This window comes from Kitasatospora sp. SolWspMP-SS2h, assembly GCF_003259315.1.
In the GTDB taxonomy this organism is placed as follows: domain Bacteria; phylum Actinomycetota; class Actinomycetes; order Streptomycetales; family Streptomycetaceae; genus Kitasatospora; species Kitasatospora fiedleri.
Window position 1 is genome coordinate 227,876 of record NZ_QLLT01000001.1, and the last position, 113,273, is coordinate 341,148.

Below are 113,273 nucleotides of genomic sequence, written 5' to 3' on the forward strand. Positions count from 1 at the left end.
GCCGGGTGCGCGGGCTGACGGCGGAGGCCAACCTGGCGTCCGGGAACTGCGGCGGCCTGTTCGTGGTCGGCGACGACGGGGTGCCCCGGGCCGGGGCGCTGACCCTCCGGGCCAACGTGGTGCGGGCGAACAACCGGTACTGCCCGCCCAATCCCCGGCTCGACTCCGTCCAGGGCACCGGCATCCTGCTGACCGGCACCGAGGACGTCACGGTCTCCGGCAACCAGGTCGCCGACCACACCGGGGCGTCCCCGATGTCCGGCGGCATCGTGCTGTACCCGAGCGTGGTCGGCGCCCCCAACGCCCGGGCCACCGTCACCGGCAACGTCCTGCGCGACAACGTCCCCGCCGACCTGGCCGACCGGGACCCGCACGGCACCGGCCACACGTTCGCCGGCAACGTCTGCGGCACCTCCGAGCCCGCCGGCCACTGCTGAGCCACTCTCGCCCCGCTCCCCCACGCGGCCCCCACGCCCACCCTCCGACCCACCGACGAAAGGCCGTCCCCGTGACCTCCGCCCCGACCGCCCCGCCCAACCCGACCACCTCGCCGAACCCGCAGAGCCCGCAGACCTCCCAGAGCCCGCAGAACCCGACGGCGCCGGTCGCGGCCCCGGCCGTCCCGCCCGCGATGCTGCTGCGCGAGCTGGTGTTCGGCGCCGCCTGCGCGGGCGCGGTCCGCGCCGCCGCCAGCCTGCGGCTGCCGGACGCGCTGGACGAGGAGCCCGCCACCGCCGAGCAGCTGGCCGGGCGGCTGGACGTCGAGCCCGGCCCGCTGCGGCGGCTGCTGCGCGCGCTGGCCTGCTACGAGGTGTTCGCCGAGGACGCCGACGGCCGCTACCGGCACACCCCGCTGTCGCGCCTGCTGCGCGCCGACGAGCCGGGCAGCCTGCGCGACATCGCGCTGTGGTGCACCGAGCCGTGGACCTGGCAGTCCTGGTCCCGGCTGGACGACGCGGTGCGCACCGGGCGCAGCGTCTTCGGCGACGCCTTCGGCAAGGAGTTCTTCCAGTACCTGCACGACGACGCGCCGGAGTCCGCCGCCCTGTTCAACCGGGCGATGACCCAGTCCAGCCGGCAGTCCGCGCAGGACCTGGCCGGCTTCCTCGACCTGGCGGGCGTCGCCTCGGTGGCGGACATCGGCGGCGGCCAGGGCCAGGTGCTGGCCGAGCTGATGGAGCGCCACCCCGACCTGCACGGCACCCTGCTGGACCTGCCGAAGGTGGTCGAGCACGCGGACCCGCGGCTGCTGCCCGGCGGGTCGCTGGCCGACCGGGCCCGGCTGGTGCCCGGGGACTGCCGCACCGCGGTGCCGGTGCAGGCGGACCTGTACCTGGTGAAGAACATCCTGGAGTGGGACGACGACTCCACCCGCCGGACGCTGCGCAACCTGCGCCAGGTGGCCCGTCCGGGCGCCCGGGTGGTGATCGTGGAGAACCTGGTGGACGACTCCCCCTCGATGCGGTTCACCACCGCGATGGACCTGCTGCTCCTGCTGAACGTCGGCGGCGCCAAGCACACCCTGGGCAGCCTGACCGCCCTGATCGCGGAGTCCGGCCTGCGGCTGGACGCGGTCGCCCCGGTCAACCCGTACCTGCACGCCTTCTCCTGCGCCGTCCCGTAAACAGCCCCGCGGGCGGCGCGCGCGGACGGACGCCGACCGGCGCCGGCGCCGACGCCGAGGCCGACAGACACCGAGGGGCCGCCCGGAGTTCCGGGCGGCCCCTCCGCTCTGCGCGCTGCGCCGCGGCGGTGCAGCGTCAGTGTCGGCGTCAGCGGTCCCAGCGGTAGAACTCGTGCGCCATGGCGTCCTTGGGGCTGCGCCAGGTCGCCGGGTCGTAGGCGTCGACGTAGACCGCGAGGCGTTCGCTGACGTCGCGGAACTCGGGGTGCTGGGTGTACCTGGCGACCTCCGGCCCGGCGGGGCGCTCGGACTCGATGAGGTGCAGGTAGACGTCGCCGAACTGGAACAGGCTGCGGCCGCGGACGCCGATCAGGCCGGGCAGGTCGCCGCGGTCGGAGTCGGCGAAGACGCCGGCGATGTGGTCGGCGGTGCCGGGCTTCATCCGGGCGACGATCAGGGTGCGGTGCAGGTCGGTGGTCAGGTCGCTCATCGGGCCGCTCCGGCGCGGTGCTCGACCTTGGCGCGGATCAGCTCCATCTGGACCTTGGAGTTCTGGTTGATCCGGTCGGTCATGCCGAGGTCGTCGACGGGCGCGGTGGGCTTCATCGCGAAGTCCTGGATCCAGCGCATGCCGGTGCCCCGCGGCAGCTCCTCGTACTCCCAGCGGATCTCCATGAACTCGAACGGGCCGGGCTCGACCCGGCGGGCCCGGACGGTGAGCTTGTCGCGGTCGGCCTCGCGCTCGGAGACCCAGCTCCACACCTGGCCGTTCTCGTCGGGGTGCATGGTGAGGCGGAAGCGCACCAGCTGGTCCTGCCGGTCGAGGATCTCGACGGAGGCGTACTCGCTGAACAGCTCCGGCCAGTTCTCCAGGTCGTTGGTCATGTCCCAGACCAGGTCGATCGGGGCGTCGATGACGATCGTGTTGTCGGTGTGTCCGGGCATCTCAGGCACCAGCCTTCACGGTGGAGTTGACGGTGTGCAGGAATTCGGCGACGGGGCGGCCGAGCAGGTCGGCGGAGTCGATGGAGACGCCGTAGCGGTTCTCCACGTCGGCGAGGACGCCGAGCACGCCGAGCGAGTCGACACCGAGGTCGAGGAACATGCAGCCGGGGTCGGCGAGTTCGTCGACGGTGACCGACACGCCGGCCCGGGTCTTGATCAGGGTGGCGAGTTCCTCGTAGGTGATCTCGGAGGCCATGTCGTGCTCCTTGCGGTCGGAACGGTCAGTCGGAACGTTCAGGGGTGGCGCAGCACCAGGGCGGTGTTGGAGCCCATCAGGCCGCGGCTGAGCACCAGGGCGGTGCGCAGCTCGGCGGCGCGCGGGTGGCCGATGACCAGGTCGAGGCCGTACGGACAGTCCGCGGTGTGCGGGGTGGGCGGGACCAGGCCGTGTTCGAGGGCGAGCACGGCGGCGGCGACGTCCAGGGCGGAGGCTCCGCTGTGGGCGCGGCCGAGTCCGGCCTTGGGGGCGGTGACGGGGACGCGCCCGGCGTGCTCGCCGAGCGCGTCGGCCAGGGCGAGCGCCTCGGCCCGGTCGGCTTCGGGGACGCCGAGGGCGTCGGCGAAGACCACGTCGACCTCGTCCGGAGCGCAGCGCGCCTGGGCGAGGGCGCCGCGGATCGCGTGGGCGAGTCCTTCGCGGCTCTCGCTCCAGCGGGCGGCGCCGGTGAAGGTCGCGGTTTGGCCGACGATCCGGGCGCGCGGGCGGGTGCCGCGGCGGCGGGCGGTGTGCTCGTCCTCGACGACGAACATCGCGCCGCCCTCGGCGGGGACGAACCCGGCCGCGTCGGAGCCGAACGGGCGGTAGGCGCGTTCGGGGTCCTCGACGGTGGACAGCCCGGGGTAGCCGAGCTGGCAGACCATCGAGTACGGGGCGACGGGTGCTTCGGTGGCGCCGGCCAGCACCGCGTCGGTGCCGCGGGCGACGGCCCGGGCGGCGTGGGCGAGGGCGTCCAGGCCGCCGGCCTCGTCGGAGGCGACCACGCCGCAGGGGCCCTTGAAGCCGCCGCGGATGGAGATCTGGCCGGTGGAGGCGGCGTAGAACCAGGCGATCGACTGGTAGGGGCCGACGTGGTGGGGCCCCTCGGCCCACAGGTGCTGCAGTTCGCGCTGGCCGAACTCGCCGCCCCCAGAGCCGGCCGCGGTGACCACGGCGACGCCGAACGGGTCGTCGGGGTGGTCGGCGAGGTCGGCGTCGGCCGTGGCGAGTTCGGCGGCGGCCATCGCGAAGTGGGTGAAGCGGTCGGTCTGCACCAGGTAGCGGGCCTCGACGTACTCCTCGGCGTCGAAGCCGTGCACCAGGCCGGCCACCTTGAGCGGCAGGTGCGCGCAGCCCTCCCGGTCGATCGGGGCGAGTGCGGAGCGGCCCTCGACCAGGGCCTTCCAGTAGTCGTCGGCGCCGATCCCGTTCGGCGCGACCACGCCGACGCCGGTAATCACCGCGCTTCGTTCGCTCATGCGGCCGCCTCCACCTTGCTCAGCACCACCGCGGACTGGAAGCCGCCGAAGCCGCTGCCCACCGACAGCACGTGGCGCAGCGGCAGTTCGCGGGCGGTGCGGGGGACGTAGTCGAGGTCGCACTCGGGGTCGGGCTCGGTGTAGTTGGCGGTGGGCGGGACGACGCCGTGGTACAGGGCGAGGGTGCAGGCGACGAGTTCGATGGCGCCGATCGCGCCGAGCGAGTGCCCGACCATCGACTTGATGGAGCTCATCGGGGTGCGCCGGGCGTGCTCGCCGAGCGAGCGCTTGACGGCGGCGGTCTCGTGCCGGTCGTTCTGCTTGGTGCCGGAGCCGTGCGCGTTGACGTAGTCGACGGCCTCGCCGGGGACCCCGGCGTGCGCCAGGGCCCGGTCGATGGCCCGGGACATCTCCAGGCCGTCCTGGGTGAGCCCGGTCATGTGGTAGGCGTTGCCGAAGGTGGCGAAGCCGCCGAGTTCGGCGTAGATCCGGGCGCCGCGCCGCCTGGCGTGCTCCCACTCCTCCAGCACCAGGACGGCGCCGCCCTCGCCGAGCACGAAGCCGTCGCGGCCGGCGTCGAACGGGCGGGAGGCGTGCTCGGGGTCCTCGTTGCGGGCCGAGGTGGCCTTGATCGCGTCGAAGCAGGCGACGGTGATCGGGGAGATCGGCGAGTCGCAGGCCCCGGTGACGATCACGTCGGCGCGGCCCTCCTCGATGGCGAGGGCGGCGTAGCCGACGGCGTCCAGGCCGGAGGTGCAGCCGGTGGAGACGGTCTGCACCGGGCCGTGCGCGCCGATCCGCTCGGCGACGGCGGAGGCCAGGGTGGACGGGGAGAAGGCCCGCTCCAGGTGCGGGGCGGCGGGGGCGTGGTCGACGCCCCAGTGCTCGCCGCGCTCGCTGACCAGCACGTAGTCGCGTTCCAGCCGGGTGGTGCCGCCGACGGCGGTGCCGAGCGAGACGCCGATCCGCCAGGGGTCCTCGCGTTCCGGGTCGAGCCCGGCGTCGGCGACCGCCTCGGCGGCGGCGACCAGCGCGAACTGGACGTACCTGTCGTTGCGGGCGACCTGGTCCGGCGTCAGGCCGTGGGCGGCGGGGTCGAAGTCGCACTCGGCGGCGATCCGGGAGCGGAAGCCCTCCGGGTCGAACAGGGTGATGCCGCGGGTGGCGGTGCGGCCCTCGGTGAGCAGCGACCAGAACCGGGGGACGCCGATGCCGCCGGGGGCGACCACGCCGATCCCGGTCACCGCGACCCGGCGGCTCACGAGGCGGCCTCCGCCGGTTCGGGCGGGCCCGCCTCGGCTGCGTCCTCCTCGGTGTCGACGTGCCCGAGCTCGGGGCGCGGGGCGAGCGGTCCGAGGTGGAAGACCATCCGGGCCTGGGTGCTGCCGACGTTGCGGAAGCGGTGCCGCATACCGATCGGGATCATCAGCCCCTGGTCGGGCCGCAGCCGCTGGGTGACGTCGTCCAGGTCGACCTCCAGCTCGCCGGAGATCACGAACACGAACTCCTCGGAGTACGGGTGGTAGTGCTCGCCGATCCGGTCCCCCGGTTCGACGATCGCCACCCCCATGAATCCGCTGGTCGCGCCGACCGCCGGCGGGGTGAGCATGGCCCGCAGGTCGCCGCCGCGCTTGCGGTTGGGGGGCGCGTCGTCGACGTGGACGACTCGTGGCGTCTCGGTGGTCACGGTGCTGGTTCCTCTCGTGCGGGATGTGCGGGATGTGCGGGGTGTACGGGGTGTTACGGGGCGGGCGAGGCCCTGCCGGGTCAGTCCTCGGCCGAGGTGCGGTCGGTGACCGGGGTCATCGCGCACTCGGCGAGCAGGTGGCGCAGGCCCTCGCGGGTGTGCTCGACCGGCTCGGTGAGCTTGCCGAGGACGGCGGCGGCCAGCGGGCCGGCCAGGCCGAGGGCGGCGGCCGGGTCGTCGGCGGGGTCGACGAGCAGGTCGACCAGCCGGACCACCAGGTCCTCGTGCCGGTGGACGGTGGCGCGCACCAGCGGGCTGCCGGGGTCGGCGGCGGCGTGCTCGTCCTGCTCGGACAGCAGCTCGACGAGGGCCGCGCCGGCGCCGGGGCGGACGGGGTAGCGGTAGGCGTGCCGCTGCACCGGGCCGCTCTTCAGGCCGGCGTGGTGGTGGATGACGGGCAGCGCGGCGCGCTGGAAGAAGTCGCGGGCGGACAGCGGGTCGTCCAGGTCGCGCTTCTCCTCCAGGTACGGGTTGAGCGCCTCCTCGACGGCCCGCACCTCGGGCTGCCGGGCGACGTGCCGCAGCGCGGTGGGAAGGTCGCCGGCCACCTCGACGCAGCGGACGACCCGGTTGCCGTGCATGAACAGCGAGGTGCGCAGCAGGCGGGTGGTGTCGTCGACCCGGGCCTGCGGGGAGCGGTAGCCGGCCAGCAGTTCGGCGGCCTCCGCCTCGGTGCCGGGCTTGACGGTGAAGCTGAGCGCGTGCCGGACCACGCCGTCCGGGCCGGGCCGCGGCACGCCGGGGACGCCGGGGTGGTGCTCGCCGGGGCGCAGCGGCGGGGCGGGAGTGTCGATGGCGGTGACGCCGTGGGTCTCGCGCAGCACGGTGTAGCGCAGCGAGCGGGTGTCGCTGACGCAGCCGTGCATGGGCTTGACCATCTCGCGGTGGGCGGGGCTGTCGACCCAGGCGAGGAACGGCTCGGCGCTCTCCCACTCGCTGGTGATCAGCCACCGGGACGGGTCGTCGATGGACTGGCAGAGCTGGTCGCTGACGTGTCCGGGGACGGACGAGACCTGGTAGCGCAGCAGTTCGTAGGCGTCCAGGAAGCGGTCCTGGGCGCCGTCGTGGACGTCCAGCATCAGGACGACGCGGAGCCGGCCCGGGGTGGGCCGGCCGGTGGTGGTCTCCTCGGCTGCGGAGAGCAGGGTCATGGCGGCGGATCCTGTCGTCGGTTCGTGGTTCGTCCGCGCTTCCTCCGCGGTCTGCCCGCGAAGGGCCCTTCGCCGGTTTCCCGGACGGGCCTCGGGCGGCCGGGCCGGTCGGCGGAGCGGGCGGCGGTTCGTCCTCGATCGTCAGGGCGGGACGGACGGCCGCGCGAGACTTCACGGCCATCCGGGCGACGCACCCTGCGTGGCCGCCCGCGGCGGGGGATGGATGTCGGGTCTGGCGCTTCCAGCGCCCCGCACGGATGGAGCAGAGCTGATGAACACACAGATGGCCGACCGGGTCCCGGTCCTGATCACGGGCGGTTCGCTGGTCGGACTGTCCGCCTCGCTCTTCCTCGGTCGGCTCGGTGTGCCGCACCTGCTGGTGGAGCGGCACGCCGAGACCTCCCGGCACCCCCGGGGGCGCGGCAACAACCTGCGCACCATGGAGCTGTTCCGGGGCGCCGGGGTGGAGGACGACGTCCGGGCCGCCGCGTCGGTGCTGGCCGGCAACCACGGCATCCTGCAGGCCGAGACGCTCTCCGGCGGGGAGCAGGAGTGGCTGTTCCGGGAGATCGACCCGGGCGGGGGCCTGGCCAGGTTCAGCCCGTCCTCGTGGTGCCTGTGCAGCCAGAACGACCTCGAACCGGTGCTGCTGCGGCACGCCGCCGAGCGCGGCGACGTCCGCTTCAACACCGAGCTGCTCTCGTTCGCGCAGGACGCCGACGGGGTGACGGCCCGGCTGCGGGACCGGGCCACCGGCGAGGAGCGCGAGGTGCGGGCCGACTACCTGGTCGCGGCGGACGGGCCGCGCAGCCCCGTGCGGGAGCAGCTGGGGATCGGGCAGTCCGGGCGCGGCGACCTGTTCCACAACGTCTCGGTGACCTTCCGGGCCAAGCGGCTGGCCGAGGTGGTGGGCGACCGCCTGTTCATCGCCTGCTACCTGACCGACCCGGCCGGCGCGGGCGCGCTGCTGCCCGTCGACAACCGCGAGGAGTGGGTCTTCCACCTGCCCTGGCACCCGGAGCGCGGCGAGGCCGTCGAGGACTTCACCGACGCCAGGTGCGCGGCGCACATCCGGGCCGCGGCCGGGGTGCCCGACCTGGACGTGGAGATCACCGGCCGGGCGCCCTGGCACGCCGCCGAGCGGGTCGCCGACCGGTACCGCGCCGGGCGGGTCTTCCTGTGCGGCGACTCCGCCCACGAGATGCCGCCGACCGGGGCGTTCGGCTCCAACACCGGCATCCAGGACGCCCACAACCTGGCCTGGAAGCTGGCCGCGGTGCTCGACGGCTGGGGCGGGCCGCGCCTGCTGGAGTCGTACGGGGCGGAGCGGCGGCCGGTCGCCGTGCAGACCGCGGCCCGGGCGGCGGCCCGGTCGGTGGAGCACCAGCACCCCGGTTTCGACGCGGCGCCGGCGGGCGGGCCGCGCACCAACGTGCTGGCGGTGGCGCTCGGCTACCGCTACACCGAGGGCGCGCTGGTCGGCGTGGACGCCACCGCCGGGGTGATCCCGGAGCGCTTCGCCGCGACCGGCGAGGTCGGCACCCGGGCCCCGCACCTGTGGCTGCGTGACGCGGACGGCGTCCGGCTGTCCACGCTCGACCTGTTCGGGCGCGAGCCGGTGCTGCTGGCGCCCGTGGCGGGCGGCGCGGGGTGGCCGGAGGCGGCGCGGGCGGTCTCCGAGCAGACCGGGGTGCCGATCCGCTGCCTGCTGGTCGGCGAGGGCGGGGACCTGGTGCCCGAGCCCGTCCCCGACCTCCCGGCCGGTCCCCGTCCGGCCGGGCCGAGCGGCTGGCCCGCGGTCTACGGGCTGCGCGAGGGCGGCGCCGTCCTGGTCCGCCCCGACGGCTTCGTCGGCTGGCGGGCCGGCAGCTCGGTCGGCGACCCGGTGGCCGCCCTGCGGGTCGCCGCGCGCGGCGTGGCGGGGCTGTAGCACCGGGAGCGCCGGGAGCACGGGGAACGGCGGGCGCGAACGGCCGGGGTCCACCGGCCGGGAGCGTTCCGCCGTTCCCCGTTCCCACCGTCCCGTTGACCCGCCGTCCCACCTGTCCTACCGGTTCGACCGCGGGTCCGTCGCTCACCCGGCCTTCTGGCGGGGCTTGCGGCCGAAGGGCTCGATCGCGGCGAGCAGGGCGAGCAGGACGAAGGCGAGGACCACCGCGATGCTGAGCTGGAAGGCGGTGGGGTAATCGGCGGGGGTGTGCAGGTGGGCGAAGAAGGTGGCGCCGACGGTGGCGATGCCCGCGGCGGAGCCGATCCGCTGGGCGGTCTGCAGGACGCCGCCCGCGGAGCCGGCCCGGGCGACCGGTACCTCGTTGAGGGTGAGTGCCTGGTTCGGGGAGACCACCAGGCCGCTGCCGAGGCCGGCCAGCAGGAGCGGGAGGGCGGTGGCCCAGCCGACCTCGGGGCCGTCGAAGAGGTGCACGGCGAGGGCGGCGAGGGCGAGGCCGACGGTGACGGTGGCCAGGCCGACGGCGATCAGGCGGCGGCCGTGGCGGGTGACCAGGCGTCCGCCGATGGTGGAGGCGACCGCGGAGGCCAGGGCGAAGGGGGTGATGGCGAGGCCCGCCTGCAGGGCGCTGTAGTGGCGGCCGGACTGCAGGTAGAGGGTGAAGACGAAGAAGACCGCGGTGAACCCGGCGAAGTAGAGCAGCGAGACCAGCGCGCCGTAGGTGAAGGAGCGGGTGCGGAACAGCTCGGGGTGGACGAGCGGTTCGCGGTGCCGGGCGTAGCGGCGCTCCCAGCCCGCGAAGGCGGCCAGGACCAGGGCGGCGGCGGCCAGCAGCAGCCACTTGCCGGTGCCGTGCCACTGGGACTGGACTAGCGGGAGCAGCAGCAGGACGGTGCCGGCGCCCAGCAGCAGCACGCCGACCGGGTCGAAGTCGCGGCGGGCGCAGGTGTCGGGGGTGGGCGCGGGCAGCAGCCGGCGGGCCAGCGGGAGGGCCACCAGGCCGATCGGGAGGTTGACGTAGAAGACCCAGCGCCAGCCCTCGGCGGTACCGAACACCGCGATCAGCAGGCCGCCGAGCAGCGGGCCGACGGCGGTGGAGAAGCCGATGGTGGTGCCGAGCATGCCGAACGCGCGGGCCCGTTCGCCGCCGCGGAAGAGCTGCTGGATGAAGCCGGAGACCTGGGGGACGAGCAGTCCGCCCGCCATGCCCTGGAGCAGCCGGGCCACCACCAGCCAGGTCTCGTTCTGGGCGGCACCGGCCAGGGCGCTGGTGGCGGTGAACAGGCCCAGTCCGGTCAGGAAGACCGGGCGGCGGCCGATCGCGTCGCCGAGCCGTCCGGCCGGGACCAGCACGAGTCCGAAGGCCAGCGAGTAGCCGGAGAGCACCCACTGGAGCCCGGCCTCGGACAGGTGCAGTCCGCTGCGCACGGACGGCAGGGCGACGTTGACGATCGACACGTCGAGCAGGGTCATGAACCCGGCGACCAGGCACACCGCGAGGGCCCGCCAGCGGCGCACCTCGGGGGCCGGTGCGGTGGCTGTCGTGGGCTGGGTCATCCGGGTTCCCTTCCGTCCGGCGTCCAGTCTCGGAGGCGAGGACGGCGGCGGGCGGGCGGCGCGCCGGGGAGGGGGGCCGGTCGGCTGACGGCGGGTCAGGGGGCGGGCGGCTGGTCCAGCGCGATCAGGCGGGCGTCGGCGGCGGCGGTCGGGGTGGCACCGAGGTCGGTGAGGGTGGTGATCACCACGGAGTCGGTGCCGGGCAGCCAGTTGCTGGTCTTGGACTGGACGGTGACGGTCTGGGTCTGCGGGGTACCGTCGCAGACCACCTGGGTCGGTGCGGTGCGGGTGGAGCCGAAGGCGATGGTGGCGGGGTCCTCGGGGTCGGTCTGCTCGACGGAGGTGTTCAGCGAGCGGGGCTGGTCGGTCGGCGCGCAGGTGTAGGCGAGGGCGACCCGGACCCGGCTGGGGATCTTCGGGTCGATGGCGGCGCCGGTGATCGTGACGGTGGTCGCGGCGGCGGTCGCCGCGGGCGGGTCGGCGGGCGTGCCGGTGGGGGTGTCGTCGGCGGCGGCCGGGGTGGCGGCGGCGAGGGCGAGCAGGCCGGCGGCGGCGAGGAGGCGGACGGGCACGGGGGGCCTTTCGGTCGGCGGCGGGGACTGCCTCCGACTGTCCGTCAGTCCCGCCGCCCGGGCGAGCGGTCCTCGTCCGGGTGGGTGGCCGTCACCCGGGCGGGCGGCCACTCGTCCGGACGAGTGACCGTCGTACGGGCGGCGGGCGGGTCAGCCGGCCCGGTACGGGAGTTCGATCTCCGCCCAGACCACCTTGCCGTGCCGGGTGGGGCGGCTGCCCCAGCGGTGCGCGAGTTCGCTGACCAGGTGGATGCCGCGGCCGCCCTCGTCCTCCTCGGCGGAGGTGCGCAGCCGGGGCGGCTGGCCGCCGGCGTCGGAGACCTCCAGGGTGAGGGTGCGGTCGCGGAAGATCCGCAGGCGGCGCGGGGCGTCGGCGTGCAGCAGGGCGTTGGTGACGAGTTCGCTGACCACGAGTTCGGCGTAGTCGGTGAGCCCGGACAGGCCCCAGGCGTCCAGGGTGGCGCGGGTGAAGCGGCGGGCGCGGGCGGGCAGCGGGCCCTCGCTGGGCAGCAGCAGGGTGGCGATCCGGTCGGCGGGGACGGGCAGCACGCGGGCCATGATCATCGCGATGTCGTCCTCGGTGCCGTCGGTGACCAGGGCGGACAGCGCGGCGTCGCAGCTCTCCTCCAGGGTGCGGCCGGGGGCGGCGAGGGTGCGGGCGAGCAGGTCGATGCCCTCGTCGAGGTCGCGGCCGCGGCGTTCGACCAGGCCGTCGGTGTAGAGCGCGAAGGTGGCGCCGGGCGGCAGGGTGAACTCGATCGACTCGAAGGCGCCGCCGCCGACGCCGAGCGGGACGCCCGGCGGCAGGTCGATGACCCGGGCGGTGCCGTCGGGGTCGACCCGGACGGGCGGCAGGTGGCCGGCCGAGCAGATCACCACGCTGCGGTCGACCGGGTCGTAGACGGCGCACACGCAGGTGGCGAACTGGCCCTCGCCGATCGCGGAGGCGGTCTCGTCGAGTCGGCCGAGGACCTGCTCGGGCGGCAGGTCGAGGGTGGCCAGGGTGCGGGCGACGGTGCGCAGCTGGCCCATCGTGGCGGCGGCCCGGATGCCGTGGCCCATCACGTCGCCGACCACCAGGGCGACCCGCCCGCAGGACAGCGGGACGACGTCGAACCAGTCGCCGCCGACCTCGCTGACCACGCTGGAGGGCAGGTAGCGGTGGGCAATCTCCAGGCCGAGGGTGCGGTGGATCTCCTGCGGCAGCAGGCTGCGCTGCAGGGTGAGGGCGGTCTCGCGCTCGCGCCGGTAGAGCCGGGCGTTGTCGATGGCCAGGGCGGTGCGGGCGACCAGTTCCTCGGCGAGCGAGACGTCGGCGGCGCCGAACGGCTCGGGGTTGCGGGTGCGGACGAACTCGGCGCCGCCGAGCACCATGCCGCGGGCGATCAGCGGCACCAGCAGGTACGAGTGGACGCCGGCCGCGATGCCGGGGGCGACCCGCTCGGGGTCGGGGACCAGGCCGCGCAGCACCTCCTCGTCGACGTGCGGCTTGAGCAGCGGGCGTCCGCTGCGCAGGCACTGGGTGTAGACCCGGGTCGGACCGTACTCGGTGGTGCCCCCGACGGCGTCCGCGGCGCCGGTCAGCCCGGAGCCGTACGCCTCGCCGACCGCGACGGCGCGGACCTGGATGGCCCGCCCGGGCTGGATCGGGGCGGGCTCCTCGCCGCGCAGCACGGGCTCCAGCAGGTCGACGGTGGCGAAGTCGGCGAACTTCGGGATGATCGCCTCGACCATCTCCTCCGCGGTGCGTTTGAGGTCGAGGGTGGTGCCGATCCGGGCGCCGGCCGAGGCGAGCAGGGTCAGCCGCTCCTGGGCGCGGGAGGCGCGGGCCTCGGCCCGGAAGCGCTCGGTGACGTCGATGATCGAGGAGGAGACGCCGAGCACCTTGCCGGTGGAGTCCTCCAGCCGGAAGTAGGACGCCGACCAGGCCCGGTCGCGGCGCGGGTCGCCGGGGACCCGGCCGTACGAGCGGGCGTCGACCACCGGTTTGCCGGTGGCGATCACCTGCCGCATCACGTTCTCGATCTCGGCGGCGTTGATGCCGGGCAGCACGGCGGAGATCCGGCGGCCGAGGTGCTGCTCGGCGCTGAGGCCGTTGATCCGGGCCAGCGCCGCGTTCAGCCGGACGAAGCGCAGGTCGGTGTCGTAGACGGCCAGGCCGATCGGGGACTGGTCGAAGAAGCCGTCCAGGATCGCCAGGTCGGACTCGACCTCGTGCAGGGCGTGCGTGTCGGAGGCGGTGGCCAGCAGCAGGGTGCTGCCGTCGGGGCCGGCCACCGGATAGGTGTGGAACTCCAGCTCGACGGTGGAGCCGTCGCGGCGGCGCACCGGGTGGGTTCCGGACCAGCCGCGCCCGGCGACCAGCCGCTCGAACAGCCGCTCGGCGGCGGCCCGCTCCTGCTCGGGCAGCAGCAGCTGGACCGGGTGCGCGCCGATCGCCTGGTCGGCGGGCCAGCCGGTGAGCGCCTCGGCCTCCTGGCTCCAGTGCAGGATCCGGCCGTCCTCCTGGACCAGCGCGGTGGCCAGCGGGACCAGACGGTGCCCGGCCAGGCGCGCGGAAGCGGCACCCGCCGCGTCGCGGCCGGGCTTCTGTTCGAACCCGTGCGTGCTCAGTTGGCCACCTGCCCGGTACCTTCCCCGGTTCTGCCGATCGTTCCGGCTTCCACCAGACTGCACGGCCCGCAGCACGCTGGCGACTGGTGGTCGTGCGGGCGGTCGGACCGAAGATGCGAGTGTGCTGGATACGGACCGGTTCGGGCAAGAGTGCTACTCCCAACTGCCGGTCCGCGGTGCGGCGTCGGGCGGGCGGACCGGGACGGCGGCCCGAAACAGCGGCCCGGTCCGGGTCAGCCGGGCCGGGTCAGCCGGCGAGTGCGGCGTCCAGCAGGCGGGACCACTGGCGGACCACGCCGGCCCGGCGCGGGCCGTCGTCGGTGAGCAGGTTGGCCAGGCCCAGGCCGCGGGCCAGGTCGAGGGTGGCCTGGACGGTCTCCCGGACGCCGGCGGCGGACTCGTCCGCGCCCAGGCACTCGACGGCGGCCCGGTGCGCCTCCCGGCCGATGTGGTTCTCCAAGCCGGTGATCCGGCCGCGCAGCGGCTCCTCGGTGGCGGCGGCCACCCACAGGTGCAGCGCGGCGCGGAACAGCGGGCCGGTGTAGAGGCTCACGATCATCTCCACCACCGCCTCGGTGCGGGCCGGGCCGGACGGCGGCAGCTGCTCGACCCGGGCCAGGGCGGCGGCCAGCCGCTCGGCGGCGACGTGCTCGACGGCGGCGGTGAACAGGTCCTCGCGGGTGCGGAAGTGGTGCTGGGCGGCGCCGCGGGTCACCCCGGCCCGCGCGGCGACCACCAGCACCGTGGAGCCGTGCCAGCCGACCTCGGCCAGGCACTCCACCGCCGCCTCCAGCAGCCGTCTGCGGGTGGCGCGGCTGCGGTCCTGCCGGGGCGTGCGGGCGGCGGGTGCGCTGGTCGTCATCGGCGGCTCCTGGTCTGCGCGGGCGGGCTCCGGATGCCGATCCTATGCACCGCCGGTTTCGCGCACCGCCGCTCCCGTGCGCGGTCGTTCCTCCACGTCGCCGCTCCCGTGCGGCGCCGTTCCTACCCGTTTCCGTTCCTACGCGTTGCCGTTCCTACGCGTTGCCGTTCCTACGCGTTGCCGTTCCCGGGCGTCACCGCTCCCCCGCTCGGTGCGCCGTCGGCCGGGTGCCGGTCCGGCCGCGCGCCGCGGGCCCGCAGTTCGCGGCGCAGCACCTTGCCGCTGGCGGACTTCGGCACCGCGTCCAGGAACTCCACCTCGCGGACCTTCTTGTACGGGGCGACCCGGCGGGCCACGTACTCGATCACCTCCTGTTCGGCCAGGTCGCAGCCGAACGCGGGCACCACGTACGCCTTGGGGTGCTCGGCGCCGTGGGCGTCGCCGACGCCGATCACCGCGGCGTCGGCGATGCTCGGGTGGGTGAGCAGCACGGCCTCCAGTTCGGCCGGGGCGACCTGGTAGCCCTTGTACTTGATCAGCTCCTTCACCCGGTCGACCACGAACAGGTAGCCGGCGTCGTCGACGTGGCCGACGTCACCGGTGTGCAGCCAGCCGTCCGGGTCGACGGTCGCGGAGGTCTCGGACTCCTTGCCGAAGTAGCCCCGCATCACCTGCGGGCCGCGGAACAGCAGTTCGCCGTCCTCGCCGGGGCCGAGGTCCTGGTGCGGGGCCGAGAGGGAGCGGATCCGCAGCTCGGTGCCGGGGACCAGGCGGCCGACGGTGCCGACCGGCGGGTTCGGGTCGCCGGGCGGGAGGACGTGGGTGACCGGGGACAGCTCGGTCATGCCGTAGCCCTGCAGCAGGTGCGACAGGCCCAGGCGGCGGGCGCAGGCGGCGGCCAGTTCGGCGTCCAGCGGGGCGGCGGCGCTCAGCACGTAGCGGATCGAGGACAGGTCGAAGCGGTCGACCAGCGGGTGCTTGGCCAGTGCGAGGGCGATCGGCGGGGCCACGTACACCGCCTCGATCCGGTGCTGCTGGATGGCCGTCAGGAACTGCTCCAGGTCGAAGCGGGGCAGCACGACCACGGTGGCGCGGGCCCGCAGCGGGCGGTTGAGCAGGGCGGTCAGGCCGTAGATGTGGAAAAAGGGAAGCACCGCCAGGGTGCGCTCGCCGGGGCGGGGGCCGAGTAGCGCGTCGACCTGGGCCAGGTTGGTGGACACCGAGCGGTGGGTCAGCATCACGCCCTTGGGCAGGCCGGTCGTCCCGCTGGAGTACGGCAGCACCGCCAGGTCGGTGGCCGGATCGATCGACGGGGCGGGCTCCGGGGCCGAGCCGGCCGCCAGCTCGGCGAGCGAGCGGTGGCCCTCGGCCTCGTCGCAGACGAAGATCTCGGCCACCGGGTGCTCGGCGGCCGCCTGCCGGGCCACCGGCAGGAACGCGGCGACGGTGATGATCCAGCGGGCACCGGAGTCGCGCAACTGCCCCGCCAGTTCCGCGGCGGTGGCCAGCGCGCTGACCGGGGTCACCGTCGCGCCGGTGCGGGTGGTGCCGTAGAACGCCAGCGGATAGGCGATCGAGTTCGGACTGAACAGCGCCACCACCTCACCCTTGCCGACCCCGGCCTCGGCGAGCCCCGCCGCGACCCGGCGGCTGCCCGTCTCCAGCTCCCGGTAGCTGACGCTGCGCCCGGTCAGGCCGTCCACCAGGGCCGGACGGTCGGCGTGCTCGCCCGTGGCGCAGCCGTCGAGGACGGCGTCGTGGATCGGCAGGTCGAGCGGGGCGACGGACGGGTAGTCGCTGTGGAACACCATGCGGGCCTCCGGGCGGCTCGGCGGGCGCGGGCGCGATCGCGGGGGTGCGGTCGCGGGGTGCGGGGGCGGGTTGGTATTGCCAGTGCGATGGGTACTCGCGGATGCGATATGCCATTACTTACGTGAGGGGCTATTACATTGGTGAGTGTCTATTGTGAACACGAGAATCTATCGCACGAATAATTGGGTGTAACGGTTGGGAGATGACGTTGCGGTCGTGATCGCGGTCGCAGTTGCGGTGCAAGCGTGCCGGGGGATGGCTGGCCGCCGCCAGGGCGCGTGCCCGGCTTACCGGCGTACGCCGGGGTTCTCCTGGCGGGTGATCAGGTCGAGCAGGCGGGCGTGGGTCTCCTCGTCGGCTGCGGCGATCAGGCCGCCGTCGCCGTGGTGGACCGGTTTGCCGCGCAGGTCGGTGACGGTGCAGCCGGCGGCCTCGCAGAGTGCGATGCCGGCTGCGAAGTGGACGCTGTCCGCCAGTTGCCCGTCCGTCAGGTACGCGGCGCGGCGGCCGGCGGCGACCCAGGCCACCGCGAGGGTGCTGGAGACCACCCGGGGGCGGAAGGCGCGTTCGAAGTCGGGGGCGGTGAGCAGGCGCGCGACGCGCAGCGCGGGGGCGTTCGGGTAGGGCGGGTCGAGGTTGAGGTCGACCAGTCGGGAGCCTGCGGACGGTGCCAGCGGGGTGTCCTCCCCGTGGTGGCGGAGGGCGGCGCGGGTGCCGTCGGTCCAGTACGTCTCACCGGTGTACGGGTCGGCGGTGGCGGCGGCGACCGTCCGGCCGCCTTCCTGGAGTGCGACGTTGACGGCCACCAGATGGGTGCCCACCGCGAAGTTGAGCGTCCCGCACAGCGGGTCGACCAGCCAGCGGCGGGCGGCGTCGGGCGGGCCGGTGCGGCCGCTCTCCTCCGCCGTGAACGCGTCGTCCGGGCGGGCGGCACGGAGGAGGTCGAGGATGGCCCGCTCCGCTTCCACGTCCACCGCGGTCGCGAAGTCGCCGCCGCCCTTGTCCTGCCGTTCGACGCCCTGCCACGCACGGCTCCGCACCACCTCCGCCCCGAGCTCGGCGGCCTGGCGGGCGAGGTCGGCGTCACTCACGGGGGTCCTTCCGGTCGGTGGGCGGCTCGGGCTCGGTCGGGGGTCCGTCCAGGCTTCCGGTTCCCGGGCGCGGGGCTGGTGGAAGAGTACGGCGGCGCTCTCCGCGTGGCCGGCGGCGGGTGGAGGCGGCAGACGGTGGCGACGGGTGATCGGGGTGGCGCCGCCCGGGCGGATGGGACGGATCAGTAGGAGCGCGGCAGGCCGAGGGTGTGCTGGGCGACGTAGTTGAGGATCATCTCCCGGCTGACCGGGGCGACCCGGCCGACGCGGGTGGCGGTGATGAGGGCGGCCAGGCCGTACTCCCGGGTGAGGCCGTTGCCGCCGAGGGTCTGGACGGCCTGGTCGACGGCGCGGCAGGAGGCTTCGCCGGCCGCGTACTTGGCCATGTTGGCGGCTTCGCCGGCGGCCAGGTCGTCGCCCGCGTCGTACAGCTGGGCGGCCTTGCGGGTCATCAGTCGGGCGAGTTCGACCTCGATGGCGCACTGGGCCAGGGGGTGGGCGATGCCCTGGTGGGCGCCGATGGGGCGGTCCCAGACGGTGCGGGTGCGGGCGTAGGAGACGGCGGTGTCGAGGGCGTGGCGGGCGATGCCGAGGGTGAAGGCGGCGGTCATGATGCGTTCGGGGTTGAGGCCCGCGAAGAGTTGCAGCAGGCCGGAGTCCTGGTCGCCGACCAGGGCGTCGGCGGGTAGCCGGACGTCGTCCAGGAAGACCTGGAACTGCTTCTCCGGGGCGGTGAGTTCCATCGGGATGGGCTGGTACTCGAAGCCGGGGGTGTCGCGCGGGACGACGAACAGGGCGGGCTTGAGCTTGCCGGTGCGGGCGTCCTCGGTGCGGGCGACGAAGAGGACGGCGTCGGCCTGGTCGATGCCGGAGACGAACACTTTGCGGCCGGTGAGCAGCCAGTCGGCGCCGTCGCGGCGGGCGACGGTGGAGATGCGGTGCGAGTTGGAGCCCGCGTCGGGCTCGGTGATGCCGAAGGCCATGACGGCGGTGCCGTCGGCGAGTCCGGGCAGCCAGCGCTGTTTCTGCGGGTCGGTGCCGAACCGGGCGATGACGGTGCCGCAGATCGCCGGGGAGACGATCAGCATCAGCAGCGGACAACCGGCCGCGCCCAACTCCTCGAGGACGGTGGCGAGTTCACCGATACCCGCGCCTCCGCCGCCGTACACGGCGGGGAGGTTGACCCCGAGGTAACCCAACTTGGCTGCTTCCGACCAGAGTTCGCGGACGGGTTCTCCGGCACGGGCCTTCTGCTGGAAGTAGTCGCGGCCGTAGCGGGCGGCGAGGGCGGCGACCGCCGCGCGCAGGTCGCGCTGGTCCTCGGTGTCGGTGAGCGAGGCCGACGGGGTGGACGGGCTCGATGGGGTGGGCCGACTCGACGGGGTCAGGGGGGTGGGCATGGCGGGGTCCTGTCTGTCGTGGGTGGCGAGACGGTGGCGGCGGGGCACGGCCGTGGCAGCGGGACGGGGCAGGTCAGTGATCGGGGCGGACGACGGCGAGAACGGTGCCGGTTTCGACCTGGCGGCCGAGGGTGGCGGGGAGGTCGGTGAGGGTGCCGTCCGCGGGGGCGGTGACCCGGTGTTCCATCTTCATCGCCTCGATGCTGAGCAGGACTTGGCCTGCGGTGACGCGTTCGCCGGGCCGGGCGTCGATCCGGACGACGGTGCCGGGCATCGGGGCGAGCAGGGTGCCGGGGGCGAGCGGGGCGGTGGGGGCGGGGTGGCGGTCGACGGCGGTCAGGGCGTGGTGCTCGGTGGGTGCGTCGACGAAGACCTGGTCGCCGTACCGGGCGATCCGGTAGTGGCGGCGCAGTGGTCCGATCGCCAGGTCGACGGAGTCGGGTGTGCTGTGCAGGAGTTGGACGTCGGGGTGGTCGTCGGCGCGCAGCCCGTCGCGGGTGAGGCGGTAGCGGACGTCGTACTCGGTGCCGTCGGCGGCGCGGTAGCGCTTGGCCTGCGGCTGGGAGGGCAGGTTGCGCCAGCCGGAGGGGAGTTCGCGCAGGGGGCCGCGGCGGTCGGCGGCGTCGGCGAGGGCGGCGGCGAGCGCGGCGAGGGGGGTGGATTTGCCGTCGGGGGCGGTGAGTTCGGCGTGGTGGTCGGTGAGCAGGGCGGTGTGGACGCGGCCGGCCAGGAAATCGGGGTGGCGCAGGGCGCGGACCAGCAGGTCGCGGTTGGTGGTGGGGCCGTGCAGGCGGGCGCGGGCGAGGGCGTCGGCGAGGCGGCGGGCGGCGGCGGTGCGGGTGGGGGCCCAGGCGACGGCTTTGGCGAGCATCGGGTCGTAGTGGACGGTGACCCGGTCGCCGGTCCCGGCCCCCGCGTCCAGGCGCAGCCCGGCCGGGCTCGGGAGGGTGGCGAACTCGACGTCTGTACCCGGGAGTTCGAGGAGGTGCAGCGGTCCGGTGGCGGGCTGCCAGTCGCGGGCCGGGTCCTCGGCGTACAGGCGGGCCTCGATCGCGCAGCCGCGGACGGGGGGCGGGTCGGCGGGGAGCTGTTCGCCTTCGGCGACGGCGAGTTGGAGGGCGACCAGGTCGAGTCCGGTGACGCACTCGGTGACGGGGTGTTCGACCTGGAGGCGGGTGTTCATCTCCAGGAAGGCGAGGCGCCCGTCGGGGGCGAGGAGGAACTCGGCGGTGCCGGCACCCCGGTAGCCGACGGCGCGGGCGGCGGCGACGGCGGCGGCGTGCAGGCGGGCCCGCAACTCGGGGGCGAGGCCGGGGGCCGGGGCCTCCTCGATCACCTTCTGGTGCCGCCGCTGGAGTGAGCAGTCGCGGTCGCCGACCGCCCACACGGTGCCGTGGGCGTCGGCGAGCAGCTGCACCTCCAGGTGCCGTCCGGTGGGCAGGTAGGGCTCGCAGAACACCTCGTCGTCGCCGAACGCGGCGGCGGCCTCGGCCCGGGCGGCAGCCAGCGCGTCGGGGAGCTCGGCGAGGGTGCGCACCACCCGCATGCCGCGTCCGCCGCCGCCCGCCGCGGCCTTGACCAGCAGCGGCAGGTCGGCCTCGGCGGGGTGGGGGCCGACCTCCAGGACGGGGACGCCCGCGGCGGCCATCAACCGCTTGGCGGCGGTCTTGGAGCCCATCGCGGCGATAACGGCGGGCGGCGGGCCGATCCAGCGCAGCCCGGCGTCCAGCACGGCCTGCGCGAAGTCGGCGCTCTCGGAGAGGAACCCGTACCCGGGGTGCACGGCGTCGGCTCCCGCGTCGAGGGCGGCCCGGACCAGCAGGTCGGCGCGCAGGTAGGTGTCGGCGGGCGCGGCGCCGGGCAGCCGGACGGCGGTGTCGGCCTCCCGGACGTGCCGGGCCTCGGCGTCCGGGTCGGCGTACACGGCGACGGTGGCGATGCCGAGGGTGCGGCAGGTGCGGAAGACCCGGCGGGCGATCTCGCCTCGGTTGGCCACCAGCAGGGAGGTGATCATCCGTCAGTTCGCTTTCTCGCGGGAGTAGCGGGGCGGGGGCGGAGAGGTCGTGGGGTGGGGCGGTGAGAGGTACTCGCGGTTGCAAGCTGGTGCAGTAGTGAGGGGGTGTCACGGTTGCGAGAGGCTGCAATCGCGAGAGGGTGTCACGGTTGCGAGCAGGTGCAGTGGCGAGATGCCCTTGCGACAGTAAGGGGGTGTCACGGTTGCAGGATGCTGCAACCGTGAGGGGGTGTCACATGCGGAAAACGCCATACCCCTTGGCGCCCGCGATCGGGCCGCTGTGGAGGGCGGACAGGCAGAGGCCGAGGATGGTGCGGGTGTCGCGCGGGTCGATCACTCCGTCGTCGTAGAGGCGGCCGGAGAGGAAGACCGGGAGGGACTCGGCCTCGATCTGCTGCTCGACGGCGGCGCGGATCGCGGCGTCGGCCTCCTCGTCGTAGGGCTGGCCCTTGGCGGCGGCGGACTGGCGGGCGACCAGGGAGAGGACGCCGGCGAGTTGCTGGGGGCCCATCACCGCGGATTTGGCGCTCGGCCAGGTGAACAGGAAGCGGGGGTCGTAGGCCCGACCGCACATGCCGTAGTGGCCGGCGCCGTAGGAGGCGCCCATCAGGACGGAGAGGTGCGGGACGGTGCTGTTCGCCACCGCGTTGATCATCATCGCGCCGTGCTTGATGATGCCGCCCTGCTCGTACTCCCGGCCGACCATGTAGCCGGTGGTGTTGTGCAGGAAGACCAGCGGGCGGTCCAGCTGGTTGGCGAGTTGGATGAACTGGGCGGCCTTCTGGGACTCCTGGCTGAACAGCACGCCCTGGGCGTTGGCCAGGATGCCGACGGGGTACCCGAGCAGGGTGGCCCAGCCGGTGGCGAGGCTGGTGCCGTAGCGGGGCTTGAACTCGTCGAAGTCGGAGGCGTCGACGATCCGGGCGATCACCTCGCGGGGGTCGAAGGGCGCCTTGAGGTCGCCGGGGACGATGCCGAGCAGTTCGTCCTCCGGGTACGCGGGCGGCTCGGGGCGCCGCGCCGGTTCGGGGCCGGACTTGCGCCAGTGCAGCCGGTGGACGACCCGGCGGGCCAGGCGCAGGGCGTCGGGTTCGTCGAGGGCGAGATGGTCGGCGAGGCCGGAGGTGCGGGCGTGCATCTCGGCACCGCCGAGCGACTCGTCGTCGGACTCCTCGCCGGTGGCCATCTTCACCAGCGGCGGGCCGCCGAGGAACACCTTGGCCCGCTCCTTCACCATGATGACGTGGTCGGACATCCCCGGCACGTACGCACCGCCCGCCGTGGAGTTGCCGAACACCACGGCCACGGTGGGGACGCCCGCCGCCGACAGCCTGGTCAGGTCGCGGAACAGCGCGCCGCCCGGGATGAATATCTCCTTCTGGCTGGGGAGGTCGGCGCCGCCGGACTCGACCAGGTTGATCAGCGGGAGCCGGTTGCGCAGCGCGATCTCGTTGGCCCGCAGGGCCTTGCGCAGCGTCCACGGGTTGGACGAACCGCCGCGCACGGTCGGGTCGTTGGCGGTGATCACGCACTCGGTCCCGGCCACCGTGCCGATGCCGGTGACCAGTGCCGCACCGACCTGGTACGGGCTGCCCCAGGCGGCGAGCGGGGAGAGTTCGAGGAACGGCGAGTCCGGGTCGAGCAGCAGCTCGATCCGTTCGCGGGCCGCGAGCTTGCCCCGACTGCGGTGCCGTTCCAGGTACTTGGGTCCGCCGCCGGCCAGCGCCTTGGCGTGTTCGGCGTCCAGGTCGGCGAGTCTGGCGAGCATCGCGTCGCGGTTGGCCGCGTACTCGGGTGCGTCCGGGTCGAGCCGGGTGGGCAGGACGGTCACAGCGGGGCCTCCGGGGGCTCGGGCCGGACGGGCGGGAGGGGCGGGACGGGCGAGAGGGGCGGGAGAAGGGGTTCCGGGATGTCGAGGTGGCGGGAGCGCAGCCACTCCCCCAGCGCCTTCGCCTGCGGGTCGAACCTGGCCTGGGCGGCGACGCCTTCGCCGAGCAGGCCGCGGAGGGTGAAGTTGACCGCCCGGAGGTTCGGGAACAGGTGGCGCTCGATCTCCAGTTCGGCGGTCTCCGGGAGGAGTTCGCGCAGTCTGGCGGTGGTGAGGGTGTGGGCGAGCCAGGGCCATCCGGCTTCGTCGCGGGCCCAGAGGCCGAGGTTGGCGTCGCCGCCCTTGTCGCCGCTGCGGGCTCCGGCGACCAGGCCGAGCGGGGCGCGGCGGGTCGGCCCGGGGCGCGGGGGCGGCGGCAACCGCACGGGCGGGGTTGGGGGTTGGCGGGTGGTGGTGGCCGTCGGGGGCGGGACGGAGACGCGCCAGCCGGTGGCCGGGCGATCGGCGGGCAGGCTGGTGGCGGGCAGGTGGTCAGCGGGCAAATGGGCGGTGTGGTCGACTGCCTTCTGGTCCAACTCCCTTGCTTCGAACACCCCGTAGGGGCTGGGGCGGCCGGGCGGGGCGGTGAGGTGGAAGCCCGGGTAGCCGGCCAGGCCGAGTTCGACGGCGGCGGCGGTGAGGGCGCGTCCGACCCTGTGCTCCTGCGGGTCGCGGGCGGTGAGCCGGAGCAGGGTGCTGGCGCGTTCCTCGGTGTCGGCGTCCGGGTGCTGAGTGCGGGTCTCGGTCCAGCGCAGTTCGGCCGGCGGGTCGGCGGCCAGCGCCCGGTTCAACTGCCTTTGCACCAGGGCGGATTTGGCGTCGGCGTCCAGGCCGGTGAGGACGAACGCCAGCTCGTTGCGGTACCCGCCGAGCCGGTTCAGCCCGACCTTGAGGGTGGCGGGCGGGGCCTCGCCGCGCACGCCGTCGATCCGGACCCGGTCGGCGCCCTGCGCGGTGAGCGTCACGGTGTCCAGCCGGGCCGTGACGTCCGGCCCGAGGTAGCGCGGTCCGCCCGTCTCGTAGAGGAGTTGGGCGGTGACGGTCTCCACGGTCACCGCGCCGCCGGTGCCCGGGTGCTTGGTGATGACGCTGCTGCCGTCGGCGTGCAGTTCGGCGATCGGGAAGCCCGGGTGGTCGACGTCGTGCTCGGTGAAGAACGCGTAGTTCCCGCCGGTCGCCTGCGCCCCGCACTCCAGGACGTGGCCCGCCACCACGGCTCCCGCCAGCGCGTCCAGGTCGTCCGGCGTCCACCCGTGGTGGGCGATGCCCGGCCCGACCACCAGCGCGGCGTCCGTCACCCGGCCGGTCACCACCACGTCCGCGCCCGCGCGCAGGCACTCGGCGATCCCGAACGCCCCCAGGTAGGCGTTCGCGGCCAGCAGCGGACGGTGCGGGCCCGGCTCCTCCGTCCAGCCGAACTCGTGCGCCCTGGGGAGGAGTTCGTCGCCGGTGACGTGGCCGATCCGGGCCCGGAGGCCCTGCCGGGCGGCGAGTTCGCCGAGCGCTTCGGCCAGCCGGGCCGGGTGGAGGCCGCCCGCGTTCACCACGATCCGCACCCCGCGGTCGAGCGCCTCGGCGAGGCACTCCTCGGCCTGCCGCAGGAACGTCCGCGCGTACCCCAGCGACGGGTCGCGCAGCCGGTCCCGGGCCAGGATCAGCATGGTCAGCTCGGCCAGGTAGTCCCCCGTCAGCACGTCCAGCGGCCCGCCGGTCAGCATCTCGCGGAACGCGCCGAACCTGTCCCCGTAGAACCCCGAAGCATTGCCGATCCGCAGCACGAAACCTCCCCAACTCCGCCGCGCCCGGCCGCCGTTGACGGCGGTCTCCGGGAACCGGGCGCGTCCGGTCGGGACCGAGCGTGGCAGCAACCCGGGGACAAATCAAGCACGCGTGCTTGTTTTTGGTCGGCGGAGGACGGGCGGATCGGGGGTGGGGCTCGGGGCAGGACGGGCCGGGGTGGCGCGCGTTCCCGCCGCCCCCGGCGGGGCCGTTGTCGGCGAGGTGCGGCATGCTCCACGCATGCTTCACGCGATGACCGAGCGCGGACTGTCGATGCGCGACCCGGGGCCGGCCGCCCTGGGCCGGCTGGTGGCGAACATGCAGCGGGGCGAATCCCACCTGATCGTCGAACGGTTCGGCGCGGACGAGCCGGCGGGCGACTGGTACGTGCAGGTCCGCCTCCGGGAGGACGGCGTCTACCAGCTGGAGTACCGCGACGGCGTCCCCGCCGGGCACTACCGGACCCTGACGCTCTCCCCCGCCAAGGTGGTGGACGCGCTGGTCGGCTGGTCGCGCGGGCAGACGGAGTGGCGGTCGGGGTTCGACTGGACCGGCATCGGCGACCGGGCTTCGGGCGGCGGCCGGGTCACGGGCGGCAGCTGAGTACCGTCGCTGCGGTCGGGCCACGTTCACGCGTGTGCGGGGGGCGGGACGGGGTTTCAGAGCATCCAGAGGCCGAAGCCCGCGACCAGGATGCCGGTGGCGATCAGCAGGGGGCCGAGCAGGTGGTCGCGGGGGCGGTCGGTGCCCGGGCGGATGCGGATGGTGGAGGCCAGGCCGACACCGGAGAGCAGGACGCCGAGCGGCGTCAGGACCGCCCACAGGACGGGTGCGGCGAGGTGGCCGGAGATCATCGGCCGGTCGGCCCGCCGGCGGGTCGGGGGCGCGCGCCGGGCGCTGACGGGGCGTGGGGTGGGGCCATGGCGGGTCCTCCTGCGGTGTTCCGCACGACGCTACCCGGGGGCGCAACAAGACTCCGCCACGGATTGGCAAAGCCTTCCCCGCTCCCGCCGGATCGCCTCGGAGCCGCCGCCCCTGACGGGACGTCAGGTTCACCCGGGCGGCCCATCAGCGCGAACGCGGGACAGTTCGATTCACAGAGAACGCCCAGCGACTTCCCGGCATCCGCTCAGCCCCCCCCCGGAGGGTCTCGCCGGCGGCGCCCCGGGCGCGACGACGGCGACGGACGGCGGCGGCAGCGGCGGACGGCGGCGGCAGCGGCGGACGGCGGCGGGCCGTGGATGCGGAAGGGCCCCGGTCCGGCACCACCTTGCCGGGCCGGGGCCGGGGCCCGCGGGAGCGGGGAGGTCCGCCCTCAGCCGACCGGGACGGTCGGGGCCGGTTCGACGGCGGGGGCGGCCACCGCCTCCCGCACCGCCCGGGCCGCCGCGCGGCGGGCGAGGAAGCGGTTGACCAGGGTGACCATCGCCCAGGCGTAGGCCCAGCCGACCAGGATGTCGATGATGAAGTGCTCGGCGCCGTAGACCAGCGTGAAGGCCATCGCCAGCGGGTACGCGGTGAGCAGGACGCGCAGGGTGCGGCCGGCCTTCGGCCAGAACACCAGGGCGATCATCATCGGGTAGGCGGCGTGCAGCGAGGGCATCGCGGCGACGTCGTTGGCGAACTTGCTGCCGTTCTCGAAGACGGTGCCGGCCCGGTGCAGGCCGCTGCTGTCGAGGACCGTGGAGACGACCCGGCTGACGGCCGGCATGTGGCCCTCCAGCGCGGTCAGCCACGGCGGGTCGGCCGGGTAGAGCACGTAGGTGACGAAGCCGATCGCGGTGATCGCCAGGTAGCAGCCGAGGAAGTGCCGGAACCGGGCGTGGTTCCGCTTCCACAGCACGGCGAGGATCACGAACACCGCGAAGAAGTGCGACATGTAGACGGTGACGGCCGCGTAGTCGTACCACTGCGGCTGCCCGGGGTGGTAGAGCCAGTCCTGGAGCCGGACGGTCCAGGTCTCGCCGAAGCCGAGCACCTTGTCGAAGGCGAGTTGCGGGGCGTAGTGCGGTTTCCAGGGGGTGTGCGAGCCGTAGCCCCGGAGCAGCGAGTACGTCCAGACCACGGCCATCACCGGGACCCAGTCGCGCAGGACGTACAGCCACCCCTTTCGACCGCCGCTGTGCACGGACGCCGCGATCAGGGCGGCGATCAGCCAGAGGAAGACCACGTCGTTGGCGTACGGCAGGCCGTAGACGACCAGGTAGCGCCAGAACGCCACGGCGAACAGCGGCCAGGCGAGGTGGCGGAGTCTGAGCCGGGACAGGAGGTGGAGCGCCAGGGAGCGTGACCGGGCTGCCAGGTGGGACGAGTCGATCATGCGTCACGAAGCTAGCAACTGCGGCTTGGAGATTCCTCCTGCCGCGCGCCGGGGTTCCCAGCGAGTTCCCAGGCGGCACACGGACGGGTCGCGACCTCCGCCAACTGCCCTAATGTTCGACATTAATAATGTCGAGTATTAATGTGGTGGCATGACGAGGAAGTCGACGGGTGCCGGGAGCGGCCCCGAACCGGTCGAGGACGACCACGGCGGCGACGGCGGTTCCACCCGGGCGCGGCTGATCCGGTCCGCCGAGCGCGCGTTCGCGGCGCGGGGCGTGCACGGGGCGCAGCTGCGCGAGGTGGTGCGGGGTGCCGGGCAGGCGAACCCGTCCGCGGTGCAGTACCACTTCGGTTCGCGCGAGGGGCTGCTGGACGCGGTGATGGCCGAGCGGCAGCGGCGCACCGAGCGGGCGCTCGCCGAGCGGCTGCCGCGGCCCGAGGGGTGCGGGCTGGGCGAGCTGCTCGGGGCGCTGGTGGACGCGGAGTCCACCGAGCTGCGCACCGAGCGCGGCCGGGACTGCCTGCGGATCTCCACCCAGGTCAGCCACCGCAGCGGCATCCGGGAGCGGCGTCCGCACGCCGGGCTCACGGGCACCCTGTACTGGCGGCTGATCCTCGCGCTGGAGGAGCCGCTGGTCGCGCTGGCGCCCGAGCCCGTCCGGCTGGAGCGGATCGACCTGGCGCTGACCCTGATCGGGGCCGCGCTCGCCGAGCGCGCCCGGCAGCTGGCCGAGGGCGAGCCGACCCTGAGCGGGGACCGCGCGTACCTGGCCGACCTCGTCTCCGTCTGCACCGGCCTGCTGACCGCGCCGGTGCCCTGACCACCGCCGCCGCGTACCGGGCGCCGGGCCGCGGGCGCCGGGTGTAGGGCACCGGGTGTCGGGTGTCGGCGGAGGACGTACCACTGGAACGAGCGCCCGCGAGGCATGTGCCCCGGAGGGCGAGTGAGCAAGGAGCACGTCATGAACGAACTGTCCGGCAAGACCGTCGTCATCACCGGCGGGGCCCGGGGCCTGGGCGCGGAGACCGCCGAGCAGGCGGTCGAGGCGGGGGCGAACGTGTTGATCACCGACGTCCTGGACGCGGACGGCGAGGCCGTCGCCGCGGCGCTGGGCGAGCGGGCCCGCTACCGCCACCACGACGTCACCTCGGAGCAGGACTGGGCGGACGTGGTCGCGTACGCGCGGGCCGAGTTCGGGGCGGTGCACGGGCTGGTGAACAACGCGGGCATCTCCGCCGGGAGCTTCCTGGCCGAGGAGTCGGTGGAGCACTTCCGCAAGGTCCTGGACGTCAACCTGACCGGCGTGTTCATCGGCATGAAGGCGGTCGTTCCGGCGCTACGGGAGGCCGGGGGCGGCTCGGTGGTGAACATCTCCTCGGCGGCCGGCCTGATGGGCCTGGCGCTGACGGCCGGCTACGGCGCGTCCAAGTGGGGCGTCCGCGGGCTGACCAAGATCGGCGCGGTGGAGCTGGGCGTGGACCGGATCCGGGTGAACTCCGTCCACCCGGGCATGACCTACACCCCGATGACGGCGTCCACCGGCATCCGGCGCGGTGAGGGCAACTACCCCAACACCCCGATGGGCCGGGTCGGCGAGGCCCCCGAGATCGCCGCGGCCACCGTCTTCCTGCTCTCCGACGCGGCCTCCTACATCACGGGCGCCGAGCTCGCGGTGGACGGCGGCTGGACCACCGGCCCGACCGTCCGCTACGTGATGGGCCAGTGATCGAGCGGTCGAGTGATCGAGCGGTCGGTGACCGGGGGCCGGGGGCCGGTGTCAGTCCAGGACGGCGGACTCCCCCAGCGCGATCCGGGCGTAGCGGGTGGCCGCCTCCTCGCCGAGCCAGCCGTCGAAGTTCTCGGCGCCGATCGCGCTCAGGTTGGCGTCGTGGATCGGGAAGGTGCGCTCCGGGCGGATGGCGCGCACCGTTTCGATCGCCTCCCGCAGGCTCAGCCACGGGCCGGACGCGGGGAGCAGCAGGGCGCGGACGTCCTCCCCCGGGCCGTGCGGGACGTGCAGGGCGTCGCCGGGGTGGTAGACGCCCTCGACCAGGTAGCCGAGGTTCGCGCAGTCCGGGTACCCGTCGATGACCTGCGCGTGCCGCCCGCCGACCGCGCGCACCGCGAAGCCGCCCGCCTCGAAGCCCTCCCCCGCCCGGACGGCGGTGGGCGGGCGGTCGGCGAGGGCGGGGTGCCCGGCGAGTTCGGCCGCGAGCTCCGGGTGGGTGTGGACCTCCAGGCCCGGGTCGGCGGCCCGGGCGGCGGCGAGCAGGCCCTCGTCGAGGTGGTCGGCGTGCGCGTGCGTGTAGAGCACCGCCCGGACGCCGTGGAACGCCTCCGGCTCCGTCCAGCAGCCCGGATCGATCAGGACGGAGCGCTCCCCGTCGGGTGAGTCGATCCGGACGCAGGCGTGGGCGTACTTCGTCAGGCGCATCGGATCAACCTAGCCCGGGGCTGCGGTGGTCCGCATCCCGTTTTCCGCAGGGCGGTTGACGGTGCGTCAGCCGCTGCGCCGGTGGCGGCCGAGTGGGCGGGCCGGACCCGGTGCGGGGTCAGCTGGGGTCGGTTTCGATGCGGTGGACGATGAGTTCGCAGAGTTCGTGGGTGCGCAGGGCGTCGGTGGCGTCGAGGGTCTTGCCGGCGCGGAGGGCGTCGAGGAAGTGCTGGACGATCTGCTCGATGCCGCGTTGGCGGGCGACGGGGACCCAGTCGCCGCGGCGGCGGACGGTGGGCTGGCCGCGGTGGTCGACGACCTCGGCGAGGTTGTGGACCTCGCGCTTGGAGTCGGCGCCGGAGACTTCGAGGATCTCCTCGGTCGAGCCGGAGACCCGGTTCATGAGGCCGAGGGCGGTGAAGCCGTGGCCGGCGAGGGTGAGGACGACGTGTTCGACCAGGCCGTCTCGGGTGCGGGAGCGGACGTCCACGTGCTCGATCTCGCCGGGGACGAGGAAGCGCAGGGTGTCGACGACGTGGATGAAGTCGTCGTAGACCAGGGTGCGGGCGCGTTCGGGGAGGCCCTCGCGGTGCTTCTGGAGCACGATCAGGTCGCGCGGGCGCTCGGCGGCGAGCAGGTAGCCGGGGGCGTGGCGGCGGTTGAAGCCGACCATCAGGGAGCGGCCGGTGCGCTCGGCGAGGGAGGTCAGGCGGCGGGCGCCGTCGAGGTCGTAGGCGAGCGGCTTGTCGACGTACACGTCGACGCCGCGGGTGAGCAGTTCCTCGACGATCGGGACGTGCTGGTCGGTGGCGGCGTGGACGAAGGCGGCGCGGATGCCGGAGTCGATGAGCTCGCCCAGGTCGGTGGTGCGGAACGGAAGGCGGTGGGCGTCGCCGATCCGGTCGAGCTTGGCCCGGTCGCGGGTCATCAGGCGCAGGTCGATGCCGGGTTGGGCGGTGAGGACGGGCAGGTACGCCTTCTGCGCGATGTCGCCGAGTCCGACGACGCCGATCGGGATCGGGGTCGTGCCGGGTCCGGTCTGGTGATCGCTCATCGGGCACTCCTGCGAGGGTGGGTGGTGGTGGTCCCCGGCCATCCGGCAGCATATGCCAGGACGGTTGTTGAGCAGTCAGGACGTGGTGGATCGGCCGATTCGCGCCGGTGCGGCAGGAGGACGGCGAGGGGGCGGGGGGTCGGGAGCGGCGCCGAGGATCCGGCGGAAGTCGGCCACCGCGGTGGCGAACCGGTCGCGGTAGCCGCCCTGGGCCAGTCGGAGCATGAAGAGCACCGCGTCGTCCGGCCGCGGGTCGGTGTAGGGCTGTCCGTTGTAGTCGAGGAAGAGCAGCATCGACTCGAAGGCGGTGCGCTTGTTCCGGTCCGTCATGGGGTGGTTGCGGGCCAGTGACTCGCCGAGCGCGACCGCCTTGGTCCATACGTCCGGGTACGCGTCCGCCCCGAACGCGGAGGACTGCGGGCGGCCGAGCGCGGAGCGCAGCAGCGAGCGCTCGCGGACCACCGCGACGTCGCCCAGAAGGTAGGCCATGTCGTCCTCGTCCAGGTGGTCGGTGGTGTGCCGGTGGGGCGCGTTCACAGCTCGGCCAGCCTCTCCAGCGTCTCGGCGTTCGCCGCCCGGATCCGGGCCACCAGCGCGGCCCGTCGTACGGCGCGCTGCTCGGCGTCGGGTCGCCGGTCCCGGTCGTGGTCGTGGAACTGCTCGTACTCGTGCTCGTGCGGCATCTCGGGCCTCCCCCCGTTCGGTTCGGGAACGGAAACTAGCAGGTGGGAGGGGTGGCGTTCGACCGGTTATCGGGGCGGGGCGGGGGCGCGGGGCGGTCAGGCCGGGTGGTCGAGGGGGGCGGCGGCCTCGGCGAGGGCGGTGAGGACCGGGCGGATCAGGGGGTGGAGTTCGGCACCGGCCCGGGTCGCGGCGAAGACCCTGCGGGTGGCGAGGGCGCTGTCGACGGGGCGGACGGCGACGGCGGCGAGTTCGGCGCCGCGCAGGGCGGAGCGCGGGACGAGGGCGACCCCGGCGCCGGCCGAGGCGAGCGCGGTGACGGCCCGGAAGTCGTCGGAGGAGTGCACCAGCCGCGGCTGGAAACCCGCGTGCTCGCAGGCCAGCAGGACCACGTCGTGGCAGGGGTTGCCGGGGTAGGGGCCGATCCAGGGTTCGGCGGCGAGGTCGGCGACCGCGACGGGCCCGCTCCCGGCGGCCAGCGGGTGGCGCAGCGGGAGGACGGCGTCGAAGGGTTCGGCGTACAGCGGCAGGCGGGTCAGGCGGCGGTCGTCGGGGCGCGGCGCGCCCCGGTACTCGACGGCGACGGCGATGTCGGCGCGCCCGTCGAGCAGCATCGGCAGGCTGGCGTCGCCCTCCGCGTCCAGGGCGCGCACCCGCAGGTCGGGGGCGGTGTCCGCGAGGGCGGTGACGGCGGGGGCGAGGACGAGGGCGATGCCGGTGGCGAAGGCGGCCACGGTGACCTCGCCGGCCGCGCCGGAGCTGTAGGCGGCCAGGTCGGCCTCGGCGCGTTCGAGCTGGGCGAGGACGGCGTCGGCGTGGGTGAGCAGGATCTCCCCGGCGGCGGTGAGCCGGACGCCCCGGCCGGCCCGGACCAGCAGGGTGTGGCCGGTCTCCTGTTCGAGGGCGGCAAGCTGCTGGGAGACCGCGGAGGGGGTGAGGTAGAGCGCGGCCGCGGCGGCGGTCACGGTCCGGTGGTCGGCCACGGCCCGGAGGGTCCGCAGCCGTCGTGCGTCGATCACGGGTCAATTCTGCCAGCGCGGCGGAGCCGACCGGAACGGGAGCGGCCGGGACGGGGGCGGCCGGGCGGCCCGGGAACCCAGCGCGGAGGCCGGAGGGCGGAGGGCGCGGAGGCCGGAGGGCGCGGAGCGGAAGGTGGCGCGGGGAGCCGGGAGTGGCTCCCCGCGCCGGGCGGGCCGTCCCCGGAGGGGGGTGGGGGGCGGCCCGGAGGGGGGCGCGGTCGAGGGTGGGTCCGCGCCCTGGCGGGAGGGGACGGGGTCAGGCGTCCAGGGCGGTGCGGGCGTCGATGAAGGCGGCGACGGCGCGTTCGACGTCCTCGGTGCTGTGGGCGGCGGAGAGCTGGACCCGGATCCGGGCGGCGCCGTGCGGGACCACGGGGTAGGAGAAGCCGATCACGTAGACGCCGCGTTCGAGCAGGAGTTCGGCGAGGCGGCCGGCCTTGGCGGCGTCGCCGACCATGACGGGGGCGATGGCGTGCTCGCCGGGCAGGATCTCGAAGCCGGCCTCGGTCATCTTCGTCCGGAACAGCTCGGTGTTGGCGCGCAGCCGGTCGCGCAGGTCGTCGCCGGTCTCCAGCAGGTCGAGCACGGTGAGCGAGGCGGCGGCGATCACCGGGGCGAGCGAGTTGGAGAACAGGTAGGGGCGGGAGCGCTGGCGCAGCAGGGCGACGATCTCGCGGCGGGCGGCGACGTAGCCGCCGGACGCGCCGCCGAGGGCCTTGCCGAGGGTGCCGGTGATGATGTCGACCCGGTCGGTGACGCCGTGCAGTTCGGGGGTGCCGCGGCCGGTGGGGCCGACGAAGCCGACGGCGTGCGAGTCGTCGACCATGACCATGGCGTCGTAGCGGTCGGCGAGGTCGCAGATCTCGGCGAGCGGGGCGATGTAGCCGTCCATCGAGAAGACGCCGTCGGTGACGATGAGGCGGCGGCGGGCGTCCTGGGTGTCCTGGAGCTGCTTCTCCAGGTCGGCGAGGTCGCGGTTGGCGTAGCGGTGGCGGCGGGCCTTGCAGAGCCGGATGCCGTCGATGATGGAGGCGTGGTTGAGCGCGTCGGAGATGACGGCGTCGCGCTCGTCGAGCAGGGTTTCGAAGACGCCGCCGTTGGCGTCGAAGCAGGAGGAGTAGAGGATGGTGTCCTCCTGCCCGAGGAACTGGGAGAGCCGCTGTTCGAGTTCCTTGTGGACGTCCTGGGTGCCGCAGATGAAGCGCACCGAGGCCATGCCGTAGCCCCAGCGGTCCAGGGCGTCCTTGGCGGCGGCGACCACGGCGGGGTGGTCGGCGAGGCCGAGGTAGTTGTTGGCGCAGAAGTTGAGCACCTGGCCGCCGTTGCCGGAGGTGACGGTGATCTCGGCGGACTGCGGGGTGCCGATGACGCGTTCCGGCTTGAACAGGCCGGCTTCGCGGATCTCGGCGAGGGTGGCGGCGAGGTCGTCGCGGACGTTCTCGAACACGGGGTGTCGCTCCTAACGAGGGGTCGGCTGGCTTGCCGGGGAAGGGAGTTCGGGGGCAGTCCCTAGAGCTCCGTCCAGTCCAGGATGACCTTGCCGCAGTTGCCGCCGGCGGCCTCGTCGAAGGCGGCGTCGAAGTCCCGGGCGGCGTGCCGGCCGGTGATCACCGGGGTGAGGTCGAGTCCGCCCTCCAGCAGCACGGACATCGCGTACCAGGTCTCGAACATCTCGCGGCCGTAGATGCCCTTGATGGTGAGCATCGAGGTGACCACCCGGGCCCAGTCGATCGGGAAGTCGTCGGCGGGCAGGCCGAGCATGGCGATCTTCCCGCCGTGGGTCATGTTGGCGATCATCGACTGCATGGCCTCGGGGCGGCCGGACATCTCAAGGCCGACGTCGAAGCCCTCGCGCAGGCCGAGCCGGTGCTGGCCGTCCTCGATGGTGTGCTGCGAGACGTCCAGGGCGAGGGTGACGCCGAGTTCGCGGGCCAGGTCGAGGCGGTACGGCGAGACGTCGGTGATCATGACGTTGCGGGCGCCGGCGTGCTTGGCGACGGCGGCGGCCATGATGCCGATCGGTCCGGCGCCGGTGACCAGGACGTCCTCGCCGACCAGCGGGAAGGAGAGCGCGGTGTGCACGGCGTTGCCGAACGGGTCGAAGATCGCGGCGACGTCGAGGTCGACCGGGACGCGGTGCACCCAGACGTTGGAGGCGGGCAGCGCGACGTACTCGGCGAACGCGCCGTCGCGGTTGACGCCCAGGCCGACGGTGTTGCGGCACAGGTGGCGGCGGCCGGCCAGGCAGTTGCGGCACTTGCCGCAGACCAGGTGGCCCTCGCCGCTGACCAGGTCGCCGACGGTGACGTCGGTGACGGCGGCGCCGACGGCGGCGACCTCGCCGACGAACTCGTGGCCGACGGTCAGCGGGGTCTTGATGGTCTGCTGGGCCCAGCCGTCCCACTTGCGGATGTGCAGGTCGGTGCCGCAGATGCCGGTGCGCAGGACCTTGATCAGGACGTCGCCGGGGCCGATCTCCGGTTCCGGGACGTCGGTCATCCACAGTCCGGGTTCGGCGTTCAGCTTGACGAGTGCCTTCACGGCGAGCGCTCCTGACGCGGGGTTCGGCGGGCCTGCGGGTCGGCAGGCCCGGGTGCGGGCGTGCGGCGGTTCGCAGCCCGGTGGGGCGGCCCGGCGTGCGGCGGCGACCGGCCCGGCAGGGTGAAATCTGCCTGGTCACGGTAGGTTCGGTCCATCGAGGAATTCTTAACGGGTGCCACAGCTGGGCTGAACGATCGTGCCCGAGCGGGGCCGCCGGTCCGGCTCCGGCGTGCCGCAAGACACCCGGACGGAGCAGCGGCGCGGGGGCGTCCGGGCGGTGCCGAGGGGTGTCGCGAGGGGTGCCGGGCGCGGGTCGGCGAGTGGCTGACGGCGGGTCAGCCGGGCGTCCGGGTTTTGACCTGGTCTTGACACACGGGATTGGTCCAGTCCATTTTGTTGTGCGCGCTCCCTACGCACCTCCGCCCCCATCCCCCACTGGAGGTCCCCGTGCACGCCCCCAACCGCCGCGCCACCGCGGTCGGCGCCGCCGCGCTGCTGCTGGCGACGGCAGCCGTCGCCGCCATCCCGAGCAGCGCCAGCGCCGCGAACATCCTGACCAACCCCGGCTTCGAGATCGGCACGCTGAGCGGCTGGTCCTGCTCCGGCGGCCTCGGCTCGGTGGTCTCCACCCCCGTCCACGGCGGCTCGAAGGCGCTGGCCGGCGCGGCCGGCGCCTCGGACAACGCCAAGTGCGCGCAGACCGTCGCGGTGCAGCCCAACACCACCTACTCGCTGTCGAGTTGGGTGCGCGGCAACTACGTGTACCTCGGCGTCACCGGCGGCGCCTCGACCTGGACGCCGGCCGCGGCCGACTGGAAGCAGCTGACGGTCAGCTTCACCACCGGCGCCTCGCAGACCAGCGCCGAGGTGTACCTGAACGGCTGGTTCGGGCAGGGCACGTACTACGCGGACGACATCAGCCTGGACGGCCCGGGCGGCGGCACGCCGGACACCCAGGCGCCGACCGCGCCGACCGGCCTGGCCGCGACCGCCACGGCCGCCACCCAGGTCTCGCTCTCCTGGGGCGCGTCCGGCGACAACGTCGGCGTCACCGGCTACGACGTGTACCGCAACGGCACGCTGGCCACCACCGTCACCGGCACCACCGCGACCGTCACCGGCCTGACCGCGTCGACCGCGTACACCTTCACCGTCAAGGCGCACGACGCCGCGGGCAACGCCTCCGCCGCGTCCAACTCCCTCTCGGTGACCACGCCTTCGGGCGGGGACCAGCAGGCGCCGACCGCGCCGACCAACCTGGGCGCGACCGCCACGGCCGCCACCCAGGTCTCGCTCTCCTGGGGCGCGTCCGGCGACAACGTCGGCGTCACCGGCTACGACGTGTACCGCAACGGCACGCTGGCCACCACCGTCACCGGCACCACCGCGACCGTCACCGGCCTGACCGCGTCGACCGCGTACACCTTCACCGTGAAGGCCCGCGACGCGGCGGGCAACGCCTCCGCCGCGTCCAACGCGCTGGCGGTGACCACGCCCCCGACCACCACCCCGAGCGGCTTCAAGCAGGCCGCGCCGTACCTGTACAACGGCTGGGGCAACCCGCCGGCCGCGACCACCGTGATGAACGCCACCGGCGTCAAGTGGTTCACCCTGGCCTTCGTGCTGGCGCAGAACGGCTGCAACCCGGCCTGGGACAGCCAGCGCCCGTTGCTGGGCGGCGTGGACCAGCAGACCGTCAACGCGGTGCGCGCCGCGGGCGGCGACATCGTCCCGTCCTTCGGCGGCTGGTCGGGCAACAAGCTCGGCCCGAACTGCGCCGACGCGACCGCGCTGGCCGGCGCCTACCAGAAGGTGATCGACGCCTACGGCCTGAAGGCGATCGACATCGACATCGAGAACACCGACGAGTTCGAGAACTACACCGTCCAGGACCGCATCCTGAACGCGCTGAAGATCGTCAAGCAGAAGAACCCCGGCATCCGGACGATCGTCACCTTCGGCACCTCGACCAGCGGCCCGACCGCCCCCGGCAACCGGCTGATCGAGCAGTCCAAGGCGCTCGGCGCGGACATCGACGTCTTCACCATCATGCCGTTCGACTTCGGCAACGCGTCCACCGACATGTACGCCGCCACCGTCAGCGCCGCCACCGGCCTGAAGAACAAGCTCAAGTCGGTCTACGGCTGGGACGACGCCACCGCCTACGCGCACCTGGGCATCTCCGGCATGAACGGCCTCAGCGACAACAACGAGACCACCACCGTCGCCAACTGGACCGCGATCCGCGACTGGGCCAACACCAACCACATCGCCCGCCTGGCGTTCTGGTCGGTCAACCGCGACCGCGGCTGCGCGGGCGGCGGGCTGCAGGAGACCTGCTCCGGCATCGCCCAGTCCGACTGGCAGTTCAGCTCCATCACGGCCGGCTTCACCGGCTGACGCACCGCCGCTCCCCCGACGGCCCCGGTCCCACCCCACGGAGACCGGGGCCGTCCCCGTCCCCGGGCCGGTGCGCGGACGGAACGGGCCCGGCGAACCGGGGTGTCAGTCGGTGGGGGCCAGCCGGGCCGGGAAGCCGCCGGTGGCGATCGGGCCCCAGCGGCGCGGGGTGATCCGGATCAGCGACTTGCCCTGACGGCGCATCGCGGCGCGGTACTCGTCCCAGTCCGGGTGCTCGCCGGAGATGGTGCGGTAGTACTCGACCAGCGGCTCCAGCGCCTCCGGCAGGTCCAGCACCTCGGCCTCGCCGTCGACCTGCACCCAGGGGCCGTCCCACTCGTCGGAGAGCACCACCACGCTGACCGCGGTGTCGCGCCGGGCGTTGCGGGTCTTGGCCCGCTCCGGGTAGGTAGAGACCACGATCCGGCCGTCGTCGTCGACGCCGCAGGTCAGCGGGGACGCCTGCGGGCTGCCGTCGGCGCGCCGGGTGAGCAGCAGGGCACGGTGGCGGGGGCGGACGAAGTCCAGCAACTCGGCGAGTTCCACCCGGGTGTTGGTGGCGATCGAAGGGCTCATGGCGGCCAGCCTAGTGCGGCGCTCCGGAATCGTGCCGGATCAGCGCGGGCGGTCCTGACGGGGCGTCGGGACGCACTAGGGTCGTGCTCCGTCGGCAGGCTGCGAGACGGAGGGAGCTGGGACGGTGCGGACCGCGACCGTGACGCCCGAGGGCGATCAGATGCGCTGGGTGGAGTTCGAGGGGCAGGAGGCGGCCCGGGTCTACGTGCACGGGCTGGGGGCCAGCGCGCCCGCGTACTTCGCGGCCTCGGCGGTCCATCCGCTGCTGGCCGGGCGGCGGTCGCTGCTGGTGGACCTGCTGGGGCACGGCCTCAGCGACCGGCCGACCGGCTTTGACTACACCCTGGAGTCGCACGCCGACGCGCTGGCCGCGCTGCTGACCGCCGCGGGGGTGTCGGGCGCGGAGCTGGTCGCGCACAGCATGGGCGGTTCGGTGGCGGTGGTGCTCGCCGACCGCCACCCGCACCTGGTGTCCCGGCTGCTGCTGGTGGACGCCAACCTCGACCCGGTGCCGCCCCGGCCCGGGCACGGCGGCGGGAGCGGCATCGCCGCGTACACCGAGGAGGAGTTCCTCGCCGGGGGCTGGGCCGAGGTCGCGGACCGGGTGGGGCCGCACTGGTGGTCCACCATGCGGCTGGCCGGGCGGGAGGGGCTGTACCGCAGCGCCGTCCACCTGGCCCGCAACACCTCGCCGACGGTGCGGGAGGTGCTGAGCGGCCTGTCCGTGCCGCGCACCTTCCTGCTGCCGGCGTCCGGCACCCCGCTGCCGGGCGCGGAGGCGCTGGCCGCCGCCGGGGTGTCGGTGGTGGCCGTCCCGGACTGCGGGCACAACATCATGCTGGACAACCCGGAGGGCTTCGCCCGGGCCGCCGCCGCCGCGCTCGCGCCGGAGGCGTAGCGGCGACGGGGTAGCGGGCGGGAGCGGCAGGGCGGACGGGCGGACGGGCGGGGCAAGGCGGACGGGCGGGGCGGACGGGCGGGGCGTCAGTCCAGCGGGGTGTGGAAGGCGGTGGTGAAGCTGGCGCCGTTGGCGAGGCTGATCACGCCGGGTTCCGGGTTGGCGATGCCGCGGTTGAAGGCGCCGCCGTAGCCGTGGCCGATCATGAAGACGCCCCAGTTGACCACCACCGGCTCGGTACGGCCCGTCCCGTCGCCGACCGGGAAGCGCTCCACCACCGGCCGCACCCGCCGCTGCACCACGTACGGGCCGCCCGCGGCGGCGGCCACCTTGGCCCGCCACTCCGCCTCCCCGGTCTGCCAGCCGGGGAGGACGTCGAGTCCGCCGTGCCCGGCGGTGGCCTTGAGGGTGAACTCCTCGCGGTGGGCCAGCACGTACGGCAGCAGGTCGACCTGTTCGCCGTCGGCCTCGACCTTGCGGTCGGCGAGCATCCGCGTCCACGGCAACAGGCCGTCGACCAGGGCGAGTTCGGCGGCGTCGAAGGCCGGGCGGTGGCGTTCGTCGCTGACCAGCGCGAGGCAGCCCTTGGCGCCGTACAGCTCGGTCTCCAGGGTGGCGAACAGCGCGACCAGGCCCGCGTCGGCGGCGGCCAGGATCGGGGCGGCCAGCGCGGCGTCGGCCGGGTCGACCAGGTCCTCGCTGACGAACCAGCGGTGCACCAGGTCGATCCGCCGGCCGTGCACGTACACCCCGTCGGCGCGGGTCTCGACCTGGCCCGCGTGGCAGGGGACCGCCTCGATGCCCAGCGGGGCGAGCATCTCGGCCATCACCCGCAGCCGCGGCTCCAGGCTGGGGAAGCTGGTCGGCCAGTCCACCAGGGCGACCAGCGGGGCGGCGTCGAAGTCCAGCTCCGGGAACGCCTCGCGCCACATGGCGACCAGCAGGTGCAGGGTGTCGGCGTACTCCAGGCGGTGCTCGGCCGCGAAGCGGCGCAGCTGCTCGTCGCCGAGCATGGCCCGGTTGATCAGCGGGGTGTCGAAGCCGCCGAGCGGGCTGCCGACGTTCAGCTCCAGCAGCTTGAAGCCGCCGGCCTCCTGGTAGAGGTCGGAGCGGGCGATCCGCGGCACGGTGCGCGGCCTGCCGTCCGGGCGCAGCGAGGTGGCGATCTGGAGCGGCGACCAGCCGGCCGCCGCGGCGAACGCCCGGACGTCGCCGTCGAAGAGCCGGTGCGGCAGCGAGAGCAGCAGGTCGTAGAGGCCGCTGAGGCGGACGCCGATGTCGCGGGCGGTGGCGCCCTCCAGGAAGACCGGGCGGGTCAGGTAGTTGCCGCCCAGGGCCGCCCGCAGCGCGGTGTCCTCGGCGCAGCGCCGGGCCAGCGACTCGGCGCTCGGACGGCCGGCCAGGTAGGCGGCGGTCAGCGCGTTCTCGGCGACCGTGGGGGTGCTGGTGGCGGGGCGGGTCGGCGCGGGGCTGGTCATCGGGCTGCTCCTCGGCTGGCGGCGACGGGGGCGGGGACGGGTTCGGCGGGGACGGGCTGGGGGTCCGCAGCGGTGGGCGCGGGGACGGACGCGGGCGCGAGCGCGGGGACGGACGCGGGCGCGAGCGCGGGGACGGACGCGGGCGCGGGGACGGACGCGGGCGCGGGGTGCGGGCCGATGGCGGTGCGGCGGCGGGCGGCGAGGTGGCGCAGGGCGTGGTGGCCGACCAGGACGATCAGGGTGCCCAGCGTGATGCCGCTCAGCGAGAAGCCGCCCGTGACGCCGATCGAGACGCCGCCGATCCCGGCGACCACGCCCGCCGCGGTGGGGACCAAGTGGACGGGGTCGCCGAAGTCGACCCGGTTGCGGACCCAGATGTTCGCGCCGAGCAGGCCGATCATGCCGTAGAGGACCACGGTGATGCCGCCGAGCACCCCGCCGGGGGTGGCGGCGACGACCGCCCCGAACTTGGGGCACAGGCCGAGCAGGACGGCGGTGCCGGCGGCCACCCAGTACGCGGCGGTGGAGTAGACCCGGGTCGCGGCCATCACGCCGATGTTCTCGGCGAAGGTGGTGGTCGGGGCGGAGCCGGTGCCGGCCGCGACCGCCGTGGCCAGGCCGTCGGCGAACAGGGCGCGGCCGAGGCTGCCGTCCAGGTCGCTGCCGGTCATCTCGGCGACGGCCCGCACGTGGCCGGTGTTCTCGGCGACCAGGGCGATCACCGCGGGCAGCGCCAGCAGGATCGCGGAGAGCCGGAACTCCGGCGCGTGCGTGGAGGGCAGGCCGATCCAGTCGGCGTGCGCCACCGCGCCGAGGTCGACCCGGAAGTGGGTGGTGACCGTGCCGGTGGCGTCGGGGGCGGTGATCGGGCCGGTGGTGAGGTCCAGCAGCCAGGAGAGGGCGAAGCCGAAGACCAGGCCGACGAAGACCGAGATCCGCCCCCAGAAGCCGCGCAGCAGGACGCCGGAGGCGAGCACCACGGCCATCGTGGCCAGCGCCGTCCACTGGTCCTGCGGCCAGTAGATCCGGGCGACCACGGGGGCCAGGTTGAAGCCGATCAGCAGCACCACCGCCCCGGCCACCACCGGCGGGAAGAGCCGGTTGACGACGGCGCTGCCGGCCCGGTGCACGGCCAGGCCGACCAGGGCCAGCGCGATGCCGGACACCGCGACCGCGCCGGTGACGACGGCGCTGGAGCCGCCCGCCGCCCGGATCGCGGCGACCGCGCCCACGAACGAGGCGCTGGTGCCGAGGTAGCTGGGGATGCGGCCGCGCACCACCAGCAGGAAGAGCGCGGTGGCGATGCCGGACATCATGATGCCGAGGTTCGGGTCGAGGCCCATCACCAGCGGGAAGACGAAGGTGGCGCCGAACATCGCCACCACGTGCTGGGCGCCGAGGCCGACCGTCCGGGGCCAGCTGAGCCGCTGGTCGGGTCGGACGGCGGCGCCGGGGCGCGGTTCGCGGCCGTCGCCGTGCAACTCCCAGGTCAGGCCGAGCCGTTCACGCAGCACCGGACACCTCCGCGGACGCGGACGCGGCGGACTCCACGGACGCGACGGGCTCGACGGACGCGACGGGCTCGGCGGACGCGGCAGGCTCGACGGACGCGACGGGCTCGGCGGACTTCGCGGGCCGTCCGCCGAGCCCCTGCACCAGCAGCAGCGACAGCAGGCTGAACGCGGCCAGGAACACCCACGGCCACAGCGGGCCGCGCCCCAGCAGGGCGGTCAGGACCACCGGCGACACGGCGCCGCCGATCGTCCAGGAGAGTTGGAAGGCCGCCTGGTAGCGGCCCTGGATGTGCTCCTTGGCCATCGCCACGCTGAGCTCGTTGGACGGCGGGCCGCCGACCATCTCCGCCAGCGTGTAGACCAGCACGGCCAGCACCAGGCCCGCCTCGACCGCCCAGCCGGGCACCGCCGACAGCGCGCCGAACAGCCCGAACGCCACCGCGTTCAGGACCGCGGCCAGCGCCAGCACCCGTACGGGGTTGCGGTGTTCGCCCCAGCGGGCGACGGTGGTCTGGGCCAGCGCGACCAGGCCGGTGTTCAGCACGACCAGGGCGCCGACGATCCAGGCGGCGGCGTGCAGGGTCCCGGTGGCGTAGACGGCGAGCAGCACCGGCAGCACCATGGCGGCCAGCACGAAGCCCAGGTTGGCGGCGACCAGGCGCAGGTAGGGCAGGTCGCGCAGGACGTCCCGGTAGCTGCCGGCCGGGCGGTCGGCGGGGGCGGCGGCGCCGGCGGGGCGGGGCTGTTCGCCGGTCGGGCGCCAGGAGGAGATCAGCCAGGCGGCGAGCAGGAAGGTCGCGGTGTTGGCGACCACCACGGCCCGCAGGCCGGTGGTGCCGGCGAACTGGAGCAGCAGGGCGGCGACGGCCGCGCCGAAGCCCGCGCCGATGTTGCGCAGCGAGCTGGTGAGCGCGAACCAGCGCTGCCGCTCGCCCTCGCGGGCGGCCAGCACGACCAGCGGGCGGCTGGAGGTCCAGTAGATGTTCGAGCCGGTCTGCACGACCAGTTGGAACAGCACGATCATCCAGGCCTGGCGGCAGAACAGGAAGCCGAGGAAGCCGCCGGCCGACACCAGGTTGCCCACCGCGACCACGGCGCGCGGGCCGATCCGGTCCAGCAGCGGCCCGACCAGGGCGGGCACCGGCAGCGAGAGCAGGTGGCCCAGGGTCAGGGCCGCGCCGATCTCGACCAGCGGCAGGTCGGTGGTCCGGGTGAAGTAGACGACGGTGAAGGCGAGGACCAGTCCGTTGCCGAGGCTGTCGATGACGTTGGCCGCCAGGAACCGGCCGTTGCCGGTGAGGTCGGGCAGGCCGAGGAGGTGTCGCAGTCCGCGCGGCGGCTGCGGCGGCCGTGCAGACTGCGACGGCCGGGGTGCGCTGTTGTCCATGACTCTCCTGCGGGCGCGCGGCGGCCGCCCCGGTGGCGGCCGCCGCTTGGGGGTGGGGGCGTCAGTTTCCGTACGCCCGGGCGAACTTGCCGGTGATGTAGGGGCCGGAGCGGACCGGGGCGTGCCGCGGCGGGTTGTCCCGGTCGGTGCAGGTGGCGATGCACTCGATCAGGGCGTCGTAGTTCGGCTGGTGGAAGAACGGCACCGAGTAGCGCTCGTTGTGGGCCTCCTCGCGGGGCGGGTTGACCACCCGGTGCACGGTGCTGACCCAGGCGTCGTTGGTCCAGATCGCCATCAGGTCGCCGATGTTGACGATGAAGGAGCCCTCGACCACGGGGACGCCCAGCCAGCGGTCGCCGGTGCGGTCGAGCACCTGGAGGCCGCCGGTGCCGTTGTCCTGGTAGAGGATGGTGAGGCTGCCCCAGTCGCTGTGCTCGCCCTTGCGCAGCTGTCCGGGTGCGGGCGGGACGGGCTGCGCCGGGTAGTAGTTGGCGGTCAGGTTGGTCATGTGCTGGTCGATCTTGTCCTCGAACCAGTCCTCGGGCAGGCCGAGTCCGAGGGCGAACAGCCGCATCAGCTCGCCGGCCAGCCGCTCCATCTCGGCGTAGTAGCCGCGGTACGCGTCGGCGAAGCCCGGCAGGTCGGGCCACGGGTTGGGGGTGCGCAGCGCCGGGGCGGCGTCGGCGGGCAGGGCGCGGGCGCCCTCGGGTTCGCCGAGCCGGTTGACGGTGAAGGTCTCCGAGACGTCGGGGCGGGCCCGTTCGGTGGCCACCGAGGCGTCCGGGTTGGACGCGGCGAGGCTGCCGCTGCGGCCGAAGCCGCGCATCAGCGGGTCGGCGGGGTCGGCCAGGTGGGCGGCCTTGACCTCCGGCGGGAGCGCGAAGAACTCGCGGGTGGCGCGGTACATCTCGGTGATGGCCTGCTCGGGGACGCCGTGGCCGACGATGACCAGGAAGCCGCTGCTGCGGCAGGTCCGGTCGATGGCCGCGGCGACCTCGGCGCGGCGGCGGGGGTCGGTGCGGGCGCCGCTCAGGTCCATGACCGGCACGTAGCCGTCCACCAGGGTCACCGGGGTGCCCGTCGGGGCGGCGGTCGCTGCCAGGGTCGGCACGGTTCTCACCTCTCTGCTGGGGGCTGTCTGTTGTCTGCTGCTGTCGGTGGGGCGGCCGGGGCCGCGGTCGGCCGGGCCGGGGTCCGGGGTCGGTCAGGTGCCGGTCAGGTGCCGGTCAGGTGTCGTGCCGGGCGGGCACCGCCGTTTCGCGGACGGTGCTGCCGCAGCGGGTGCGCAGGACGACGGCCGGGACCTCGCCGGGGCGGGGCAGCCGCAGGGTGCGCTCCTCCGTCCAGCCGGCGAAGCGGAACTCGCCGCCGCCGAGGTGGACCAGGCCGAGCTCGGGTTCGCCGGGCGCGGTCAGGAACAGCCGGTCCGCGCGGAGCAGCACGGTGCTGGTCAGTCGGCGCTGGTGGCGCAGGAAGGCGCCGTCCGCCTCGTCCCGGTCGGTGAAGGACTCGGGGACGTCGAAGCGCAGGCCGTGGGCGGCCCGGGCGGCGGCGTCGAGCGGGGCCGGGGGTCGGGCCAGGATGCTCTCGGCCAGCACCTCGGGGGTGCGGAAGACGGGCGGGAAGAGGTCCAGCAGGGCGCGGTTGGGCAGCAGGTCGGCGACCAGGTGGACCGGGGTGCCGTCGGTGCCGGGGTGCAGCAGCCGGTGGCTGCGGCTGACGTCGCCGTACCAGAGGGTGCCCGGTGTCCACTGCTGCGGTTCGCCCTCGATGACCAGTCCGGCGCCGGGGCGGGCGGTGAGCGGCAGGTAGAGCCGGACGGTGCCCCAGGCCAGGCCGTTCTTGGTGTCGCGGTGCGGGGCGCCGCTGGCCCCGGGGGCGAGCGCCATCAGCCGGACGGCCCGTTTGGCGGCGGGCAGGGCGTCCAGCACCTCGGCGAGGTACGGGGCGCCGGCCAGCCACGGGGTGTCGGCGAAGTCGTCGCGGTCGGGGCCGCCGGCGTCGGTGCGCTCGGGGTCGCCGCCGATGCTGCGCAGCGGCAGGGTGCGCCACTGCTCGGGGACGGCGGTGAGGGCCTGGGCCGGGTAGCGCCGGCGGCGGTGCCAGTGGACCTGGCGCAGCGCCGCCAGCTCCGCGCCCAGCCGGACGACGTCGAAGTCGCCGTCCAGCCGGGCGGAGCGGGGCAGTCGGGAGAAGGCGGGGGTGGCCATGCGCTGCTGCACGGACTGCCTTTCTCGGTCGGTGGGTGGTGACGGCGGGTGGTGCTGCTGCGGTGCCGGTAGGGGGTGCCCGTGGTGGTGCCGCTGCGGTGCCGGTGGGGGTCCGTGGCGGTGTCCGGGGCCGGTCAGGCCCAGCGCGGCGGCGGGGGCCGCCAGCTGTCGCAGAGCGCGAGCAGGTCGCCGGCCTTGCGGACCGGGACCAGCGAGGCGCTCTCCTCGGGCCGCATGAACCCGGCCCGGGCGATGCCCCCGACCGTGTCGAGCAGGCCGTCCCAGTAGCCGTCGGTGTTCAGGACGGTGACCGGTTTGCCGTGGTGCCCGAGGATCAGCCAGGCCCAGACCTCGAAGAGCTCCTCGACGGTGCCCAGGCCGCCCGGCAGGGCGACGAAGCAGTCGCCGAGCCGGGCCATCAGGTCCTTGCGCTCGTGCATGGTGTCGACCACGTGCAGTTCGGTGAGGCCGAGGTGGGCGACCTCGGCGTCGTGCAGCGAGCGCGGGATGACGCCGGTGACCCGGCCGCCCGCCGCCATCGCGCTGTCGGCGACCACGCCCATCAGTCCGACGCTGCCGCCGCCGTAGACGATCTCGTGCCCGGCCTCGGCGAGTTCGCGGGCGAAGGCGGCGGCCTCCCGGGCGTACACCTCGTCCCGGCCCGCCGAGGAGCCGGCGTAGACGGTGACCCGCATCAGGGGCTGACCCGGCCGTAGGTCTCGAAGGCCGCGTGGGTGACCGGCATCAGGGCCTTCCAGGCGTCCTCCATCTGCTCGGCGACCAGCTCGATCTCGCGCTGCGGGTGCGAGGGGTAGGTGGCGTCGGCGCGGTTGGTGCGCAGGCTCAGGAAGTGCATCAGGCCGCGGGAGTTGCAGGTCGCGTACACCGAGGAGTAGGTGGCCACCGGCAGCACCATGCGGGCGATCTCGCGGGCGATGCCGGACTCCAGCATCGCGGTGTACTCCTCGTACGCCTTGGCGTAGACGGCGTGCGCGGAGGTGAGGATCTGCTCGTGGTCCTGGTCGGTGCCCGGGACGTACTGGTAGTGGCCGGGCTTGCCCTTCTGGCGCAGCAGGCGCTCGCCGTCCGGGACGTAGAAGACCGGACGCAGCTCCCGGTAGCGGGCGCTCTCCTCGTTGAACGACCAGGTGCGGTGGCGCATCAGGTGGCGGACGGTGAAGATCGGCGCGGTGATCAGGAAGGTCATGTAGTTGTGCTCGAAGGGGCTGCCGTGGCGGCTCTTCATCAGGTAGTTGAGGAGTCCGGCGCTGTAGCCCTCGCCCTTGTCCTCGATCTGGGCGTCCTCGCCGATGGTGGAGACCCGGGCGGCCCGGACGACGCCGGCGTCGCTGGCCCGGTGGTCGACCAGTTCGACGGAGATGTCGCTGCGCAGTTCGACGCCGGGGGCGGTGTCCAGGACGGAGCCCTGCTCGCTGACCAGCATGGTGGCGGTTCCTCTCGGTTCGGTCAGGTGGTGTGCCTGGTGCGCGTGGTGCGCGTGGTTCGGGTGGTTCGGGTGGTGCGCAGTGGGACGGGCAGTACGGGGCGGTACGGGTGGTGCGCCGGTCAGGCCGTGGCGGCGGCCAGCGGGACGGGGGCGGCCAGGAGCTGCTCGGCCAGGTCGAGCACGCCGGGGGTGAGCAGCCCGTGCTCGGCCGTCAACTCGCGCAGTGTCGCGGCGAGTTCGTCCCGGCGGTCGAACTCGCAGGTGAGCACGGTGTTGGCGTACGCCTGGCCGTCGATGTGGAACTCGCTGGCCCGGACCAGGTCGAGGCGTTCGCGCAGCAGCGCGGTGAGCGCGGGGGTGGCCCGGCGGATCGGCAGTTGCAGGGCGAGCCGGCGGCGGCGGCCGAAGCCGGGGGCCTGCTGCTCCCAGGTACCGAGCAGCAGCGAGAGCAGCGCGGCGTAGGTGTTGTCGCCGGAGGCCGCGATGGAGAGCGTGGTGGAGCCGGAGACCCGGGGGTTGATCTCGATGACCTGGTAGCCGCCGTCGGCGTGGATCATCTCGACCTCGATGGCGCCCTCGATCCCGAGGTCCTCGCACAGCCGCAGCAGCCGCTCGGCGACCGGCCGGAAGTCCCGGTCGGGGCCGGGGCGCGGCGCGGTGTAGCGGACGGTGTCGAAGACGAAGGACGGGGCGCCGCCGGTCGGCCCCTTCCAGATCAGCGGCTGGAGGGCGTAGTGCCCGGGCCGGCCGACCACCTCGACCGAGCAGAGTTCGCCGGTGACGCAGTGCTCCAGGACGGTGCTGCCGTCGTACGGGTCGGCGAGGTAGGCGCGCAGGGCCGCCCGGTCGGGCAGGAAGCGGATGCCGGTGGCGAGGCAGTCCCACAGCGGCTTGGAGAGCAGCGGGTAGCCGATCCGCTCGGCCTGCGCCAGCAGCAGGTCCTGGTAGGCCGGGGCCTGGACGCTGCGGCCGCGCAGCAGGTCGCCGTCGACCAGCAGCCCGTCGGGGGTGTCGAGGCCGTGGGCGGCGAGCAGCCGCTTGGTCTCCCACTTGTTGGCCAGCACGCAGGTGGCGTCCGGGCTGTGCATGACCATCGGGATGCCGCGGGCGGCGAGCTTCTCGCGCACCACGGCGTCACGCAGCGCGTTCTCGTCGGGTATGGAGAGCGAGACGACGCCGTCGGCGCCCCAGGCGGCGATCCGGTCGGCGATCTGCTCGCAGCTCAGGCCGGGCGGGAGCTTCTCGGACTCGCCGGGGAAGTCGTCCGGTCCGCACTCGCCGTCGGTGTGGAACAGCTTGAGGGTGAGGCCGGCCTCGGCGGCCGGTCCGGCCAGCTCCCGGACGTAGGGGTCGGTCTGCTGGATCTCGATGGAGCGCAGCAGCGCGATGCGGGCCATCTCAGGCCAGCTCGATGCGGACGGCGGCCAGGGCGTCGGCGGCGAGCCGGTTGACCTCCTCGGCCGTTTCGGCGGTCAGGATGAAGTGGCCGACCCGGGAGATGTTGTCCTGCGGGCGGGCGAGTTCCTTGCCGGGTTCGGCGTACAGCGCGGTGGCCACCGTGTGCGGGCCCTCGGGGAGGTGCTCGACGGAGCGCAGCACGCCGGCCGACGGCGGGGTGAGGAAGCGGATCGCGGCGGCCCGCCGGTGGGTGGGCAGCACGTCGGGGTGGTCGCCGAGCGCGGCCTGGAGGTAGGCGCGGGCCTCGCTGACGCCGGTCGCCTCCCGGACCAGCTTGACGATGTGGTCGCCCGGCGGGCGGGCGCCGACCTCGATGATCCGGGCGGTGTTGTCCTCCAGCAGCTTGAGCTCGGTGTGCGCGACGCCGTACCGGAAGCCCAGCGCGGCCAGGCCCTGTTCGACGGTGGCGAGCACCGCCTCGGTGGCCGCCTCGTCCAGCGCGGCGGGGACGGTGTGGCCGACCTCGGCGCGGGTGGCGTCGTCGGTGGTGAACTTCTCGGTGATCGCCAGGTGGTGGTACTTCTCCTCGAAGACCACCGTCTCGATGCTGAACTCCTTCCCGCCGATGTACTCCTGGATCAGCACGGTGGTCTCCAGCGGCGTGCCGTGCGGGAACTCCCGCGGCCAGCCCTGGGCGAACTCGACCGCCGCGGCCAGCTCCTGCTCGCCGCGCACCACCGAGACGCCGACCGAGCCGGCGTTCTCGCACGGCTTGACCACCACGGGGTAGTCGAGGCCGGTCCGGGCCAGCGCCTCGGCGGCCTCGGCGGGGCCGGCCACCACGGCCGTGCGCGGTGCGGGGACGCCGGCGGCGTCGAAGACCTGCGCCATCACCCGCTTGTTGCGGGCGGCGGCGGCCTTCTCCGGGTCGTGTCCGGGCAGGCCGAGTTCGGCGGCCACCCGGGTGACCAGCGGGGAGAAGAACTCCCAGCCGGTGACGACGCCGTCGACGCCCCGCTCGCGGGCGAAGGAGAGCAGGTCGCGGACGGCCGTCTCGGTGTCGCCGAGGTCGGTGAAGACCGTGCCGTCGATCCTCTCCTTCAGTTCGGGGCGGTAGTCGCGGTACAGCTCCTCGTGGGTGGCGACGTGCACCTCGACGCCCAACTCCCGCGCCGCGTCGAGCAGGTCACCACCGACCATGCCGTTCGCCTCGATCAGCAGCAGTTTCTTCATGGATGTCCTCCTGGACGGGCAGGCCGGAGCGGCGATGGGGGCAAGTGCTTTGAACATGTGGACAATTGACGGTGCATCAGGTGTTTCCGCATGTGAACGCGCGTAGATCGGCGTGCGGAAGTGTCGAACAACGGCACATCGGGCCGTTCCATTGGCTACGATCGGCCCTGGTCATGAGCGCGACGGTTCATGCCGCGCCGGGGGCGGCAGCTACACGGGGAGCTGGGATGTGCGGTGTGCCAGGAAGGTCGGGGACGTACTCGACGCTCCGGCAACCGGTCGTGCGCGTCCCGGCCGCGAGAGTTCCGGTTGCGGGAGTTCCGGCCGCGAGAGTCGCGGCCCCGAGAGTTCCGGCTGCGAGAGTTCCGGTCGTGAGCGTGCCGACCGTGAGCGTGCCGACCGTGCGCGTTCCGGTCCGATGTCGGCGTTCCTGTCCCGGGAGATCGGTCGACGGCGGCTGAGCCGTCGGCGGTGGGTCGCGTCCGCCGGTCCGGAGGTCAGTGACCGCCGGTGGGGGTGACGTCCCATTCCAGGTCCGCGACCACCCGGGTGCCGTGCCCGGTGCCGGGGTGCCCGGCGCCGGCTCCGACCGCCGCCACGCCGATCACGGCGGCGGCCGGCAGGAGGAGCAGGGCGATCCAGCGCCGCAGGTGGCTGGAGGCATGGCTGATCATCGGTCACATCCTTCTGACAGGTGGGTGGTTGCGGAGAACCCGTATCCGTCCGCACACACAATTCTTGGCCGACCGGCCGAGTCGAGCAAGCGATCAGCTGGCTCATGTTGATGAACAGCATGAACATGAGGGTGGTCATGAACACCGAACACCGGACCGGTGATCCCGGTCAGGAGGACGTCCCCCGGCTCAGCCCCGCCGCCGAGCGGCTCTACGTGCGCTCGCTGAGCAGTGGCGGCCTGCCCAACCCGGCGGTCGGCGGGGGCCCCGTCGGCCTCTCCGCCGCCTGCCTCTCCCCCGACGAACTGGCCGCCAGTGAGCAGCTGTTGCGGCTCGGGCTGCTCGCCGCAGACGCCGCCGAGCCCGCCCGCCTGGTCCCGGTGGACCCGCAGCTGGCCGCGGCCTCGGTGCGCCGCCGGGTGCGGCTGCAGTCCGCCCGGATCGAGGAGCACGGCTCGCGCCTGGTCGGGGAGTTGACCCGGCTCTCGCACCTCTACGACCAGGCGTCCGAGGAGGGCCCGCAGGCGGCGCCCGTGCAGGACCTGGTCGGCCTGGACATGATCACCTCGGCGATCGACGAGGCGATGCGCGACTGCACCGAGGAGGCGCTCACCGCCCAGCCCGGCAACGGCCGCCGGGCGGACGCGCTGGCCCGCGCGCTCGGCAAGGCCGAGGATCTGCTGGCCCGCGGCGCCCACCTGCGCACGCTCTACCAGCACCCGGCCCGGTTCAGCGAGCCGATCCGGGACTACGTGACCAAGGTGTCCTCGCTGGGCGCGGAGGTCCGCACCCTCGACGAGCTGCCCAAGCGGCTGATGATCTTCGACCGCAGGACGGCCTTCGTCTCGGCCGCCCAGGACAGCCGCCGCGCGGTGCTGGTCCGCCACCCCGCCCTGGTCGCCTACCTGACCGACACCTTCGAGCGCGACTGGCGGCGGGCCAGCCCGTACGACGTCCGCTACCGCGGCGGCTCGGCCGGACGAGGGCTGAACGAAGTCCAGCAGACCATCCTGCGGATGCTGGTGGACGGCGAACCGGACGACGCGATAGCCCGCCGGATGAGCCTCAACGTCCGCACCTGCCGGGCCCACATCGCCAAGATCCTCAAGGCGTACGACGCCCAGAGCCGGGTCCAGATGGCCTACCAGCTGGGCCGTTCCGAGGCACTGTCCGGCGACGGCCTGCGGGGCGGGGTGCCGAGCGGCGCGCCGAGCGGGGCGGCCTGAACGCCCCCCGGCGACACGGGATTCCGGCCGCTCGGCGTCAGCTGCGGACGCGCAGGCGTTCGCCCTGCGGGCCGAACATCACCAGGTACTCGACCGGGCGGTCCGGGGCGGCGTTGGCGACCCCGTGCGGGGTGCGGGTGTCGAACTCGGCGACCTCCCCGGCGGCCAGCACCAGCTCGCGGTCGCCGAGGGTCAGCCGGAGCCGCCCGGAGAGCACGCAGAGCCACTCGTGGCCGGGGTGGGAGACCTGGCGCGGCCGGGGCGGGGGCCCGTCGGCGGCGGTGGTGTCGGCGGCGGCAGTGGTGTCGGTGGGGGCGGCGGTGTCGGTGGCGGCGGCGGCCGTGGCGGGCAGGACGTGCTTGTGCGCGTGCAGGCCGCCGACGTAGCGGGTCAGCGGGAGCACCGCCTTGTCGTCCGCGCCCCGCAGCGGTGCCGGTCGCGCGGGCGCGGTGCCGGCCAGTTCGTCGAGCGGGACGCGGTACTCCCGGGCCAGCAGGAGCAGCACCTCCAGGGTGGGGTGGCGGTGGCCGTTCTCCATCCGGGACAGCGTGCTGGGGGTGAGGCCGGTGGCCCGGCACACCTCGCCGAGGCCGCGGCCGTCGCGGGCCCGGGCGGCGCGCAGGCGCGGGCCCATGGTGGCCAGCAGGTGCGCCACCTCCTCGCTGCCGGTCATCCCGGGCCCTCCCCTCAGCTGCGGCGTTGCCGATCCGGCAAGGGTAGTCGCCCGGGCGGGGCGGGGCGGCGCATGATCGACCCGTTCCCGGCGCCGGGGCGTTCCCGCCGCCGTCCGGCCCCTTGGCCGGTCCCCCGTCCAGCCCCTTGGAGGAGCCGTCATGTCCGTACCGCAGGAGACCGCCGGGTCCGGCCCGGCCGCCGGGGCCCGGCACCGCACCGTCGCCGGGCCCGCGGGGCCGCTGCACCTGGTGGAGCAGGGGGACGGGCCGCTGGTGCTGCTGGTGCACGGGTTCCCGGAGTCCTGGTACTCGTGGCGGCACCAGCTGCCGGCGCTCGCCGCGGCGGGGTACCGGGCGGTGGCGCCGGACGTGCGCGGGTACGGGCGGTCGTGCCGGCCGGACGATCCGGCGGCGTACCGGATGCGGGAGCTGGTGGCGGACAACCTGGCGCTGGTGCGGGAGTCGGGCGCGGGGACGGCGGTGGTGGTCGGGCACGACTGGGGGTCGAACATCGCGGCCGCGTCCGCCCTGCTGCACCCGGAGGTGTTCCGCGCGGTGGGCCTGCTGAGCGTGCCGTACGCCCCGCCGGGCGGGCCGCGGCCGGGCGAGGTGTTCGCCGGGATGGGCGGGCCGGAGGAGTTCTACGTCTCGTACTTCCAGCGTCCGGGCCGGGCGGAGGCGGAGATCGAGCCGGACGTCCGGGGCTGGCTGGCCGGGTTCTTCGCCGCGCTGTCCGCCGACACCATGCCCGGCCCGGACGCGCAGGACCCGCACTTCGTCTCCCGGGCCCCGGGCGGGACGCTGCGCGAGCGCTTCCCGCGCGGGGTGCGGCCGTCCTGGCTGTCGGAGGCCGATCTCGACTTCTACGCGGGCGAGTTCGAGCGCACCGGCCTGACCGGCGCGCTGAACCGCTACCGGAACATGGACCGGGACTGGGCGGAGCTGGCGCCCTTGGCCGGGCGTCCGCTAGAGCAGCCCGCGCTGTTCGTCGGCGGGACGCGGGACGCCTCGACCACCTGGATGGCGGAGGCGATCGACGCCTTCCCGGCCACGCTGCCCGGGCTGGTCTCCGCCCACCTGCTGGAGGGCTGCGGCCACTGGGTGCAGCAGGAGCGCGCCGAGGAGGTCAACGGGCTGCTGACCTCCTGGCTCGACTCCCTGCCGTCGAACTGACGGACAGTCAGGACCGCTGCCCGGAGGACTCCTTGGCGACGTGCGGCGGCGGAACGGGCGCAGGTCCAGCAGGGGCCGGGCGGTGCGCGGTTCGACGGTGGTGAAGGCGGCGAGGGCGAGGGCGGCGGCGCCGGGCAGGTCGAAGCGTCCGGGGGCGGTGAGGTGGCGGACGGTGAGCCGGGCGGCGACGGCGGCGATCGGCAGGTCGACCAGGAAGATCGAGCGCCGGCCGAACTGCCGGGTGAGCAGCCCGCCGAGCACCGGCCCGGGCAACCTGCGCGCCGTGGTGATCACCCGCAGCGCGCGGGAGCCGTACGCCCACCTGACCACCGGGGTGGCGGCGCTGCCGGGGGTGCAGCACCTGGAGACCGCGCCGACCATCCGGATCGTCGAGGGCCCGGGCCCGCTGCCGCCGGCCTCCCCGCGCGACATCTGACGTACCGTCAGTACGTGCGCGGGGAGGGCGGGTCGGGCTTCCTCAGCTGCGCAGGAACTCGCGGTTCAGGCGGGCGATGCCGGACAGCGGGATGCCCTTGGGGCAGGCGGTGGCGCACTCGCCGGTGTTGGTGCAGCCGCCGAAGCCCTCGTCGTCCATGGTCTCCACCATGTTCCGCACCCGGGAGGCGCGTTCGGGGGCGCCCTGCGGGAGGACGTTGAGGTGGACCACCTTGGCGGCGGTGAACAGCATCGCGGAGCCGTTGGGGCAGGCGGCGACGCAGGCCCCGCAGCCGATGCACTCGGCGTGCTCGAAGGCCAGGTCGGCGGCCTCCTTGGGGACGGCCGTGGCGTGCGCCTCGGGGGCGGATCCGGTGGAGGCGGTGATGTAGCCGCCGGAGCCGATGATCCGGTCGAACGCGGAGCGGTCGACCACCAGGTCGCGGACCACGGGGAACGCGCCGGCCCGCCAGGGTTCGACGTCGATGGTGTCGCCGTCGTCGAAGTGCCGCATGTGCAGCTGGCAGGTGGTGGTGCGTTCGGGGCCGTGGGCCTGGCCGTTGATGACCATGCCGCAGGCGCCGCAGATGCCTTCGCGGCAGTCGTGGTCGAAGGCGACCGGGCGTTCGCCGCGCAGGATCAGTTCCTCGTTGAGGGTGTCGAGCATCTCCAGGAAGGACATGTCCGCGCTGATGCCGGAGACCCGGTACTCGGTCATCTCGCCCGGGGTGTCCGGGCCTTGCTGGCGCCAGATGCGCAGGGTGAGGTTCACGCGTAGCTCCGTTGGGTGGGGTGGACGTGCTCGAAGACGAGCTGTTCCTTGTGCAGGACGGGGGCGGTGCCGGTGCCGGTGAACTCCCAGGCGGCGGCGTAGCCGAACTCCTCGTCGCGGCGGGCGGCCTCGCCCTCGGGGGTGGCGGACTCGGTGCGGAAGTGGCCGCCGCAGGACTCGGCGCGGTGCAGCGCGTCCAGGCACATGAGTTCGGCGAGTTCGAAGTAGTCGACCAGCCGGTTGGCCTTCTCCAGGGCCTGGTTGAGCTCCTCGCCGGTGCCGGGCACCTTGATCCGGCGCCAGAACTCGTCCCGGATCTCCGGGATGCGCTCCAGCGCGCGGCGCAGTCCGGCCTCGTCGCGGGCCATGCCGCACTCCTCCCAGAGGAGTTCGCCGAGTTCGCGGTGGAACGAGTCGGGGGTGCGGTCGCCGTCGACGGCCAGGATCAGGTTCAGCCGGTCGGCGGACTCGGCCTCCACGGCGGCGAGTTCGGGGTGGTCGGCGGGGACGGCGAGGAGCTTGGTGCGGCCGAGGTAGTCGTTGAGGGTGGGCGGCAGCACGAAGTAGCCGTCGGCCAGGCCCTGCATCAGGGCGCTGGCGCCGAGCCGGTTGGCGCCGTGGTCGGAGAAGTTGGCCTCGCCGATCGCGAACAGGCCGGGGACGGTGGTCTGGAGGTCGTAGTCGACCCAGAGGCCGCCCATCGTGTAGTGGATGGCGGGGTAGATCCGCATCGGGACGGTGTACGGGTCCTCGGCGGTGATCCGCTCGTACATCTCGAACAGGTTGCCGTACTTGGCCTCGACGGCGTCCCGGCCGAGCCGGGCGACGGCGTCGGCGAAGTCCAGGTAGACGCCCTGCCCGCCGGGGCCGACGCCGCGGCCCTCGTCGCAGACCACCTTGGCGGCCCGGGAGGCGATGTCGCGCGGCACCAGGTTGCCGAACGCCGGGTAGATCCGCTCCAGGTAGTAGTCGCGCTCGTCCTCGGGGATCTGCCCGGGCGGGCGGGTGTCACCCTTCGCCTTCGGCACCCAGATTCGGCCGTCGTTGCGCAGCGACTCGCTCATCAGGGTGAGCTTGGACTGGTGGTCGCCGGAGCGCGGGATGCAGGTCGGGTGGATCTGGGTGAAGCACGGGTTGGCGAACAGGGCGCCGCGCCGGTGGGCGCGCCAGATCGCCGTCGCGTTGGAGTTCTTGGCGTTGGTGGAGAGGTAGAAGACGTTGCCGTAGCCGCCGGTGGCGAGCACCACGGCGTCCGCGGTGTACGAGCGGATCTCGCCGGTGACCAGGTCGCGGGCGACGATGCCGCGGGCCCGGCCGTCGACCACCAGCAGGTCGAGCATCTCGGTGCGCGGGTGCATCTCGACGTTCCCGGCGGCGATCTGCCGGGACAGCGCCTGGTAGGCGCCGAGCAGCAGCTGCTGGCCGGTCTGGCCGCGGGCGTAGAAGGTGCGGGAGACCTGGACGCCGCCGAAGGAGCGGGTGTCGAGCAGGCCGCCGTACTCGCGGGCGAACGGGACGCCCTGGGCCACGCACTGGTCGATGATCTCCACCGAGACCTCGGCGAGGCGGTGCACGTTGGACTCGCGGGCCCGGAAGTCGCCGCCCTTGACGGTGTCGTAGAACAGCCGGCGCACCGAGTCGCCGTCGTTGCGGTAGTTCTTGGCCGCGTTGATGCCGCCCTGCGCGGCGATCGAGTGGGCCCGCCGCGGGGAGTCCTGGAAGCAGAACTGGACGACGTGGTAGCCCTGTTCGGCCAGGGTGGCGCCGGCCGCGCCGCCGGCCAGGCCGGTGCCGACCACGATCACGGTGTGCTTGCGGCGGTTGGCCGGGTTGACCAGCTTGGCCTCGAACCGCCGCCGCTCCCAGCGCTGTTCGATCGGCCCGCCCGGGGCGGTGGTGTCGGCGACCGGGTCGCCGAGGGTGTAGTCGAGGTAGCTCATGGCCGGACTCCCGGTGGGGTGTGGAGGGTTCATCGGACCAGTCCGGCCATCACGGCCACCGGCACCGACAGGAACCCGGCGGTCAGCAGCAGCGCCAGCGCGTTCGCGCCGAGCTTGAGCGCCCGGTCGCGGCGCGGGTTGTTGACGCCCAGGGTCTGCGCGGCGCTCCAGAAGCCGTGCCGCACGTGCAGGCCGAGCGCCAGCATCGCCAGGCAGTAGATGACGCCCGAGTACCAGGTCGAGAACGAGGCCACGACGTTCTGGTACGGGTGGCCCTCCTCGGCGGCCGGGTTCACCGTGAGGGTGGTCAGGTCGAGGATGTGCCAGACGATGAACAGCCCGAGGATCACCCCGCCCCAGCGCATCGTCCGGGTCGCGTAGGTGGATCGCTGCCGCCGGTGCGCGTACTTGACCGGGCGGGCCTTCAGGTCGCGGCGGGAGAGCTGGTAGGCGGCGGTGCCGTGCGCGACCACGGCCGCCACCAGGACGAGGCGGGCCAGCCAGAGGAACCAGCCGTAGTGCAGCAGCGGCTCGCCGAGGGTGCGCAGCCAGTGCGCGTACCCGTTGATGTCGTCCGGGCCGAAGAAGATCTTGAGGTTGCCGAGCATGTGGGCGACCAGGTACGCCAGCATCACCAGGCCGCTGACCGCCATCACGGCCTTCTTGCCGACGGAGCTGCGCCAGAGCGCCGCCAGGGAGGACGGGTGCCGGCCGGGGGCGGCGGCCGGGGCCGTCCGGTTCGCCCGGTTCGTCCGGGTAGCAGAAGCCATGACCATGACCGTAAGCCGGGCGTTGCCGAATGTCCAAGACATGCAAACGCGTCTCACGATAGGCATTGCCTATGATGGCCGGTGTGCAGTTGCAGCAGCTCGCCTACTTCGTCGCGGTCGCCGACGCCCGGCACTTCACCCGGGCCGCCGAGCTGAGCCACGTCTCGCAGCCCTCGCTCTCCCAGCAGGTCCGCGCCCTGGAGCGGGAGCTGGGCGCCGAGCTGTTCCACCGCTCGCGCTCCGGGACGACCCTGACCGACGCCGGGCAGGCCCTGCTGCCGCTGGCCCGGCGCATCCTCGCGGACGCCGACAGCGCCCGGCGGGCCGTCGCCGAGACGGTGCAGCTGCGCCGGGGCCGGGTCCGCTTCGGCGCCCCGCCCTCGCTCTGCGCCAGCCTGGTCCCGGAGGTGCTGCGCGCGTACCGGGCCCGGCACCCCGGCGTCGACCTGCACCTCACCGAGGGCGGCTCCCGGGACCTGGTCCGCGACCTGGAGGCCGGCGAGCTGGACCTCGCGCTGGTCATCACCCCGGCCTCCGCGCCGCCCGCCCCGCTCGCCGTCACCCCGCTGCTGCACGAGGACCTGGTGCTGGTCTCGGCCGACCCGCTCTCCCGCGGCCGGGCCCGGATCACCGACCTGCGCGGCCGGGGCCTGGTGATGTTCCGCGAGGGCTACGACCTGCGCGAGACCACCCTCGCGGCCTGCCGCGCCGCCGGGTTCGAACCGGTCTACGCCGTCGAGGGCGGCGAGATGGACGCCGTCCTGGCCGCCGTCCGGGCCGGCCTGGGCCCCGCGGTCGTCCCCGGCATGGTCGCCGCCAGCGCCAACCTCCCCACCACCCCCTTCGCCCCGCCCGGCCTCGGCCGCACCATCGCCGTCGCGTACGGCCGCGACCTCCCGCTGACCCGCGCCGCGGGCGCCTTCCGCGATACCCTGCTCGCCCACCTCCACGAGGCCGACCGCACCGACTCCCTCCCGCCCGGCACCCGGCTGCTGCCCTGACCGCCGCGGCCGGGCCCCCGCCGCGGACCGCCGCCGGGGCTGCCCGTAGGGTGGGTGCACGGAACATCGGTGCGACGAGGGGTGGTCCGGGTGTCCGGAAGCGTGGTGGCGGTCAGCAGCAACGGGGAGTACGCGTTCACGAAGCCGAACCGGGACGGCATCCGCCTGCTGGCGGGTCTCGGGGTCGAGGGGGACGTGCACGCGGGGGTGACGGTCAGACACCGCTCCCGGGTGGCGCAGGACCCGACCCAGCCGAACCTGCGGCAGGTGCACCTGATGCACGCCGAACTGTTCGAGGAGCTGGCGCGGGCCGGATTCACCGTCGGGCCCGGGCAGTTGGGCGAGAACGTCACCACCCGGGGCGTGGACCTGCTGGGCCTCCCCGTCGGGGCGCTGCTGCGGCTCGGCGCCGAGGCGGTGGTCGAGGTGACCGGGCTGCGCAACCCGTGCGGGCAGATCGACGCCTTCCGGCACGGCCTGCTCAAGCAGGTGGTGGGGCGGGACGAGACCGGGGCGGTGGTCCGCAAGGCGGGCGTCATGGGCGTGGTCCGCTCCGGCGGCGAGATCCGCCCCGGCGACGGCGTCACCGTCACGCTGCCGCCCGGGCCGCACCGCCCGCTCGAACGCGTCTGAGTCCGGGTCCGGGTCCCAGTCCGGGTCCGGGTCTGAGCCCGGGTCCGGGTCCGAGGAGGGCCTGGCCCCGGCCGGTCACTCGAAGAACTTCAGGCTCCAGCCGGTGTCGGCGGTGGGGCCGGGGACGTTGGCGCGGCGGTAGGTGGTGCCGCCCCACCAGGCGAACGTGCCGGTGTACCAGGACCGGTTGGCCCAGGAGTAGGGCGTGCCCTTGGGGACGGCGTGGAACATCAGGGGGAAGGTCGGCCCGGCGGGCGGGCTGGTGTTGATGTCGCCGTTCAGCAGGACGAAGGTGTGGTGGCCGGGGCCGTCGACGTACAGGGTCGGGTCCCAGCCGGACATCATCGTCTCGCGGTGGGAGCCGAACAGGCAGCCGTTGGACTTGTACCAGTCCCACACGTACGTCGGGTCGCCGCCGGCCCGCAGCCGCAGGTCGGCCAGGCAGTACTGGTCGCTCCAGCTGCCGTTGGCGGAGTACGTGACGTGCAGTTGCCCGTCGGGGTCCTTGATCGCCTCGGGCGCCTCGTTGATGAACGGGTTGCCGACCACCCGCTCCCAGCTCTCCCGGGGCTGGGAGATGACGTGGCGGGCGCCGGTCGGCGCGGTCGGGGTGTTCATCCGGGCGATGTAGAGGTTCTGCTCGACGTTGGTGTCGCCGGCCCAGCCGGACCAGACGAACCAGCGCTGCCCGTTGAAGGTGAACAGGGTGCCGTCGATGGCCCACTTGTCGTCCGGCAGGGCCAGTTTCGTCTCGGCGCCGTAGCCGCTGTCGGGGCTGGCGGAGCTGATGGCGTACATCCGGTGGGCCGCGCCGCGGCCGGCCGAGAAGTAGATGTAGTAGCGGCCGCCGTCCACCACGATCTCCGGCGCCCACACCTCGCCGCGCCCGGCGGTGTCCGACCAGACCTGCCGGGCGGGCGCCGAGGCCAGCGCGGCCGTCGAGGCGGCCTGCCGGACGGCGATGCCCGCGCCGGTGGACTGCACCGCGACGTACGTGCCGCCGACCCGCAGCACGCTGGGGTCCGCGGCCCGCAGGCCGGTCTGGGCCGCTTCGGCCGGGGCGGTGACCGCGGTGGACAGCGCGGCGGCGAGGACGGCGGACAGGGTGAGGGCGAGGGCGCCGGACAGGCGGCGGGAAGGCTTCATGGTGTCCCGATCCGTGGTGGGCCCGGGGCCGGGCACCGGCCCGGCCGGTGCTGGCGCGTCGGGCTCTGCAACGTTGGAAGAGCGCTCCTCCGCAGGATCCCGACCGACGCTGAACATGTCAACACCCGTGGCGCGGCCGCCGGTCCGGGCGGGGGCTCGGGACGCGAGGCCCGGGCGGCGGACTCAGGGCCCGGGCGGCGGACTCAGGGCGCGGGGCGCGACCAGCCGCGGGCCTCCCCCTCGTCGATCAGCCGGCGGGCGGCCTCCCACAGCGGGGTGGAGGCGTCGCCGATGACGGCCTTGCGGGCCCGGACGTCGGCCGCGGTGACACCGGGGGTGCGCCAGGTGCCGCCACGGGCCAGCCAGTTGAGCAGCAGGGGCTGGAGGCGGTCCATCGCCTTGGCGAACCGGGCCTCGGGGGTGCGGCGGGCCTCGAACTCGTCCCAGTGCGCGCGCAGCAGGCGGGTCTGGTCGGCGGGCAGCAGCCCGAACAGCTCGTCCGCGGCGGCCGCCTCGCGCTCCGCCTGGTCGACGGCCCCCGCGTCGTCGTACAGCGGGGTGTCCCCGGCGTGGATCTCCACCAGGTCGTGCAGCAGCACCAGTCGGACGGTGTGGCCGACGTCGATCGGCTCGTCGGCGTACTCGGCCAGGACGGTGACCATCATCGCCAGGTGCCAGGAGTGCTCGGCGTCGTTCTCGCGCCGGTCGGCGGCGGCCAGCGGCGACTGGCGCAGGACGGTCTTGAGCCGGTCCACCTCCACCAGGAAGGTCAGCTGGGCGCGCAGCCGCTCGTCCAGCCCCTCGGGGAAGGGCGTGCGGTCGACGAGCAGGGGCCGGGTCTCTTCGCTCATGCCGCCCATCCTGCCACTGGGCCGCGGGGCGGTCCCGGCCCCGAGGCGGCGGTCCCGGCCCTGAGGCGGTCCCAGCCCCGGGGCGGTCCCGGCCCAGGTTCGGTCCGGGTGGCGGATCAGTCCCGGTGGCGGATCAGTCCCGGTGGCGGGCCAGCTCGGCCCGGCCGCGGACGCCGTACTGGCGGTAGAGGCGGGTGAGGTTGGCCTCGACGGCCTTGACGGAGAGGTGGAGGCGGGCGGCGATCTCGCGGTTGGTGGCGCCGGAGCGGATCAGGGCGAGGATCTGCTGCTGCACGGGGGTGGGGTCGGCCTCCAGGGCGTCGAGGGCGGCGAGGGCGGCGGCGGTGTGCTGCTGCCAGGGGCGGCAGCCGGCGGCGGTGTAGCGGGTGTGGGCCTCCTGGAGGGCGGTGCGGGCGGCGGCGCGGCGGCGGGCGCGGCGTTCCAGGGTGCCGAGGGCGAGGTGGGCGCGGGCGAGTTCGAGGGGGTAGGGGTGGGTGTCGGGGAGCAGGGCGCGCAGGGTGTCGGCGGCGCGGCGGGGGTCGGTGGCGGCGGTGAGGTGGGCTTCGGCGCGGTGCAGGCCCAGGGTGAGGACGTCGCGGCCGAGCCGGGCGGCGCGGTCGCGGGCGTCGGCGAGGGTGGCGGCGGCCTGCTCGGGGCGGCCGGAGAGGGCGAGTGCCTCGGCCAGGTCGGCGTCCACCAGGAAGAGCGCGGGGTCGGTGAACTCCATCAGGCGCAGCAGGAGCAGGCAGCGGGCGAGGTGTTCGGCGGCGGCCGGGTGGTTGCCGCGCAGGAGTTCGGCGCGGCCGCGCAGGCCGTGGGCGTAGGCGAGCCATTCGCGGTCGTGGTCGCTCTCGGCGGCGCGGATCGCGGAGTCGAGGAGGTGGGCGGCGCGGTCGGCGGTGCCGCCGTTGAGTTCGGCGGCGCCGCCCAGGACGCGGGCCGGGCCGGGGCTGGGTTCGATGCGTTCGCGCAGGTCGTGGGCGGCGCGGCCGGCGGCGTACGCCTCGGTGCAGCGGCCGGCCCGCTCGTAGACGGAGGCGGCGATGTAGAGGACGTTGGCGAGGTCCTCGGTGCGGCCGGCGGCTTCGACCTCGGCGCGCAGCGCCTCGACCTCGGCGACGGCGCGGGGCAGGTCGCCGCTGCGGAGGGCGGCGACGGCGAGTCCTTCGCGGCAGAACACGGCGGCGGCGGTGGGGGGCCGGCCGGCGGCGAGGCGGCAGCCGCGTTCGAGTTGGGCCAGGCCCAGGGCGGGGTCGGTGAGCAGGGTCAGCGGGGCGCGCTGGGCGAGGAGTTCGACCAGCAGGTCGGGGTCGTCGGCGTGGTCGGCGTGCTTCTCGGCGGTGGCGAGTTCGGCGAGTCCCTCGGCGCGGTCGCCGCGGTGCAGGGCGCGGACGGCGCGTTCCTGGTGGACGGCGGCGGTGAGGGCGGGGTGGCCGCCGGTGTCCTCGGCGGCGGCGGTGAGCAGGGGTTCGGCGCCGGGGTGGTCGGGGCCGAGCAGGCGGGCGAGCAGCAGGCGGGCGTGCACCCGGACGTCGGCGGCGGGGGCGGTGGCGAGGCGTTCGCCGCAGGCGCGGGCGAGGTCGGGCAGGCCGGCGGCGGCGGCGTTGCGGGCGGCGGCGAGCAGGCGGCGGCTGGCGGGGTCGGGGTCGGGGGTGTGGTCGGCGGCGAGGCGGAGCAGTTCGGCGGCGGTGCCGGGGGCGCCGCGGGTGAGCGCGGTGTCGGCGGCGCGGTGCAGCCGGGAGGCGAGGCGGGGGTCGGGGGCGTCGGCGGCGAGGGCCTGGTGGCGGACCTGCTCGACCGGGTCGGCGGTGAGTTCGGCGAGCAGCCGGTGGGCGGCGCGCAGGGTGTCGGGGGCGGCGTCGGCGAGGACCACTTCGGCGACCAGGGGGTGGCTGAACTGGGGGGTGCCGGCGGGGTTCTGCTGGACGATGCCGTGGCGGCGGGCGGCGGCGAGCGGTTCGGTGACGGTGGCGGGCAGGCCGGTGCCGGTCCGGGCGGCGGCCAGGACGGTGAGCGACTGCCGTGCGGTGTCGGGGAGTTCGCCGAGCCGGGCGGAGACCAGGGCGCGCAGCCGGTGCGGGACGTCGAGCGGGCGGGCCGGGTCGGCGGCCAGCGCGCTCTCGCCGCCGCCGGCGGCCAGCGAGCGGCCCAGCTCCAGCGCGTAGTAGGGGTTGCCGCCGCTGACGGCGTGCACCCGGGTGAGGGTGAGTCCGCTCAGCCGCAGGCCGAGCCGTTCGCGCAGCAGGGCGCCGGTGCCGCGTTCGCCGAGCGGGCCGACCGGGATCTCGCGGGCGCCGGGCGGGCAGAGCGCGGCCCGCTCGGGTGCGGCGTCGGCGTGTGCGGTGCGTTCGGTGACGGCGATCCGGACCCGGCGGTCGGTGAGGCGGCGGGCGGCGAAGGCGATGACCTGGCGGCTGGCCTCGTCGAGCCACTGGGTGTCGTCGAGCAGGACGAGGACGGGGCCGCGCCGGGCGAGTCGGCGCAGTGCTTCGAGGACGGCCACCCGGACGGCCAACGGGTCGGTGGGGGTGCCGGGTTGGGACGCGCGGTGGAGCAGGGCGCACTCCAGGGCCTGGCGCAGGTGGTCGGGCAGGTCCTCGGCGAGGCCGGGGAGGGCCTCGCCGAGGAGGTCGATCAGGGCGAGGTGCGGCAGGTCCGCCTCGGCGGCGGTGGGGCTGCTGCGCAGGACGGTCCCGCCCGCCGGGCCGGCGTCCTGGGCGAGAGTGTCGAGCAGCGCGGTCTTGCCGATGCCGGCCGGTCCGTGCAGCAGGACGCCGCCGGTGGCGGCGAGGGCGGCGCGGATGTCGGCGAGCAGGTGCGCGCGGTCGACGAGCGGGGGCTCGGTCGGGCCCGCCGGGGTGGTGGCGGCTGCGGCCGGGCCGGGGAGGATGCCGGTCATGGCGGTCAGTGTGCCGCCTCGGAACCGGCTGCGCGAGGGTGTCACCTGAACGTGACACCCTCCCGACCCGACGTTAAGTCCCCTTTAAGGGCCGCCGGTTGGGGCGGCCCGGCCGGAGCCGGTGGGACGCTCCCCGGCTCCGGCGGTCGTCCCCGGCGGCCCGCTCGGGTCGGCCGGCTCCGGCGGCCCGCCCGGGTCGGTCGTCCCCGGCGGCCCGCCCGGGTCGGCCGGCTCCGGTCAGCCGACGCTGACGTCGTCGACCAGGAAGACGGTCGACAGGTAGGCGTCCTCCTGGCCGACGAAGGCCAGGTTGACGCTCTGGCCGCGGAAGGCGCTCAGGTCGACGGTGCGCTGCACGTAGCCGGCGGAGGCGTTGGCGTTGGAGTACGTCGCCAGGGCCTGGCCGTTGGCGGTGACCTTGAGCGTGTCGTAGGCGGTGGAGCCGGACTCCTGGGTGGTGACCTTGAGCCAGAAGGTGAGCTTGGGGCTGCCGGTGGACGGCACCGCGACGTTGTTCTGCGCCAGCGTCTCGCCGGCGGTGGAGCCGTAGCCCATCATCCAGGCGTACCAGGAGCCGCCGTGGGCCTGCTGCTGGGTGGAGTTGGTGATGTCGTCGGCGCTCTGGGTCCAGCCGGTGGCGCCCTGCTCGAAGCCGCCGTTGGTCAGCGCGTTGCCCGGGTTGGGGTTGCCGGTGGGCGAGGAGCTGGGCGAGGGGCTGGGCGAGCCGGACGGCGACGGGGTCGGGGTGCCGTTGCCCGGGTCGGGCAGGGCGGTGCCGACGCTGACGGCGGCCCACGCCTTGGAGACCAGGTACCGCTCCTGCGAGTTGGCGCCGTACAGGTCGGCGGCGGCCTGCAGGGTGGCGGTGCGGGCCGAGGAGTAGGTGGTGGTGGAGGTCATGTAGGTGGACAGGGCCCGGTACCAGACCGCGGCGGCCTTGTCCCGGCCGATGCCGTTGAAGCTGTCGCCGTTGCACGGGGTGCCGTTGTGCGGCAGGCCGCCGATGGTCTTGGCGCCGGTGCCCTCGGCGGCGAGGTAGAAGAAGTGGTTGGCGATGCCGGAGGAGTAGTGCACGTCGACCTGGCCGGCCCGGCTGCTGTAGCAGGAGAGCGAGGAGCCGTCGGCGGCCGGGTTGTCCATCCGGCGCAGGTAGCCGTTGCCCATGTGGAGCTTCTCGCCGATGTAGTAGTCGCCGGGGTCGGTGCTGTTGCCGGCGTAGAACTCGACCATGGTGCCGAAGATGTCGCTGGTGGCCTCGTTGAGGCCGCCGGACTCGCCGGAGTAGTTCAGGTTGGCGGTGGCGGCGGTGACGCCGTGGCTCATCTCGTGGCCGGAGACGTCCAGGGCGGTCAGCGGGGTGTTGCCGTTCTGCGAGGAGCCGTCGCCGAAGGACATGCAGAAGCAGGAGTCGTCGTAGAACGCGTTCAGCAGCTGGTTGTCCACGTGCACGTAGGCCGGGGCGCCGCGGCCGTCGTTGCGGATGCCGCTGCGGTTGAAGGTGCTCTTGTAGTAGTCCCAGGTCTTGGCCAGGCCGTAGGAGGCGTCGACGGCGGCGCTCTCGCGGCTCGAAGTGGAGCCGTTGCCCCAGGAGTTGGACGACTTGGAGAAGGTCCGGGCGTTCTGCGCGGGGTTCGACTGCGGGCTGTTGTACGAGTCGTAGACGATGGTGCCGCCGTGCGCCGCGTCGGTCAGCGTGTAGCCGCTGCCGCCCTGGCTGGTCTCGATGCTCACCTGGCCGACGTTGACGCCGTTGCCGGTGCCGGTGACGGTCTGCTCGACCTCGTACTGGTCGAGGACGGTGCCGCTGGCCGCGTCGAGCACGACCGCCTCGTGGGCGCCGGGGCCCGCGTCGCCGGTGCCGGTGACGGTGGTGCGGTAGGCCAGCACCGGCACCTTGCCGACCGCCCAGACCACCAGCTGGCTGGTGTCGAGGGCGGTGGTGCGGGCCGAGGTGACGTGCCTGGCGCTGCGCTCGGCGGTGGCCGAGGCGTCCTTGCCGGTCAGCTTCGGGGTCACGCCGGCCACCTTGACGGCGCCCTCGTGGGCCCAGGTGGTCGAGGTGGGCTTGCCGTTCGCGGCGTAGTGCACGACCAGGTCGCCGCCGACCACGGGCAGCCCGCGGTAGGTGCGGTCGTAGCGCACGTGCCGGGCGCCGTCGTTCTCGACCAGCACGTCCTTGGGCAGCAGGCGCTCGTCCGGGCCCAGGCCCAGCGTCTTCGCCAGTGCCCCGGCCTCCTTCTCCGCCCGCTCCATGACCGCGAGGCGGCCCACGGCGGTCATCGACCGGAAGCCCGCACCGTTCGCGGTGGTACCGCTCGCCAGTGCGGGGGACTGCGAACTCGCCGCCACCACGGTGCCCAGGGTGAGGGCGGCCGCCACGGCTGCCGCCAGCGCGGTCTTGCGGTTCATCGGGTTTCCTCCCGCCGGGCCGGGGTTGACGGGGGACGGCCGCGGCACCGGTGGGGTGTGGTGTCGCGGCCGGGTTCGGCTCGGCGGCAGGACGCTAGGACCGCGGACCGCCCCCGCGACATGCCCCCGCCGCCCGGCAAGGGCCGGTCAAGGGTGCGCCGGTCCGCGCCCCAGGGGCGCCCCGGCGGGCGGTCAGCGGGCCACCCGGAAGCCGATGTTGCCGCTGGAGCTGTCCGGGGTGTTCGAGGAGCGGGCGGACAGCCGGTAGCGGTTGCAGTAGGAGGCGTGGCACATGTGGGAGCCGCCGCGCATCACCCGGGCGGGGCCGGTGGGCGGGCCGAGCGGGTCCCGGCGGGTGGCGGGGGTGTCGGGGCGGTGGTGGTCGGGGCTGAACCGGTCGGCGCACCACTCCCAGACGTTGCCGAGCACGTTGTACAGGCCGTGCCCGTTGGGGCGGTAGGAGCGGACGGGGGCGGTGGAGCGGTGCCGGCCGGTGTGGCGGATCGGGAACTCGCCCTGCCAGATGTTGAGCATCTCCCGTCCGCCGGGGGCGAGTTCGTCGCCCCACGGGTAGCGGGTGCCGGTGCGTCCGCCGCGGGCCGCGTACTCCCACTGCGCCTCGGTGGGCAGCCGGGTGCCGGACCAGGCGCAGTACGCCTGCGCGTCGTTCCAGGAGACGTGCACCACGGGGTGCTGCTGGCGGGCGGCGAAACCGCTGCCGGGGCCCTCGGGGGTGCGCCAGCCGGCCCCCTCGACGGCCCGCCACCACGGGGTGGCGGCGACCGGCGGGGAGGCGGCGCGCAGCCGGTCGGTGAGGAAGCCCTCGAAGACGAAGCTGGAGCCGAAGCGCTCGGCGTCGGTCACGTACCCGGTCTCCCGGACGAAGGACGCGAACTCGGCGTTGGTGACGGTGGTCGCGGCGATCGCGAACGGCCCGAGCCGCACCTCGCGCACCGGCCCCTCGCCGTCCGCCGGGATGCCGTCCGGGTCCTGCCCGCCCATCAGGAACGTCCCGCCGGGCAGTTCCAGCAGCCCGCGGGCGGCGCGCACCGCGGCGGGGGACGGTGCGGGCGGCTCGGCGGCTGCGGGCGGCTCGGCGGCGGCGGAGGGCTCGGCGGCGGTGGAGGGCTCGGCGGCGGTGGGCGACAGGGTCAGGACGGGCAGGCCGAGGTCGGTGGGCTCGTGTCCGGGGGTGCAGCAGGAGAGCATGGCGGCCTCTTCGGTGCGGGAGTTCGGGTGGTTCGGATGGTTCAGGTGGTTCGGGTGGCTCGGGTGGTTCGGAGTGCGGGGACGTGGGGCCCGGCCGGTCGCCGTGGGGGGCGACCGGCCGGGGTTGCGGGGAAGCGGTGCGGCCGTGCGGTCAGGCGCTGCGGTCGGCGGCGAGGGCCGCCGCGAGGGCCGGGACGCCGAGCGCCTTCTCCTGGGCCGGGGTGGCCTGGTACAGCTTGTTGACCAGCTGGTAGGGGTCGGCGTTCAGGTCGTAGTACTCGCGGAAGGCGATCTCGCCGGTGCCGACGGGCAGGCCGTTCGCATCGGTGTGCAGCTTGTAGTACTCGGTGTACTGCTTGTCCTTGCCGAGGTACGAGGCCCAGGTGTGCGGCCGCCCGTCCTGGTGGGCGCCCTGCTCCCAGAACTCGACCAGCAGGTGGTCGCGGCTGTACGCGCCGAGCAGCGAGTGGCCGTCGACCGCCCAGTCGGGGGTGATCCCGGCGGCCTGGAGGACGGTCGGGGCGATGTCGATGTTGGCCACGATCCGGTTGTCGGCGGGGCTGCCCGCGCCGAGGCCGCCGGCCGGCCAGGACAGGTAGAACGGCACCTCGACCGAGGGCAGGTAGGGCACCGACTTCTTCGACCAGCCGTGGTCGGCCCAGGTGTAGCCGTTGTCGCCGAGGTAGATCACCAGGGTGTTCTGGAGCTGTCCGAGCGCGGCCAGCTTGTCGTGGATGGCCTGTACGGCGTCGTCCACCGAGAGCAGGGTGCGCAGTTGGCGGGCGCGCAGCTGCCGGGCGGTGGCGAGGGTGGCCGTCCCGTTCTGGATCCACTCGGGCTTGTCGCTGCGGTCGGCCTCGTCGACGGACGGGCGGCCGTCCCAGGCCGGGACGGGCGTGTCGGCGTACTTGGGCTCGGGCGTGTTGGGCTCGTGCGAGGCCTTCGGCGCGACGAACGCGAACCACGGGCGCGCGTCGGTGGCGGCCTTGTCGAGGAAGGCGAGCGCGTGGTCGCGGATCACCGAGGTCGAGTAGCCGGGGATGGTGCGCACGGTGCCGTTGTCGTTGTACTGGCCGTTGTTGTAGACCACCGGCGCGGACAGCAGCCACTCGTCGAAGTGCGGCGGGTTGTCGGCCGGGTGCCAGGCGTTCAGGTACTTGCCGAACAGGCCGGTGCGGTAGCCGGCCTGGTGCAGCGCCCGCTGGATGGTGTGCTGCTGGTCGAGGTTGTACGGGTGTCCGTTGTCGCGGACGCCGTGGTGGTGCGCGTACTGGCCGCTGAAGATCGAGGAGCGGGACGGCGCGCACAGCGGCGTGGTGACGTGCCCGGCGGTGAACCGGACGCCGTGGCCGACCAGCCAGTCCACCGTCCTGGGGGTGGCCCACTCGGTCTGCTTGGGCTGGTCGTCGGTGAGGATCACCAGGATGTTCGGCCGGGTGCCCGGTGCGGCGCCGGGCTCGGTGGCGGCGGCGGCCGCGGTGGCGGGTGGGGTACCCAGGGCCAGGGGCAGGGCGGTCGCGGCGGCGACCGATACCGCGCCGGCCAGGAAGCCGCGGCGGTCCACCTTCGGTGCGGCCTTCGGTTCGTCGCGCGGAGGTTCGGTGTTCCGGCTCATGGTGTGCGCACCCTTTCGCGGCAGGAGGAAACGTGCGGGCGGAGCGGATCGGCGGGCGTCCCCGGCCGGACGGAGCGTGCGCGGCGCTGACGGTGAACCTACGGGCGCGCGACGAGCGCCCGCAATTGGCTGCGCGCAGACAACGCACGCTGTTCACGGGCCCGTTGCAATGTTTCGCACACCTGCCGACCGGTGCCCTCGCCCGCCGCCCCGGAACAAGCTCCGGAAGGAGCCCCGGAAGAGGCTCCGGAAGAAGCCCCGAAAGAAGGTGGCATGGAGTCGCGCATCCGGGGCAATCGCTGGGTGCGGCGGAAGAAGGGCCCGGCCGATCCCCCCCTGTAGGCCGGGCCCCCCGCCGTGCGGCGCCGGTTCCGCGGCGCGGGGCGGTGCACGGCGGCGAGTCCGCCCGGTGCCCCGGACGCGTCCGCAACGGCATAGGCTGGGCCGCGTGAACGAGGTGGAGACGGTACCGGACGAGGCGGAACTGCTGCCGGAGCTGGACGGGACCGAGCGCGGGCTGGTGGTGCTGATGTGCGGGCTGCCCGGATCGGGGAAGAGCACGTACGCGCGGGCGCTGGAGCGGCGCGGGTTCGTCCGGCTGTCGATCGACGAGGTGATCTGGGCGCGGACCGGGCGCGACGGGGGCGAGCTGGAACCGGCCGTGTACGAGCGGCTCAGGACGGCCGTGGAGCGGGAGCTGTGGGAGGAGCTGGTCGGGCTGCTGGAGGCGCGCCGCCCGGTGGTCGTCGACTACAGCTTCTGGAACCGGGAGACCCGCGACCGGTACAAGGCGCTGATCGAGGACCACGGCTGCCGCTGGGAGTTGGTCCGGCTGCGGGCCGACCTGGAGACACTGCGCCGCCGCCTGGCCATCCGCAGCCGGCGCAGCGACGCGAACAGCGTGACCGTCCCGGACGAGACGCTGCGGCGGTACTTCGACGCCTTCCAGGAGCCGGTGGGCGAGGGCGAGCGGGTGATCGTCCAGCGCTGAGGGCCGACGGGCCGGCCGGTCAGCGGGCAGGCCGATCCGCCGGTCGGCGGGCCGGCCGGTCAGCGGGCCAGGTCGCGGACCAGGGTGCTGCTCACCTGCGGGAGTTCGCCGTACTCGAGGTCGTCGCAGTCGACCGGGAGCTGGTGGATGACGGCGGCCAGCCGGGGCGGGAGCTTCACGTCGAGGCCGTCGTGGCACAGGGCGAGGATCTCGGCGAGCACGCCCGCCGGGAGCAGGGTGTCGCGGACGCCCAGGACGTGCTGCGGCGGGCGGGGGCGGGCGGCCAGCGCCTCGGCCTGGCGCCGCCAGACCTCGGCGTCCAGGAACTCGCCGAGGCTGCGGTGCAGCAGGCTCAGGCAGGACGCGGCGGTGTAGGAACCGCCGCCGGCCGCGAACTGCCACCAGAACTGGGCGCCCTCGCGGTGGCGGGCGGCGTGCAGCAGCGCGCCCAGGACCAGGGCGCCCTCGGGGTGGATGCGTTCGTCGTTGACGAGCAGGTCCAGCGAGGGGGCGGCGGTGGGCATCGCCAGGACCAGCGAGGTGGCCAGGTCGAGTTCGTGGGCGGCCTGGAGGTGCTCGGAGGGGAACGGGCGGGGGGCGGTGAGCAGCCGGTCCCAGGAGACGCCGGGGCCGTCCGGGCGGCTCTGGTCGTCCGGGCCGCTCCGGCTGTCCTGGCCGTCTGCGCGGTGCGGGTCGCCGGGGCGCGGGCGGGGTTCGCGGGTGGCGGGCGGGTGGAGGCTGTCCGGTCCGGCGGTCATCGGCGCTCCCTGTTCCGGACGCCGAGGGCGGCGGCCAGCCGGTCGAGGGCCTGGGCGGCGGTGGAACGGACGTTGGCCTCCGTGGTGGCCAGGCAGTCGGCGATCTGCCGGTCCGTCAGGCCGAGCAGGTGGCGCAGCAGGACCACGTCGTGGCGCCGCTCCGAGAGCCCGCGCAGGGCGGCGTACAGCTGCCAGTGGTCGGCGGCGGTCTCCGGCAGGTCGCCGGCCCGCTCGGCGGCGGCCCGCACCGCGCAGACCCAGAGCGGGACGTGCGCCGGGGAGGGCGGCGGTTCGCCGTTCATCGTCCGCCGCAGCAGGGCCGCGCCGACCTCCTCCTTGAGGATCGTCCAGGCCTGGAACGCCGGGAACTGCTCGCGCAGGATGCGCGGCCACTCCTGCCAGACCCGGCCCTTGGCGAGCTCCACCGCGCCGTGCGCCGCGCCGGGGTCGCCCAGGCGGGCGGCGGCGAAGCCGGTCCACGTCCGGTGGTGCGTGTCGCAGAATGCGTCGAACGTCAGGCGGTGCCGGTCGCCCACCGCCCGTTCGCTCTCGTTCACGCCCCACTCCTCCCCGGCGGCACCCTGGTCGCCGCACCCTGCTCCCCGTAGCCGGACGTCGGTGCCGGTCGCCGGTACCGATCGTCAGAACTCGCTTACCCCACAGGAACAGTAAGGCGCATCAGGTGCCGACATGGTAATCCGGCACAAGAGGTCTCCCGATCAGCCGCACGTCACCCTGCCGGACCACCAGCCTATCCGGGGCGCCGACCGGATCGGACCGACCGGTGATCGATTCCGACCGTTTCGCCCGGCTGCGCCCCGGATGCGGCCACCCCCCTTGATTCTCCGTTCGCCCGTATGGGCATAGTGGGCGCAGCGGAGGAGTGACGGACGATCAGGGGGCGCGCGTGACGGACGTGAGCGGACGGACCGACGGCGTCGAGGTCAACCTCGACATCCATCTGGCGCACTCGGCCCGGATGTACGACTTCTACCTCGGCGGGACGACCAACTTCCCCGCGGACCGGGAGGCCGCCGGCCGCGCCCTCGCCGTCTTCCCCTACGCCCGCTCCGCCGCCCGCGCCAACCGCGCCTTCATGCGCCGCTCGACCCGCCTGCTCGCCCGCTCCGGCATCCGGCAGTTCCTCGACATCGGCACCGGCATCCCCACCTCGCCCAACCTGCACGAGGTGGCCCAGCGGATCGCGCCGGACGCCGCGGTCGTCTACGCCGACAACGACCCGATCGTGCTGCTGCACGCCCAGGCCCTGCTGCGCGGCACCGAACAGGGCGTCACCGCCTACGTCCAGGGCGACGTCCGCGAGCCGGACGCGCTGCTGGAGGCCGCCGCCCGGACCCTCGACTTCGACCGGCCGGTCGCGCTCAGCATGAACGCGCTGCTGCACTTCGTCCCGGACGACGCGCACCGGATCACCGAAGGGCTCAAGGCCCGGCTGCCCCGCGGGTCCGCGCTGGTGATCAGCCACCTGACGCCCGACTTCGCCCCCGACGAGACCGCCCGGCTCATCCAGGTCTACACCGCCGCCGGCACACCGGTCGCGGCCTGCACCCGCGACCGGTTCGGCGAGTTCTTCACCGGCTGGGACCTCCTCGACCCGGGCCTGGTCGCCACCACCCGCTGGAACCCCTCCCCCGAGGACGACACCGAGCACATCACCGACGCCGGCGCCTCCTGCTACGGCGCGGTCGCCGTCCGCCCCTGACCGGGGCGGGCCGCGGCCGGGGCGAACAGCGGCAACGGGCAGCCTCAGCCGAGCAGTTCGGCCGACCGGGCGGTGTCGACGATGTGCGCCCGGCTCGGGAACACCTTCTCCGGCAGGACGCGGTGCACCTCCGGGTCGCGGGCGGCCACCAGGACGGGTACGTCGTGGGGGGTCGTGCGGGTCTCTCCTCGCGCGGTACGGGATGCGGGGCTGTCGGGTGCGGGTCGCTGCGGTTCGACGCGAGGGTTCGGCGCGGTGCTTCCCGGCGCACGTCGGGTCGCGGCCCGGTCGGTGCGGTCGGTGCGGTCGGTGCGGTGGCGACGGTCGAGCTGTCCGTCGGGCCGGGGCCGGTCCCCGGGTACCGAGGCCTCGTCCGAGGCTCCACCGCCCGCGCGGCGGCGGCGGTCGTCCCGCGCCGCCGCGCAGGTCCACGCGGGCGAGCCGTTCCAGCAGTTCGACCGCCCAGACCGGGCCCGTCCGCTCGTGCTCGGCGACGGCCGCGTCAATCGCCCGGGCCAGGACGGCGGCGCACCCGGAGAGCAGCCGATCGACCGGCTCGGCCGCCGCGGCGTCCGCGCTGATCGGCTTCTTCCGCCCGTCCGAGGGGTCGGGCGCGCTGTGGACCGGCCCGGCGGCCCTGAGCACCGCCGGGCTCTGCGCGACGGCCTGCGCGCTGACGTGCTCCGCCGTCGCGAGCCGGGCCGGCGTCGTCGGACCCTCCCGGGCCGCGCCCGCCGGCACCCCGGGCTGCGTCGGACCCGGCCCGGTCGCGTGCTGCCCGGACTCCGTCCGCAGCCGGGCCCGCGGGCGCTCGACCGTGTCGTTGAGGTGCTGCGCGGACGCCGCCCTTCTCGGGGCTCCGGCCTGTCCCTCCGTCGCAAATCCCCTTGGACGTCCCGGGGAACGGCTTGCTGCAATGGGAACGCCCCCGGCCACGGCCGCCGCCGCACCGGCCCGGGCCGAACCTGGGGGACACCGCGATGACCGGGATCAGGCTGCACCTGTCGGTGCGCGACCTCGCCGAGGCCGACCTGCCGTCCTGCGGCTGGGCCGGTTCGCCCAGGCACGTGCGCGAGCTGGTCCGGCAGCTCCGCCGGGCCGGGGCGGGCGAGGTCGACTACCTGGCGGTGTGCACGCCGGTGGGGCTGCCGGTGGCGGTCGGCGGCGTCGACTACGCGGTCGCGCCCGGGGCGGGCACGCTCTGGCAGTTGGGCGTCCACCCGGCCCTGCGGTCCTGCGGGATCGGCACGCTGCTGATCCGCTCCGCCGAGCAGCGGATCGTCGCGCGCGGCCTGGCCCGGGCCGAGCTCGGCGTCGAGCAGTCCGACCCGCGCGCCCGCGCCCTGTACGAGCGCCTCGGCTACCGCGCCTTCGGCCGCGCCCCCGACTCCTGGGAGGTGGAGGACGCGGACGACACCCTGCGCCGCCACGAGACGGTCTGCACCCTGATGCGCAAGTCCCTCGCCTGACGCCGCGCCCGGCGGCGTTCACCACCGGCGCGAGGCCGCCTCCCGCCGGCGGGCAGACGGCGGCCGGTCGGCGGTCAGTCGGTGGTGGGGGCGGTCAGGTCGAGGGTGAAGCTGAAGCGGTCGCCGCGGTAGAGGGTGCGGACGAGTTCCAGCGGGCGGTCGGCGGCGTCGCGGCTGCGGCGGTTCAGCAGGAGCATCGGGAGGGCGGGCGGGGTGCCGATCAGGAGGGCCTCGCGCGGGGTGGCGAGGACGGTCTCGATGCGTTCCTCGGCTCCGGCGAGGTGGACGCCGCGTTCGCGCAGGTAGCCGTAGAGCGAGCCGGCGGGGTCGAACTCGGCGGCCAGCCGCGGGACGCGGGCCACCGGCAGGTAGGTGGACTCCAGGCCGACGCGCTCCTCGTCGGCGCGCAGCACGCGTTCGAGGTGCCAGAGCGGTTCGCCCGCGGGGACGGCGAGGCGGTCGGCCGTCGCGGGGTCGGCGGGCCGGCGGTCCAGGGCGATCAGGGTGCGGCCGGGGCGCAGGCCCTGGCGGGTGACCCCCTCGGTGTAGCTGGCCAGCGACAGCGGCTGTTCGATCTTGGCGCCGGCCACCACGGTGCCGCGGCCCTGGCGGCGCAGGCGACCCTCGATCAGCAGGTCGCGCAGGGCCTGGCGGACGGTGGCCCGGGCGACGCCGTACCGCTCGGCCAGGCCGGCTTCGGTGGGGAGCCGTCCGCCGGGGCCCAACTCCTCGATCAGCTCTTCGAGTTCGGTCTTGACCAGGTAGTACTTGGGCACCCGGCCGTGCTCGGGGACGCCGGACCGGGCGGGGGCGAGGGGGGCGCGGGAGGGGCCGTGGTTCACCGGCCCAGGGTAGCGAGCGCCCCTCCCCCACTCCCGGTCCGCCCTCGGTCCGCCATCGGTCCGCCCTCGACCCGGACGTCTACGGAGCATAACGAACCGATAACCGGTCTGTACTGAATTTCGGCGCTTGTTCATACAACCGTGGATTCGGCGCGGGTTCGCGCTCGCCCGCCCGGCCCATCCTCGGTGCCGGTGCAACCGCACCGTGTCGCTTTCCCGTTGGGAGCCCCCGTGCGCAACTCCCGTTCCACCATGGCCCTCTCCCTCTCCGCGGCGGCCGTCGTCGCGGCCGCGCTGGTCCCGCTGGGCGGCTCGTCCGCCGTGGCCGCCACCGGCGCGTACAACGGTCTGCCGAACGGCAGCAAGCAGGCCAAGACGCTGGTCATCGGCATCGACGGCACCCGGTACGACAAGCTGCTCACGGCGGACGCGCCGAACCTGAAGGCGCTGATCGCCTCCGGCACCACGGCGACGTCCGACCTGTACGCGAACCCGCTGGCGCCGACCCTCTCCGGGCCGGGCTGGTCGACCATCGCGACCGGTGTGTGGCCGGACAAGCACAAGGTGATGGACAACGACTTCACCGGTTCGCGCTTCGACCTGTACCCGGACTACACGAGCCGACTGGAGAACGCCGCCCCGGCCGCCTCGACGCTGGTGGTCGGCTCCTGGAACCCGATCGCGACCACCGTCTTCAGCGGCAGGGCCGACCTGCGGATCTCCGAGAGCGAGAACGACGCGAAGGCCGCCGCGGACACCGCCGACTACCTGGCGCACGGCAACCCGGACTCGGTGTTCCTGCACCTGGACGAGGTGGACGAGGCCGGGCACTCGTACGGCGGCGCGTCCAGCCAGTACCTGGCGGCGATCCACGACGCGGACACCCGGGTCGGGCAGGTGCTGGCGGGCCTCAGGTCCCGTGCCACCTACGGCGCGGAGGACTGGCTGGTGGTGGTCACCACCGACCACGGCCACACCGACGCGGGCGGCCACGGCGGCAACTCGGCGAACGAGCGGCAGACCTGGATGGTCCTCAACGGCCGGGGCCACGCGGCCGGCGCGCACCGCTACGACGTCAAGCCGGTGGACATCGCGCCGACCGTGCTCAAGCACGAGGGCGTGCCGGTCGACCCGGCCTGGGGCCTGGACGGCAAGCCGGTGGACGAGATCGTGCCGGACGAGTTCGACGCGCTGCGGCCGAGCCTGCAGACCCGGGTCGACGAGAGCGGCATCGGCGCGACGGTCAAGGGCTTCACCCACACCCCGCCGGCCGGCTGGTCGATCGACAACGCGCGGATGCCGTCCGGCGGCGTCACCGAGTGGCGCGGCTGGGCGTTCGCCACCGACGAGTTCTGGACGGCGGCGCAGCTCGGCCAGAGCCGGGAGACCAACGTCCGGGCCCGCAACGTGTTCGCGGTCGCGGACTCCGACGAGTGGGACGACAAGTCGCACGGCACCGGCCAGTTCGACTCGACGCTGGTCAGCCCGGCCTACTCGGTGGCCGGCCGCACGCGCGGCACGCTGTCCTTCGCCACCGACTACAAGGTCGACGGCCCGCAGACCGGCGACGTGTACGTCTCGTTCGACGGCGGCGCCGCGCAGCTGGTGAAGTCCTACCGGGCGGACCTGAACACCGTCGAGCACCTGGACGTGACCGTCCCGGCGGGTGCGTCGACGGCCCGGTTCCAGTTCCGCTACACGGGCACCAACTCGGCGTTCTGGACGGTCGACCAGGTCGTCTTCGGCTGATGCCGCGCCCGGTCCGGGGCGGGCCGCGCCCGGCGCGCCCCGGACCGGTTCAGCGGGTCTTGAGCACCACGCCGACGGCGAAGGCGATCTGCTCGCCCGTCAGGTCGGCGCGGGCGGTCAGCCGCAGCCGCGGGACGCCGTCGGGGACGGACGGCGGGCGGAAGCAGCCGACGGCCAGGCCCTCCGCGCGGCAGGCGGCGGCCCAGCGCACGGCGTGCTCGGGGTCCTCGGCGCGGACGGAGACCACGGCGCCGTCGGGGGCGGAGGCGTGCAGGCCGGACTCGGTGAGCCGGTCGGCGAGTTCGCGGGCCACCCGGAGGGCGTCGGCGGCCCGGCCGGGTTCGGCGCGCAGCAGGCGCAGGGCGCCGAGGGCGGCGCCGACGGCGGCGGGGGCCAGGCCGGTGTCGAAGATGAAGGTGCGGGCGGCGGAGACCAGGTGGCGGACGACCCGTTCGGGGCCGAGGACGACGCCGCCCTGGGCGCCGAGGGACTTGGAGAGCGTCGCGGTGGCGACCACGTCGGGCTGTCCGGCGATGCCGGCGGCGGCTCCGGCGCCCGCGCCGCCGGGGCCCAGCACGCCCAGGCCGTGCGCGTCGTCGACGACCAGGGCCGCGCCGGACTCCCGGGCCGCGGCGAGGTGTCCGGCGAGCGGGGCGGCGTTGCCGTCGACCGAGAACACCGAGTCGGTGACCACCAGGGCGCGGGGTTCGGCCCGCCCGGCGAGGGCGGCCCGGACCGCGCCGGGGTCGCAGTGCGCGGCGCGGACGGTGCGGCCCCTGGCGAGGCGGCAGCCGTCGATCAGCGAGGCGTGGTTGCGGGCGTCGGAGACGATCAGGGTGTCCGGCCCGGCGAGCGCGGTGAGCACGGCGAGGTTGGCGGTGTAGCCGGAGGAGAACACCAGCGCGGCCTCGTACCCGCAGAACTCGGCGAGTTCGCGCTCCAGCTCGGTGTGCGCCTCGGTGGTCCCGGTGACCAGCCGGGAGCCGGTCGCCCCGCCGCCCCAGCGCACGGCGGCCTCGGCGGCGGCCGCGGTGACGGCCGGGTGCCTGGTCAGCCCGAGGTAGTCGTTGGACGCCAGGTCGAGCACCGGGTCCTCGGCCGGCCGACTGCGCAGCCGCCTGGTCAGCCCGGCCTCCGCACGGGCGGCCGCGGCCTCGTCCAGCCAGTCGAACACCCGCTCCGGCGCCGCACCCACGTCCCCGACCTGCCCGTCTCCCGCCATGCCCGGCACTCTGTCACCCGGCGGCGGGCCGGAGCAACGCGCGCCGCCCCGATGTGCGGTGTCCCACACTCCGGGGCGGCGGACCTGGCGGGCCCGGTGGACCTGGCGGGCCTAACGGGTCTGGCGGGGGGTCAGTTGCGGTAGCGGAACAGGATGCGGCCCCTGGTCAGGTCGTACGGGCTGAGTTCGACCAGGACGCGGTCGAACGGGAGGATCTTGATGTAGTTCTTGCGGATCTTTCCGCTGATGTGGGCGAGCACGTGGTGGCCGTTCTGCAGTTCCACCTTGAAGGTGGCGTTGCGCAGACACTCGAGGACGGTGCCTTCGAGCTCCAGGCCCTTGGCGACGCGTGGCAAGGGATCTCGATTCTCTGGTGGGGTTCCGACGGGGTGGTGCGGGTCGATCGGGGGTGGATCGGACGTGATCAGGGGTGGATCAGGTGCAGGACCTGGCCGGTCCGTTCGGCGCCGAAGCTCTCGGCGAGGGTGGTGGCGCCGGTGCGGGACTGGTCGACCTCGGCCCAGGCGGCGGGGACTCCCGCCCGGTGCAGGGTGTGCAGGGCGTGGGCGAGCAGGGAGCGGCCGAGGCCGTGCCGCCGGTCGGCGGCGCGGACCGCGAGCAGGCCGATCCGGGCGGGGCCGCGACCGCGGACCACCCGGACCAGCCCGGCGTACCGGCCCCGGTGGACGGCGACGGCGTAGAGGGAGGGATCGATGAGAGTGTCCCCCGGAGGGCCGGGTCGAACCTCGGCGGGCATGGTGTGCCAGCCGGGCCCGGCCTCGACCTCGGCCCGGATCTCCCGGTCCAGCGCCCGCAGCTCGGCCTCGTCGGCCGCCCCGGCGGGCAGGATCGTGACGCCCGGGGCGGGGCGGGGGGTCTCGGCGGCGACGGCGGTGGAGAGCAGGTACTCCCACTCCCGTCGTTCGGGGACGAAACCGGCCCGCTCCCAGCGGGCGGCCAGGCCGGTGTCGTCGTCCCCCGGCACCAGGGTGCGGAGCGGGGCGGGCAGGGCGGTGAGCATCGCCCCGGCGAGCGGCTGGAAGGCCGCGTCGTCCCAGACGTCGATGCTGATGTAGCGGAGGTCGTGGCGGCGCGAGGAGACGTCGCCGTGGCCGACGACCACGTCGTCGGCCAGGGCCTGCCACTGGGTCTCGTCGACCCGGGTGATCTGCACGGTGTTCATGGCTTTCGCCTTTCGGGAGTGCCTGCGTTGTCACGCGAGCGCTCCCGACGACACCTGTGTCAGTCGTTGCACCGTGGGGAAAGGGGGAGCACCCGCCTCGATCCAGCTCTCATCGGGAACTCACCTCCTCGCTTCCGGTCACGGTGATCCGAACAGTAGCAACCTCCCGCCGCCCGTCCAACCGATTTGTTTTCCGGTTCGCTCGGCCCCGGCCCGAACTACCCGACGGAGAGCACGAGGGCCGCGGCCGCAGCGGCCAGCAGCACGAGGTTGAGGCCGATCCGGCGGTCGCCGCCGGTGAGGTGGACCGGGATCGCGCCGATCTGGAGCAGCAGCAGACCGGCCGCCGCGGCCGGGGCGAGCCAGGTGGCGGCGCCGGTCAGCGGCGGGAGCAGCAGGCCCGCGGCACCGAGGAGTTCGAGCACGCCGAGGGTGCGCAGGACGGGGAGCGGGACGCGGTCGACCCAGGCCATCATCGGGCGGAGCCGGTCGGGGCTGCGGACCGCCTTCAGCGCGCCCCCGTAGAGGTAGAGGAGGGCGAGCGGGCCCGCGACGATCCAGTAGGCGAGTTCCATGGTTCCCGTTCGGACGTGGCCGCCGCTGGGCGGGGCCGGTCGGTGACGGCGGCCGGGTCGGCCGCGTCCCCGTCCACCCCACCGCCGGGGGCGGGCGCCGTCCAGGACCCGTTCCGGGCTGCCGATACCGGCTGGGTATCGTCGCAGCGTGGAGCTACGAACCCTGCGGTACTTCGTCGCGGTCGCCGAGGAACTGCACTTCGGCCGGGCCGCCCGCCGCCTGCACCTCAGCCAGCCGCCGCTGAGCCGGGCCGTCAAGCAGCTGGAGGCCGACCTCGGCGCGCTGCTGTTCGTCCGCTCGCCGGCCGGGGTCGCGCTCACCCCGGCGGGCGCGGTGCTGCTGGCGGAGGCGCGGACGCTGCTCGCCCGCGCCGACCGGGTCCGGGTGCGGGTGGCTGCGGCGGCCGGGAGCGCGGGCATCGCCGTCGGCATCCTGGGCGACGGCACCGACCCCGGCGTGTTCCGGTCGGCGGCCGCCTACCGCCGCCGCCACCCCAGCGCGGACGTCCGGGTCCGGGAGACCGACCTGACCGACCCGACCTGCGGGCTGCGCGCCGGGCTGGTCGACGTCGCGCTCACCCGGGCGCCGTTCGACGAGACCGGCCTGGCGGTGCGCACGCTGCGGTCCGACCCGGTCGGCGCGGTGCTGCGGGCGGACGACCCGCTGGCCCGCCGCGGGCGGCTGCGGCTGGCCGAGTTGGCCGACCGCCGCTGGTTCCGCTTCCCGCCGGGCACCGATCCGCACTGGCAGGCGTACTGGCACGGCGGCGTCCCGCGCGAGGGGCCGGTGGTGCGCGGCGTCCAGGAGTGCCTCCAGGCGGTGCTCTGGAACGGCACGGTCGGGCTGGCGCCGCTCGGGCACGAGCTCCCCGCCGAGCTGGCGGTGGTGCCGGTGGTGGACCTGGCGCCGAGCCGGGTGGTGGTGGCGTGGAACGAGCACGGGGCCTACCCGCTGGTCCGCTCCTTCGTCGAGACGGCGACGGCCGCCTACCGCGACTGACGCCGACCGACCGCCGGACCGGCGGGGGCGGGGGTGCGTGGACGGGGCGCGGGGGCTCAGCAGGCGCAGGAGAGGCCGGAGCGCGGGGCGGTCAGGTCGTCGACGGGGCGCTGCTCGGTGCCGGCGGCGGTGTCGTACGCGAAGCCCTCGCGGACCCAGTACTCGAAGCCGCCGAGCATCTCCTTGACGGGGTGGCCGAGCCGGGCGAAGGCCAGCGCCGCGCGGGTGGCGCCGTTGCAGCCGGGGCCCCAGCAGTAGGTGACCACGGTCAGCGCCGGGTCGATCGTCCCCAGCGCCAGATCGGCGATCCGCGCGGTGGGCAGGTGGACGGCGCCGGGGAGGTGCCCCTGGTCCCAGGCGGCCTTGCTGCGGGTGTCGACCACCACGATGCCGGGCACCCCGGCGGCGAGGTCGGCGTGCACGTCGGAGACGTCCGCCTCGAAGGCGAGCCGGGCGGCGTAGTGGGCGGCGGCCTCGGCCGGGGCGGCGGCGGGGACGCTCAGGACGGCGCTGCCCGGGACGGCGTCGTTCGGGGCGGCGCTGGTGCTCTCACGGGTGCTCTCGGCGACGGACACGGGGGCCTCTTCCTGGCGGGACGCGATGGTGGGACGGGGCCGTACCGGGTGCGGGTGCGGGTGGTACCGGTCGGCGACGGCTCCATCTTCGGGTCCCTCGCGATCGCTCCACGAGTGGCGTGAGCGCCTGTGACCGTCAAGATCCCGCCAGCGCCCGCCCCGCCCTTTCGCGCCCGCGCCCGCGCCTCTCGCACCCCGCCCCCTCAGGCCCCGCCCGCGCGCAGGCGGGCGAGGCCGGTGTCCAGGGCGGCCTCCAGGTGGGTGGCGGAGCCGGTGGTCATCAGGATCAGCACGCCGCCCTGGATACCGGCCAGCAGCGCGGCGGCCTCCCGGTCGGCGTCCAGCTCCGGGGGGACCGCGCCGTCGGCCTGGAGGTGGCGGATGCCCGTGACGAGGTGGCGCTGCCACTGGGCGAGCAGTTCGCAGGCCACCGCCCGGGTGGCGTCGGTGGCGCCGCCGAGTTGGGCGAGGGCCGTGTGCAGGGGGCAGTTGCCGCCCTGGGCGCGGTAGCGGGCGAGGACCTTGTCGCGCCACTGCCGCCAGGCGTCCCAGGAGGTGAGTGCGCCGAGTTCCGGCTGCTGGTCCGCCAGCACCCGGTCGGCCTCGTGCCGGGCGACGGCGAGCAGCAGGTCGTCCTTCCCGCCGGGGAAGTAGTGGAAGAGCTGGCTCTTGCTGGTCGCGGTGCGGGCCATCACGTCCTCCAGCCGGACCGCGAACACGCCGTCCTCCCGGATCTGTTCGGCGGTTCCCTCGACGATGCGCCGCCGGGTGGCGGCGCCCTTGCGGGTCAGTGGCACGGTTCTCCTCCCGGGACGGTCGGCGGTCAGGGCAGCAGGAGCAGTTTGCCGGTGGTGCGGCGCGATTCGAGGTCGGCGTGCGCCCGGGCGGCGTCGGCGAGGGGGTAGCGGCCGGTGATCCGCTGGGTGAGCCGCCCCTCCAGGACCAGGTCGAACAGTTCGCCGGTGCGCCGCACCAGGTCCGCGCGGGTGGCGACGTGGTGGTGCACGACCGGGTAGCTGAGCAGGATGCTGTTGGGCAGGTCGGTGGGCCGCATGGTCGGGACGCCCATGAAGGGCCCGTAGTAGGCGTGCACGCCGTGCGGGCGCAGGGCCAGTTGGGAGGAGCGGAAGGTGTCGGCGCCGCCGCCGTCGTAGACCACGTCGGCCCCGCGTCCGCCGGTGAGTTCGCGGACGTGCTCCTCGAACCCGGCGCCGGAGTGCACCAGGACGTGGTCGGCCCCGGCCTCCTTCGCCACCGCGGTCTTCTCCTCCCGGGAGACCAGGCCGATCACGCTGCCGCCGCGGGCCTTGACCAGCTGGGTGAGCAGCCGGCCGACCCCGCCGGCCGCGGCGTGCACCACGGCGGTGCTGCCCGGGGTGACGGGAAACGTCTCGGTGGTCAGGTGGTTGGCGGTCAGGCCCTGCATCAGCAGGCCGCCCGCGATCTCGTCCGGCACCCCGTCCGGGACCTTGACCAGCGCGGCGGCCGGGACGGCCAGCAGTTCGGCGTAGCTGCCGGGGTGGTAGAACCAGGCCACCCGGTCGCCGACGGCCAGGTCCTCGACGTCCGCGCCGAGCGCGGTGACGTACCCCATGCCCTCGGCGCCCAGCACCGCCGGTGCCACCCAGCCCGGGCCGCCCTGGGAACGGGCCCCGGTGTCCATGTAGTTGACCCCGGCCGCGCCCAGCCGCACCAGCGCCTCCCCGGGGCCGGGCACGGGGTCGGGCAGCTCGGTCCAGCGCATCACCTCGGGGCCGCCGTGCTCCTCGATCCGGATCGCGTGCATGGCACACCGCCTTCCTGCTCGGGCCCGTCCGCCGTCGTCCGGGCACGCACTGCACGTTAGGCGGGCAGAAATGGACCAGCAAGTCCAGAAACGCCGGTGTCCGGCGCACCGCCCACGGGGGCCCCACCGACCGGGGCGCCCACCGGAGGGGCGTCAACGGCCGTGGGCAGGGCGCCATTTCGCCCGGACGGCACCGCGCTCCTCGACAGGAGCCCGGCCCGCCCGTCCTGCCCTACCGCGCCCGGGCCTGCGGGCCGCGGGCGGCGCCGCTCGACGGTATCCGGCACGCCCTTGCGCGGCGGGGGCGGGCCCGGCGAGGGTGGGGGCGTCGGTGGCAGGACGGCGGAGGGGCGGCGGATGGAGATCGTCGAGCGGGCCTGGGCGGAGCCCTGGGAGGGGTTGCGGTGCACGCCGGCCGGGGGCAGTCCGGTCGGGGTGGTGGTGCTGTCGGGGTCGAGCGGGCGGGTGGAGGCGGCGCGGGCGCGGGTGCTGGCCCGGGCGGGGTTCGACGCGTTGGCGATCCGCTGGTTCGGCGGGCCGGGGCAGCCGCCGGGGGTGTGCGAGGTCCCGTTGGAGACCTTCACGGCGGCGGTGGACCTGCTGCGGGCGGACGGGGCGCGCCGGGTCGGCCTGCTCGGGACGTCGAAGGGCGCGGAGGCGGCGCTGCTGACGGCCGTGCGCGATCCCCGGGTGGACGCGGTCGTCGCGCTGGCGCCCACCTCCCTGGTGTGGTGCAACGTCGGCCCGGGCCCGGACGGCGCGGACCGCCCGTTCCGCTCCTCCTGGACCTGGCGGGGGCGTCCGCTGCCGTTCGTCCCGATGGACGAGGACTGGACGCCCGCGGAGCCGGAGGGCGCCCCGGTGGCCGTCCGCAGCTGGTACGAGCGGAGCGCGCGGACGTTCGCCCCGGCCCTGCCCACGGCCCGCATCCCGGTCGAGCGGGCCCGGGCGGACCTGCTGCTGGTCGCGGGCGGCGCCGACGCGATGTGGCCGTCCCTCCCGTTCGCCGAGCGGATCCGCGAGCGCCGCCCCGCGTCCGGCGGCCCCCGCACCCTGCTGGTCAGCGACCCGGAGGCGGGCCACCGCGTGGTGCTTCCCGGCGAACTCCCGCTGCCCGCCTCTCCGGTCCACGCCCACGGCGGCACCCCGGCCGCCGACACCCGGCTGGGCGCCCTGGCCTGGCCCCGCCTCCTCGACCTGCTCGCCGGCGGTCTGCCCCTCCCGGGCGGGAGCCGAGCGCCCCGGACGGTCCGGCAGCCCGCCACCCCCGGGTAGCGCAGCACCGTCGGCGCCCGGCGGTGGTCCGCCTCCGCGTGCGGGAGGCCGGGTCCGGCGCGGACGGTGCTCCCGCCGCCCGGCAGCCGCCCGACAGCCGGGCGGCTGCCGGGCGGCTGCCGGAGCCGGGCCGGGTGGTGCGGCCCGGCGGGCGGGCCGTGGTCGGCGGGTGCTTCGACCGGCACCGGGTCCGCCGCACCGTCCCGGTGTCCTCCGGCACCCGGTCCTGACCGGTCGACCGGTGGGTTCGACCGACGGCCGGTGGCTACGGGTGGAAGCCGACCTCCGGGTTCCGGGGGGTCGGCCCATCGAGGAGCGGCTGGGCGACACCCTTCAGGTGCAGGTCGAAGAAGGCCGTGAGGTACGTGCGGGTGAGCTGGAGCGCGCGCCCGGATGAGAGGGTCCGGCCGTCGTCGGGCAGGCCGAGCGCGTCGAGCAGGATCGGGAAGTCGGTGAACGAGGCGTGGTTGGTGCCGGCGACGGTCAGCCAGCGCTTCCAGCCGTCGAGCCGGGGCCAGCTCTCGGCCCAGCTAGGATCCTCGGCGCCGTCCGGCAGTGGGTGACCGACCATCAGAAACGGTCTGCCGCCGAGGCCGGTGGCGGGCACCGGGACGTCCATGGTGCCGTCCAGGTCCGCGCCGGCCCGGATGCGGTCGTCGGCGAGCAGGGCCGGGACGGCCGCCGCGCCGCCCGCGGAGTGCCCGGCCGTGCCGATCCGGGCCGGGTCGATCATCCGGGCGTAGCGCCAGGCGGGGTGGGGACGCGCGGTCAACCGGTCGATGACGAAGGAGACGTCCCGGGCCCGGCTGCGGTCCAGGCCCGCCCAGTCCTCCGGGGAGCGCAGTCGGCCGCACATCACGCAGGGCAGCGTGCTCCCGTCGGGGAAGGTCGTCCCGGTGTTCTCGTAGGTGTGGTCGATCAGCGCGACCACGTAGCCGTGGCTGGACAGGTCCTCGGCCAGGCCGGTCAGCGAGGTGCGGGGCATGGTGAAGCCCGGCGAGAGGAGGACCAGCGGGTAGCGGCCGGGCGCGGGGCGGGCCCCGGAGGCGGCCCAGGTCCGGATCTCGGTGAGCGCCTCGGTGGGGACGGTGTTGCCCGGCAGCTTCGCGTCCAGCAGCATCCGCGCCGCGCCGGGGGTCATGTACGCGGCCGGGCCGCCGCTGCCCGCCCTGGCCGGGTAGTACACCGACACCATCAGCCGGCGCGGGCCCGACGCCGGCACCCACGGGTCGGTCCGGTCCCGGTCGACGAGTTCCAGGACGTCCTGCCCGACCGCGTACGACCCGGTGGGGCGCGGGAGTTCGACCCGGACCGCGGCCGGAGGGGCGGCGGAGGCGGCGACCCGGGCCGGAGCGGCCCCGGCGGGCGGGCCGGCGGCGACGGACAGCGGCAGGGCGAGCAGCAGGGCGGCCAGGACGGCGGCGGGGCGGATTCTGGTCATGGGCGTGACCGTACGTTCCGTTGAAGGAAGTTGACGTCGGCTCAACGGCGTAGGGGTTGCGCCGGAGAACGGACCCACCGTCGGCGCACAACCCCTACGGGAGACCGCAGGGGGCGCCGACGCAGCCGGGTTGGGGCCTGCCGTCGACGGACAGGCGGTCGGCGCGCCCGCGCCTGCGCGCGCACAGGCGCGCCGGGCCGGTCGAGCACGGGTGACGAGGTCGGCGGGACGGACCAGCGGTCGACCGCCGCGAGCAGGTGGCGGTGCCGGCCCCGGCGCGGGTCGTGCACCCTCTGCGGCCGTCGCAGCCACCGGCGGCGCAGCGCGGCATCGTCGGGGCGACCGCGGAGGTGCGCGTGGCGGGCGGCGATTTCCTCGACGACGGGGCCGGCGTCGGACGGGGCCGGGCCGGTCCACGCTGCCACGGCCCACGGTCGAGGCGGTCAGGCTCGGACGGACGCGGCGGAGTCGTGGCACGGACCGCCCGGAACGCCGCACCGCCGACCCCCCGGCGAGACGGGTCACGTCCCGCCCGCCGAACACGAAGCCGACCACCGCCCGACAGCTACGCCTCCCGCCGCGATCACTACCCGGAGCCCCCGGCCAAGCCGGCGCGGTCCAGTCACAGGGCACCCGGCCCGCGCCGCCCACGCCGCCGGACCGCGCGCCGCCGGGCTGATCGGCCCGCCGCTCCCCTCCTTCGCCCGCCCGAAGCCGTGCCACGCTGCCACGGCCTGGCGGCATCCGGGCGTCGGAGGCCCACCTGCCGGCGGCTCCCCCGGCGGAGGTTCATCCGGCGGCGGCTCCCCCGGCGGGGCCTCACCCGCCGGTCGGGTAGCCGATCTCCGCGATGTCGTCGGCGAGGTCGGCGAGGTCCAGCTCCGGGTTCAGTGCGTGCACCAGCTCGGCGGTGAGCGGACGCAGGGCGTGGACGTGGCGGACGGCGTCGAGGTCGACGTCCACCTCGTAGTACTCCTCGGCGAAATCGCGGTACGCCTCGGGGCTGCCGTCCAGCAGCAGGTCGAACAGCCGGGCGGCGCCGCCGTCCTGGTCACCGCCGTCCGGCGCGGGGACGAGGTCGCCGGTGCGCCAGGCGGTGTCGGCCCGCTCGCGCCAGAAGCACACCGTGGCCTCCAGCACCCCGTCCTCGTCGCGGAAGGCGGGCTCCTCCAGCTGCGCGCGGAACGCCTCCGGCACCTCGTCGATCAGCCCGGGCCACGGCTCCCGCGCGTCGTACCGGTACGGGCTCAGCGCGGATTCGTGGTCGAAGCCCAGGGCGAGGGCGCCCTGCTCGGTGAAGACGATCGCGTAGGAGTCACCACTGCCGTTCCGCATCGAGGCCATCACCTCGCCGGGCGCCCAGCCGGAGCCGCACGAGTAGTACCTGTCCACCCAGCCCGGGCTGAGGACGGCGTCCAGCATCGCCAGGGCGCGGCAGCGCGCCAGGACGGCGGGGGTGTCGGGGAGGCGGCGGATCAGTTCGGCGACGGACATCCACGCATTCAAGCAGGCCCCGCCCACAGCGCCGCCCCGCTCCCGCCCCACCGGAGCCGCTGACCGCCGCACCGCCACACCGCCCCGCCGCACCGCCGCACCGCCGCACCCCGCCGCCGACGGGCCACCGCTGGCGGGCCACCGGTGCGGCACCCCGGGCGGGTTCCATCTGTTAACAAACACAACTGGGCACGTCCCGCTATGGCGCTCCACGCCGGGCCGCTCCGTGCACGGTCTTCGAGTCCTGTACGCACGGGGGTTGACGTGGCCGCGCGGACCCCCCTAACTTCACGTCTTGAAAAAGGTCCAGACCAAAGCCGGCGGGGCTGCTGGCCACCACCACCGATTCCCCCTCCGGGGGATGATCCGCCCTGCCCGGACCGCTCCGGACGCTCCCTCAGGCATCGCTTCGCGTTCACTAACTGAACGAGTGAACGTTCTCCCCCACGAGGAGCCGCCTTGATCCGCACCCGTCTGCGCCCCCGCACCGAAGGCCACGCCGACAGTCACACCGGCACCCGCTCCGACGGTCGCACCGGCACCCGCCTCCGGGCCGTTGCCGCCGCCGTCGCGCTGCCCGCCACCGTCGCCGGCCTGCTGGTGGCCGGTGCCGGCCCGGCCTCGGCCGCGGCCAACGCCGGGCCGGGCTTCCCGGCGCACTACGCCGCGCCGTACCTGGAGACCTGGAACTCGCCGAACACGCTGGCGACCGCCCGCACCAGCGGCGGGCTGAAGTACGTGACCCTCGCCTTCGTGATCAGCGACGGCAGCTGCAACGCCACGTTCAACGGCAACACCTCGATCACGGACGCCGGTTGGACCAGCGCGATCAACGCGCACCGGGCGGCCGGCGGCGACGTGATCGCCAGCTTCGGCGGCGCCTCCGGCACCGAGCTGGGCCAGGCGTGCACCAGCGTCTCCAGCCTCCAGGCCCAGTACAAGCGGGTGGTGGACGCCCTCAACCTGACCAGGATCGACCTGGACATCGAGGGCGGCGCGCTGAACGACACCACCGCCAACGACCGTCGCAACCAGGCGCTGGCCCAGCTCCAGCAGGCCCAGGCGGCCGCGGGCAAGCGGCTGGACGTCAACTACACGCTGCCGGTCAGCCCTTCGGGTCTCGAATCCAACTCGATCAGCCTGCTGAACAACGCGAAGAGCCGCGGCCTGACCGTCAACGCGGTCAACATCATGACGATGGACTACGGCCCGGCCATGGACATGGGCCAGGCCGCGATCAGCGCCGCCAACGGCCTGCACACCCAGCTCGGCCAGATCTGGACGTCCAAGACCTCCGACCAGCTGTGGGCGATGGAGGGCAACACCCCGATGATCGGGGTCAACGACACCACCGCAGAGGTGTTCACCACCGCCAACGCGCAGACCCTGGAGTCCTTCGCCGCGTCCAAGGGCATCCAGCTGCTGGCCTTCTGGGCGATCGGCCGCGACAAGGCGTGCGCCAGCAGCGGCACGCTCTCCGACAGCTGCAGCGGCACCCCGCAGTCGGCGTACCAGTTCTCCAAGACCTTCAACGCGATCACCGGCGGCGGCACCACCACCCCGCCGACCGGCGGCCGCACCGGCCAGATCACCGGCTACGGCGGCAAGTGCGTGGACGTCGCGGCCGCCAGCTCGGCCAACGGCGCCGCCGTGCAGCTCTACGACTGCAACGGCACCGCCGCCCAGCAGTGGACGGTGGGCACCGACGGCACCGTCCGGGCGCTCGGCAAGTGCCTCGACCTCACCTCGGGCGGCACCGCCAACGGCACCCAGGCCCAGCTGTACGACTGCAACGGCACCGGGGCCCAGCAGTGGCAGGCGCAGTCCAACAAGACGCTGCTGAACCCGGCCTCCGGCCGCTGCCTGGACGCCACCGGCCCGTCCTCCGCGAACGGCACCCGGCTCCAGATCTGGGACTGCTTCGCCGGTTCCAACCAGCAGTGGAACCTGCCCGCCTGACCGCCCGTCAGCCCGAGAAAGGAGCAACCCCCTTGCGCAGCAACAGGATCCTCCCGCTCGCCGCGACCGCCGGCCTGCTCGCCTCCTCCGCGGTGCTGCTGGCCCCCGCCCCCGCCGCGCTGGCCGCCGTCCCGACCGGGGCGACCACCCTGGTGGCGCAGAACTCCGGCAAGTGCGTGGACGCCGCCGCGGCGGCCACCGCCAACGGCACCGCCGTCCAGCAGTACGCCTGCAACGGGACCACCGCCCAGCAGTGGCAGGTCCAGGACCTCGGCAACGGCTACGTCCGGATCAACAACCAGAACGACACCTCGAAGGCGCTGGACGTCACCGACGTCTCCACCGCGGACGCCGCCAAGATCCAGCTGTGGACGTACAGCGGCGGCCTGAACCAGCAGTGGCAGGCGGTCGCCGAGGCGAGCGGCGCCTACCACTTCGTCAACCGCAACAGCGGCAAGTGCCTGGACGTGCCGAGCGCCTCCACCGCCGACGCGGTGCAGCTGCAGCAGTACGCCTGCAACGGCACCACCGCGCAGTCCTTCACCTTCGGGAGCACCGTCACGAACCCGCCCGGCACGCCCGACTTCGGGCCGAACGTGGCCGTCTTCGACCCGTCGACGCCCGCCGCGACCGTCCAGGCCAAGCTGAACGCGGTCTTCTCCCAGCAGGAGAGCAACCAGTTCGGCACCCAGCGCCAGGCCCTGCTGTTCAAGCCGGGCAGCTACAACGTGGACGCCAACGTCGGCTTCTACACCCAGGTCGCGGGCCTGGGCCTGTCCCCCGACGACGTCACCATCAACGGCGCGGTGCACGCCGAGGCGGACTGGTTCCAGGGCAACGCGACGCAGAACTTCTGGCGCTCCGCCGAGAACCTCTCGGTCAACCCGACCGGCGGCACCGACCGCTGGGCGGTCTCCCAGGCCGCGCCCTACCGCCGGATGCACGTGCGCGGCAACCTGCAACTGGACGACGGCGGCTGGTCCTCGGGCGGCTTCATCGCCGACTCGAAGATCGACGGCCAGGTCCGCTCCGGCTCCCAGCAGCAGTGGCTGTCGCGCAACGCGCAGTGGGGCAGCTGGACCGGCTCCAACTGGAACATGGTGTTCGTCGGCGACGTCAACGCGCCCGCCAACTCCTTCCCCAACCCGCCCTACACCACGGTCAACCAGACCCCGGTGGTGCGTGAGAAGCCCTTCCTGTACGTGGACTCCGCGGGCGCGTACAAGGTGTTCGTCCCGGCGCTGCGCTCCAACACCTCCGGCACCAGCTGGGCGGGCGGCGCGCAGCAGGGCAGCTCGCTGCCGATCGACCAGTTCTTCATCGTCAAGCCGGGCGCGAGCGCGGCCGACATCAACGGGGCGCTGGCGCAGGGCAAGAACCTGCTGTTCACGCCGGGTGTCTACCACCTGAACCAGACCCTGAACATCAACCGCGCCGACACCGTGGTGCTCGGCCTGGGCCTGGCCACCCTCGTCCCGGACAACGGCATCACCGCCGTCAACGTCGCCGACGTGAACGGCGTCAAGCTGGCCGGCCTGCTGATCGACGCCGGGACGGTCAACTCGCCGGTGCTGATGCAGCTCGGCGCGGCCGGTTCCGCCGCCGACCACTCGGCCGACCCGACCTCGCTGCACGACGTCTTCTTCCGGATCGGCGGTGCGGGCGTCGGCAAGGCCACCCAGTCGCTGGTGGTCAACTCCAACAACGTGATCGGCGACCACATGTGGCTGTGGCGCGCGGACCACGGCAGCGGCGTCGGCTGGACCAGCAACACCGCCGCCAACGGGCTGGTCGTCAACGGCAACAACGTCACCATGTACGGGCTGTTCGTCGAGCACTACCAGCAGACCCAGGTGATCTGGAACGGCAACAACGGCCGGACGTACTTCTTCCAGAACGAGCTGCCGTACGACCCGCCGAACCAGGCCGCCTGGATGAACGGCTCCACCCGCGGCTACCCCGCCTACAAGGTCGCCGACTCGGTGACCAACCACGAGGCCTGGGGCCTGGGGTCCTACGCCTACTTCAACGTCAACCCGTCCGTGGTCGAGGAGCACTCCTTCGAGGTCCCGAACCGCTCCACCGTCCGCTTCCACGACATGGTGACCGTCTCGCTCGGCGGCACCGGCACCATCGCCCACGTCATCAACTCCACCGGCGGACCGTCCAACTCGTCCACCAACGTGGCGAACCTGGTGGCCTACCCGTAAGGCCCCGCGTCCCACCCGGGCCCGGTTTCCACCGGAAAGGCGGCCGCCCCCTCCGTGCGGGAGGGGGCGGCCGTCCGCCGTCCGCCGTCCGCCGTACGCCTGGCGTCTTGTGCCTTGTGCCTTGTGCCTTGCGACGGGTCAGTGGGCGGGGGCCCGTTCGGCGGTGCCGCGCAGGACGCAGAACTCGTTGCCCTCCGGGTCGGCCAGCACCACCCAGCCGGTGCCGTCGGCGTCGCGGCGGTCGGCGACCAGGGCGGCGCCGAGGGCCAGCAGGCGTTCCGCCTCCGCGTCGCGGGTGGTCTCGGGGCGCAGGCAGAGGTGGACCCGGTTCTTGGCCGTCTTGGCCTCGGGCACCTGGTGGAAGTAGAGCACCAGCCCGTCGGCCAGGGTCACCTGCGTCTCGCGGTCGCCCGGCCGGCAGTCCGGGTCGACCGGGCGGCCCGTCACCGCGCCCCAGAAGCGGGCCAGCCGGTAGGCGTCCGCACAGTCGATCGCCACGTTCTGCACCAGGGAGACCATGCGGACGAGTCTGCCGCACCGCCCGGCCGGAGGCCACCGGCCCGGGCGGTTCGGCACCGGTCCGGGCCGGTCGGCGCGGCATGGGAGCGCTGCCACGGGGTATTCGGCGGGAGCACGGGGAACAGGGAGTGGAACGTGGGAATGGGGAGGACCTCGACAGTGGGCAGAGTGCGGGCCACTTCGGCGGGAGCCGGGCAGCAGGAGGCACCGGCCGTGGACGTGGAACCGGTGGACGGCCGGTCATCGTCGTGGGACTGGAAGCGCTGGCGGACCCGGAAGCCCGGGAGCGCCCCGGCAGCGTCCAAGGACGTCCCCGCCGCCCCCGAGGACGTCCCGGCCGTCCCCGGGGATGCGGACGCCCGGCGGGCCCGGCGGACCCGGCCGGCGTTCATGGAGCGGCGCGGACCGTTCTCCGTCCTGGCCCGGTGGCTGATCCTGCTGGCGGGGCTGGTGCTGACCGTGGTGTTTGCGGTCGCGCTGGCCCGGGTGACGCTGGTGCCGGAGCCCGGTGCCCGGGACCTGGTGCACCCCAACTTCCACCTCGGCGCCTCGCTGCGCGGCTACCTGGACCAGCCCGCCGTCCGGGCCGCCGCCCAGCAGGTCGGCGGGAACATCCTGCTGGGCGCGCCGTTCGGGGTGCTGCTGCCGGTGCTGTTCCCCCGGCTGCGCAGCGTGCTGGCGGCGACCGCGCTGACCGCGCTGGTGATGGTCACGGTCGAGTCGGCGCAGGGCCTGCTGGTGGAGGGCCGGGCGTTCGACGTGGACGACGTCCTGCTGAACACGCTCGGCGCCCTGCTGGCCCACCTGCTGCTGGGCCGCCGGATCGGCCGCGCCCTGTACGAGCGGCGCCGGGCCTGAGCCACCGGGCCTGAGCCACCGGGCCTGAGGCACCGGACTCGCGGGGCGCCCGGCTCCCGGCGGCCGACGGTCGGCCTCGGCGGCGGAGGCGTCAGGGGCGGGCGGCCCAGACCTGGCGTTCGGTGCGCACCGCGAGGTCCTCGCGCAGCGCGACGCTGTCCGGGCCGTCCGCGTCGGTCAGCCGGTCGAGGGCGGCCAGGTCGGCGGGGTCGAGCGCCTCGGCTGCGGCGGAGCGGATCCGGCGCAGGGTGGCCAGGGCGTAGCGGCCGACGGACGGGTGCTCGGTGGCGTCGATGTGGACGGTGACGGTGCGCTCGCCGGTGACGGTGAACCCGGCGGCGGTCAGCAGCGGCCCCCAGTCGGCGCCCCGGTGCGGGACGTGCTCGGCGTGGACGTGGTCGGTCGCGCGTCGGCAGCGCTCCTCCAGGCCGGGGCGCTCGGCGGGCGCGTCCGGCGGCAGGAAGCTCGGGAAGCCGGCCAGTTCGACCAGGGCGAACACGCCGTCCGGGGCGAGGAGTTCGCGGACGCGGCGCAGGGCCCGGTCGGGGTCGGCCAGGTGGTGCATCGAGGCGGACGCCCAGACCAGGTCGGGTCGGCCGAGTTCGGGCCAGTCGGCCTCGTCCAGGTCGGCCTGCACGGTGGCGATCCGGTCTGCCAGGCCCAGCGCGTGCGCCTTCTCGCGCAGGCGCAGCAGGTGGCCGGGCGAGGCGTCGACGGCGGTGACCCGGGCCTCGGGGAAGCGGCTCAGCAGCGCGAAGGTGCCGGCGCCGGTGCCGGCCCCGAGGTCGACGACGTGCCGCGGGTCGGCGTCCAGCGGCAGCCAGTCGGTGATCGCGGCGAGGTGCTCGGCCAGCACCTCGGCGTCCAGGTCGAGGACCTCGGCCTGCCCGGCGTCGTCCTCGACCGGGTGCTGGTGGTGGGCGTGGGCGTGCCCGTGGGAGGGGGTGTGCCCGTGGGCGGGGACGTGGGGCTGCGGGTGGCTCATGGTGCCACCGTACGGCCGTCATGCGCGTGGGGCACGCATCCTCCCGGAATGCGCAAGACGGTGCCGTTCCCGCTTGCCGTAGGCGCAAGCCGTCAGCAGCGGTGCGGGCCGGGGTCGGGCTGGTGGCCGCGGCGGGCGTCGCGGTCGAAGATGCCCAGGATCTCGCACGGGCCGCCCTCGGCGCCGATGGCGTGCGGCATCATCGTGGGGAACTCGGCGGCCTGGTGGGTGGCGAGCCGGATCCGGCGGTGGCCGAGCATCAGGATCGCGGTGCCCGAGAGCACGACCAGCCACTCCCGGCCGGGGTGGGCGCGCATCCGGGTTGGGTTGTCGGGCGGCGGCTCGGTCATCCGCTGGCGCACCACGCTGATCCCCGGGTCGCCCTTGACCGGCCAGCGCATGGTGCCGTGCGTCCCGTCGACCGTCGGGCTGATCACCACGTCCTCGGCGGCGGTCTCCACCAACTGGTCCAGCGTGGTGTCCAACGCCCGCGCCAGGGTCACGAGTTGGTCGAGCGCGAGCCGGCGCTGCCCGTTCTCGATCCGGCTCAGCGAGGACTGGCTGAGGTTAGCCCGGCCCGCCAGCTCCTCCAGCGACCAGCCCTGCGCGACCCGCAGCGCGCGGATCCGCTTGCGGACCAGCCCGTCCAGGTCACCGGCGTCTTCCGTCATGCGCAGCATCGTAGGCCGCCGCACCCGCGCCCCCGGCCGCCGGGGCGCTACCGCGGGTCGGGAACGACGTGGGCGAGCGGACGGTCGACGTCGACCAGGCAGGAGAAGACCCGCTGGTGCAGGTTGCCGATCCGGTCCCGGACGGTGACCCGGACGTACAGGTCCCGGACCACCGCGAGGGCGGGTCCGGCGAACCAGCCGAGCAGGAAGCTGCTCTCGCCGCCGATGAAGCTGTTCGGACGGATGGACGCGAAACGGTAGTCGGCTCCGGAGCACAGCCCCTACCCGGCGACGGCCGCGACGACCCCGTCCCGCCCGGTCCACCCCGTACTCGGGCCCGGCCCGCCGGGCCCGTCCGGGGCCCGCGCCCCGGCCTCGGCCCCCGGGTCGGGGAAGAAGTCCAGGCGGTACTCGAGGGAGATCACCACCACCGCGCCGCTCCCGCCGTTGCGCAGGTGGCCGGCCCGGGCGAGCGCCCCGTCGGGGGCGTGGCCGCCCGTCGGCCAGCCGGTGTTGCCCAGCAGCGGACGGACGGTGCGGGCGAACTGGGCACGGGCGACGACCGCCCCGATCGCGGTCGGCAGCGCGGCGGTCGCGCTCTGCGCGTCGAGCAACTGCCAGGACCACGGCCAGGAGCGCAGCCCCTGCCCGGACAGGTTCTCCCGCACCATGGTGTGCACGAACAGCGGGACGGCCACCGCGGCCAGCCCGTTGAGCGTCCAGGTGACGAACGGGTTGCGCCGCACCACCCGTTGCCGCAGGTCCATGCGCGCCCCCTCCCCCCTCGCTTCCCCGGTGCGCTCCCGGCGTCCCGCCGATCGGGCCGGTGCGGAAGAGGGCCTGCCCGCGGCGGCGGGCCGACCGGTCAGAGGTCGTAGACCGTCACCGGCACGCCCCGGGCGGTAAGCCGGTCGGTGACCAGGGGTTCGATCCGCTCCCACCTGCCGCCGGCCAGGCCGCAGCCGATCCGCGGCATGTGCACGGAGGCCCCGAGCCGGTGACAGCACGCCAGGGCCCCGCCCGGTGAGCGCAGAAGGTGCATGGACACCGGCCGGATTCCGGCGGACGACGCCGCACCGTGGCTCTCGACCTGCGCGCCGCCATGCACGGCGCGGTGTCCATGCGGGTCGACCGACCCTACGCCCCTTGGCCCCCGCTGGGGGACCAGGTCGGTCGTTTCCTGTGCGAGCTCGCGGGCGCCCCACCGGTCCCGGCCGAGGGAACGCACGGAACGCAGGAGCCGACCGGTACGTGATCGACACCCGGCCGCCGGGTCAGGCCAGTGCCGGGATGACCTCCGTGCCGTAGGCGTCGATGACGGCCTCGCGGGCGTCGTGCATCGCGTAGAGGGCGAACTGGTCGACGCCCAGGTCGCGCAGGGTGCGGAGTTTCTCGATGTGGGCGGTGGCGGGTCCGAGGAGGCAGAAGCGGTCGACGATGGCGTCGGGGACGAAGTCGGTGGAGGGGTTTCCGGTGCGGCCGTGGTGGCTGTAGTCGTAGCCGTGGCGGTCCTTGACGTAGGCGGTGAGCTCCTCGGGGACGAGGCCGGAGTGCTCGCCGTACGTGGCGACCAGGTCGGCGACGTGGTTGCCGACCATGCCGCCGAACCAGCGGCACTGCTCGCGGGCGTGGGCGAGGTCGTCGCCGACGTAGGCGGGGGCGGCGACGCAGACGGTGACGGCGGCGGGGTCGCGGCCGGCCTCCTCGGCGGCCCGGCGGACGGCCTTGACCATCCACTCGGTGAGGTAGGGGTCGGCCAGTTGGAGGATGAACCCGTCCGCCTTCTGGCCGGCCAGGGCGAGCGCCCTGGGGCCGTACGCGGCCATCCAGACCGGCAGTCGGCCGTCCTTGATCCAGGGAATCCGGATCGGGGTGCCGTCGACCTCGGCCTCCCGCCCCTCGGCGAGGTCGCGGATCGCGTCGATGGCGGCGCCGAGCCGGGCCAGGGTGTTGGGGCGGCGGCCGGCCACCCGCATCGCGGAGTCGCCGCGGCCGATGCCGCACACCGTCCGGTTGCCGTACATGTCGTTGAGGGTGGCGAAGGTGGAGGCGGTGACCTCCCAGCTGCGGGTGGCCGGGTTGGTGACCATCGGGCCGACGTGCAGCCGTTCGGTGTGCTCCAGGATCCGGCTGTGGATGACGAAGGGCTCCTGCCAGAGCACGGCGGAGTCGAAGGTCCAGCCGTGGCTGAACCCGGCCCGTTCGGCGCGGCGCATCAGGTCGACGACCTCGGCGGCCGGCGGGTCGGTCTGCAGGACGAGTCCGAAGTCCACGGCGGGGGCTCCTCGCGGATGAGGGGGGTGGTCAGAGGTACTGGCAGGTGGAGCGGGGCAGGAAGGTGCCGTGCCCCGGGCGGCCGAGGTACTGGCCGCGGTCGAGCACCACCTCGCCGCGGGAGAGCACGGTCTCGACGCGTCCGGTGACGGTGCGGCCCTCGTACGCCGAGTAGTCGACGTTCATGTGGTGGGTGGCGGCGGAGAGGGTCTGCACGGCGTGCGGGTCGTAGATCACCAGGTCGGCGTCGGAGCCGGGGGCGATGGTGCCCTTGCGGGGGTGGAGGCCGAACATCCGGGCGGGGGCGGCGCAGGCGAGCTCGATCCAGCGGCGGCGGGTCAGGTGGCCGTCGACCACGGCCTGGTGGAGCAGGTCCATCCGGTGCTCGACGCCGGGCAGGCCGTTGGGGATCTTCGAGAAGTCGCCGCGGCCCAGGTCCTTCTGCCCCTTGAAGCAGAACGGGCAGTGGTCGGTGGAGACCACCTGGAGGTCGTCGGTGCGCAGGCCGCGCCAGAGCGCCGCCTGGTGGTCCCTGGGCCGCAGCGGGGTGGAGCAGACGTACTTGGCGCCCTCGAAGCCGGGCTCGGCCAGGTTGTCGGTGGACAGGAACAGGTACTGCGGGCAGGTCTCGCCGAAGACCGGCAGGCCGAGGTCGCGGGCGGCGGCCAGTTCGGCGAGCGCCTCGCGGGCGGAGACGTGCACCACGTACAGCGGCGCGCCGGCCACCCGGGCCAGCTGGATCGCCCGGTGGGTGGCCTCCGCCTCCAGCAGCGCCCGGCGGACCTCCCCGTGGTGGCGCGGGTCGGTCTCGCCGCGGGCCAGGGCCTGTTCGACCAGGACGTCGATGGCGGGGCCGTTCTCGGCGTGCAGCATGGTGAGCGCGCCGGTGTCGGCGGCCCGCTGCATGGCGCGCAGGATCTGCCCGTCGTCGGAGTAGAAGACGCCGGGGTAGGCCATGAACAGCTTGAACGAGGTGACGCCCTCGCCGACCAGGCCGGGCATCTCGTCCAGCGTCGCCGCGTTGACGTCCGAGACGATCATGTGGAAGGCGTAGTCGATCGCGCACCGGCCGTCGGCCTTGGCGTGCCAGTCGTCCAGTCCGGCGCGCAGCGGGGCGCCCTTGGTCTGGACGGCGAAGTCGACGATCGTGGTGGTGCCGCCCCAGGCCGCGGCGCGGGTGCCGGTCTCGAAGGTGTCCGAGGCGCGGGTGCCGCCGAACGGCATCTCCATGTGGGTGTGCGCGTCGACGCCGCCCGGGACCACGTACTTCCCGCTCGCGTCGAACACCCGCTCCGCGTGCCAGCGCTGGCTGCCGGGCAGGGCGAGCGCGACCACCCGGCCGTCCTCGACCAGCACGTCGGCGTGCGTCTCCTCGGCGGCGGTGACGACCAGTCCGCCGGTGATCACGGTCCGGGCCATCGCGCTCAGCCCTCGATCAGCGGGCCGTAGGCGTCCGGGCGCCGGTCCCGGTAGAACGCCCACTGCCGGCGGACCTCGTCGATCAGGCCGAGGTCCAGGTCCCGGACGACCAGTTCCTCGCGCTTGTCGGAGGCGACCTCGCCGACGAACTGCCCGCGCGGGTCGACGAAGTAGCTGGTGCCGTAGAAGTCGTCGTCGCCGTACTCCTCGACGCCGACCCGGTTGATCGCGGCGACGAAGTACTCGTTGGCGACCGCCGCGGCGGGCTGCTCCAGCTGCCACAGGTAGGCGGACAGGCCGCGGCTGGTCGCCGACGGGTTGTACACGATCTCCGCCCCGGCCAGGCCGAGCGCCCGCCAGCCCTCCGGGAAGTGCCGGTCGTAGCAGATGTACACGCCGACCTTCCCGACCGCCGTGTCGAACACCGGCCAGCCCAGGTTCCCGGGCCTGAAGTAGTACTTCTCCCAGAATCCGCGCACCTGCGGGATGTGGTGCTTGCGGTACTTGCCGAGGTAGCTGCCGTCGGCGTCGATCACGGCGGCGGTGTTGTAGCAGAAGCCCGGCTTCTCGATCTCGTACACCGGGGCGACGATCACGATCCCCAACTCCCGGGCCAGCTCCCGCATCCGCCGCACCGTCGGCCCGTCCGGGACGGGCTCGGCCCAGGCGTAGTGCTCCGGCTCCTGCACCTGGCAGAAGTACGGGGCGTTGAACACCTCCTGGAACCCGATGATCCCCGCCCCCTGCCCGGCCGCGTCCCGCGCGGCCTGCTCGGCGGCGGCCAGCATGCTCTCCTTGTCGCCCGTCCACGCGGTCTGGAACAGGGCGGCCCTGACGACACGGCTCATGGCCGCAACTCCTCGGATCGACGGCACGGAAAACCCGGGAACGCGCGGAACGCGGGAACGCGGAAACGCGCGGAGGGCGGGGCGCGGCGGGAAGGTGCCGCAGCGCTGTAGACCGTTGAGACTAGGAGCTGCGCGGCGAATGGGCGGGTGCCACGCGGGAGGAACGGGAAATTCGCCGTTCGGCATTTTCCTTCGATTTTCCGCCTGTCATTTCATTCGCTTCCACGGGGTTCCGGTGTGCTGCCCGGACGCCCGCACGGGGGTTTCCGGCCGGGGTTTCCGGTGCGGGTCTCCGACCGAGGCGTCAGCCCCACGGGGGGTCGCCCAGGCGGCGCCACCACCAGGGGGCGTCCGGCGGGGCGAACGGGTCGGGCAACGTGCGGCGGCGGAACTCCGCGTCCAACGGGCGCAGCAGCCGGACGAGTTCGGCCCGGGAGCGGGGAGGCAGGTGCGGCAGCAGCGCCGCCAGGACGTCCCGGCAGTGCCTGACGTCGTCGCGCGCGCAGCCCGGGCAGCAGGAGAACTCCGCCTCCCGGGGGTACCGCCACCGCCCGCCGGGGGCGTGCAGGAACGCGCGGTAGCGGCACAGCGCCTCGCCGGCGGCCCCCGGCTCCACCCAGCGGTCGGGGCGCTGCCGCTCCGCCCGGTGGACGTCCCGGTCCGCGGTCGCGGACAGCCCCGGGACGTGCGGCGGCGGGGCCTCCGGGCGGCGGCGGGGTGCGGTGGCGCGGGGTGCGGCGGCACGCAGGGCGCCGGGCCGGTTACGCGGCACGGGCCTTTCGGCAGTCGGTCATGCCCGCATGGTCCCCGTCCGCGCGGCCCGCCGCCACCCGTTTTCCGTCCGCCCCGGCCGACGCTCAGCGGGCGGGCAGCGAGCGGGCGGCGGGCAGCAGCCGGTCCAGGGCGCGGCGGGTGCGGGTGGCGGCGAGCGGGTCGCGCAGGAGTTGGAGGGCCTGGTTGAGGGCCAGGTAGATGCCGGTCAACTCGTGGACGACCTGCTCGGGGTCGGTGTCCGAGGGGAGTTCCCCGGCCTCGACGGCGAGCCGGACCTCACCGGCCAGGCGGCGGCGCCAGACCAGCAGCAGGCGGGCGACGTTGCGGCGGACCGGGCCGTCGTGCGCGTCGAACTCGACGGCCGCGGTGGTGAACAGGCAGCCGCCGGGGAAGACCTCGCGGGCGTGCTCCAGGTAGTCGATCCAGCTCTGGCAGACGGCCCGCAGCCGGCGCAGGCCGGGCTCGGTGGCCGCCGCCGGGTCCCACACCAGCGCGGTGAACAGCGCGGAGGCCCGTTCCAGGGTAGCCAGTTGGAGGGCCTCCTTGGTGCCGAAGTGCCCGAGCACCCCGGCCTTGGACAGCCCGAGGTCGGCGGCCAGCCGCCCGATGGTCAGCCCCTCCAGCCCGTCGACCGAGGCGAGGGCGACACTGCGGTCGATGATCCGGGCCCTGGTCCGGCGGGCCTCGACCACCGTGCTGCGCGGGCTCATCCGGTCCTCCTCCGCGATCCGTCCGTCCATCCGTCCATCCGTCCGCCCGGACGCGTCCCGTCCTACCCCCGGCCCCGGAATCCTACGACGTGCGACGATGCGCCGACCGCAGCCCGGCCCACCGGCCCGGCGGGGCCACGGGCCCCTGACGGTCGGAGCCCGGTGCGACGGGAGGCCCACCCGTCAGGCCTGGCCGAGCCGGGCCGGACCGCGCGGGGGCGGGTCACCCTGGCCGTCCCGCGAACTCCGACCGCCCGGATCCGCACGGTGCCTGCTGGAACGCGCCGTGGTTCGCCCTGCGCCACCAGGGCGCGGTCTTCGACGGTCGCGCGCACGATCGCCCTGCGACAAGCGGTCCGTCGAACGCGGTGACCGGGCAGCGGTCGAACTTCGCCGAGCCCGTCAGAGTTGGCCGGGACGGGGCGCCGGTGTCTCCCCGTCGGGCGGGTGTCCGTCCTGCGGGCGTGCTTTAGCTTCCGATCGGTCGGTTGCTATATTCCAGGCCGTTGCCCCGGCGTCGGCCGGGGGCCGCCCGTGGAGAAGGGGACCGCCATGCCCGGAGTCCGGATAGCCGCTCTCGGCCACCATCAGCCCGGTCGGGTGCTGACCAACGACGAGTTGGCGACGATGGTGGACACCAACGACGAGTGGATCCGGCGGCGGACCGGGATCGTGACCCGGCGGATCGCGGGGCCGCAGGAGTCGGTGACCGATCTGGCGGCGGGGGCGGCGGCGAAGGCGCTGGCGGCCTCGGGGCTGGACCCGGCGGAGATCGGGCAGGTCACGGTGGCCACCTGCAGTGCGGTGGACCGCTGCCCGTCGATCGCGGCGCAGGTGGCGGGTCGGCTGGGCATTCCGTCCGCCGTCGCGTTCGACCTGAACAACGGGTGTGCGGGGTTCTGCACCTCGCTGTCGGTGGCGAACCACTCGCTGCTGGCGGGCGGCGCCAAGCACGCGCTGGTGATCGGCGCGGAGAAGATGTCGGACCTGGTCGACTGGACGGACCGGCGCAGCTGCATCCTGCTGGGCGACGGCGCGGGCGCGGCGGTGCTGTCCGCGACCGACGGGGAGGGCAGCGCGATCGGCCCGGTGGTCTGGGGTTCGGACCCGTCGCGGGCGAGCGCGGTGCGGCTGCTGGACGAGTGGCACCCGCAGTTCGAGCAGGACGGCCAGGCGGTGTTCCGGTGGGCCACCACCGAGCTGCCCGCGCTGGCCGAACAGGCGTGCCGGGCGGCCGGGTTGAGCCCGGCGGAGCTGGACGGGGTGGTGACCCACCAGGCGAACCTGCGGATCATCGAGTCATTGGTGCAGAAGCTGGGCCTGTCGGAGGACGCGGTGATCGCCCGGGACGTGGTGGACTCCGGCAACACCTCGGCGGCCTCCGTGCCGCTGGCGCTGGCGAAGCTGGTGGAGCGCGGCGAGCTGCGTTCGGGCGCCCGGGTGCTGCTGTTCGCGTTCGGCGGCGGCCTGTCCTGGGCCGGCCAGGTGGTCACCTGCCCGTGACGGGCCGACGGGCCGACGGGGTCCGGGCCCGGCCCCGGGGGCGGTGGTCCGCCGCGCCGCCGGGGGAGGCGGTGGCGGTGGCCGTCCCGACGCTGGGGTCGGCGGCGGGCGGTCCGGACCTCCCCGGTCACTGCCCGTCGCCCCGCCGGTGCGGAGGGCGACCGTCGGGTCGGCCGGAGCGCGGCGGGCGCGGTGGTGCGGGGGCGAGCTTTGCCCGCGGTGATCCCGGACGGGCAAGATAGCGGGGTGACCCTCCTGGACCTGATGCCGAAGCCCGCCACGCCCGACTCGCTGTTCGAGACCTTCGCCGAGTGGGCGTCGGAGCGCGGCATCACCCTCTACCCAGCCCAGGAGGAGGCACTGATCGAGCTGGTCTCCGGGAACAACGTGATCCTGGCGACGCCGACCGGTTCCGGGAAGTCCCTGGTCGCGGCGGGCGCGCACTTCGCCGCGCTGGCCGAGGGCAAGCGGACGTTCTACACCGCGCCGATCAAGGCGCTGGTGTCGGAGAAGTTCTTCGACCTGTGCAAGGTCTTCGGCACCGAGCAGGTCGGCATGATGACCGGCGACGCCTCGGTGAACCCGACCGCGCCGATCATCTGCTGCACCGCCGAGGTGCTGGCCCAGATCGCCCTGCACGACGGCCCGCGCGCCGACATCGGCCAGGTCGTGATGGACGAGTTCCACTTCTACGCCGAGCCGGACCGCGGCTGGGCCTGGCAGATCCCGATCCTGGAACTCCCGCAGGTGCAGTTCCTGCTGATGTCGGCCACGCTCGGCGACGTCCGCCGCTTCGAGGAGGACCTGACCCGCCGCACCGGCCGCCCGACCACGGTGGTGCGCTCGGCGACCCGTCCGGTGCCGCTGTTCTACGAGTACCGGCGCACCAACCTGCACGACACCCTGGAGGAGCTGCTGACCACCGGGCAGGCGCCGGTGTACGTGGTGCACTTCACCCAGAAGGAGGCGGTGGAGCGGGCGCAGTCCCTGATGAGCATCAACATGTGCTCCAAGCAGGAGAAGGACGCGATCGCCGCCCTGATCGGCAACTTCCGCTTCACCACCAAGTTCGGCCGCAACCTGTCCCGGTACGTGCGGCACGGCATCGGCGTGCACCACGCCGGCATGCTGCCCAAGTACCGCCGCCTGGTGGAGCGGCTGGCGCAGGCCGGCCTGCTGAAGGTGATCTGCGGCACCGACACGCTCGGCGTGGGCGTCAACGTGCCGATCCGCACGGTGCTGTTCACCGCGCTGTCCAAGTACGACGGGCAGCGGGTGCGCATCCTGCGGGCCCGCGAGTTCCACCAGATCGCCGGGCGGGCGGGCCGGGCCGGGTTCGACACCGTCGGCCAGGTGGTGGCGCAGGCCCCCGAGCACGTGGTGGAGAACGACCGGGCGCTGGCCAAGGCCGGGGACGACCCGAAGAAGCGCAAGAAGGTGGTCCGCAAGAAGGCCCCGGACGGCTTCGTGTCCTGGACCGAGGAGACCTTCGAGCGCCTGATCGGGGCCGACCCGGAGCCGCTGGTCTCCCGGTTCAAGGTCAGCCACGCGATGCTGCTGTCGGTGATCGGCCGCCCGGGCAACGCGTTCGAGGCGATGCGCAAGCTGCTCACCGACAACCACGAGGACCGCGCCGCGCAGCGCCGCCACATCCGCACCGCGGTCGCCATCTACCGCTCGCTGCGGGAGGGCGGCGTGGTCGAGCAGTTCGACGAGCCGGACGCCGAGGGCCGGATCGCCCGGCTGACCCTCGACCTCCAGGAGAACTTCGCGCTCAACCAGCCGCTGTCCACCTTCGCGCTGGCCGCCTTCGACCTGCTCGACCCGGAGTCGCCCTCGTACGCGCTGGACGTGGTCTCGGTCGTGGAGGCCACCCTCGACGACCCGCGGCAGATCCTCGCCTCGCAGGAGAACAAGGCGCGCGGCGAGGCCGTCGCGGAGATGAAGCGCGACGGGATCGAGTACGAGGAGCGGATGAACCGGCTCCAGGAGATCAGCTACCCGAAGCCGCTGGAGGAGCAGCTCGGCCACGCCTACGAGGTGTACCGCCGGGCCCACCCGTGGATCGGGGACCACCCGCTGCGGCCGAAGTCCGTGGTGCGCGACCTGTACGAGCGCGCGATGACCTTCACCGACTACGTGGGCTTCTACGAGCTGGCCCGCACCGAGGGCATCGTGCTGCGCTACCTCGCGGGCGCGTTCAAGGCGCTGGAGCAGACCGTCCCGGACGACATCAAGACCGACGACCTCAAGGACGTCATCGCCTGGCTGGGCGAACTCGTCCGCCAGGTCGACTCCTCGCTGCTGGACGAGTGGGAGGCGCTCGCCAACCCGACCGAGCCGGAGGCCGCCGAGGTCCGCCTGGACGACAAGCCCGCCCCCGTCACGGCCAACGCCCGGGCCTTCCGCGTCCTGGTCCGCAACGAGCTCTTCCGCCGGGTCGAGCTGTGCGCCCTGGAGCAGTACGCCGCGCTGGCCGAACTCGACGGCGAGGACGGCTGGAACGCCGACCGCTGGGCCGACGCGATGGACGGCTACTGGGAGGAGTACGACGACCTCTTCACCGGCCCGAACGCGCGCGGCCCCAAGATGCTGCTGATCGAGGAGGTCGAGGACGAGGGCCTGTGGCGCGTCCGCCAGATCTTCGACGACCCCAACGGCGACCACGACTGGGGCATCTCCGCCGAGGTCGACCTCTACGGCTCCGACGAGGAGGGCCGCGCCGTCGTCAAGATCACCTCGGTGGGCGCGCACTGACCCGCCCGCCCCTCCCCCGGCCGCCGGGCGGGACGGATCGCACCCGTAGGATGCCCGGGATCGGGCTCGGGATCTGGACCTGGATCTGACTCGGCATCCGGATCGGTGGGTCGGGGAGGCGCGGTGGAGGAGCTGGCTCGGGTCGGGCCGGAGGTGCGGGAGCGGTTCGTCGGGCGCTTCGGCGGCGGGGTGCTCGGGTGGTGCGACGCGCTGCCCGGGCTGGTCGTGGAGCTGGCCGGGCGGTGGGGGCTGGAGCCGGTCGCGGCGGGGGGCGGGGGCACCTCGCGGGTGTTCCGCTGCGTGCGGCGCGGCGACGGGGCCCGGGTCTGGTTGAAGCTCACGCCCGATCCCTCGATCGCGGGCGAGGAGGCGGAGGCCCTGCGCGCCTGGGCGGGCCGGGCGTCGGTCGTCGCGCTGCTCGCGGCGGACACCGCCGCCGGAGCGCTGCTGCTGGCGGACGTCCGGCCCGGTACGCCGGTGCGGCAGCTCGGCTGGACCCTGCCCGAAGTCGCCTCCCTGCTGCGGGACCTGCGCTCCGCCGCCCGGCCCGCGGGAGGCTCCGGCCTGCGCCCGCTCGCGCACCGGATCGGCTTCCTGTTCGACCTCGCCGAGCGCCGGGCGTCCGCCGCCGGGACCGGGGCCGGGGCCGACCTGGCCGGGCCCCGGGCGGCGGCCCTGGCCCTCGCCGCCGGCGGACCGCCCGGGCTGGTGCACGGCGACCTGCACCCGTCCAACGTGCTCTCCGGCCCCGGCGGGCGCCTGGTGGCGATCGACCCGCGACCGACCTGGGGCGACCCGGACTTCGACGCCGTGGACTGGGCCCTGGAGGGCGTCACCGACCTGGCCGCGCTGCGGCGGCGGACCGACCGGCTGGCCGCGCTCGTCCCCGGCCTCTCCCCCGACCGCCTGCTGGCCTGGTGCCGCGCCCTGAGCGCCCTCACCGCCGTCCCCCGGACGCACGCGGGCCGGGGCGAGGACCCGCAGACGCGCTTCCTGGCCCGCCTGGCGGGCCTGCGCCCCGACTGACCGCCCGCCCCCGCGCCGCGCCGCCCCTCAGCCGGACACCGGCACTTCGACCCGGCGGGTACGGCCGCCAGGCGGGACGAGGCAGGCGAAGACGTGGCGGCCGGGTTCGGGCAGGGCCAGGACGGTGCACTCCAGGACGTCGCTGCCCAGCCCGGGCTGGCGGGCCTGCGCCCCGACTGACCGCCCGCCCCCGCGCCGTGCCGCCTCTCAGCCGGACACCGGCACCTCGACCCTGCGCTCGGCGGCGAAGGCCGCGAAGGCCCGGCGGGTGCGGCTCCCGGGCGGGGCGAGGCAGGCGAAGACGTGGCGGCCGGGTTCGGGCAGGGCCAGGACGGTGTACTCCAGGACGTCGGTGTCCAGCGCGGGGTGGCGAACGTGCAGGCGGCCGGGGCCGGGCGGGCCGGCCCGGTGGTGGGACCACAGGGCGGCGAAGGCCGGGCTCGCCGCGGAGAAGCGGTCGACCAGGTCGGCGAGGTTCCGGTCGGCGTGGTGGGCCCGGAGGGAGGCGACCAGGTCCGCGCCGATCGACCGCTCGGGGGCGTGGTTGTCGGCGGTGCGGGAGCCGTACGGGCAGCAGAAGACCTGCCAGAGCAGGTTCCGTTCGTGCGGGGGCCGGCGGGCGGGCTCGGCCATCAGCAGGGCGGCGGGCCGGTTCCAGGCCAGCAGGTCGAAGGTCGGGCCGGTGGCGAACGCCGGTGCGGCGTCCAGGGTGTCGAGCAGGGCCAGGGTGCTCGCCGAGACGCCCCGCCGCTCCTCCGGCCGCTCCGGGGCGGGCCGCCGCCCGGCCAGCCGGTGCAGGTAGGCCCGTTCGGCGTCGGCCAGCCGCAGAGCGTCCGCGATGCCGTCCAGCACCGGCCCGGTGGGCACCCGTTGGCGGCCCTGCTCCAGCCGGGCGTAGTAGTCCGGCGAGATCCCGGCCCGGGCCGCGACCTCCTCCCGCCGCAGCCCGGGGGTGCGCCGCCGGCCGGTCGCGGCGAGACCGAGGTCGGACGGTGCCAGGCGGGCACGACGGGCGCGCAGGAACGCGCCCAGCGGGGTCTCGGGCATGCGCGCCACCCTGCCACACCCGCCACCGCGCAACCAGGACCTGCCGGGTCCGGGCTGACCGGGCCGGTGCCCACCGCACGGCCCCGGCGCGCCCCGCCCGGACCGGCACCCACGCCCCGGCCGGTCCGGGATCGGCGGTCCCCGGTCGGGTCGGCCGCTGGTGGGGTGGGACGGCGTCAACCACCCTGGCGGGCATGGGACTTCTTGAGGACAAGGTCACGATCGTCACCGGCGCGGGACGCGGTATCGGCGCGGCCGCCGCGCGACTGTTCGCCCGGGAGGGCGCGGCGCTGGTGCTGGCGGCCCGGAGCGGGGACGAAGTGGCGGCGCTGGCCGCCGAGTTGCGGGAGGCGGGGGCGCGGGCGGTGCCGGTGGCCGTCGACCTGACCACCGCGGCGGGCGCGGACCTGCTGGTCGACACCGCGCTGCGCAGCTACGGGCGGCTGGACGCGGCGTTCGACAACGCGGGCAACGGCCTGCCGCCCGCGCCGCTGGCCGAGCGCGCCGAGCAGGACTGGGACGGCGTGCACGCGCTGAACCTGCGCGGCACCTGGCTGTGCCTGCGGGCGCAGCTCGCGGCGCTGGTGGCGGGCGGCCGGGGCGGGTCGGTGGTGGTCAACTCGGGGGTGGGGGCGCTGGTCGGCGGGTTCGGCGACGGTGTGCAGCAGGCCGCGAAGCACGGGCTGACCGGCCTGGTGCGGGCGGCGGTGGCGGACTACGCGCCGCACGGCATCCGGGTCAACGCGGTGGCGCCGGGTGTGGTGCGCACCCCCGGCACCGAGGACCTCTTCGCGCTCGGTCCTGCCTTCACCGACCTGGTGGCCCGCTCGACCCCGCTGGGCCGCCCGGCCCGGCCCGAGGAGGTCGCGCAGGCGGCGGCGTGGCTGCTCAGCGACCGCGCCTCGTACGTCACCGGCGTGACCCTGCCGGTGGACGGGGGCATCACCGCGACCCGGCGCTTCGACTGACCGCACCGAGCTGACGCAACGTCAACTCAATTGCTCTGTAAGGCCAGTGACGGTGACGGTGCAGACGGTGGGCGAGGTGCGGGTGGCGTCCGCTTCGAGGCCGCGGCGGGCACCGCGGTGGACGCGGACCGCCCGGTCGGCGGCCGGGCCGGTGGTTCGGCCTCGGTGGGGTCGCGGCGGACGCCGACCCGGAGGACGTCCGGGCCGGGCAGGACTGCACACCGATGCCACTGCACACCGACGCTGCCGGGAGGCGGGCCGGCGCGGAACACGTCGCCGACGACGGCCGGGACGGTGGCGGCGGCACCGGCCGTCGAGACGGCGGGAGCCCGGGCGAAGCCGCTCTTGCCGCTGCTGGAACCAGCGTTGAACACGACCGCCCGGATCGCCACGGGCCCCGCGTAGCCGCGGGCTCAGCGCGGGGCGAGGCACCGGGCACGGCTCCGGGCTCAGCGCGGGGCGAGGCCGTCCAGGACCAGGTCGACCAGGGCGGTGACGAGGGCGGGCGTGACGGGTTCTCCGAGCAGCAGGTGGCGGGCGAACAGCGGGCTCATCAGGGCCTCGACGGCGGCGCGGGGGTCGGCGTCGGGGCGGATCTCGCCGCGGGCGGCGGCCCGGCGCAGGAGTTGTTCGGCGCGGTCGAGGCGGTCGGCCCAGTAGGCGTCGCGTCCGCTGCGGGTCTCGGCGGTGGCCGGGGCGATGCTCAGGTGCAGCAGGGCCGGGCCCTCGGGGGTGTCGAGGAAGGCGCCGAGGGCGGTGAGCAGCCGGTGCAGGTCGGTGCGGAGGCTGCCGGTGTCGGGCAGCGGCATGGCCTGGTCGGTGTAGTCGGCGAGCGCTTCGCGCAGCAGGCGCTCCCGGGTGCCCCAGTTGCGGTACACCGAGGTCTCGTGCACCCCGGCGGCGGCGGCGACCGCCGCGACGCTGGCGGCCTCCAGGCCGCCCTCGGCGAGCAGGCGCACCGTCGCGTCGAGGACCGCCCGGCGCATCGCGGCGCCGCGCCGGCGCAGCGGGGCGGTGGCGGCCGCGGTCTGCGGCGCGGCATCCGGCGCTTCTTCCCCGGGCGGCTCTTCCCTGGGCAGCTCTCCCCCGGGCGGTTCCTGCCGGGACGGTTCTTTGGCGGGCACCCCCGGAGCCTAACGCAAGCGACCTTGCGTTGCAGCGGACGGCGTCGTAGCCTCGACAACGCAAGTCACCTTGCGATAGTCCGGGCCGCCACCGGTCGGGCCGCCACCGGCCGGGCCGTCGCGAGCGGCAACAAGGCCGCCGACGGCTCGCCGACGGCCGGAGAGGATCGACCATGGCTGTGATGCGTGCCGTCCGTCTGCACGTCCCCACCCGCACCCTGGGCGTGGAGGAGGTGGAGCGTCCCGTTCCCGGCCCCGGCCAGGTGCTGGTCAAGGTGGAGGCGGCGGGCGTCTGCCTGTCCGACGTCCACCTGATCGACGGCTCGCTCACCCCGCTGTACCTGCCCGGCGAGAGCGTCACGCTGGGCCACGAGGTGGCGGGCACCGTCGCCGAGCTCGGCGACGGGTCGGGTGCCTGGCAGGTCGGCGACCGGGTGGTGCTGCAGGCCGGCGAGAAGCGCGACGGGACCACCTGGACGCGCGGCGTGGACTACGACGGCGGCTGGGCCGAGTACGCGCTGGCCCGCACCGACACGCTGTTCCGGCTGCCCGACACGATCCCGTTCGAGCAGGGCTCGATCATCCCGGACGCGGTCTCCACCCCGTGGGGGGCCGTCACCACCACCGGCGGGGTCCGCCCCGCCGAGCCGGTCGGCGTCTGGGGCGTCGGCGGCCTGGGCGCGCACGGCGTGCAGCTGCTGCGCGCGATCGGCGCCAACCCGATCATCGCCGTCGACCCCGCCCCGGCCGCCCGCGAACGCGCCCTCGCCTTCGGCGCGGACCTCGCCCTGGACTCCGCCGACCCCGAGCTCGCCGCGAAGGTCGGCGCGGCCACCGGCGGCGCGGGCCTGTCCGCCGCGTTCGACTTCGCCGGGGTGCCCGCCGTCCGCGAGCAGGCGCTGAAGGTGCTCGGCGCGCACGGCCGCCTGGTCCTGGTCGGCCTCACCGACCAGCCCCTGACGGTCCGGGACAGCATCCGCTTCTCCTACCTCCAGCAGCAGATCCTCGGCCACTACGGCTCCGAGGAGGACGCCGTCCCCCAGCTCATCGCCCTCGCCGCGGGCGGCCGCCTCGACTTCTCCCGCTCCGTCAGCGGGGTCCTCCCGCTGGACCGGGCCGCCGAGGCCGTCGAGCGCCTGCACAGCAAGCAGGGCGACCCGGTCCGCCTGATCCTCAAGCCCTGACCCCGGGCCGGCACCCCGCCCCGCGGCGACCGGCGCGCCGACGGCTCACCCGTCGGCGAGCCGGTTGCTGCGGTCGATCTCCGGCATGTGCGTCTCGGCCCAGACCCGCAGGGCGGAGAGCGGCCCTTCGAGGGAGAGGCCGAGTGCGGTGAGCCGGTAGTGGACGGCGGGCGGCACGGTGGGTTCCACCCGGCGCGCGACCAGGCCGTCGCGGACGAGGCCGCGCAGGGTGACGGACAGCATCTTCTGCGAGATGCCGGGGACGCGGCGGCGCAGTTCCGCGAAGCGCAGCTCGTCCGGCGCCTCCTCGGCCAACACCTTGACCACCATCGAGGTCCACTTGGTGCCGATCCGGTCGAGCAGTCGGCGGGTCGGGCAGAGCGGGTCCAGCAGGTCGCCCCGTTCACCGGGCCGCCGGCCGGGCCCGCCGGACTCGGACGTGGTCACTCCGGGCTCACCACCTGAGGGAGAAGTGCCGCCTTGGCGGGGCCAGGATAGTTGCCTAGCGTGCGGTGGTCACCGTTCCCCACCCCACCTGGAGCCCCTCCGTGCCCGAACTGCGGCGCGTCCCCGTCAACGGCGTCGAACTGAACGTCGCCCTCGCCGGGTCGGGCCCGGCCGTCCTGCTGCTGCACGGCTTCCCGCACACCTGGGAGCTGTGGACGGACGTCATGGCCGGCCTCTCCGACCGCCACCGCGTCATCGCGCCGGACCTGCGCGGGTTCGGCGCCAGCGGCGCGGGGACCACCGGCTCCGACGCCGGGACGCTGGCCGAGGACGCGGCGGGGCTGCTGGCCGCGCTCGGCGTCCGCTCGGCCGCGGTGGTGGGCATCGACGCGGGCGCCCCGCCCGCCTTCCTGCTCGCCCTGCGCCGCCCGGACCTCGTCCGGCGCCTGGTCGTCATGGAGGCCGTGCTGGGCGGGCTGCCCGGCGCCGAGGAGTTCCTGGCCGGCGGGCCGCCGTGGTGGTTCGGCTTCCACCGCGCCGCGTCCGGCCTGGCCGAGACCGTGCTGGAGGGCCGCGAGGCCGCCTACGTCGACTGGTTCCTGGACGCCGGCACCCTCGGTGACGGGGTCCGCCCCGCCCTCCGGGACGCCTTCGTCCGCGCGTACACCGGCCGCCGGGCGCTGAGCCGCGCGTTCTCCTCGTACCGGGCGCTGCCCGAGAGCGCGGCCCGGATCGAACGCGCGGTCGCCGCCGCCCGCCTGACGGTGCCGACGATGGCGCTGGGCGCCCGGCCGGTCGGCACGGCGCTGGAGCGCCAGCTCCGCCCGATCACCGACGACCTCACCGGGCACCTCATCGAGGACTGCGGCCACATCATCCCGCTGCACCGGCCGGACGCCCTCCTCGCGCTGCTACGCCCGTTCCTGGCCGACGGGGACGGGGGCGGCGGCGCGGAAGCGACGTGAGTGACCGGAGCCGGGAGACGGGCCCTCAGGCCGCCCCCGCGGCCGTGGCGGACGGGGCGGCGGGGCGGGCGGTGCCAGGCGGCGATCCAGAGCGCGGTCAGGACGGCGGCCGCGCCCGCGGTGGCCATCGCGGGGCCGGTTCCGGTGAAGGTGGCGACGGTGCCTAGGAGGGCGGGGCCGACGCCCTGGAGCGTCATGGTGCCGGAGCCGAGCAGGGTGAACGCCTGGCCCTGGCCGTCCGCCGGGAGCACGTCCAGGAAGGAGCGCTGGAGGCCGAGCGCGTAGGCGAAGCCCAGCCCGGCGGCCAGCAGGGCGGCGGCGCACAGCGGCGGGGGCACGGGCAGCGCGAAGACCAGCAGCGGCAGGCCGGTCAGCGCGGCCAGCGGCGCGACCAGCCGCTCCCGGGTGGCGGGGGCGGCGAACCGTCCGACCAGCAGGTCGCCGAGCAGCATCCCGATCGGCAGGCAGGCCAGCAGGAACCCGTACCCGCCGGCCGGGAAGCCCCGCGCCCCGGCGTACGCGATGACCAGCGACTCGGCGCCGGTCACGGCGGCGGACGGCAGCCACTGGGCGAGCAGCAGACGGCGGACGGGGGTGCGGCGCAGCAGGTCGGCGTTGCCGCGCAGGCTCTGCCGGAGCACCGGGCCGGTGGTCCGGCGCAGGGGCGGCAGGTCGGGCAGCCGCAGCCGGATCGCGAGGGCGTCGGCGAGGTGCAGCCCGGCGGCGACCAGCAGGGCGCGGTGCGGGCCGAGCAGGGCGACCGCCGCGCCGCCGCCGGCCAGGCCGAGCAGCTGGGCGCCGGAGGAGGCGATCTGGGTCAGCGACCGGCCCAGCACGTAGGCGTCCCCGTGCAGGGTCTGCGCGACCAGGCGGCCGGAGGCGCCGTTGAACACGGGGGTGAGCACCGCGACCGCGCCGACCAGCAGCAGGTCGGCCGCGACCGGCATCCGCACCAGGGCGAGCAGGGCGGCGGCGGTGGCGTCCAGCAGGTACCCGGCCGTGATCAGCGACCGGGGGCGCAGGCTGTCGGTGAGCGAGCCGAACAGCATCGAGCCGAGCAGTTGCGGCAGGAACCCGATGCCGAAGGCGACGGCGCTCAGCAGCGCGGAGCCGGTGCCCGTGTAGACCAGCACGGCCAGGGTGGTGATCCGCAGCGAGTCCCCGACGATGCCGAGGGTGCGGGTGGTGAACAGCAGGCGGAAGCGCGGGTCGCCCAGGACCTCGCGGTAGGTCGTCATGCCGGTGAGCCTGGCGTCCGGGGGCCGGGGCGGGCGAGAGATTCGTCCCCGGACGTAAGGTCGCGGGGACGGACGGTGGACGGGCGGCGGGCGGACGGCGGACGGGCGGCGGTCGAGCGGCGGGCGGGCGGCCGTCGGAGGGCCGTCAGGAAGCCGTCGGACGGCCCGGCGGGAGCGCGGAGGGAGTGTGCCGGATGCTGAGGTTCGAGGTGGCCGCGGAGGATCTGGTGCGCAGCCGGTTCGCGCTCTCGCCCGCGTTCGAACTGTCCAGCCTGCTGGGGCTGTTGGACCGGGGCGGGGAGCGGTCGCTGCCGCCGGGGTGGCGGGAGCGGCTGCGCCCGGCCTTCCTGCGGCTGCGGGCGGACCCGGCGGTGCGGGCCGCGCTGGCGCTGCACAACGAGAGGTTCGGGGCGGACTTCATCGCCATCCCGCCGCGCGGCATGGCACAGACCTGGGCGGACGACCTGGCCGCGGTCCTGGCCGCCCCGCCGGAGCAGGCGCGCGCCGAGATCGCCCGCTGCCTGGCGGCCCGCCCGGACACCGACGGCGCGGCCCGGGCGGTGCTGGCCGCGCCGGACGCCGTCCGGCAGGTCGCCGGGGCGCTCGACCGCGCCTGGCACGGGCTGCTGGCCCGGGACTGGCCGCAGCTGCGCGCCCTGTGCGAGCGCGACGTGGTGCACCGGGCGGGCGAGTTGGGCCGGCGCGGCTGGGCGGCGGCGCTGGCCGGGCTGCACGAGAACGTCCGCTGGCGGGACGGCGGCATCGACGTCCCGCCGTTCGACGCCGCCACCACCTACCCGCTGCGCGGCGCGGGCCTGCTGCTGGTCCCCTCGGTGTTCGTCTGGCCGGGCGTCGCCGCGCACCACGACGAGCCGTGGCCGTGCACCCTGATCTACCCGGCCCGCGGCATCTCCGCGCTGTGGGAGCCGGGTGCCGCCGTCCCGCCCGACGCGCTGGCCGCCCTGCTCGGCCGCTCCCGCGCCCGCGTCCTGGCCGCCCTGGACACGCCCGCCAGCACCACCCAGCTCGCCCGCAGCCTGCACCAGTCCCCCGGTGCCGTCGCCGACCACCTCGCCGTGCTGCGCGCCGCGGGCCTGCTCTCCCGGGCCCGCGCGGGCCGCTCGGTGCTCTACCGGCGCACCCCGACGGGCGACGCCCTGGTCGGGTCCGCGCCCTGAGCCGGGCAC

At 74.8% G+C, this 113,273-nt stretch carries 102 protein-coding genes and 2 pseudogenes (1 of these 104 cut by a window edge); 30 read left to right on the forward strand and 74 right to left on the reverse strand.

Translation table 11 applies throughout. The annotated features are described in order from the left end of the window. Both K353_RS00940 and K353_RS00945 read left to right on the forward strand, forming a co-directional pair. Positions 1-437, forward strand: partial view of a nitrous oxide reductase family maturation protein NosD gene (locus K353_RS00940; protein WP_111551606.1) — the final stretch only. Its footprint begins 676 nt before the window's first position; 437 of the gene's 1,113 nt are visible here — the last part of the coding sequence; the start codon falls outside the window, past its left edge; it ends in the stop codon at positions 435-437. 194 nt (positions 438-631) lie between these two features. After that, the gene (locus K353_RS00945; RefSeq protein WP_111551837.1) at positions 632-1,624 is read left to right on the forward strand and encodes a methyltransferase; all 993 of its coding nucleotides are present in this window, start codon (positions 632-634) and stop codon (positions 1,622-1,624) included. Between the two features lie 148 nt (positions 1,625-1,772). Here K353_RS00945 and K353_RS00950 read toward each other — a convergent pair whose 3' ends face one another. The 7 genes from K353_RS00950 to K353_RS00980 all read right to left on the reverse strand — a co-directional run bounded on the left by K353_RS00950 (position 1,773) and on the right by K353_RS00980 (position 6,982). Continuing rightward, entirely contained in the window at positions 1,773-2,093 is a 321-nt protein-coding gene (locus tag K353_RS00950; protein WP_111551838.1) for a TcmI family type II polyketide cyclase, read from the reverse strand. Positions 2,094-2,110: 17 nt separating this feature from the next. Then, on the reverse strand, positions 2,111-2,569 hold the full coding sequence (locus tag K353_RS00955) for an SRPBCC family protein (protein ID WP_111551607.1): 459 nt from the start codon (positions 2,567-2,569) through the stop codon (positions 2,111-2,113). A gap of 1 nt (position 2,570) precedes the next feature. Then, positions 2,571-2,825, reverse strand: a complete 255-nt coding sequence (locus tag K353_RS00960) for an acyl carrier protein (RefSeq protein WP_111551608.1) — start codon at positions 2,823-2,825, stop codon at positions 2,571-2,573. Between the two features lie 38 nt (positions 2,826-2,863). After that, positions 2,864-4,084 carry a beta-ketoacyl synthase N-terminal-like domain-containing protein gene (locus tag K353_RS00965; protein ID WP_111551609.1) on the reverse strand — a complete coding sequence of 407 codons (1,221 nt, stop codon included), beginning with the start codon at positions 4,082-4,084 and terminating at the stop codon, positions 2,864-2,866. Further along, positions 4,081-5,346, reverse strand: coding sequence for a beta-ketoacyl synthase (locus tag K353_RS00970; RefSeq protein ID WP_111551610.1), 1,266 nt, complete (start codon positions 5,344-5,346; stop codon positions 4,081-4,083). Before K353_RS00970 ends, K353_RS00965 begins: the two co-directional genes overlap by 4 nt. Beyond that, entirely contained in the window at positions 5,343-5,771 is a 429-nt protein-coding gene (locus tag K353_RS00975) for a cupin domain-containing protein (RefSeq protein ID WP_111551611.1), read from the reverse strand. Before K353_RS00975 ends, K353_RS00970 begins: the two co-directional genes overlap by 4 nt. A gap of 80 nt (positions 5,772-5,851) precedes the next feature. Continuing rightward, positions 5,852-6,982, reverse strand: coding sequence for a SchA/CurD-like domain-containing protein (locus tag K353_RS00980; RefSeq protein WP_111551612.1), 1,131 nt, complete (start codon positions 6,980-6,982; stop codon positions 5,852-5,854). 271 nt (positions 6,983-7,253) lie between these two features. Here K353_RS00980 and K353_RS00985 point away from each other — a divergent pair, with 271 nt between their 5' ends. Continuing rightward, positions 7,254-8,912 carry an FAD-dependent monooxygenase gene (locus K353_RS00985; RefSeq protein WP_111551613.1) on the forward strand — a complete coding sequence of 553 codons (1,659 nt, stop codon included), beginning with the start codon at positions 7,254-7,256 and terminating at the stop codon, positions 8,910-8,912. A 144-nt stretch (positions 8,913-9,056) separates the two neighbouring features. Here the strand turns inward: K353_RS00985 and K353_RS00990 are convergent, their stop codons facing one another. From K353_RS00990 to K353_RS01035, 10 genes are all read right to left on the reverse strand, one after another. Then, positions 9,057-10,487: an MFS transporter gene (locus K353_RS00990; RefSeq protein ID WP_111551614.1), complete on the reverse strand. Its 1,431-nt coding sequence runs from the start codon at positions 10,485-10,487 to the stop codon at positions 9,057-9,059. 95 nt (positions 10,488-10,582) lie between these two features. Beyond that, the gene (locus tag K353_RS00995; RefSeq protein WP_111551615.1) at positions 10,583-11,059 is read right to left on the reverse strand and encodes a hypothetical protein; all 477 of its coding nucleotides are present in this window, start codon (positions 11,057-11,059) and stop codon (positions 10,583-10,585) included. Between the two features lie 150 nt (positions 11,060-11,209). Continuing rightward, positions 11,210-13,735, reverse strand: coding sequence for a SpoIIE family protein phosphatase (locus K353_RS01000; protein WP_111551839.1), 2,526 nt, complete (start codon positions 13,733-13,735; stop codon positions 11,210-11,212). Positions 13,736-13,919: 184 nt separating this feature from the next. After that, a complete protein-coding gene (locus tag K353_RS01005; RefSeq protein ID WP_111551616.1) occupies positions 13,920-14,534 on the reverse strand; it encodes a TetR/AcrR family transcriptional regulator in 615 nt (204 codons plus the stop codon). A gap of 170 nt (positions 14,535-14,704) precedes the next feature. After that, complete coding sequence (locus K353_RS01010) at positions 14,705-16,345, reverse strand: 4-coumarate--CoA ligase family protein (protein WP_111551617.1); 1,641 nt, start codon at positions 16,343-16,345, stop codon at positions 14,705-14,707. 288 nt (positions 16,346-16,633) lie between these two features. Then, entirely contained in the window at positions 16,634-17,437 is an 804-nt protein-coding gene (locus K353_RS01015) for an inositol monophosphatase family protein (RefSeq protein WP_111551618.1), read from the reverse strand. A 182-nt stretch (positions 17,438-17,619) separates the two neighbouring features. Continuing rightward, a complete protein-coding gene (locus K353_RS01020; protein ID WP_233533279.1) occupies positions 17,620-18,837 on the reverse strand; it encodes an acyl-CoA dehydrogenase family protein in 1,218 nt (405 codons plus the stop codon). A 73-nt stretch (positions 18,838-18,910) separates the two neighbouring features. Beyond that, the gene (locus tag K353_RS01025; RefSeq protein WP_111551619.1) at positions 18,911-20,851 is read right to left on the reverse strand and encodes a biotin carboxylase N-terminal domain-containing protein; all 1,941 of its coding nucleotides are present in this window, start codon (positions 20,849-20,851) and stop codon (positions 18,911-18,913) included. A 232-nt stretch (positions 20,852-21,083) separates the two neighbouring features. Continuing rightward, a complete protein-coding gene (locus K353_RS01030) occupies positions 21,084-22,682 on the reverse strand; it encodes an acyl-CoA carboxylase subunit beta (RefSeq protein WP_111551620.1) in 1,599 nt (532 codons plus the stop codon). Continuing rightward, complete coding sequence (locus K353_RS01035) at positions 22,679-24,496, reverse strand: acyclic terpene utilization AtuA family protein (protein WP_111551621.1); 1,818 nt, start codon at positions 24,494-24,496, stop codon at positions 22,679-22,681. Before K353_RS01035 ends, K353_RS01030 begins: the two co-directional genes overlap by 4 nt. Before the next feature lie 253 nt (positions 24,497-24,749). On the opposite strand from K353_RS01035, the gene K353_RS01040 reads away from it, so the two are divergent. Then, positions 24,750-25,100 carry a hypothetical protein gene (locus K353_RS01040; protein WP_233533280.1) on the forward strand — a complete coding sequence of 117 codons (351 nt, stop codon included), beginning with the start codon at positions 24,750-24,752 and terminating at the stop codon, positions 25,098-25,100. 56 nt (positions 25,101-25,156) lie between these two features. Here K353_RS01040 and K353_RS01045 read toward each other — a convergent pair whose 3' ends face one another. Together K353_RS01045 and K353_RS01050 are read right to left on the reverse strand one after the other, a co-directional pair. Then, on the reverse strand, positions 25,157-25,351 hold the full coding sequence (locus tag K353_RS01045) for a hypothetical protein (protein WP_100838900.1): 195 nt from the start codon (positions 25,349-25,351) through the stop codon (positions 25,157-25,159). A 461-nt stretch (positions 25,352-25,812) separates the two neighbouring features. After that, entirely contained in the window at positions 25,813-26,817 is a 1,005-nt protein-coding gene (locus K353_RS01050) for a phosphatase PAP2 family protein (protein ID WP_111551622.1), read from the reverse strand. A 151-nt stretch (positions 26,818-26,968) separates the two neighbouring features. On the opposite strand from K353_RS01050, the gene K353_RS01055 reads away from it, so the two are divergent. Continuing rightward, positions 26,969-27,640, forward strand: coding sequence for a TetR/AcrR family transcriptional regulator (locus K353_RS01055; protein ID WP_111551623.1), 672 nt, complete (start codon positions 26,969-26,971; stop codon positions 27,638-27,640). Between the two features lie 141 nt (positions 27,641-27,781). Beyond that, entirely contained in the window at positions 27,782-28,546 is a 765-nt protein-coding gene (locus K353_RS01060) for a glucose 1-dehydrogenase (RefSeq protein WP_111551624.1), read from the forward strand. 51 nt (positions 28,547-28,597) lie between these two features. Here the strand turns inward: K353_RS01060 and K353_RS01065 are convergent, their stop codons facing one another. The 7 genes from K353_RS01065 to tdh all read right to left on the reverse strand — a co-directional run bounded on the left by K353_RS01065 (position 28,598) and on the right by tdh (position 34,549). Next, complete coding sequence (locus K353_RS01065; protein WP_111551625.1) at positions 28,598-29,254, reverse strand: MBL fold metallo-hydrolase; 657 nt, start codon at positions 29,252-29,254, stop codon at positions 28,598-28,600. A gap of 118 nt (positions 29,255-29,372) precedes the next feature. Beyond that, positions 29,373-30,308, reverse strand: a complete 936-nt coding sequence (locus K353_RS01070; RefSeq protein WP_111551626.1) for a Gfo/Idh/MocA family protein — start codon at positions 30,306-30,308, stop codon at positions 29,373-29,375. Positions 30,309-30,383: 75 nt separating this feature from the next. Next, positions 30,384-30,845, reverse strand: coding sequence for a type II toxin-antitoxin system death-on-curing family toxin (locus K353_RS01075; RefSeq protein ID WP_233533281.1), 462 nt, complete (start codon positions 30,843-30,845; stop codon positions 30,384-30,386). Continuing rightward, complete coding sequence (locus tag K353_RS34125) at positions 30,842-30,991, reverse strand: hypothetical protein (RefSeq protein ID WP_158585305.1); 150 nt, start codon at positions 30,989-30,991, stop codon at positions 30,842-30,844. Before K353_RS34125 ends, K353_RS01075 begins: the two co-directional genes overlap by 4 nt. Before the next feature lie 96 nt (positions 30,992-31,087). After that, complete coding sequence (locus tag K353_RS01080; RefSeq protein WP_111551627.1) at positions 31,088-32,008, reverse strand: LysR family transcriptional regulator; 921 nt, start codon at positions 32,006-32,008, stop codon at positions 31,088-31,090. Positions 32,009-32,264: 256 nt separating this feature from the next. Continuing rightward, positions 32,265-33,455 carry a glycine C-acetyltransferase gene (locus tag K353_RS01085; RefSeq protein ID WP_111551628.1) on the reverse strand — a complete coding sequence of 397 codons (1,191 nt, stop codon included), beginning with the start codon at positions 33,453-33,455 and terminating at the stop codon, positions 32,265-32,267. A 62-nt stretch (positions 33,456-33,517) separates the two neighbouring features. Then, positions 33,518-34,549 carry an L-threonine 3-dehydrogenase gene (tdh, locus tag K353_RS01090; RefSeq protein WP_111551629.1) on the reverse strand — a complete coding sequence of 344 codons (1,032 nt, stop codon included), beginning with the start codon at positions 34,547-34,549 and terminating at the stop codon, positions 33,518-33,520. A 447-nt stretch (positions 34,550-34,996) separates the two neighbouring features. Between tdh and K353_RS01095 the strand changes: the two genes are divergently transcribed. Continuing rightward, positions 34,997-36,949, forward strand: a complete 1,953-nt coding sequence (locus K353_RS01095; protein ID WP_111551630.1) for a fibronectin type III domain-containing protein — start codon at positions 34,997-34,999, stop codon at positions 36,947-36,949. Between the two features lie 105 nt (positions 36,950-37,054). Here the strand turns inward: K353_RS01095 and K353_RS01100 are convergent, their stop codons facing one another. Next, complete coding sequence (locus K353_RS01100) at positions 37,055-37,525, reverse strand: PPOX class F420-dependent oxidoreductase (protein ID WP_111551631.1); 471 nt, start codon at positions 37,523-37,525, stop codon at positions 37,055-37,057. Between the two features lie 124 nt (positions 37,526-37,649). On the opposite strand from K353_RS01100, the gene K353_RS01105 reads away from it, so the two are divergent. Further along, positions 37,650-38,423: an alpha/beta fold hydrolase gene (locus K353_RS01105; protein ID WP_111551632.1), complete on the forward strand. Its 774-nt coding sequence runs from the start codon at positions 37,650-37,652 to the stop codon at positions 38,421-38,423. A gap of 86 nt (positions 38,424-38,509) precedes the next feature. Here the strand turns inward: K353_RS01105 and K353_RS34130 are convergent, their stop codons facing one another. The 10 genes from K353_RS34130 to K353_RS34135 all read right to left on the reverse strand — a co-directional run bounded on the left by K353_RS34130 (position 38,510) and on the right by K353_RS34135 (position 49,764). Further along, on the reverse strand, positions 38,510-39,901 hold the full coding sequence (locus tag K353_RS34130; RefSeq protein WP_111551633.1) for a hypothetical protein: 1,392 nt from the start codon (positions 39,899-39,901) through the stop codon (positions 38,510-38,512). Further along, the gene (locus tag K353_RS01115; protein ID WP_111551634.1) at positions 39,898-41,415 is read right to left on the reverse strand and encodes a uracil-xanthine permease family protein; all 1,518 of its coding nucleotides are present in this window, start codon (positions 41,413-41,415) and stop codon (positions 39,898-39,900) included. Before K353_RS01115 ends, K353_RS34130 begins: the two co-directional genes overlap by 4 nt. Next, positions 41,405-42,802, reverse strand: a complete 1,398-nt coding sequence (locus K353_RS01120; RefSeq protein ID WP_111551635.1) for an MFS transporter — start codon at positions 42,800-42,802, stop codon at positions 41,405-41,407. Before K353_RS01120 ends, K353_RS01115 begins: the two co-directional genes overlap by 11 nt. A 61-nt stretch (positions 42,803-42,863) precedes the next feature. After that, positions 42,864-43,913, reverse strand: a complete 1,050-nt coding sequence (locus tag K353_RS01125) for an isopenicillin N synthase family oxygenase (RefSeq protein ID WP_233533282.1) — start codon at positions 43,911-43,913, stop codon at positions 42,864-42,866. Positions 43,914-44,028: 115 nt separating this feature from the next. Then, complete coding sequence (locus K353_RS01130; protein WP_111551636.1) at positions 44,029-45,024, reverse strand: aspartyl/asparaginyl beta-hydroxylase domain-containing protein; 996 nt, start codon at positions 45,022-45,024, stop codon at positions 44,029-44,031. Positions 45,025-45,146: 122 nt separating this feature from the next. Continuing rightward, a complete protein-coding gene (locus tag K353_RS01135) occupies positions 45,147-45,707 on the reverse strand; it encodes a TIGR00730 family Rossman fold protein (RefSeq protein ID WP_111551637.1) in 561 nt (186 codons plus the stop codon). Next, a complete protein-coding gene (gene thyX, locus K353_RS01140; RefSeq protein ID WP_100838921.1) occupies positions 45,707-46,456 on the reverse strand; it encodes an FAD-dependent thymidylate synthase in 750 nt (249 codons plus the stop codon). The genes K353_RS01135 and thyX overlap by 1 nt, the downstream gene beginning before the upstream one ends. Before the next feature lie 122 nt (positions 46,457-46,578). Continuing rightward, complete coding sequence (locus K353_RS01145) at positions 46,579-47,856, reverse strand: acetyl-CoA carboxylase biotin carboxylase subunit family protein (RefSeq protein ID WP_111551638.1); 1,278 nt, start codon at positions 47,854-47,856, stop codon at positions 46,579-46,581. A 1-nt stretch (position 47,857) separates the two neighbouring features. Then, on the reverse strand, positions 47,858-49,090 hold the full coding sequence (locus K353_RS01150) for an ATP-grasp domain-containing protein (RefSeq protein WP_111551639.1): 1,233 nt from the start codon (positions 49,088-49,090) through the stop codon (positions 47,858-47,860). Positions 49,091-49,587: 497 nt separating this feature from the next. Beyond that, positions 49,588-49,764 (reverse strand): hypothetical protein, encoded by a 177-nt coding sequence (locus tag K353_RS34135; protein ID WP_158585306.1) that lies wholly within the window; start codon positions 49,762-49,764, stop codon positions 49,588-49,590. Positions 49,765-49,901: 137 nt separating this feature from the next. On the opposite strand from K353_RS34135, the gene K353_RS01155 reads away from it, so the two are divergent. Next, positions 49,902-50,990 carry a LuxR C-terminal-related transcriptional regulator gene (locus K353_RS01155; RefSeq protein ID WP_111551640.1) on the forward strand — a complete coding sequence of 363 codons (1,089 nt, stop codon included), beginning with the start codon at positions 49,902-49,904 and terminating at the stop codon, positions 50,988-50,990. Between the two features lie 37 nt (positions 50,991-51,027). On the opposite strand, the gene K353_RS01160 is transcribed toward K353_RS01155, so the two are convergent. Then, on the reverse strand, positions 51,028-51,663 hold the full coding sequence (locus K353_RS01160) for a helix-turn-helix domain-containing protein (RefSeq protein WP_111551641.1): 636 nt from the start codon (positions 51,661-51,663) through the stop codon (positions 51,028-51,030). 160 nt (positions 51,664-51,823) lie between these two features. Between K353_RS01160 and K353_RS01165 the strand changes: the two genes are divergently transcribed. Then, the gene (locus K353_RS01165; RefSeq protein WP_111551642.1) at positions 51,824-52,837 is read left to right on the forward strand and encodes an alpha/beta fold hydrolase; all 1,014 of its coding nucleotides are present in this window, start codon (positions 51,824-51,826) and stop codon (positions 52,835-52,837) included. A gap of 172 nt (positions 52,838-53,009) precedes the next feature. Continuing rightward, on the forward strand, positions 53,010-53,273 hold the full coding sequence (locus tag K353_RS01175; protein WP_199527939.1) for a hypothetical protein: 264 nt from the start codon (positions 53,010-53,012) through the stop codon (positions 53,271-53,273). 42 nt (positions 53,274-53,315) lie between these two features. On the opposite strand, the gene K353_RS01180 is transcribed toward K353_RS01175, so the two are convergent. The 3 genes from K353_RS01180 to K353_RS01190 are packed head-to-tail and all read right to left on the reverse strand — an operon-like array spanning position 53,316 to position 56,754. Further along, entirely contained in the window at positions 53,316-54,044 is a 729-nt protein-coding gene (locus K353_RS01180) for a succinate dehydrogenase/fumarate reductase iron-sulfur subunit (protein ID WP_111551643.1), read from the reverse strand. Further along, positions 54,041-55,984 carry a fumarate reductase/succinate dehydrogenase flavoprotein subunit gene (locus tag K353_RS01185; protein WP_111551644.1) on the reverse strand — a complete coding sequence of 648 codons (1,944 nt, stop codon included), beginning with the start codon at positions 55,982-55,984 and terminating at the stop codon, positions 54,041-54,043. Before K353_RS01185 ends, K353_RS01180 begins: the two co-directional genes overlap by 4 nt. Before the next feature lie 29 nt (positions 55,985-56,013). Continuing rightward, positions 56,014-56,754, reverse strand: a complete 741-nt coding sequence (locus K353_RS01190) for a succinate dehydrogenase cytochrome b subunit (protein ID WP_111551645.1) — start codon at positions 56,752-56,754, stop codon at positions 56,014-56,016. 83 nt (positions 56,755-56,837) lie between these two features. Between K353_RS01190 and K353_RS01195 the strand changes: the two genes are divergently transcribed. Next, entirely contained in the window at positions 56,838-57,755 is a 918-nt protein-coding gene (locus tag K353_RS01195) for a LysR family transcriptional regulator (protein ID WP_111551844.1), read from the forward strand. Positions 57,756-57,857: 102 nt separating this feature from the next. After that, positions 57,858-58,388: an MOSC domain-containing protein gene (locus tag K353_RS01200; protein WP_111551845.1), complete on the forward strand. Its 531-nt coding sequence runs from the start codon at positions 57,858-57,860 to the stop codon at positions 58,386-58,388. A 75-nt stretch (positions 58,389-58,463) separates the two neighbouring features. Here K353_RS01200 and K353_RS01205 read toward each other — a convergent pair whose 3' ends face one another. The 6 genes from K353_RS01205 to K353_RS01230 form a co-directional block, all read right to left on the reverse strand. Then, entirely contained in the window at positions 58,464-59,534 is a 1,071-nt protein-coding gene (locus K353_RS01205) for a glycoside hydrolase family 43 protein (protein ID WP_111551646.1), read from the reverse strand. Positions 59,535-59,737: 203 nt separating this feature from the next. Beyond that, complete coding sequence (locus K353_RS01210) at positions 59,738-60,385, reverse strand: HD family hydrolase (protein WP_111551647.1); 648 nt, start codon at positions 60,383-60,385, stop codon at positions 59,738-59,740. A 133-nt stretch (positions 60,386-60,518) separates the two neighbouring features. Continuing rightward, positions 60,519-63,284: a LuxR family transcriptional regulator gene (locus K353_RS01215; RefSeq protein WP_111551648.1), complete on the reverse strand. Its 2,766-nt coding sequence runs from the start codon at positions 63,282-63,284 to the stop codon at positions 60,519-60,521. Positions 63,285-63,521: 237 nt separating this feature from the next. Continuing rightward, complete coding sequence (locus K353_RS01220) at positions 63,522-65,693, reverse strand: M4 family metallopeptidase (RefSeq protein WP_111551649.1); 2,172 nt, start codon at positions 65,691-65,693, stop codon at positions 63,522-63,524. A gap of 192 nt (positions 65,694-65,885) precedes the next feature. Then, on the reverse strand, positions 65,886-66,902 hold the full coding sequence (locus K353_RS01225) for a formylglycine-generating enzyme family protein (RefSeq protein ID WP_111551650.1): 1,017 nt from the start codon (positions 66,900-66,902) through the stop codon (positions 65,886-65,888). A gap of 151 nt (positions 66,903-67,053) precedes the next feature. Then, a complete protein-coding gene (locus tag K353_RS01230) occupies positions 67,054-68,517 on the reverse strand; it encodes a sulfatase (protein ID WP_111551651.1) in 1,464 nt (487 codons plus the stop codon). Positions 68,518-68,965: 448 nt separating this feature from the next. On the opposite strand from K353_RS01230, the gene K353_RS01235 reads away from it, so the two are divergent. After that, positions 68,966-69,508, forward strand: a complete 543-nt coding sequence (locus K353_RS01235) for an ATP-binding protein (protein WP_199527940.1) — start codon at positions 68,966-68,968, stop codon at positions 69,506-69,508. A gap of 59 nt (positions 69,509-69,567) precedes the next feature. Here the strand turns inward: K353_RS01235 and K353_RS01240 are convergent, their stop codons facing one another. Further along, positions 69,568-70,266, reverse strand: a complete 699-nt coding sequence (locus tag K353_RS01240; protein ID WP_199527941.1) for a hypothetical protein — start codon at positions 70,264-70,266, stop codon at positions 69,568-69,570. Continuing rightward, positions 70,263-70,823 (reverse strand): sigma factor-like helix-turn-helix DNA-binding protein, encoded by a 561-nt coding sequence (locus K353_RS36730; RefSeq protein ID WP_111551652.1) that lies wholly within the window; start codon positions 70,821-70,823, stop codon positions 70,263-70,265. The genes K353_RS01240 and K353_RS36730 overlap by 4 nt, the downstream gene beginning before the upstream one ends. Positions 70,824-71,173: 350 nt before the next feature. On the opposite strand from K353_RS36730, the gene K353_RS01250 reads away from it, so the two are divergent. Next, entirely contained in the window at positions 71,174-71,989 is an 816-nt protein-coding gene (locus K353_RS01250; protein WP_255410652.1) for an SAM-dependent methyltransferase, read from the forward strand. Positions 71,990-72,969: 980 nt separating this feature from the next. Then, the gene (locus K353_RS01260; RefSeq protein WP_111551653.1) at positions 72,970-73,458 is read left to right on the forward strand and encodes a GNAT family N-acetyltransferase; all 489 of its coding nucleotides are present in this window, start codon (positions 72,970-72,972) and stop codon (positions 73,456-73,458) included. Positions 73,459-73,532: 74 nt separating this feature from the next. Here the strand turns inward: K353_RS01260 and K353_RS01265 are convergent, their stop codons facing one another. Then, entirely contained in the window at positions 73,533-74,300 is a 768-nt protein-coding gene (locus K353_RS01265) for a GntR family transcriptional regulator (protein ID WP_111551654.1), read from the reverse strand. Between the two features lie 231 nt (positions 74,301-74,531). On the opposite strand from K353_RS01265, the gene K353_RS01270 reads away from it, so the two are divergent. Beyond that, entirely contained in the window at positions 74,532-76,049 is a 1,518-nt protein-coding gene (locus K353_RS01270) for an alkaline phosphatase family protein (RefSeq protein ID WP_233533283.1), read from the forward strand. 49 nt (positions 76,050-76,098) lie between these two features. Here the strand turns inward: K353_RS01270 and K353_RS01275 are convergent, their stop codons facing one another. The 4 genes from K353_RS01275 to K353_RS01290 all read right to left on the reverse strand — a co-directional run bounded on the left by K353_RS01275 (position 76,099) and on the right by K353_RS01290 (position 79,029). After that, positions 76,099-77,271 carry an 8-amino-7-oxononanoate synthase gene (locus tag K353_RS01275; RefSeq protein WP_111551655.1) on the reverse strand — a complete coding sequence of 391 codons (1,173 nt, stop codon included), beginning with the start codon at positions 77,269-77,271 and terminating at the stop codon, positions 76,099-76,101. A gap of 131 nt (positions 77,272-77,402) precedes the next feature. Continuing rightward, positions 77,403-77,627, reverse strand: a complete 225-nt coding sequence (gene infA, locus K353_RS01280; RefSeq protein WP_030463886.1) for a translation initiation factor IF-1 — start codon at positions 77,625-77,627, stop codon at positions 77,403-77,405. A 68-nt stretch (positions 77,628-77,695) separates the two neighbouring features. Continuing rightward, on the reverse strand, positions 77,696-78,454 hold the full coding sequence (locus K353_RS01285; RefSeq protein ID WP_111551656.1) for an N-acetyltransferase: 759 nt from the start codon (positions 78,452-78,454) through the stop codon (positions 77,696-77,698). A gap of 218 nt (positions 78,455-78,672) precedes the next feature. Further along, positions 78,673-79,029, reverse strand: coding sequence for a DoxX family protein (locus K353_RS01290; RefSeq protein ID WP_111551657.1), 357 nt, complete (start codon positions 79,027-79,029; stop codon positions 78,673-78,675). Positions 79,030-79,177: 148 nt separating this feature from the next. Between K353_RS01290 and K353_RS01295 the strand changes: the two genes are divergently transcribed. After that, positions 79,178-80,029, forward strand: coding sequence for a LysR substrate-binding domain-containing protein (locus K353_RS01295; protein WP_199527942.1), 852 nt, complete (start codon positions 79,178-79,180; stop codon positions 80,027-80,029). Between the two features lie 56 nt (positions 80,030-80,085). Here K353_RS01295 and K353_RS01300 read toward each other — a convergent pair whose 3' ends face one another. The 3 genes from K353_RS01300 to K353_RS01310 all read right to left on the reverse strand — a co-directional run bounded on the left by K353_RS01300 (position 80,086) and on the right by K353_RS01310 (position 82,390). Beyond that, positions 80,086-80,604 (reverse strand): rhodanese-like domain-containing protein, encoded by a 519-nt coding sequence (locus K353_RS01300; protein ID WP_370447535.1) that lies wholly within the window; start codon positions 80,602-80,604, stop codon positions 80,086-80,088. Between the two features lie 203 nt (positions 80,605-80,807). Continuing rightward, complete coding sequence (locus K353_RS01305; RefSeq protein WP_111551658.1) at positions 80,808-81,401, reverse strand: TetR/AcrR family transcriptional regulator; 594 nt, start codon at positions 81,399-81,401, stop codon at positions 80,808-80,810. Between the two features lie 26 nt (positions 81,402-81,427). Continuing rightward, a complete protein-coding gene (locus K353_RS01310) occupies positions 81,428-82,390 on the reverse strand; it encodes a quinone oxidoreductase (protein WP_111551659.1) in 963 nt (320 codons plus the stop codon). Positions 82,391-82,747: 357 nt separating this feature from the next. On the opposite strand from K353_RS01310, the gene K353_RS01315 reads away from it, so the two are divergent. Together K353_RS01315 and K353_RS01320 are read left to right on the forward strand one after the other, a co-directional pair. After that, a complete protein-coding gene (locus K353_RS01315; RefSeq protein ID WP_111551660.1) occupies positions 82,748-83,665 on the forward strand; it encodes an acyl-CoA thioester hydrolase/BAAT C-terminal domain-containing protein in 918 nt (305 codons plus the stop codon). Between the two features lie 23 nt (positions 83,666-83,688). Then, positions 83,689-83,895, forward strand: a complete 207-nt coding sequence (locus K353_RS01320; protein ID WP_111551661.1) for a hypothetical protein — start codon at positions 83,689-83,691, stop codon at positions 83,893-83,895. 35 nt (positions 83,896-83,930) lie between these two features. Here the strand turns inward: K353_RS01320 and K353_RS01325 are convergent, their stop codons facing one another. Both K353_RS01325 and K353_RS01330 read right to left on the reverse strand, forming a co-directional pair. Further along, positions 83,931-85,106, reverse strand: a complete 1,176-nt coding sequence (locus K353_RS01325; RefSeq protein ID WP_111551662.1) for an alpha/beta hydrolase — start codon at positions 85,104-85,106, stop codon at positions 83,931-83,933. A gap of 819 nt (positions 85,107-85,925) precedes the next feature. After that, positions 85,926-86,600, reverse strand: coding sequence for a hypothetical protein (locus K353_RS01330; RefSeq protein ID WP_111551663.1), 675 nt, complete (start codon positions 86,598-86,600; stop codon positions 85,926-85,928). Between the two features lie 459 nt (positions 86,601-87,059). Here K353_RS01330 and K353_RS01335 point away from each other — a divergent pair, with 459 nt between their 5' ends. Then, positions 87,060-88,559 (forward strand): RICIN domain-containing protein, encoded by a 1,500-nt coding sequence (locus K353_RS01335; protein ID WP_370447536.1) that lies wholly within the window; start codon positions 87,060-87,062, stop codon positions 88,557-88,559. 32 nt (positions 88,560-88,591) lie between these two features. Then, entirely contained in the window at positions 88,592-90,769 is a 2,178-nt protein-coding gene (locus tag K353_RS01340; RefSeq protein ID WP_199527943.1) for an RICIN domain-containing protein, read from the forward strand. 138 nt (positions 90,770-90,907) lie between these two features. Here K353_RS01340 and K353_RS01345 read toward each other — a convergent pair whose 3' ends face one another. After that, the gene (locus K353_RS01345; protein WP_111551664.1) at positions 90,908-91,288 is read right to left on the reverse strand and encodes a VOC family protein; all 381 of its coding nucleotides are present in this window, start codon (positions 91,286-91,288) and stop codon (positions 90,908-90,910) included. 213 nt (positions 91,289-91,501) lie between these two features. On the opposite strand from K353_RS01345, the gene K353_RS01350 reads away from it, so the two are divergent. Continuing rightward, complete coding sequence (locus K353_RS01350) at positions 91,502-92,146, forward strand: VanZ family protein (protein ID WP_233533284.1); 645 nt, start codon at positions 91,502-91,504, stop codon at positions 92,144-92,146. A gap of 91 nt (positions 92,147-92,237) precedes the next feature. On the opposite strand, the gene K353_RS01355 is transcribed toward K353_RS01350, so the two are convergent. The 10 genes and pseudogenes from K353_RS01355 to K353_RS01400 all read right to left on the reverse strand — a co-directional run bounded on the left by K353_RS01355 (position 92,238) and on the right by K353_RS01400 (position 99,827). After that, on the reverse strand, positions 92,238-93,131 hold the full coding sequence (locus K353_RS01355) for a trans-aconitate 2-methyltransferase (RefSeq protein ID WP_111551665.1): 894 nt from the start codon (positions 93,129-93,131) through the stop codon (positions 92,238-92,240). Between the two features lie 92 nt (positions 93,132-93,223). Continuing rightward, positions 93,224-93,802 carry a helix-turn-helix domain-containing protein gene (locus tag K353_RS01360; protein ID WP_199527944.1) on the reverse strand — a complete coding sequence of 193 codons (579 nt, stop codon included), beginning with the start codon at positions 93,800-93,802 and terminating at the stop codon, positions 93,224-93,226. Positions 93,803-93,849: 47 nt separating this feature from the next. Continuing rightward, a complete protein-coding gene (locus K353_RS36445; protein ID WP_255410653.1) occupies positions 93,850-93,975 on the reverse strand; it encodes a hypothetical protein in 126 nt (41 codons plus the stop codon). Positions 93,976-94,083: 108 nt separating this feature from the next. Further along, on the reverse strand, positions 94,084-94,569 hold the full coding sequence (locus tag K353_RS01365) for a hypothetical protein (protein WP_111551667.1): 486 nt from the start codon (positions 94,567-94,569) through the stop codon (positions 94,084-94,086). 98 nt (positions 94,570-94,667) lie between these two features. Continuing rightward, positions 94,668-94,799, reverse strand: a pseudogene (locus K353_RS01370) (Appr-1-p processing protein); the annotation flags it as partial. Between the two features lie 277 nt (positions 94,800-95,076). Next, the gene (locus tag K353_RS01380) at positions 95,077-96,075 is read right to left on the reverse strand and encodes a TIGR03842 family LLM class F420-dependent oxidoreductase (RefSeq protein WP_111551669.1); all 999 of its coding nucleotides are present in this window, start codon (positions 96,073-96,075) and stop codon (positions 95,077-95,079) included. Positions 96,076-96,106: 31 nt separating this feature from the next. Continuing rightward, positions 96,107-97,495, reverse strand: coding sequence for a dihydropyrimidinase (hydA, locus tag K353_RS01385; RefSeq protein WP_111551670.1), 1,389 nt, complete (start codon positions 97,493-97,495; stop codon positions 96,107-96,109). Between the two features lie 5 nt (positions 97,496-97,500). Next, complete coding sequence (locus K353_RS01390; protein ID WP_111551671.1) at positions 97,501-98,343, reverse strand: nitrilase-related carbon-nitrogen hydrolase; 843 nt, start codon at positions 98,341-98,343, stop codon at positions 97,501-97,503. A 304-nt stretch (positions 98,344-98,647) separates the two neighbouring features. Beyond that, positions 98,648-99,115 (reverse strand): hypothetical protein, encoded by a 468-nt coding sequence (locus tag K353_RS01395; protein WP_111551672.1) that lies wholly within the window; start codon positions 99,113-99,115, stop codon positions 98,648-98,650. Between the two features lie 85 nt (positions 99,116-99,200). After that, entirely contained in the window at positions 99,201-99,827 is a 627-nt protein-coding gene (locus tag K353_RS01400; protein ID WP_111551855.1) for a TetR/AcrR family transcriptional regulator, read from the reverse strand. 552 nt (positions 99,828-100,379) lie between these two features. Between K353_RS01400 and K353_RS01405 the strand changes: the two genes are divergently transcribed. The 3 genes from K353_RS01405 (at position 100,380) to K353_RS01415 (ending at position 105,113) form a co-directional block, all read left to right on the forward strand. Then, positions 100,380-101,330, forward strand: a complete 951-nt coding sequence (locus K353_RS01405) for a beta-ketoacyl-ACP synthase III (RefSeq protein ID WP_100838968.1) — start codon at positions 100,380-100,382, stop codon at positions 101,328-101,330. Between the two features lie 264 nt (positions 101,331-101,594). Further along, a complete protein-coding gene (locus K353_RS01410; protein ID WP_370447545.1) occupies positions 101,595-104,087 on the forward strand; it encodes a DEAD/DEAH box helicase in 2,493 nt (830 codons plus the stop codon). A 123-nt stretch (positions 104,088-104,210) separates the two neighbouring features. Continuing rightward, positions 104,211-105,113, forward strand: a complete 903-nt coding sequence (locus tag K353_RS01415; RefSeq protein WP_111551674.1) for an aminoglycoside phosphotransferase family protein — start codon at positions 104,211-104,213, stop codon at positions 105,111-105,113. A 207-nt stretch (positions 105,114-105,320) separates the two neighbouring features. Here the strand turns inward: K353_RS01415 and K353_RS01420 are convergent, their stop codons facing one another. Continuing rightward, positions 105,321-106,160: a helix-turn-helix transcriptional regulator gene (locus tag K353_RS01420; protein WP_111551675.1), complete on the reverse strand. Its 840-nt coding sequence runs from the start codon at positions 106,158-106,160 to the stop codon at positions 105,321-105,323. Between the two features lie 194 nt (positions 106,161-106,354). Here K353_RS01420 and K353_RS01425 point away from each other — a divergent pair, with 194 nt between their 5' ends. After that, the gene (locus K353_RS01425) at positions 106,355-107,128 is read left to right on the forward strand and encodes an SDR family NAD(P)-dependent oxidoreductase (protein WP_111551676.1); all 774 of its coding nucleotides are present in this window, start codon (positions 106,355-106,357) and stop codon (positions 107,126-107,128) included. Between the two features lie 449 nt (positions 107,129-107,577). On the opposite strand, the gene K353_RS01430 is transcribed toward K353_RS01425, so the two are convergent. Next, positions 107,578-108,252, reverse strand: a complete 675-nt coding sequence (locus tag K353_RS01430) for a TetR-like C-terminal domain-containing protein (protein WP_370447537.1) — start codon at positions 108,250-108,252, stop codon at positions 107,578-107,580. Positions 108,253-108,425: 173 nt separating this feature from the next. On the opposite strand from K353_RS01430, the gene K353_RS01435 reads away from it, so the two are divergent. After that, the gene (locus K353_RS01435) at positions 108,426-109,436 is read left to right on the forward strand and encodes a zinc-binding dehydrogenase (protein ID WP_111551677.1); all 1,011 of its coding nucleotides are present in this window, start codon (positions 108,426-108,428) and stop codon (positions 109,434-109,436) included. Between the two features lie 45 nt (positions 109,437-109,481). Here the strand turns inward: K353_RS01435 and K353_RS01440 are convergent, their stop codons facing one another. Further along, positions 109,482-109,883, reverse strand: coding sequence for a helix-turn-helix domain-containing protein (locus K353_RS01440; RefSeq protein ID WP_111551678.1), 402 nt, complete (start codon positions 109,881-109,883; stop codon positions 109,482-109,484). A 101-nt stretch (positions 109,884-109,984) separates the two neighbouring features. Between K353_RS01440 and K353_RS01445 the strand changes: the two genes are divergently transcribed. Beyond that, positions 109,985-110,848 (forward strand): alpha/beta fold hydrolase, encoded by an 864-nt coding sequence (locus tag K353_RS01445; protein WP_199527945.1) that lies wholly within the window; start codon positions 109,985-109,987, stop codon positions 110,846-110,848. Positions 110,849-110,895: 47 nt separating this feature from the next. Here K353_RS01445 and K353_RS01450 read toward each other — a convergent pair. Continuing rightward, a pseudogene (locus tag K353_RS01450) lies at positions 110,896-112,086 on the reverse strand (MFS transporter); the annotation flags it as partial. 194 nt (positions 112,087-112,280) lie between these two features. Here K353_RS01450 and K353_RS01455 point away from each other — a divergent pair. Continuing rightward, complete coding sequence (locus tag K353_RS01455) at positions 112,281-113,264, forward strand: DUF5937 family protein (RefSeq protein ID WP_111551680.1); 984 nt, start codon at positions 112,281-112,283, stop codon at positions 113,262-113,264. The last annotated feature ends 9 nt before the right edge of the window (positions 113,265-113,273 follow it).

Coding starts and splice junctions, on each gene's coding strand:
- K353_RS00945 (WP_111551837.1), top strand. CDS start 632: ATGCTGCTGCGCGAGCTGGTGTTCGGCGCCGCCTGCGCGGGCGCGGTC.
- K353_RS00955 (WP_111551607.1), bottom strand. CDS start 2,569: ATGCCCGGACACACCGACAACACGATCGTCATCGACGCCCCGATCGAC.
- K353_RS00960 (WP_111551608.1), bottom strand. CDS start 2,825: ATGGCCTCCGAGATCACCTACGAGGAACTCGCCACCCTGATCAAGACC.
- K353_RS00965 (WP_111551609.1), bottom strand. CDS start 4,084: ATGAGCGAACGAAGCGCGGTGATTACCGGCGTCGGCGTGGTCGCGCCG.
- K353_RS00980 (WP_111551612.1), bottom strand. CDS start 6,982: ATGACCCTGCTCTCCGCAGCCGAGGAGACCACCACCGGCCGGCCCACC.
- K353_RS00985 (WP_111551613.1), top strand. CDS start 7,254: ATGAACACACAGATGGCCGACCGGGTCCCGGTCCTGATCACGGGCGGT.
- K353_RS00990 (WP_111551614.1), bottom strand. CDS start 10,487: ATGACCCAGCCCACGACAGCCACCGCACCGGCCCCCGAGGTGCGCCGC.
- K353_RS01005 (WP_111551616.1), bottom strand. CDS start 14,534: ATGACGACCAGCGCACCCGCCGCCCGCACGCCCCGGCAGGACCGCAGC.
- K353_RS01010 (WP_111551617.1), bottom strand. CDS start 16,345: ATGGTGTTCCACAGCGACTACCCGTCCGTCGCCCCGCTCGACCTGCCG.
- K353_RS01020 (WP_233533279.1), bottom strand. CDS start 18,837: ATGCCCACCCCCCTGACCCCGTCGAGTCGGCCCACCCCATCGAGCCCG.
- K353_RS01025 (WP_111551619.1), bottom strand. CDS start 20,851: ATGATCACCTCCCTGCTGGTGGCCAACCGAGGCGAGATCGCCCGCCGG.
- K353_RS01040 (WP_233533280.1), top strand. CDS start 24,750: ATGACCGAGCGCGGACTGTCGATGCGCGACCCGGGGCCGGCCGCCCTG.
- K353_RS01045 (WP_100838900.1), bottom strand. CDS start 25,351: ATGATCTCCGGCCACCTCGCCGCACCCGTCCTGTGGGCGGTCCTGACG.
- K353_RS01050 (WP_111551622.1), bottom strand. CDS start 26,817: ATGATCGACTCGTCCCACCTGGCAGCCCGGTCACGCTCCCTGGCGCTC.
- K353_RS01055 (WP_111551623.1), top strand. CDS start 26,969: ATGACGAGGAAGTCGACGGGTGCCGGGAGCGGCCCCGAACCGGTCGAG.
- K353_RS01060 (WP_111551624.1), top strand. CDS start 27,782: ATGAACGAACTGTCCGGCAAGACCGTCGTCATCACCGGCGGGGCCCGG.
- K353_RS01065 (WP_111551625.1), bottom strand. CDS start 29,254: ATGCGCCTGACGAAGTACGCCCACGCCTGCGTCCGGATCGACTCACCC.
- K353_RS01070 (WP_111551626.1), bottom strand. CDS start 30,308: ATGAGCGATCACCAGACCGGACCCGGCACGACCCCGATCCCGATCGGC.
- K353_RS34125 (WP_158585305.1), bottom strand. CDS start 30,991: ATGCCGCACGAGCACGAGTACGAGCAGTTCCACGACCACGACCGGGAC.
- K353_RS01100 (WP_111551631.1), bottom strand. CDS start 37,525: ATGAGCCCTTCGATCGCCACCAACACCCGGGTGGAACTCGCCGAGTTG.
- K353_RS34130 (WP_111551633.1), bottom strand. CDS start 39,901: ATGACCAGCCCCGCGCCGACCCGCCCCGCCACCAGCACCCCCACGGTC.
- K353_RS01120 (WP_111551635.1), bottom strand. CDS start 42,802: ATGGACAACAGCGCACCCCGGCCGTCGCAGTCTGCACGGCCGCCGCAG.
- K353_RS01135 (WP_111551637.1), bottom strand. CDS start 45,707: ATGCGGGTCACCGTCTACGCCGGCTCCTCGGCGGGCCGGGACGAGGTG.
- thyX (WP_100838921.1), bottom strand. CDS start 46,456: ATGCTGGTCAGCGAGCAGGGCTCCGTCCTGGACACCGCCCCCGGCGTC.
- K353_RS01145 (WP_111551638.1), bottom strand. CDS start 47,856: ATGGCCCGCATCGCGCTGCTGCGCTCCATCGAGATCCAGCAGACCGAC.
- K353_RS01150 (WP_111551639.1), bottom strand. CDS start 49,090: ATGAAGAAACTGCTGCTGATCGAGGCGAACGGCATGGTCGGTGGTGAC.
- K353_RS34135 (WP_158585306.1), bottom strand. CDS start 49,764: ATGATCAGCCATGCCTCCAGCCACCTGCGGCGCTGGATCGCCCTGCTC.
- K353_RS01155 (WP_111551640.1), top strand. CDS start 49,902: ATGAACACCGAACACCGGACCGGTGATCCCGGTCAGGAGGACGTCCCC.
- K353_RS01160 (WP_111551641.1), bottom strand. CDS start 51,663: ATGACCGGCAGCGAGGAGGTGGCGCACCTGCTGGCCACCATGGGCCCG.
- K353_RS01165 (WP_111551642.1), top strand. CDS start 51,824: ATGTCCGTACCGCAGGAGACCGCCGGGTCCGGCCCGGCCGCCGGGGCC.
- K353_RS01185 (WP_111551644.1), bottom strand. CDS start 55,984: ATGAGCTACCTCGACTACACCCTCGGCGACCCGGTCGCCGACACCACC.
- K353_RS01190 (WP_111551645.1), bottom strand. CDS start 56,754: ATGGCTTCTGCTACCCGGACGAACCGGGCGAACCGGACGGCCCCGGCC.
- K353_RS01205 (WP_111551646.1), bottom strand. CDS start 59,534: ATGAAGCCTTCCCGCCGCCTGTCCGGCGCCCTCGCCCTCACCCTGTCC.
- K353_RS01210 (WP_111551647.1), bottom strand. CDS start 60,385: ATGAGCGAAGAGACCCGGCCCCTGCTCGTCGACCGCACGCCCTTCCCC.
- K353_RS01215 (WP_111551648.1), bottom strand. CDS start 63,284: ATGACCGGCATCCTCCCCGGCCCGGCCGCAGCCGCCACCACCCCGGCG.
- K353_RS01220 (WP_111551649.1), bottom strand. CDS start 65,693: ATGAACCGCAAGACCGCGCTGGCGGCAGCCGTGGCGGCCGCCCTCACC.
- K353_RS01225 (WP_111551650.1), bottom strand. CDS start 66,902: ATGCTCTCCTGCTGCACCCCCGGACACGAGCCCACCGACCTCGGCCTG.
- K353_RS01230 (WP_111551651.1), bottom strand. CDS start 68,517: ATGAGCCGGAACACCGAACCTCCGCGCGACGAACCGAAGGCCGCACCG.
- K353_RS01240 (WP_199527941.1), bottom strand. CDS start 70,266: ATGACCGCCGGACCGGACAGCCTCCACCCGCCCGCCACCCGCGAACCC.
- K353_RS01260 (WP_111551653.1), top strand. CDS start 72,970: ATGACCGGGATCAGGCTGCACCTGTCGGTGCGCGACCTCGCCGAGGCC.
- K353_RS01275 (WP_111551655.1), bottom strand. CDS start 77,271: ATGGCGGGAGACGGGCAGGTCGGGGACGTGGGTGCGGCGCCGGAGCGG.
- K353_RS01285 (WP_111551656.1), bottom strand. CDS start 78,454: ATGAACACCGTGCAGATCACCCGGGTCGACGAGACCCAGTGGCAGGCC.
- K353_RS01290 (WP_111551657.1), bottom strand. CDS start 79,029: ATGGAACTCGCCTACTGGATCGTCGCGGGCCCGCTCGCCCTCCTCTAC.
- K353_RS01310 (WP_111551659.1), bottom strand. CDS start 82,390: ATGCACGCGATCCGGATCGAGGAGCACGGCGGCCCCGAGGTGATGCGC.
- K353_RS01315 (WP_111551660.1), top strand. CDS start 82,748: ATGGAGATCGTCGAGCGGGCCTGGGCGGAGCCCTGGGAGGGGTTGCGG.
- K353_RS01325 (WP_111551662.1), bottom strand. CDS start 85,106: ATGACCAGAATCCGCCCCGCCGCCGTCCTGGCCGCCCTGCTGCTCGCC.
- K353_RS01330 (WP_111551663.1), bottom strand. CDS start 86,600: ATGTCCGTCGCCGAACTGATCCGCCGCCTCCCCGACACCCCCGCCGTC.
- K353_RS01345 (WP_111551664.1), bottom strand. CDS start 91,288: ATGGTCTCCCTGGTGCAGAACGTGGCGATCGACTGTGCGGACGCCTAC.
- K353_RS01355 (WP_111551665.1), bottom strand. CDS start 93,131: ATGAGCCACCCGCAGCCCCACGTCCCCGCCCACGGGCACACCCCCTCC.
- K353_RS01360 (WP_199527944.1), bottom strand. CDS start 93,802: ATGACGGAAGACGCCGGTGACCTGGACGGGCTGGTCCGCAAGCGGATC.
- K353_RS01365 (WP_111551667.1), bottom strand. CDS start 94,569: ATGGACCTGCGGCAACGGGTGGTGCGGCGCAACCCGTTCGTCACCTGG.
- hydA (WP_111551670.1), bottom strand. CDS start 97,495: ATGGCCCGGACCGTGATCACCGGCGGACTGGTCGTCACCGCCGCCGAG.
- K353_RS01390 (WP_111551671.1), bottom strand. CDS start 98,343: ATGAGCCGTGTCGTCAGGGCCGCCCTGTTCCAGACCGCGTGGACGGGC.
- K353_RS01400 (WP_111551855.1), bottom strand. CDS start 99,827: ATGAGCCCGCGCAGCACGGTGGTCGAGGCCCGCCGGACCAGGGCCCGG.
- K353_RS01405 (WP_100838968.1), top strand. CDS start 100,380: ATGCCCGGAGTCCGGATAGCCGCTCTCGGCCACCATCAGCCCGGTCGG.
- K353_RS01410 (WP_370447545.1), top strand. CDS start 101,595: ATGCCGAAGCCCGCCACGCCCGACTCGCTGTTCGAGACCTTCGCCGAG.
- K353_RS01420 (WP_111551675.1), bottom strand. CDS start 106,160: ATGCCCGAGACCCCGCTGGGCGCGTTCCTGCGCGCCCGTCGTGCCCGC.
- K353_RS01425 (WP_111551676.1), top strand. CDS start 106,355: ATGGGACTTCTTGAGGACAAGGTCACGATCGTCACCGGCGCGGGACGC.
- K353_RS01435 (WP_111551677.1), top strand. CDS start 108,426: ATGGCTGTGATGCGTGCCGTCCGTCTGCACGTCCCCACCCGCACCCTG.
- K353_RS01455 (WP_111551680.1), top strand. CDS start 112,281: ATGCTGAGGTTCGAGGTGGCCGCGGAGGATCTGGTGCGCAGCCGGTTC.